General features: G+C 73.3%; 102 protein-coding genes, 6 tRNA genes and 1 pseudogene (1 of these 109 running past the window's edge). 57 read left to right on the top strand and 52 right to left on the bottom strand.

All coding sequences use genetic code 11. The features are described 5' to 3' along the window. From ACQ614_RS13535 to ACQ614_RS13520, 4 genes are all read left to right on the top strand, one after another. Nucleotides 1-1,096, top strand: partial view of a WXG100 family type VII secretion target gene (locus ACQ614_RS13535; RefSeq protein ID WP_431678807.1) — the 3' portion only. Its footprint begins 266 nt before the window's first position; the window shows 1,096 of its 1,362 coding nt (coding positions 267-1,362); the start codon falls outside the window, past its left edge; its stop codon occupies nucleotides 1,094-1,096. Nucleotides 1,097-1,187: 91 nt separating this feature from the next. After that, on the top strand, nucleotides 1,188-2,594 hold the full coding sequence (gene mycP, locus ACQ614_RS13530; protein WP_431678805.1) for a type VII secretion-associated serine protease mycosin: 1,407 nt from the start codon (nucleotides 1,188-1,190) through the stop codon (nucleotides 2,592-2,594). A 124-nt stretch (nucleotides 2,595-2,718) separates the two neighbouring features. Next, nucleotides 2,719-2,922, top strand: coding sequence for a hypothetical protein (locus tag ACQ614_RS13525; RefSeq protein WP_431678803.1), 204 nt, complete (start codon nucleotides 2,719-2,721; stop codon nucleotides 2,920-2,922). 33 nt (nucleotides 2,923-2,955) lie between these two features. After that, nucleotides 2,956-3,396 (top strand): HIT family protein, encoded by a 441-nt coding sequence (locus tag ACQ614_RS13520; RefSeq protein ID WP_431678802.1) that lies wholly within the window; start codon nucleotides 2,956-2,958, stop codon nucleotides 3,394-3,396. A 23-nt stretch (nucleotides 3,397-3,419) separates the two neighbouring features. On the opposite strand, the gene ACQ614_RS13515 is transcribed toward ACQ614_RS13520, so the two are convergent. The 3 genes from ACQ614_RS13515 to ACQ614_RS13505 form a co-directional block, all read right to left on the bottom strand. Then, nucleotides 3,420-3,908, bottom strand: a complete 489-nt coding sequence (locus ACQ614_RS13515) for an N-acetyltransferase family protein (protein WP_431678800.1) — start codon at nucleotides 3,906-3,908, stop codon at nucleotides 3,420-3,422. Nucleotides 3,909-3,955: 47 nt separating this feature from the next. Next, on the bottom strand, nucleotides 3,956-4,447 hold the full coding sequence (locus ACQ614_RS13510) for a GNAT family N-acetyltransferase (protein WP_431678799.1): 492 nt from the start codon (nucleotides 4,445-4,447) through the stop codon (nucleotides 3,956-3,958). 76 nt (nucleotides 4,448-4,523) lie between these two features. Further along, nucleotides 4,524-5,162, bottom strand: a complete 639-nt coding sequence (locus ACQ614_RS13505) for an NAD(P)-dependent oxidoreductase (RefSeq protein WP_431678797.1) — start codon at nucleotides 5,160-5,162, stop codon at nucleotides 4,524-4,526. Between the two features lie 118 nt (nucleotides 5,163-5,280). Here ACQ614_RS13505 and ACQ614_RS13500 point away from each other — a divergent pair, with 118 nt between their 5' ends. Both ACQ614_RS13500 and ACQ614_RS13495 read left to right on the top strand, forming a co-directional pair. Next, nucleotides 5,281-5,826 (top strand): winged helix-turn-helix transcriptional regulator, encoded by a 546-nt coding sequence (locus ACQ614_RS13500; protein WP_431678796.1) that lies wholly within the window; start codon nucleotides 5,281-5,283, stop codon nucleotides 5,824-5,826. Further along, on the top strand, nucleotides 5,823-6,353 hold the full coding sequence (locus ACQ614_RS13495) for a DinB family protein (protein WP_431678795.1): 531 nt from the start codon (nucleotides 5,823-5,825) through the stop codon (nucleotides 6,351-6,353). The genes ACQ614_RS13500 and ACQ614_RS13495 overlap by 4 nt, the downstream gene beginning before the upstream one ends. Before the next feature lie 31 nt (nucleotides 6,354-6,384). On the opposite strand, the gene ACQ614_RS13490 is transcribed toward ACQ614_RS13495, so the two are convergent. Then, nucleotides 6,385-7,467: a DUF2332 domain-containing protein gene (locus tag ACQ614_RS13490; RefSeq protein ID WP_431678794.1), complete on the bottom strand. Its 1,083-nt coding sequence runs from the start codon at nucleotides 7,465-7,467 to the stop codon at nucleotides 6,385-6,387. A gap of 117 nt (nucleotides 7,468-7,584) precedes the next feature. Beyond that, nucleotides 7,585-7,974, bottom strand: a complete 390-nt coding sequence (locus ACQ614_RS13485; RefSeq protein WP_431678793.1) for a hypothetical protein — start codon at nucleotides 7,972-7,974, stop codon at nucleotides 7,585-7,587. Nucleotides 7,975-9,084: 1,110 nt separating this feature from the next. On the opposite strand from ACQ614_RS13485, the gene ACQ614_RS13480 reads away from it, so the two are divergent. After that, the gene (locus ACQ614_RS13480) at nucleotides 9,085-9,930 is read left to right on the top strand and encodes a hypothetical protein (protein WP_431678792.1); all 846 of its coding nucleotides are present in this window, start codon (nucleotides 9,085-9,087) and stop codon (nucleotides 9,928-9,930) included. Here the strand turns inward: ACQ614_RS13480 and ACQ614_RS13475 are convergent. Next, nucleotides 9,905-10,492 carry a hypothetical protein gene (locus ACQ614_RS13475; RefSeq protein WP_431678791.1) on the bottom strand — a complete coding sequence of 196 codons (588 nt, stop codon included), beginning with the start codon at nucleotides 10,490-10,492 and terminating at the stop codon, nucleotides 9,905-9,907. The genes ACQ614_RS13480 and ACQ614_RS13475 overlap by 26 nt on opposite strands. Before the next feature lie 314 nt (nucleotides 10,493-10,806). Between ACQ614_RS13475 and ACQ614_RS13470 the strand changes: the two genes are divergently transcribed. Next, nucleotides 10,807-11,835, top strand: a complete 1,029-nt coding sequence (locus tag ACQ614_RS13470) for a hypothetical protein (RefSeq protein ID WP_431678790.1) — start codon at nucleotides 10,807-10,809, stop codon at nucleotides 11,833-11,835. Between the two features lie 30 nt (nucleotides 11,836-11,865). On the opposite strand, the gene ACQ614_RS13465 is transcribed toward ACQ614_RS13470, so the two are convergent. Then, complete coding sequence (locus ACQ614_RS13465) at nucleotides 11,866-12,453, bottom strand: isochorismatase family protein (RefSeq protein ID WP_431678789.1); 588 nt, start codon at nucleotides 12,451-12,453, stop codon at nucleotides 11,866-11,868. A gap of 195 nt (nucleotides 12,454-12,648) precedes the next feature. Continuing rightward, entirely contained in the window at nucleotides 12,649-13,977 is a 1,329-nt protein-coding gene (locus ACQ614_RS13460; protein WP_431678788.1) for a nicotinate phosphoribosyltransferase, read from the bottom strand. A 150-nt stretch (nucleotides 13,978-14,127) separates the two neighbouring features. Here ACQ614_RS13460 and clpS point away from each other — a divergent pair, with 150 nt between their 5' ends. The 8 genes from clpS (at nucleotide 14,128) to ACQ614_RS13420 (ending at nucleotide 19,840) form a co-directional block, all read left to right on the top strand. Continuing rightward, on the top strand, nucleotides 14,128-14,421 hold the full coding sequence (clpS, locus tag ACQ614_RS13455) for an ATP-dependent Clp protease adapter ClpS (RefSeq protein WP_431678787.1): 294 nt from the start codon (nucleotides 14,128-14,130) through the stop codon (nucleotides 14,419-14,421). 86 nt (nucleotides 14,422-14,507) lie between these two features. Next, entirely contained in the window at nucleotides 14,508-15,086 is a 579-nt protein-coding gene (locus tag ACQ614_RS13450) for a DUF2017 domain-containing protein (protein WP_431678785.1), read from the top strand. Between the two features lie 178 nt (nucleotides 15,087-15,264). Then, nucleotides 15,265-16,707: an amino acid permease gene (locus ACQ614_RS13445; RefSeq protein WP_431678784.1), complete on the top strand. Its 1,443-nt coding sequence runs from the start codon at nucleotides 15,265-15,267 to the stop codon at nucleotides 16,705-16,707. Between the two features lie 97 nt (nucleotides 16,708-16,804). Then, complete coding sequence (locus ACQ614_RS13440) at nucleotides 16,805-17,236, top strand: Mov34/MPN/PAD-1 family protein (RefSeq protein WP_431678782.1); 432 nt, start codon at nucleotides 16,805-16,807, stop codon at nucleotides 17,234-17,236. Between the two features lie 139 nt (nucleotides 17,237-17,375). Then, on the top strand, nucleotides 17,376-17,492 hold the full coding sequence (locus ACQ614_RS13435) for a putative leader peptide (protein ID WP_363487588.1): 117 nt from the start codon (nucleotides 17,376-17,378) through the stop codon (nucleotides 17,490-17,492). A gap of 97 nt (nucleotides 17,493-17,589) precedes the next feature. Further along, the gene (locus ACQ614_RS13430) at nucleotides 17,590-17,868 is read left to right on the top strand and encodes a MoaD/ThiS family protein (protein ID WP_363487586.1); all 279 of its coding nucleotides are present in this window, start codon (nucleotides 17,590-17,592) and stop codon (nucleotides 17,866-17,868) included. After that, nucleotides 17,868-18,836, top strand: a complete 969-nt coding sequence (locus ACQ614_RS13425) for a PLP-dependent cysteine synthase family protein (protein ID WP_431678781.1) — start codon at nucleotides 17,868-17,870, stop codon at nucleotides 18,834-18,836. Before ACQ614_RS13430 ends, ACQ614_RS13425 begins: the two co-directional genes overlap by 1 nt. A 251-nt stretch (nucleotides 18,837-19,087) precedes the next feature. Beyond that, nucleotides 19,088-19,840, top strand: a complete 753-nt coding sequence (locus ACQ614_RS13420) for an MBL fold metallo-hydrolase (RefSeq protein ID WP_431678779.1) — start codon at nucleotides 19,088-19,090, stop codon at nucleotides 19,838-19,840. Nucleotides 19,841-19,859: 19 nt separating this feature from the next. Here the strand turns inward: ACQ614_RS13420 and ACQ614_RS13415 are convergent, their stop codons facing one another. Next, nucleotides 19,860-20,765, bottom strand: coding sequence for a branched-chain amino acid transaminase (locus tag ACQ614_RS13415; protein ID WP_431678777.1), 906 nt, complete (start codon nucleotides 20,763-20,765; stop codon nucleotides 19,860-19,862). 140 nt (nucleotides 20,766-20,905) lie between these two features. Here ACQ614_RS13415 and ACQ614_RS13410 point away from each other — a divergent pair, with 140 nt between their 5' ends. Continuing rightward, nucleotides 20,906-21,862: a LuxR C-terminal-related transcriptional regulator gene (locus tag ACQ614_RS13410; RefSeq protein WP_431678776.1), complete on the top strand. Its 957-nt coding sequence runs from the start codon at nucleotides 20,906-20,908 to the stop codon at nucleotides 21,860-21,862. Here ACQ614_RS13410 and ACQ614_RS13405 read toward each other — a convergent pair. From ACQ614_RS13405 to ACQ614_RS13385, 5 genes are all read right to left on the bottom strand, one after another. After that, nucleotides 21,859-22,326, bottom strand: coding sequence for a hypothetical protein (locus ACQ614_RS13405; RefSeq protein WP_431678774.1), 468 nt, complete (start codon nucleotides 22,324-22,326; stop codon nucleotides 21,859-21,861). The two genes, ACQ614_RS13410 and ACQ614_RS13405, sit on opposite strands and share 4 nt — an antisense overlap. Then, nucleotides 22,323-22,847 (bottom strand): RNA polymerase sigma factor, encoded by a 525-nt coding sequence (locus ACQ614_RS13400; protein WP_431678773.1) that lies wholly within the window; start codon nucleotides 22,845-22,847, stop codon nucleotides 22,323-22,325. Before ACQ614_RS13400 ends, ACQ614_RS13405 begins: the two co-directional genes overlap by 4 nt. Then, a complete protein-coding gene (locus ACQ614_RS13395) occupies nucleotides 22,840-23,310 on the bottom strand; it encodes a DUF3995 domain-containing protein (RefSeq protein WP_431678772.1) in 471 nt (156 codons plus the stop codon). Before ACQ614_RS13395 ends, ACQ614_RS13400 begins: the two co-directional genes overlap by 8 nt. Before the next feature lie 185 nt (nucleotides 23,311-23,495). Continuing rightward, nucleotides 23,496-24,770, bottom strand: coding sequence for a PTS transporter subunit EIIC (locus ACQ614_RS13390; RefSeq protein WP_431678771.1), 1,275 nt, complete (start codon nucleotides 24,768-24,770; stop codon nucleotides 23,496-23,498). A 234-nt stretch (nucleotides 24,771-25,004) separates the two neighbouring features. Further along, nucleotides 25,005-26,297: a PTS transporter subunit EIIC gene (locus ACQ614_RS13385; protein ID WP_431678769.1), complete on the bottom strand. Its 1,293-nt coding sequence runs from the start codon at nucleotides 26,295-26,297 to the stop codon at nucleotides 25,005-25,007. 345 nt (nucleotides 26,298-26,642) lie between these two features. On the opposite strand from ACQ614_RS13385, the gene ACQ614_RS13380 reads away from it, so the two are divergent. The 4 genes from ACQ614_RS13380 to rdgB all read left to right on the top strand — a co-directional run bounded on the left by ACQ614_RS13380 (nucleotide 26,643) and on the right by rdgB (nucleotide 28,891). Next, nucleotides 26,643-26,879: a glucose PTS transporter subunit EIIB gene (locus ACQ614_RS13380; protein WP_431678767.1), complete on the top strand. Its 237-nt coding sequence runs from the start codon at nucleotides 26,643-26,645 to the stop codon at nucleotides 26,877-26,879. Between the two features lie 83 nt (nucleotides 26,880-26,962). Beyond that, nucleotides 26,963-27,697 carry a ribonuclease PH gene (rph, locus tag ACQ614_RS13375; protein ID WP_431678766.1) on the top strand — a complete coding sequence of 245 codons (735 nt, stop codon included), beginning with the start codon at nucleotides 26,963-26,965 and terminating at the stop codon, nucleotides 27,695-27,697. Nucleotides 27,698-27,854: 157 nt separating this feature from the next. After that, a complete protein-coding gene (locus tag ACQ614_RS13370; protein ID WP_363487564.1) occupies nucleotides 27,855-28,244 on the top strand; it encodes a hypothetical protein in 390 nt (129 codons plus the stop codon). 38 nt (nucleotides 28,245-28,282) lie between these two features. Then, nucleotides 28,283-28,891, top strand: a complete 609-nt coding sequence (gene rdgB / locus ACQ614_RS13365; RefSeq protein ID WP_431678765.1) for an RdgB/HAM1 family non-canonical purine NTP pyrophosphatase — start codon at nucleotides 28,283-28,285, stop codon at nucleotides 28,889-28,891. A 66-nt stretch (nucleotides 28,892-28,957) separates the two neighbouring features. Here rdgB and ACQ614_RS13360 read toward each other — a convergent pair. Next, nucleotides 28,958-29,039 (bottom strand) — tRNA-Leu (locus tag ACQ614_RS13360). A 53-nt stretch (nucleotides 29,040-29,092) separates the two neighbouring features. After that, nucleotides 29,093-29,749 carry an HNH endonuclease gene (locus tag ACQ614_RS13355; RefSeq protein WP_431678764.1) on the bottom strand — a complete coding sequence of 219 codons (657 nt, stop codon included), beginning with the start codon at nucleotides 29,747-29,749 and terminating at the stop codon, nucleotides 29,093-29,095. Nucleotides 29,750-30,014: 265 nt separating this feature from the next. On the opposite strand from ACQ614_RS13355, the gene ACQ614_RS13350 reads away from it, so the two are divergent. Continuing rightward, complete coding sequence (locus tag ACQ614_RS13350; protein ID WP_431678763.1) at nucleotides 30,015-32,459, top strand: chitinase C-terminal domain-containing protein; 2,445 nt, start codon at nucleotides 30,015-30,017, stop codon at nucleotides 32,457-32,459. Nucleotides 32,460-32,705: 246 nt separating this feature from the next. Here ACQ614_RS13350 and ACQ614_RS13345 read toward each other — a convergent pair whose 3' ends face one another. Beyond that, nucleotides 32,706-33,368, bottom strand: a complete 663-nt coding sequence (locus ACQ614_RS13345) for a hypothetical protein (protein ID WP_431678761.1) — start codon at nucleotides 33,366-33,368, stop codon at nucleotides 32,706-32,708. A gap of 204 nt (nucleotides 33,369-33,572) precedes the next feature. Next, a complete protein-coding gene (gene bcp / locus ACQ614_RS13340; protein WP_431678760.1) occupies nucleotides 33,573-34,046 on the bottom strand; it encodes a thioredoxin-dependent thiol peroxidase in 474 nt (157 codons plus the stop codon). A 142-nt stretch (nucleotides 34,047-34,188) separates the two neighbouring features. Between bcp and ACQ614_RS13335 the strand changes: the two genes are divergently transcribed. Both ACQ614_RS13335 and ACQ614_RS13330 read left to right on the top strand, forming a co-directional pair. Further along, nucleotides 34,189-34,527, top strand: coding sequence for a DUF3618 domain-containing protein (locus ACQ614_RS13335; RefSeq protein ID WP_431678758.1), 339 nt, complete (start codon nucleotides 34,189-34,191; stop codon nucleotides 34,525-34,527). 188 nt (nucleotides 34,528-34,715) lie between these two features. Further along, complete coding sequence (locus tag ACQ614_RS13330; RefSeq protein WP_363487761.1) at nucleotides 34,716-35,018, top strand: GroES family chaperonin; 303 nt, start codon at nucleotides 34,716-34,718, stop codon at nucleotides 35,016-35,018. 58 nt (nucleotides 35,019-35,076) lie between these two features. Here ACQ614_RS13330 and ACQ614_RS13325 read toward each other — a convergent pair whose 3' ends face one another. Further along, nucleotides 35,077-37,521, bottom strand: a complete 2,445-nt coding sequence (locus tag ACQ614_RS13325; RefSeq protein WP_431678757.1) for a transglycosylase domain-containing protein — start codon at nucleotides 37,519-37,521, stop codon at nucleotides 35,077-35,079. A 276-nt stretch (nucleotides 37,522-37,797) separates the two neighbouring features. Here ACQ614_RS13325 and ACQ614_RS13320 point away from each other — a divergent pair, with 276 nt between their 5' ends. From ACQ614_RS13320 to mycP (ACQ614_RS13285), 8 genes are all read left to right on the top strand, one after another. Next, complete coding sequence (locus tag ACQ614_RS13320) at nucleotides 37,798-38,691, top strand: ABC transporter permease (protein WP_431678755.1); 894 nt, start codon at nucleotides 37,798-37,800, stop codon at nucleotides 38,689-38,691. Nucleotides 38,692-38,755: 64 nt separating this feature from the next. Then, entirely contained in the window at nucleotides 38,756-39,529 is a 774-nt protein-coding gene (locus tag ACQ614_RS13315; RefSeq protein WP_431683913.1) for an ABC transporter permease, read from the top strand. 47 nt (nucleotides 39,530-39,576) lie between these two features. After that, on the top strand, nucleotides 39,577-40,536 hold the full coding sequence (locus ACQ614_RS13310) for an ABC transporter ATP-binding protein (RefSeq protein WP_363487549.1): 960 nt from the start codon (nucleotides 39,577-39,579) through the stop codon (nucleotides 40,534-40,536). A gap of 55 nt (nucleotides 40,537-40,591) precedes the next feature. Further along, nucleotides 40,592-41,932, top strand: coding sequence for a DUF445 domain-containing protein (locus ACQ614_RS13305; RefSeq protein ID WP_431683912.1), 1,341 nt, complete (start codon nucleotides 40,592-40,594; stop codon nucleotides 41,930-41,932). A 23-nt stretch (nucleotides 41,933-41,955) separates the two neighbouring features. After that, the gene (locus ACQ614_RS13300) at nucleotides 41,956-43,023 is read left to right on the top strand and encodes an adenosine deaminase (protein WP_431678754.1); all 1,068 of its coding nucleotides are present in this window, start codon (nucleotides 41,956-41,958) and stop codon (nucleotides 43,021-43,023) included. A gap of 280 nt (nucleotides 43,024-43,303) precedes the next feature. Beyond that, entirely contained in the window at nucleotides 43,304-43,903 is a 600-nt protein-coding gene (locus ACQ614_RS13295) for a hypothetical protein (protein ID WP_431678753.1), read from the top strand. A 34-nt stretch (nucleotides 43,904-43,937) separates the two neighbouring features. Beyond that, entirely contained in the window at nucleotides 43,938-45,491 is a 1,554-nt protein-coding gene (locus ACQ614_RS13290; RefSeq protein WP_431678752.1) for a WXG100 family type VII secretion target, read from the top strand. Nucleotides 45,492-45,602: 111 nt separating this feature from the next. Next, entirely contained in the window at nucleotides 45,603-47,036 is a 1,434-nt protein-coding gene (gene mycP, locus ACQ614_RS13285; RefSeq protein ID WP_431678751.1) for a type VII secretion-associated serine protease mycosin, read from the top strand. Nucleotides 47,037-47,141: 105 nt separating this feature from the next. Here mycP (ACQ614_RS13285) and ACQ614_RS13280 read toward each other — a convergent pair whose 3' ends face one another. Next, the gene (locus ACQ614_RS13280) at nucleotides 47,142-48,209 is read right to left on the bottom strand and encodes a Gfo/Idh/MocA family oxidoreductase (protein ID WP_431678750.1); all 1,068 of its coding nucleotides are present in this window, start codon (nucleotides 48,207-48,209) and stop codon (nucleotides 47,142-47,144) included. Between the two features lie 39 nt (nucleotides 48,210-48,248). After that, nucleotides 48,249-49,268, bottom strand: coding sequence for a lytic polysaccharide monooxygenase auxiliary activity family 9 protein (locus ACQ614_RS13275; protein ID WP_431678749.1), 1,020 nt, complete (start codon nucleotides 49,266-49,268; stop codon nucleotides 48,249-48,251). A gap of 347 nt (nucleotides 49,269-49,615) precedes the next feature. On the opposite strand from ACQ614_RS13275, the gene ACQ614_RS13270 reads away from it, so the two are divergent. Beyond that, complete coding sequence (locus ACQ614_RS13270; RefSeq protein ID WP_363487533.1) at nucleotides 49,616-50,395, top strand: HAD-IIA family hydrolase; 780 nt, start codon at nucleotides 49,616-49,618, stop codon at nucleotides 50,393-50,395. Between the two features lie 429 nt (nucleotides 50,396-50,824). Here the strand turns inward: ACQ614_RS13270 and ACQ614_RS13265 are convergent, their stop codons facing one another. After that, nucleotides 50,825-50,956, bottom strand: coding sequence for a hypothetical protein (locus ACQ614_RS13265; protein WP_431678748.1), 132 nt, complete (start codon nucleotides 50,954-50,956; stop codon nucleotides 50,825-50,827). 240 nt (nucleotides 50,957-51,196) lie between these two features. Here ACQ614_RS13265 and ACQ614_RS13260 point away from each other — a divergent pair, with 240 nt between their 5' ends. Next, nucleotides 51,197-52,384 (top strand): low temperature requirement protein A, encoded by a 1,188-nt coding sequence (locus ACQ614_RS13260; protein WP_431678746.1) that lies wholly within the window; start codon nucleotides 51,197-51,199, stop codon nucleotides 52,382-52,384. 190 nt (nucleotides 52,385-52,574) lie between these two features. After that, nucleotides 52,575-53,276, top strand: a complete 702-nt coding sequence (locus ACQ614_RS13255) for a uracil-DNA glycosylase (protein WP_431683911.1) — start codon at nucleotides 52,575-52,577, stop codon at nucleotides 53,274-53,276. A gap of 163 nt (nucleotides 53,277-53,439) precedes the next feature. On the opposite strand, the gene ACQ614_RS13250 is transcribed toward ACQ614_RS13255, so the two are convergent. Further along, on the bottom strand, nucleotides 53,440-54,141 hold the full coding sequence (locus ACQ614_RS13250) for a 3-oxoacid CoA-transferase subunit B (protein WP_431678745.1): 702 nt from the start codon (nucleotides 54,139-54,141) through the stop codon (nucleotides 53,440-53,442). Between the two features lies 1 nt (nucleotide 54,142). Further along, entirely contained in the window at nucleotides 54,143-54,904 is a 762-nt protein-coding gene (locus tag ACQ614_RS13245; RefSeq protein ID WP_431678743.1) for a CoA transferase subunit A, read from the bottom strand. A 338-nt stretch (nucleotides 54,905-55,242) separates the two neighbouring features. Between ACQ614_RS13245 and ACQ614_RS13240 the strand changes: the two genes are divergently transcribed. The 6 genes from ACQ614_RS13240 to ACQ614_RS13215 all read left to right on the top strand — a co-directional run bounded on the left by ACQ614_RS13240 (nucleotide 55,243) and on the right by ACQ614_RS13215 (nucleotide 61,318). After that, the gene (locus ACQ614_RS13240) at nucleotides 55,243-56,553 is read left to right on the top strand and encodes a substrate-binding domain-containing protein (RefSeq protein ID WP_431678741.1); all 1,311 of its coding nucleotides are present in this window, start codon (nucleotides 55,243-55,245) and stop codon (nucleotides 56,551-56,553) included. A 200-nt stretch (nucleotides 56,554-56,753) separates the two neighbouring features. Beyond that, nucleotides 56,754-57,446, top strand: a complete 693-nt coding sequence (locus ACQ614_RS13235) for an ABC transporter ATP-binding protein (RefSeq protein WP_431678739.1) — start codon at nucleotides 56,754-56,756, stop codon at nucleotides 57,444-57,446. Continuing rightward, nucleotides 57,443-58,339, top strand: coding sequence for an ABC transporter ATP-binding protein (locus tag ACQ614_RS13230; protein WP_431678738.1), 897 nt, complete (start codon nucleotides 57,443-57,445; stop codon nucleotides 58,337-58,339). The genes ACQ614_RS13235 and ACQ614_RS13230 overlap by 4 nt, the downstream gene beginning before the upstream one ends. After that, entirely contained in the window at nucleotides 58,336-59,202 is an 867-nt protein-coding gene (locus ACQ614_RS13225) for a branched-chain amino acid ABC transporter permease (protein WP_431678737.1), read from the top strand. The genes ACQ614_RS13230 and ACQ614_RS13225 overlap by 4 nt, the downstream gene beginning before the upstream one ends. Nucleotides 59,203-59,309: 107 nt before the next feature. Continuing rightward, nucleotides 59,310-60,416 carry a branched-chain amino acid ABC transporter permease gene (locus ACQ614_RS13220; protein ID WP_431683910.1) on the top strand — a complete coding sequence of 369 codons (1,107 nt, stop codon included), beginning with the start codon at nucleotides 59,310-59,312 and terminating at the stop codon, nucleotides 60,414-60,416. A 2-nt stretch (nucleotides 60,417-60,418) separates the two neighbouring features. Beyond that, on the top strand, nucleotides 60,419-61,318 hold the full coding sequence (locus ACQ614_RS13215) for an alpha/beta fold hydrolase (protein WP_431683909.1): 900 nt from the start codon (nucleotides 60,419-60,421) through the stop codon (nucleotides 61,316-61,318). 109 nt (nucleotides 61,319-61,427) lie between these two features. On the opposite strand, the gene ACQ614_RS13210 is transcribed toward ACQ614_RS13215, so the two are convergent. Next, nucleotides 61,428-62,693, bottom strand: a complete 1,266-nt coding sequence (locus tag ACQ614_RS13210; protein ID WP_431678735.1) for a hypothetical protein — start codon at nucleotides 62,691-62,693, stop codon at nucleotides 61,428-61,430. Between the two features lie 321 nt (nucleotides 62,694-63,014). Beyond that, nucleotides 63,015-63,614 (bottom strand): DedA family protein, encoded by a 600-nt coding sequence (locus ACQ614_RS13205; protein ID WP_431678734.1) that lies wholly within the window; start codon nucleotides 63,612-63,614, stop codon nucleotides 63,015-63,017. Nucleotides 63,615-64,191: 577 nt separating this feature from the next. On the opposite strand from ACQ614_RS13205, the gene ACQ614_RS13200 reads away from it, so the two are divergent. Then, a complete protein-coding gene (locus ACQ614_RS13200) occupies nucleotides 64,192-65,424 on the top strand; it encodes an LLM class flavin-dependent oxidoreductase (protein ID WP_431678733.1) in 1,233 nt (410 codons plus the stop codon). Nucleotides 65,425-65,467: 43 nt separating this feature from the next. On the opposite strand, the gene ACQ614_RS13195 is transcribed toward ACQ614_RS13200, so the two are convergent. Both ACQ614_RS13195 and ACQ614_RS13190 read right to left on the bottom strand, forming a co-directional pair. After that, the gene (locus ACQ614_RS13195; protein WP_431678732.1) at nucleotides 65,468-67,765 is read right to left on the bottom strand and encodes a putative bifunctional diguanylate cyclase/phosphodiesterase; all 2,298 of its coding nucleotides are present in this window, start codon (nucleotides 67,763-67,765) and stop codon (nucleotides 65,468-65,470) included. A 435-nt stretch (nucleotides 67,766-68,200) separates the two neighbouring features. Then, a complete protein-coding gene (locus tag ACQ614_RS13190; RefSeq protein WP_363487505.1) occupies nucleotides 68,201-68,626 on the bottom strand; it encodes an OsmC family protein in 426 nt (141 codons plus the stop codon). Nucleotides 68,627-68,886: 260 nt separating this feature from the next. Between ACQ614_RS13190 and ACQ614_RS13185 the strand changes: the two genes are divergently transcribed. Beyond that, on the top strand, nucleotides 68,887-69,222 hold the full coding sequence (locus ACQ614_RS13185; RefSeq protein WP_431678730.1) for a chorismate mutase: 336 nt from the start codon (nucleotides 68,887-68,889) through the stop codon (nucleotides 69,220-69,222). 243 nt (nucleotides 69,223-69,465) lie between these two features. Continuing rightward, nucleotides 69,466-70,257, top strand: coding sequence for a signal peptidase I (gene lepB, locus ACQ614_RS13180; RefSeq protein WP_431678729.1), 792 nt, complete (start codon nucleotides 69,466-69,468; stop codon nucleotides 70,255-70,257). Between the two features lie 156 nt (nucleotides 70,258-70,413). Here the strand turns inward: lepB and ACQ614_RS13175 are convergent, their stop codons facing one another. Both ACQ614_RS13175 and ACQ614_RS13170 read right to left on the bottom strand, forming a co-directional pair. Then, nucleotides 70,414-71,478, bottom strand: a complete 1,065-nt coding sequence (locus ACQ614_RS13175) for an EamA family transporter (protein WP_431678728.1) — start codon at nucleotides 71,476-71,478, stop codon at nucleotides 70,414-70,416. A gap of 104 nt (nucleotides 71,479-71,582) precedes the next feature. Next, nucleotides 71,583-73,934, bottom strand: a complete 2,352-nt coding sequence (locus ACQ614_RS13170; protein WP_431678727.1) for a transglycosylase domain-containing protein — start codon at nucleotides 73,932-73,934, stop codon at nucleotides 71,583-71,585. 210 nt (nucleotides 73,935-74,144) lie between these two features. Between ACQ614_RS13170 and ACQ614_RS13165 the strand changes: the two genes are divergently transcribed. Next, nucleotides 74,145-74,969, top strand: a complete 825-nt coding sequence (locus ACQ614_RS13165; protein WP_431678726.1) for a hypothetical protein — start codon at nucleotides 74,145-74,147, stop codon at nucleotides 74,967-74,969. A gap of 57 nt (nucleotides 74,970-75,026) precedes the next feature. Here the strand turns inward: ACQ614_RS13165 and ACQ614_RS13160 are convergent. Beyond that, nucleotides 75,027-75,100: transfer RNA gene (locus ACQ614_RS13160), tRNA-Lys, on the bottom strand. 144 nt (nucleotides 75,101-75,244) lie between these two features. Then, nucleotides 75,245-75,318, bottom strand: a tRNA-Lys gene (locus tag ACQ614_RS13155). A gap of 469 nt (nucleotides 75,319-75,787) precedes the next feature. Between ACQ614_RS13155 and ACQ614_RS13150 the strand changes: the two genes are divergently transcribed. After that, nucleotides 75,788-77,005, top strand: a complete 1,218-nt coding sequence (locus ACQ614_RS13150; protein WP_431678724.1) for a low temperature requirement protein A — start codon at nucleotides 75,788-75,790, stop codon at nucleotides 77,003-77,005. A 104-nt stretch (nucleotides 77,006-77,109) separates the two neighbouring features. After that, nucleotides 77,110-77,760 carry a pentapeptide repeat-containing protein gene (locus ACQ614_RS13145; RefSeq protein WP_431678723.1) on the top strand — a complete coding sequence of 217 codons (651 nt, stop codon included), beginning with the start codon at nucleotides 77,110-77,112 and terminating at the stop codon, nucleotides 77,758-77,760. Between the two features lie 37 nt (nucleotides 77,761-77,797). On the opposite strand, the gene ACQ614_RS13140 is transcribed toward ACQ614_RS13145, so the two are convergent. Further along, nucleotides 77,798-78,454: an NAD(P)H-binding protein gene (locus ACQ614_RS13140; protein WP_431678722.1), complete on the bottom strand. Its 657-nt coding sequence runs from the start codon at nucleotides 78,452-78,454 to the stop codon at nucleotides 77,798-77,800. Nucleotides 78,455-78,639: 185 nt separating this feature from the next. Here ACQ614_RS13140 and ACQ614_RS13135 point away from each other — a divergent pair, with 185 nt between their 5' ends. Further along, nucleotides 78,640-80,697, top strand: a complete 2,058-nt coding sequence (locus tag ACQ614_RS13135) for a phosphocholine-specific phospholipase C (RefSeq protein ID WP_431678721.1) — start codon at nucleotides 78,640-78,642, stop codon at nucleotides 80,695-80,697. A gap of 118 nt (nucleotides 80,698-80,815) precedes the next feature. After that, the gene (locus ACQ614_RS13130) at nucleotides 80,816-81,022 is read left to right on the top strand and encodes a hypothetical protein (protein WP_431678720.1); all 207 of its coding nucleotides are present in this window, start codon (nucleotides 80,816-80,818) and stop codon (nucleotides 81,020-81,022) included. Nucleotides 81,023-81,106: 84 nt separating this feature from the next. On the opposite strand, the gene ACQ614_RS13125 is transcribed toward ACQ614_RS13130, so the two are convergent. Beyond that, nucleotides 81,107-84,325 carry a S41 family peptidase gene (locus tag ACQ614_RS13125; RefSeq protein ID WP_431678718.1) on the bottom strand — a complete coding sequence of 1,073 codons (3,219 nt, stop codon included), beginning with the start codon at nucleotides 84,323-84,325 and terminating at the stop codon, nucleotides 81,107-81,109. Between the two features lie 335 nt (nucleotides 84,326-84,660). On the opposite strand from ACQ614_RS13125, the gene ACQ614_RS13120 reads away from it, so the two are divergent. After that, nucleotides 84,661-86,223, top strand: coding sequence for a chitinase (locus tag ACQ614_RS13120; protein ID WP_431683908.1), 1,563 nt, complete (start codon nucleotides 84,661-84,663; stop codon nucleotides 86,221-86,223). Nucleotides 86,224-86,337: 114 nt separating this feature from the next. After that, on the top strand, nucleotides 86,338-87,291 hold the full coding sequence (locus tag ACQ614_RS13115) for an N-acetylglucosamine kinase (RefSeq protein WP_431678717.1): 954 nt from the start codon (nucleotides 86,338-86,340) through the stop codon (nucleotides 87,289-87,291). Between the two features lie 63 nt (nucleotides 87,292-87,354). On the opposite strand, the gene ACQ614_RS13110 is transcribed toward ACQ614_RS13115, so the two are convergent. From ACQ614_RS13110 to ACQ614_RS13100, 3 genes are all read right to left on the bottom strand, one after another. Then, nucleotides 87,355-87,428, bottom strand: a tRNA-Lys gene (locus ACQ614_RS13110). 63 nt (nucleotides 87,429-87,491) lie between these two features. Further along, a complete protein-coding gene (locus ACQ614_RS13105) occupies nucleotides 87,492-88,064 on the bottom strand; it encodes a YdeI/OmpD-associated family protein (RefSeq protein WP_431678716.1) in 573 nt (190 codons plus the stop codon). A gap of 40 nt (nucleotides 88,065-88,104) precedes the next feature. Continuing rightward, a complete protein-coding gene (locus ACQ614_RS13100; protein ID WP_431678714.1) occupies nucleotides 88,105-88,950 on the bottom strand; it encodes an alcohol dehydrogenase catalytic domain-containing protein in 846 nt (281 codons plus the stop codon). Nucleotides 88,951-89,074: 124 nt separating this feature from the next. Here ACQ614_RS13100 and ACQ614_RS13095 point away from each other — a divergent pair, with 124 nt between their 5' ends. Both ACQ614_RS13095 and pgi read left to right on the top strand, forming a co-directional pair. Further along, nucleotides 89,075-90,655: a Na+/H+ antiporter gene (locus ACQ614_RS13095; RefSeq protein ID WP_431678712.1), complete on the top strand. Its 1,581-nt coding sequence runs from the start codon at nucleotides 89,075-89,077 to the stop codon at nucleotides 90,653-90,655. Nucleotides 90,656-90,794: 139 nt separating this feature from the next. Continuing rightward, nucleotides 90,795-92,456, top strand: coding sequence for a glucose-6-phosphate isomerase (pgi, locus tag ACQ614_RS13090; protein ID WP_431678711.1), 1,662 nt, complete (start codon nucleotides 90,795-90,797; stop codon nucleotides 92,454-92,456). 83 nt (nucleotides 92,457-92,539) lie between these two features. Here pgi and ACQ614_RS13085 read toward each other — a convergent pair whose 3' ends face one another. The 7 genes and pseudogenes from ACQ614_RS13085 to ACQ614_RS13055 all read right to left on the bottom strand — a co-directional run bounded on the left by ACQ614_RS13085 (nucleotide 92,540) and on the right by ACQ614_RS13055 (nucleotide 98,615). Continuing rightward, the gene (locus ACQ614_RS13085) at nucleotides 92,540-92,881 is read right to left on the bottom strand and encodes a hypothetical protein (RefSeq protein ID WP_431678709.1); all 342 of its coding nucleotides are present in this window, start codon (nucleotides 92,879-92,881) and stop codon (nucleotides 92,540-92,542) included. 80 nt (nucleotides 92,882-92,961) lie between these two features. Next, nucleotides 92,962-93,035, bottom strand: a tRNA-Lys gene (locus ACQ614_RS13080). A 67-nt stretch (nucleotides 93,036-93,102) separates the two neighbouring features. After that, nucleotides 93,103-93,732: pseudogene (locus ACQ614_RS13075) on the bottom strand (bifunctional DNA primase/polymerase); the annotation flags it as partial. Nucleotides 93,733-93,839: 107 nt separating this feature from the next. Further along, nucleotides 93,840-94,238: a hypothetical protein gene (locus ACQ614_RS13070; RefSeq protein WP_431678708.1), complete on the bottom strand. Its 399-nt coding sequence runs from the start codon at nucleotides 94,236-94,238 to the stop codon at nucleotides 93,840-93,842. A 183-nt stretch (nucleotides 94,239-94,421) separates the two neighbouring features. Continuing rightward, nucleotides 94,422-95,774, bottom strand: coding sequence for an AAA family ATPase (locus tag ACQ614_RS13065; RefSeq protein WP_431678707.1), 1,353 nt, complete (start codon nucleotides 95,772-95,774; stop codon nucleotides 94,422-94,424). A gap of 8 nt (nucleotides 95,775-95,782) precedes the next feature. Beyond that, on the bottom strand, nucleotides 95,783-97,366 hold the full coding sequence (locus tag ACQ614_RS13060; protein WP_431678705.1) for a hypothetical protein: 1,584 nt from the start codon (nucleotides 97,364-97,366) through the stop codon (nucleotides 95,783-95,785). 40 nt (nucleotides 97,367-97,406) lie between these two features. After that, complete coding sequence (locus tag ACQ614_RS13055; protein WP_431678704.1) at nucleotides 97,407-98,615, bottom strand: hypothetical protein; 1,209 nt, start codon at nucleotides 98,613-98,615, stop codon at nucleotides 97,407-97,409. Between the two features lie 440 nt (nucleotides 98,616-99,055). Here ACQ614_RS13055 and ACQ614_RS13050 point away from each other — a divergent pair, with 440 nt between their 5' ends. After that, nucleotides 99,056-99,694 carry a histidine phosphatase family protein gene (locus ACQ614_RS13050; RefSeq protein WP_431678702.1) on the top strand — a complete coding sequence of 213 codons (639 nt, stop codon included), beginning with the start codon at nucleotides 99,056-99,058 and terminating at the stop codon, nucleotides 99,692-99,694. A gap of 44 nt (nucleotides 99,695-99,738) precedes the next feature. Here ACQ614_RS13050 and ACQ614_RS13045 read toward each other — a convergent pair whose 3' ends face one another. Beyond that, on the bottom strand, nucleotides 99,739-101,127 hold the full coding sequence (locus ACQ614_RS13045; protein WP_431678701.1) for a tetratricopeptide repeat protein: 1,389 nt from the start codon (nucleotides 101,125-101,127) through the stop codon (nucleotides 99,739-99,741). A 319-nt stretch (nucleotides 101,128-101,446) separates the two neighbouring features. Between ACQ614_RS13045 and ACQ614_RS13040 the strand changes: the two genes are divergently transcribed. Both ACQ614_RS13040 and ACQ614_RS13035 read left to right on the top strand, forming a co-directional pair. After that, on the top strand, nucleotides 101,447-101,950 hold the full coding sequence (locus ACQ614_RS13040; RefSeq protein ID WP_431678700.1) for a hypothetical protein: 504 nt from the start codon (nucleotides 101,447-101,449) through the stop codon (nucleotides 101,948-101,950). Between the two features lie 41 nt (nucleotides 101,951-101,991). Next, entirely contained in the window at nucleotides 101,992-102,903 is a 912-nt protein-coding gene (locus ACQ614_RS13035; protein WP_431678699.1) for a spermidine synthase, read from the top strand. 61 nt (nucleotides 102,904-102,964) lie between these two features. Here ACQ614_RS13035 and ACQ614_RS13030 read toward each other — a convergent pair whose 3' ends face one another. The 5 genes from ACQ614_RS13030 to ACQ614_RS13010 form a co-directional block, all read right to left on the bottom strand. Further along, the gene (locus ACQ614_RS13030) at nucleotides 102,965-103,696 is read right to left on the bottom strand and encodes a hypothetical protein (RefSeq protein WP_431678698.1); all 732 of its coding nucleotides are present in this window, start codon (nucleotides 103,694-103,696) and stop codon (nucleotides 102,965-102,967) included. Between the two features lie 57 nt (nucleotides 103,697-103,753). After that, a complete protein-coding gene (locus tag ACQ614_RS13025; protein ID WP_431678697.1) occupies nucleotides 103,754-105,214 on the bottom strand; it encodes a GH1 family beta-glucosidase in 1,461 nt (486 codons plus the stop codon). A 46-nt stretch (nucleotides 105,215-105,260) separates the two neighbouring features. Next, nucleotides 105,261-106,139, bottom strand: a complete 879-nt coding sequence (locus tag ACQ614_RS13020) for a carbohydrate ABC transporter permease (protein ID WP_431678696.1) — start codon at nucleotides 106,137-106,139, stop codon at nucleotides 105,261-105,263. Nucleotides 106,140-106,142: 3 nt separating this feature from the next. Further along, complete coding sequence (locus ACQ614_RS13015; protein WP_363487446.1) at nucleotides 106,143-107,147, bottom strand: carbohydrate ABC transporter permease; 1,005 nt, start codon at nucleotides 107,145-107,147, stop codon at nucleotides 106,143-106,145. A gap of 121 nt (nucleotides 107,148-107,268) precedes the next feature. Then, the gene (locus ACQ614_RS13010; RefSeq protein ID WP_431678694.1) at nucleotides 107,269-108,594 is read right to left on the bottom strand and encodes an ABC transporter substrate-binding protein; all 1,326 of its coding nucleotides are present in this window, start codon (nucleotides 108,592-108,594) and stop codon (nucleotides 107,269-107,271) included. Nucleotides 108,595-109,167: 573 nt separating this feature from the next. On the opposite strand from ACQ614_RS13010, the gene ACQ614_RS13005 reads away from it, so the two are divergent. Further along, nucleotides 109,168-110,238, top strand: coding sequence for a LacI family DNA-binding transcriptional regulator (locus ACQ614_RS13005; RefSeq protein ID WP_363487442.1), 1,071 nt, complete (start codon nucleotides 109,168-109,170; stop codon nucleotides 110,236-110,238). A gap of 183 nt (nucleotides 110,239-110,421) precedes the next feature. Here the strand turns inward: ACQ614_RS13005 and ACQ614_RS13000 are convergent, their stop codons facing one another. Next, the gene (locus ACQ614_RS13000; RefSeq protein WP_431678692.1) at nucleotides 110,422-110,868 is read right to left on the bottom strand and encodes a DUF4442 domain-containing protein; all 447 of its coding nucleotides are present in this window, start codon (nucleotides 110,866-110,868) and stop codon (nucleotides 110,422-110,424) included. A gap of 133 nt (nucleotides 110,869-111,001) precedes the next feature. Further along, nucleotides 111,002-111,077: transfer RNA gene (locus ACQ614_RS12995), tRNA-His, on the bottom strand. Nucleotides 111,078-111,266 lie beyond the last annotated feature (189 nt).

Here is a 111,266-nt window from a genome sequence, read left to right as displayed (position 1 = left end):
CATCACCATGCAGATGATGTCCGAGGCGATCGACACCGCGAAGCAGGACATGCCCGAGGAGCCGGGCTTCTGGGACAAGGCCGGCGACGCGATCAGTGATACCGCCAAGTCCACGGTGGGCGTCGACGACGAGGACACCCGCACGGCGGTGTCCGACGAGAAGAAGGCCCAGGCGGTCGCGGTCATGGAGACGCTGGCGGCCAAGTACCGTACGGCTACTACTTACCTGAAGCCGCCGCCGCGCGTTCCCCGGGAAGAGATCGAGGACCTTCCGGCACCGGACTCGTCTGCTGCCGGCGCGATCAGCGGCATGCTCGTGGGAGGCGGCCTCGGACTTGCCGGCGGCTCCGGATCCGGCACCGGTTCAGGGACCTCCACTGCTCGCCGTTCCACCTCGACCACTTCGCCGCAGTCTCCCAAGACCTCGCCCGCGCGAATCACCGACAACGGGATCAGCGGCGGCACTGCCAATCCGACGCCGAAGCCCAAGACTCCCACGCCGGTCGGTCCGGGTACCGGTATCGACGGTGTCCACGTCGGCAACCGTCCGCCCGGGACGGGTGGCACGGGCCCCGTCCAGCCCGGACTGGGCGGTTCGGGCGGCCAGCACACGGGCGGCGGCGGAGGAGTTGTCGACGCTGGCTTGGGGTCGGGTGGCAACCGTGGCGGTTCGGGCGGCCAGGGCGGTTCGACGCTCGGTCGGAGCGGGACCGGCGGTACGGGCGGCGGCGGCCTCGGCCGCGGCACGAACGCCTTCGGTGCCGGCGGCATGGGTGGCGGCGGCCTCGGCTCCGGCTCTGCGGGCAAGACGGCGGGCGGCGGTGCCGGCGGCAGTCTCGCCCGGCGGGGCGGCGGCGTGGTCGGCGAGGCCGGTGCCGGCGGTGCAGGCCGTGGTGCCTTCACCGAGGGTGGGTCGGGCCTCGGTCGCGGCCGCGCCGGACAGGGCGCTCCGGGTGCGGGCGGCCACGGCATGCCCGGCTCCCAGGCCGGCGGCAAGAAGGACAAGAAGAACGACAAGCGGCGCCCGGACTACCTCGTCGAGGACGAGGAGACCTGGGCGTCGGGGGAGCGCACCAACCCCAACGTGGTGGAATGATCCCCAGCGCCCCGGAACGGGCCCAAACCTGATCGGGCGTCTCGTCGCACCGCCGACGAGACGCCCGCCGGACGGATGAGGTGACGACGGCTTGACGACCAACCGACCGATGCGAGGTATGGCCGTACTCGCTGCGGGCGCCCTCCTGTGGGGGATCAGTGCCGCACCGGCGAGCGCGGATACCGTTCGCGAAGGCCAGTGGGCATTGAACAATTACCACGCCACGAGGGATGTCTGGCCCATCAGTCAGGGCGAGAACGTCACTGTGGCGGTCATTGACTCAGGTGTCGCCGACCACCAGGACCTCACCGGGCAGGTGCTTCCGGGTACGGACTGCTCCGGCGAAGGCTTGGACTACAAGACCGACAAGGTCGGTCATGGCACGGCCATGGCCAGCCTGATTGCTGGCCATGGCCACGGCGACCAGGCCGGGGTCATGGGTCTGGCGCCGAAGGCCAAGATTCTTCCTGTTCGCATCGGAACCTTCGATGTCGACAGTGGTTCCACCATCTCCGGCAACCTGGCCAAGTGCCTGCGGTATGCCGTTGACAACGGAGCCAAGGTCGTCAACATGTCGATCTCCGGTACCAGTACGGAGGAGGGCGTCCGGGAGGCCATCAAGTACGCGGTCGACAAGGACGTGGTGCTGGTCGCCTCGGCCGGAAACTCTGGCCCGGATCGCCCCGTGGAATACCCGGCCGCGTTTCCCGGCGTCGTGGCAGTGGGAGCGGTGGACCAGCAGGGCAACATCTGGTCCAAGTCGAACAACGGACCCGAGGTGACCCTCGCCGCACCCGGCGTCGACATCTACAGCGCGACCGCGAAGTCAGCCTCCAGCTACGGCAAGGGCAACGGTACCTCCGGAGCGGCCGCCTACGTCTCCGCCATCGCCGCTCTCGTCCGCGCCAAGTACCCGAACCTCTCCGCGGGTCAGGTCGTCAACCGGATGATCAAGTCGGCCTACCCGCCGCCGGACAAGTCGTCCGTGCCGAACAACAAGTACGGCTACGGCATCGCCTCCGCGAAGGGTGCGCTGGCTCCGAACCCTGCGGTGGACAACGGGCCGAAGGAGAACCCGCTGCTCACCCGGGGCGAGTCGCAGGCCGATCCGTCGGGCAAGCCGTCCTCTGCGGCGTCCAAGCCGGCCGGGGACAGCACGGCTCCGGGTAGCAGTGCGTCCAAGAGCGACGACGGCGGTATCCCGGTGTACGTGCTGGCGATCGTCGGTGTGCTCGCGCTGGTGGTGATCGGCGGCGTGATCGTGCTGGTCAAGCGTTCCCGTGGCAACGGGAGCGGTGGCGGCGGCAACGGTGGCGGTGGTGGTGGCGGGTTCGTGCCGCCGACTCCTCCGCCGTACGGGCCGGGTGCGCAGCAGCTCCCGCCGCAGCAGTCCCCGTACCCCGGTCAGGGGCAGCCGCAGCCGTACGGGGCGTCCCAGTCGTACCAGCACCAGTACCCGCAGCAGCAGCCGCCGGCGGGCGGCAGCCCGTACCGGTGATGCGCGCGGCCGCCGGGTTGCCGCGCGGCTGACACGCCTACGAACGGCGGAAGGTTCACAGGCCCTGACGGCCCTTCGGGTAGTGGTGGAATCCCTCTCCACCACCGACCCGAAGGGCCGTTCCATGTTGAAGAAGATTGCTTCCGTCGTTGCGATCGCCGCGGCTGTCACCGTGTTCTCCGCGCCTGCTCCGGCGTTCGCGGACGGGCCGAAGACGCCCGAGGAGGCAGCGGTGTGCGCGGAGGTGCTGTCGTCGCTGCTCCCCGGTCTGGGGCAGGCGTCGATCGACGCGATCTGTGCGATCGACGACGACGACACGAGCCGCTGACACGGCTTCACGCGGCGTTCTAGGCTCGGCGCCATGGACTGCTACACCTGCGAACGGACGGCCGAGGCCGACGGGTCGGCCCCGCGCGAGCTGATCGGCGGGGACGAGTACTGGCGGGTCGCCCACGCCTTCAATTCCTCGCTGCCGGGCTGGCTGGTGCTGGTGCCCCGGCGGCACGTCACCTCGCTCGCCGGGCTGACGGACGAGGAGGCGGCCGGGCTGGGCCGCTGGCAGGTGCGGTTGTCGAGGGCGCTGGCCGAGGTGACGGGGTGCGCGAAGACGTACGTCGCGCAGTTCGCCGAGGCGGAGGGCTTCGCGCACGTCCACTTCCACGTCGTCCCGCGGGGTGTGGACCATCCCGCGGAGTTCCGCGGGCCGCGGGTGTTCGGTCTGCTCGGCGCCGAGCCGGCGGTCGGCCCGGAGGAGATGGACGGCCTCGCCCTCCGCCTCCGGGCCGCCCTGGGTACCGGCTGAGGGACCGGGGCACCTGCGGGCCGTCAGAGCTTGAGGTACATCACCAGCAGGTCGACGTAGCCGAGTTCGGGGTGCCGGAAGGCCTCCGGGACGGTGCCCACGGTCTCGAATCCGAGGGACTTCCAGAGGCCCACGGCCCGCGTGTTGGTGGCGACCACGGCGTTGTACTGGACGGCCCGGTAGCCGTCGGCGCGGGCCTGGGCGATGACGTGCTCGCCGAGGGCCAGGCCGATGCCGCGCCCGGAGTGCCGCGGGTCGACCATGAACCCGGCGTTGGCGACGTGCGAGCCGGGGCCGGCCTGGTTGGGGTGTGTCTCGGCGGTGCCGAGGACCGTGCCGTCGGCGTCCACCGCGACGACCGTCCGGCCCGGCGGCTCCTTGAGCCACCAGGTGCGGGCCTCGTCCGCGGTGATGTCCCGGGGCCAGGTGAAGGTGTCGCCGGCGGCGACGATCTGCCGGAGGAACGGCCAGATGGCGGGCCAGTCCGCTTGGGTTGCCTCACGAATGATCACGCCCGGCAGGATGCCCCGCCCGGTCGGCGCGGTGCCACCGAATTCCCTCACCCGAGGTCCTTCGTCAGCCACAGCTCCGCGTAGGGGTCGTCGCCGTACGGGTCGGTGGGCCGGTAGCCGAGGGCGGTGTACAGCGCGATGGCCTCGGTGAGGTCCTTCCGGGTGTTCAGCAGGATCCGGGTGGCGCCGCGCTCCCGTGCGGCATCCTCGGCCGCGCCGACCAGCCGCCTGCCCGCGCCGCCGCGCCTGGCCCGGTGGGTGACGAACACCCGAGTCAGCTCACCGGTGCCGGGCGCGATCCAGCGGATGCCGATGCAGGCGACCGGGGCCGCCCCGGCCCGGGCGAGCAGGAAGACCCCGCGGCCGTCGAGCAGGTCGGCGTTGTCCGCCATCAGCTTGGCGATCTCCTCCTCCTCGGCGGGCCGCCCGTAGTACCGGCTGATCAGCTCGTCCATGTAGGCGCGCAGCACCGTGACGGAGTCCGGATGGTCGACGGGCACCGCGGTGACGGTCCAGGTGGCGGGGGAGGCGAGGCTCATCCGGTCATTCTCGGCGGGCCCCGGCCCCGGAGGCCAACGGTTTCCGGTGGCCCCGGCCCGTGGCAGTCGGCGGGCGCTACGCCCGCACGCCGATCTGCTCGCGGTGGTGCGCGGGCGCGGTGATCTCGTCCAGTACGGCCACCGCGAGGTCCGCGTGCGAGATGTGCCCGCCGCCCTCCGGCAGCACGGGGGCGCCGACCCGGTAGCGGCCCGTCCGGACGCCGTCGTGCCCCAGGTCCATGGGCGGGGTCACCACCACCCAGTCGAGCGATTGCGGGGCCGCCGAGAGCACGTCCAGCGCCGCGCTGTGGCCGAGCGAGAAGGCCCGGTACTCGGCGGGGAAGTCGGGCACGTCGTGGACGAGCACCCCGGGCGTCGTGGCGAGCGTGGTGGCCACGCCCACGCTGACCAGCCGCCCGACGCCCGCCCGGCCGAGCCCGGCCACCAGTCCGGCCGTGGTCGACCGGTAGAAGCCGGTGGACGGCACGTCGGCCCGGTACAGCGAGCCGATTGCGGCCTCGTGCCCGGCCGCGGCCGCTGCCACCGCGTCCGGGTCGGCGGCGTCGCAGGCCACCAGCGTCACCCCGGGGCCGGCCAGATCCGCGTGCCGCTCCGGTGCGCGGACGGCCGCCGTCACCGGGACGCCCCGGCGGACCGCCTCGGCCACCACGGCCCGCCCGACCCGTCCGCCCGCTCCGAACACCACTACCGCCATCACGACCACCCCTGTCCGGGAAAGGGCCGGCGCGGTCGCCGGCCTCGGGGGCGACGGTAGGACGACAAGTACCGGTTACTTCAACGGTATCGGCGCCCCCGGCAGTACCGTCGGGACCATGACCGCCCGCCCGCACCCGCCGACCGCGGCAGACCGGTCGACCGCAGCAGACCGGTCGACCGCAGCAGACCGGCCGGCCCCGCCGCCCGCAGAGCACCCGCCGCTTCCCCCGCTCACCGCGGACTTCTTCGCCGACTGCGCGGACGGCGACCCGCGGCCGCCCGTCCGGGGCAGCGAGAAGTGGGGCTGGAAGATCATGCGCTGCCTGGAGGCCGGCCCGCGCCGGTTCTCCGAGCTGAAGGTGCCGCTCGCCGGGATCACACCCAAGGTGCTCGCCGAGTCGCTGCGCGCCATGGAGCGCGACGGCGTGGTCCTGCGCACCGCCTACGACGAGAACCCGCCGCGGGTCGAGTACGCGCTGACACCGCTGGGCCGCTCCCTGTTCGGGCCGATCGACGCGGCCTGCGCCTGGACCCGGGAGCACCTGGCCGAGATCCGGGCCGCCCGCGCCGCGTACGGGCAGCGGGGTGGCAGCATCTTGGCGACGGCTGGCGTTACCGCCACTGGTGGGCCCGGCGCGGCCGGCGGCATCCTGGACGCATGATCACTCCTGACACCAAGGACTGGACCTGGGTCCTCGAGCGCTCCTGCGACGACTGCGGCCTGGACACCCCGGCCGTCGTCCGCGAGAACGTGCCCGGCATGGTGCGCGCCAACGCCGCCTCCTGGGTGGAGCTGCTGGCGGCCGACCCGGCCGGGCTGCGCCGCCGCCCCCAGCCGGAGGTGTGGTCCACCCTGGAGTACGCCTGCCACGTCCGCGACGTCTTCCGGCTCTTCGACCGGCGGCTGGCGCTGATGCTCGAGCAGGACGACCCGACCTTCGCCAACTGGGACCAGGACGAGACCGCGGTGGCCGAGCGCTACGGCGAGCAGGACCCGGCCGTCGTGAGCGCCGACCTGGCCGCCGCGGCCGAGCGGCTGGCGCAGTCCTTCGCACGGGTGTCCGGCGTCCAGTGGCAGCGCACCGGCCTGCGGACGGACGGCGCACGCTTCACCGTGGAGACCTTCGCCCAGTACCTGATCCACGACCCGGTGCACCACCTGTACGACGTGACCGGCGAGCGGGTCTGAACCGGCCCGCCGCCCGGCCGCCGGCGGGCCGTCAGTCCACCGCCCAGCCGGGGTCGGCGGCCCGTGCGGGCAGGCCGTGCGGGGCCGCCTCGGCGAGCACCTCGACCGGCCCGCCGCCGCTCCGCACGGCGAGGACGAACGGGTGCGCGCCGCCGATCCGCCGCGGCTCGAAGGCGATGTGGGCGAACGGCGCGGCCGCCGAGGAGGACGCCGCCAGACGCGCCAACTCCTCCTCCACCCGCGCCCATTCGTCCGCCGGGACGTACTGGCGCATCACCGAGTGCCACACCACGGTGAGCGTCCCCGGCTCGACCCCGGCGCCGCGCAGGAAGTCGCCGGCGCCGACTGCCTCGACCCGGGTCGGCACCTCGGCGGCGAGCCGCAGCGCGCCCTCCAGCCGTGCCGTCCGGGCCGGCTGGTCCGGCCAGACGTAGGCGCGCAGGGCGAGCGAGCCGTCCGCCGACCGCGGGTCGATCGGGGTGAGGTCGCAGCCCAGGCGCTCGGTGAAGACCAGCGGCTCGGCCTGCGGCGGCAGCCACGCCGGCAGCGTGCCGCGCCAGGCGTCGGCCAGCTGCACGGGGGAGTCGGCCGGCCCGAAGGCCCAGCCGGGAGCGGTGCAGCGGAAGCGGTCGGCCAGCAGGTTGAGCCCCGCGCTGGAACCCAGTTCGAGCAGCCGTACCGGCATCCGCCGCTCGCCGAGGACGTGCAGCAGCCCGGCGATCAGCAGGTTGGACCGGCCGACCTCGTTGGTCTGCGGCGGCCGGGTGAGCCAGTCCCGCACCCAGGGCAGGTCGGCGGCGACCGTCTCGCGGAACGCCGGCCACGCGGCCCCGGGGTGCTCCGGGTCGGTGCTGCCGCCGGCGCTCGGGTAGTGGGCGGCGAGGGCGGGCGCGCGGCCGGTGAGGACCAGGGCGTGCACCCCGCCCAGCAGCCGCAGGGCCATCGCCTGCGGGCCCGCGGCCTCCTCGTGGCCGGCCAGGGCGGCCGCGCACGGGCCCCCCTCCCGGATGTCCGCCGCGGCGAGCCCCAGCAGGGCGGCGTAGAGCGGGGAGCCGAGCTCGGCGCAGGCGGTGGCCTGCTGCTCGAACATGGCGGCGGCGTGCTCGATGGACACGTGGGTTCTCCGTCCGGTCGACTGGAGATCATCATTCGCCCGCGGAACGGCCGCAACACCGGCTCCACGGGTGATTCCGCTCACCGGGTCACGATCACGGGGCGCTGCGCCGCCCCGTCACCACTCCTGGGGCATCCGGCGCAGGGCGTGGCGGAGCTGCCCGGCGACACTGGCGGTCTCCGCGCCCACCACGTCGGCGATCTCGGGTGCGGCCAGGCCCACCACGTAGTGCAGGATCGCAAGGTCCTCGTCGGCCGCGGCGGGACGGTGCTCGGCGAGCGGCTCGCTGTTCGGCCGGTCGCACTCGGCGACCGTGCTGCGCAGGATCTGCCAGGCGATGGCGGTGGGGTTGGAACTGCCCAGCACCTCCGGCCACACCTCGGCCAGTGTGCAGAAGGCCTGGTCGACGACGCGCCCGGCGACGGCCGGCTCGTGGAACCAGACCCGCGCGTAACTCAGGTAGCGCGGACGGTGCAGTTCGCAGAAGGCCGTGAACTCCAGAGGCATGTCCGCCAGGTCGGTGCCGGCGGCGGGGCTGATCGATACTGTGGCAGGGACATGACGATCAGTCACATCAGCCTCTCGATCTGGTTGCGTCGGAAGGGTCGCCCGGTGCTCACTCTAGGCCCTTGCGCGGCTGCTGTGGGTGACAAGTCCGCCGAGATGCATGGAACGGGCCTGATTGGTATGCGATATGACGGTCAATCAGCCAGCGGGCCGGAGGGGGTGCAGGTGCGAGGGTATCGCACCTGGTCACGGAGGGTAGAACGCCGGTGGCTGCAACTGTGTCGACCTGCCGCCGCCCCGGGGCGCACGGCGGGCCCGGCGCAGCCGTCCGGCCGCCCGCACCGCCTGCCCGCCCGTCCCGGCCATCCGCTCCGCCCGCACTCCCGCCACGCCTCCGGCAGGGTCGACCGGCCGACGGGGGCCCCGGCCGGAGGACTGCGGATGCTGTGGATCTCCCTGCTCGGCCCCGCCCTCCTGCTCGGTCGCCGGCCGCACCCGTGTGCACGGCTGCGGACGGGCCGAGGGCCTTGCCGGAAGGGGCCGAAGTGACCGCCGTCGACCGGCTGCTCCACCCGCGGCCGGCCGCCACCGGTGGACGGTGGCGGGTGCGGCGCCGGTGGGCTTCCCGGGCAACGAGTGGGTGGCACGTTACCGCATCCGCAGCGGTGCCGGACCTGTTCCGCGGCGCTCGCCGCGACGGCGTGCGCGCCCCCGTGGAGGGGGCGACCCTGCGGGCCGTCCGGGGCCGGTGCCAAGGCCGGGCCCGGGGTGCGGCAGGTCGCGGACCTGCGGTCGGACCGATGGTCGCGGCGGCGGTCCCGGACGGTGCCGTGCGGCTCCGCCCGGGAGGCCGGACACCCGATCGGCGGGCGGCGCCGGCCCCGCGCCGGTGGATGCCGCCGGGCGCGGCCTCCGCGCGGTGGACGGCGTACGCCGAGCCGGCCGGGCGCACCTCCACGACCGTCGCGCCGCCCCGGGGCAGCGGGTGCCCGCCGGGGCCCCGACACGGCCCCGGGAGCGCTCCCTGACGGGCGATCAGGGTTGGATCGGGGCTCCGTCCGGGCTGTCACCGATGTCGGCCCGCCGTCTGCGAACGGCAGGCTGACGGCCATGGCAACCGACACCAGTTCGCACCGCAGCCCGAACCCGCACCGCCCCGCCGCGACCGGCGCCCCCGGGCGCCGGGCAGGGCTCGCCGCCGTCCTCGCCGCCACCGCCTGCGCAGCCGCCCTGGCACTGCCCTCCGCGGCCCACGCCGCCCCGGCAGCCCCCGCCCCGGCGGCCGCCATCGCACCGGCCGCCGGGCCCGCCGCGCAGAGCCCCGAGGCCGAACTCGCCGCGCTGGAGGCCGGCTACCAGGACTGCCCCGACCTGCCCGCGGGTGCCGATCCGGCCCGCTGGCGCTGCGAGGTCCACCTGACCGCACCCAGGCTCCGGCTCGGTGCGGTGGACCTGCCGGCGCTGCGCCCGATCATGATGGTGCACGCCGAGGGCCCGCTGGCCGACGGCACACCCGGGCAGGTCTGGGGGGCGTGGCGCAGCGGCGGGCCGACCCGGGTCCCGGGCGGCCTGACCGGCACCCCGGCGGGCGACCGCAGCCCGGTGGCGGGGCTGACCCTGGAGGCCGAGTACGGCGGCCGCTCCGACTTCTACACCGGCGCGATGGACCTGCGCTTCCGGCTGGCCGGACCGCTGCTGCCGAAGGGCTGCACGGTCGGTGCGAGCACCCCCGTGGAGCTGCACGCCAAGCGGGCGGGCTCCTCGGAGTGGGTCTCCCGGAACCCGCCGCTGATCCACTTCTCCGCGTACGACGACACCTTCGCCGCGCCGGCGCCGGAGGGCTGCGGCCCGCTCACCGGGCTGCTGTCCCGTCGGCTGGGCCTTCCGGCGGCGGGCGGCAATCTGCTGTCGTACGAAGCGAGTTACACCTTCAGGACGTACGACCGGCTGGGCTGACCCGGCGTCGGACGGCGGCTGCGGCCGGGGCGGGCGGCGCCTCGGCCACCCTCCGTCTGCCCGTGCCCGTGCCCGTGCCCGGGGCCGTGCCGGCCGCGCTCGCCGCGAGGGCGGCCGCCCCGGCTGCGGCGGCTGCGGCAGCGGCTGCGGCGACCGGGGCCGCGGCCTCCCGGCGGGCCTGCTCGGGGATCGGCGCCGCCGCCCCGCCCGGAGGGCCGTCGCACGGGGCGCCGACGGCGCCGCTGCGGGCGCGCGCGAGCTCCTCGAAGGCCTCTCTGGCGGCCAGGTAGGCCTGGACGGCGGCGATGCCGTAGACCGGCTGGATCAGCTGGTGGCCCTTGAAGAACGGGCGGGCGGGTGCGAACCCGGCGGCGGTCACCAGGTCGCGGATCTCCGTTATCTCGGCCTCCGTCCGGGCCGTGAACCGGACCTCCCAGCCCTTCTTGTACGTGTGGCCGTCCGCGCTGTTGCGGCGGGCGAGGTCGGGCCGGCGGACGTAGCCGGGGAGACGGCCGAGGCGCATTTGGGCGGCGCGCAGGCCGGGGATCTCGTCACGTGGCATGAGCCGATGGTAGGCAATCGGACGGCTGCCGGTGGTCGGCGGGTGGTGCTTCACAGTATGGCCTTGGTCACGCTCGGTCAGTAATCGCTGATCATCGAGGGTGGCGCGGTTCTTGATCACTATGTACCGATTCGATGAAAAACGGATCGTCACGTCCCAAGTCCGCCTAATCCGTCATTCGGGTGAACGTCCTTTACGTCGAACGGGTGAGGTTATGGGAGCTTTAGGACGGACCCGTCCCGTTTTCGCGACGGTTGGGTAACAGGTCGTCAAGTCGGGCGTGCGGTTGTGGCGGCAGTGGGGAGGGTGTGGGCATGAGCTACCGGATTCCTTCCCAGCCGCTCTCCCTGGAAGAGCTGGCTCGGCGTCAGCAGAACGTGGTCACCGCGAGCCAGCTGCGGGCGCGCGGTGTGCCCGCGCGGGTGGTCACCGAGCACTGCCGGCGCGGCGGTCCGTGGCAGCGGCTGCTGCCCAGGGTGTACCTCCTGCAGGACGGCGACCCGACCCCCGAGCAGCGGATGTGGGCGGCCCTGCTCTACGCGGCGCAGAACGGCCGCGAGGAGGGCGGGCGCGAGGGCGCTGTGATCACCGGCGCGGCGGCCCTGGCGCTGTACGGCTTCGCCTCGGTGCCGCGGCTGCCCGCGGTGGTCGGCGTGGAGGTCCTGGTGCCCCGTCAGCGGCGCCTGAAGGACGCCGGCTCGGTCCGCATCCTGCGTACCCGGCGGGCGCTGGAGGCGCGATCGGTGCACGGGCTGGCCTGCGCGCCGGTGGCCCGGGCGGCGGCCGACGCGGTGCGCGAGTGGACGGACACGGGGGCGTTCGAGAGCGGGGCCGTTCGCCCGGCGCTGCTGCGGGCGATGCTGCGCGAGGCGGTGACGCGCCCCGAGGGCGGCTGCAGCCTTCGGGAGCTGATGGCCGAGCTGGGCGAGGCCCGGCTGCTCGACGAGTTGCGGGTGCGTGCCGCGGTGGACGAACTGCTCGCCGCGGAGCGCGAGTCGGTGCTCGCCCGGATCGGCGAGCTGGTGGACGAGTGGCTGCTGCCGGTGCCGCTGACCGGCCCGGAGCTGCGGATGCGCGGCGGCACGTACGTGGCCGTCCCCGACCTGTACTGGCCGGAGGTCGGGGTGGCGGTGGCCGTCGACTCCGACCTGCGGTGCGTCAGCGAGGGCGAGGCGGCCTGGGTGCGCGGGGAGCAGCACCGGATGGAGTACCTGGGGGTCCGGGTGGTGTACGTCTCCGGTGCGCGGGTCGCCGCCGAGCCGGACGCGGTCGGCGGCGAACTGCGCGAGGCGTTCAAGGCGGGCGGCGCGGACGTGGTCGAGCTGGTCGTCACCGACCGCTGACCGCGACCGCGGGCCCGTCCGGGCGGGGTGTCAGCGCACCACCGGGGTGCCGGTCAACCGGACTCCGGCGCCGTCGAGTTCGGCCAGCGCCGCCTCGGTGGTGTCGGCGGCGACACCGGCGGTGAGGTCCAGCAGCACCCGGGTCGTGAAGCCCTCGCGGGCCGCGTCCAGCGCGGTGGCGCGGACGCAGTGGTCGGTGGCGATGCCGACCACGTCGACCTCGGTGACGCCCCGCTCGCGCAGCCAGTCGGCCAGCGACCCGCCGTTCTCGTCGATGCCCTCGAACCCGCTGTACGCGGCCGAGTGGGCGCCCTTGTCGAAGACCGCCTCGATCGCGCCGGAGGTCACCGAGGGCGCGAAGTTGGGGTGGAAGCCGACGCCCTCCGTGCCCGCGACGCAGTGCACCGGCCACGAGGTGACGTAGTCCGGCTCGGCGGAGAAGTGCGCGCCGGGGTCGATGTGGTGGTCCCGGGTGGCCACGATGTGTGCGTAGCCGGGGGAGGCGTCGGCGATCAGGTCGGTGATGGCGGCGGCCACCTCGGCGCCGCCGGCGACGGCCAGACTGCCGCCTTCGCAGAAGTCGTTCTGCACGTCGACGACGATCAGGGCCCGGTGCATGGCTGGCTTCTCTCGCTGTGGCCGGTCCGCTGGCGGACCGGCGTGGGGGTCGGTCGGGTGGTGCGGTGGTGCCGTGGCTGCCGGTCCCAGAACCGGCTCGGGACCGGGCGGGTCCCGGGCGGATCCCGGGGAGAGTGTGGTGGTGTCGAGAAGACTGTAGGGAGTGACGCGCGTAGGCGGAAGGCCCGCCGGGCGTCACCCGGCGGCGGTCGCGCCGCTCAGCAGCTCGGTCACGATCACGGGCTCGCCCTTCGACAGCTGGGTGGCCGACATCGGCAGTCCGGCACGGGCGCGCAGGTGGCGTTCGCGCGCCGCTTCCAGCGGCTCGCGCCCCACCACCTCGCCGCCGCGCACCAGCGGCACGTGCAGCAGGTGCGGCTCCAGCTGGGCGGGCACCGGGCCGATGCCGACCACCTCGGCCTCGGCGACGCCGTCCTCGTCGGGGCGGCGGGCCGCCCACTTGAGGCCGCCGGTGCTGGTCTTGCCGCCGGCCGACCGCTTGGCCACCGGGACGAGCGGACCGCCGGGCACCGCCTCCCGGGCGACCAGCTTGTAGACCATCGCGCAGGTGGGGTGGCCGCTGCCGGTGACCAGGTTGGTGCCCACGCCGTAGCCGTCGACCGGTGCGGCGGCGAGCGCCGCGATGGCGTACTCGTCCAGGTCCGAGGTGACGATGATCCGGGTCTTGTGCGCGCCCAGGTCGTCGAGCTGGCGGCGCACCCGGTGGGCGAGCAGCGTCAGGTCGCCGGAGTCGATGCGGACGGCGCCGAGGTCCGGGCCCGCCACCTCGACCGCGGTGCGGACGGCCTCGGCGAGGTCGTAGGTGTCGACCAGCAGGGTGGTGCCGCGGCCCATCGACTCGACCTGGGCGGTGAAGGCGTCCCGCTCGCTGTCGTGCAGCAGGGTGAAGGCGTGCGCGGCGGTGCCGGTGGTCGGGATGCCGTGGGTGAAGCCCGCCTCCAGGTCGGAGGTGGCGCTGAAGCCCGCGATGTACGCGGCGCGGGCGGCCGAGACGGCGGCGAGCTCGTGCGCCCGGCGGGCGCCCATCTCGATCACCGGGCGGTTGCCGGCGGCCGCCGTCATCCGCGAGGCCGCGGCGGCGATCGCCGAGTCGAAGTTGAGGATCGACAGGACCAGCGTCTCCAGGATCACCGCCTCCGCGAAGCTGCCCTCCACGGTGAGCAGCGGCGATCCGGGGAAGTACACCTCGCCCTCGGGGTAGCCGTGGATGTCGCCGGTGAAGCGGTAGTCGGCGAGGAAGCGCAGGGTCGCGTCGTCGACCACCCGCTGGTCGGCCAGCCAGTCGAGCTGCGGGCCGGTGAAGCGGAAGTTCTCCACGGCGTCGAGCACCCGGCCGGTGCCGGCGACCACGCCGTAGCGGCGGCCGTTGGGCAGGCGGCGGGTGAACACCTCGAAGACCGAGCGGCGGTGCGCGGCACCGCTGCGCAGGGCGGCCTGAAGCATGGTGAGCTCGTAGCGGTCGGTGAGCAGCGCAGTGGAGCGGTGCGCGGTGATGGCGTCCATGACGATGATGCTACTACCACTTAGCGTCAGAGTGACGATTTCTCCGCTGTGATGTCGACCCGGATTCGCTCGGAGGTCCCCCGGATGGAAGCATGAGGAAAGGGGGAGACGCGCCTTCACCCCGGTCAGCCGCAGAGGAGAGAGCCAGTCGTGAGTGTCGCGCCGGTCGAGATCGAGCGTCCGGAGGTCGAAGGCGTCCCTGCGGTGGAGCCGGACACACCGTGGGTGACCATCGTCCACAACGACCCGGTGAATCTCATGAGCTACGTCCAGTACGTGTTCCAGGCCTACTTCGGGTACCCGAAGGACAAGGCCCGCCAACTCATGATGGAGGTGCACACCAAGGGGCGCGCCGTCGTCTCCAGCGGCACCCGGGAGGAGATGGAGCGCGACGTGCAGGCGATGCACGGATACGGGCTCTGGGCGACCCTCCAGCACGACTGACGCCGCACGGCCGCGCCGCCGGGGCGCACCCGCAGGACACCGCACACGCAGACCCACTAACACGCAGACGGGCTGATTCAGAACTCATGGCTGGGTTGTTCCAGAGCGCCGGCAAGGGCGCCGCCGCGATCGCACTCGACGAGGTGGAGGCCTCCATCCTCCGGTCGCTGGAGGTGCAGATGCTGGAGCTGATCGGCCCCGGCCCCGGCGGCGGCGCCAACGAGGACCCGCTGGCCGCACTGTTCGCCGAGGGGCCGACGGAGGCCCCCGGTGACCCGGCGCTGGCCAGGCTCTTCCCCGACGCGTACGGCGAGCCGGGCGAGCCCGCGGACTCGGAGACCCGGGCGATGGCCGGCGAGTTCCGCCGCTACACCGAGATCGACCTGCGCGCCCGCAAGCGCGAGGACGCCCTGAGCGTCGTCCGCGCCCTCGACGGCCTCGGCGGCGACGGCGGCGTGCTCACCGTGCCCGCCGGGGAGTGCCCGCGCTGGCTGGGCGCCCTCAACGACCTGCGGCTCACCCTCGGCTCCCGCCTGGAGGTCACCGAGGAGGACGAGGAGGGCCTCTACGCCCTGCCCGACGCCGACCCGCGCAAGCCGCTGGTGATGGCCTACCTCTGGCTCGGCGGCATGCAGGAGTCCCTGCTGGAGGCCATGACCGCCTGAGCCCGGCTATCCGCCCGCATCCCCCTGTCCAGCATCCGGACTGGGGGATGCGGCATTTCGGGCACCTGCCGTCGAATCCGGACATGACATGCTCAATTAACGCTCAGATGGACACCGGTATCCGTGCGCACCGTGGTACGACTTCTCACCTCCCCACGATCAAGGACGGTGCGCGCCCATGGCCGATCAGCGCTACGACGAGGCGGTCCACGCCGACCACGGCGAGGAGGGCTACGCGCGCGGACTGGGCAGCCGCCAGATCCAGATGATCGCCATCGGCGGCGCGATCGGCACTGGCCTCTTCCTCGGCGCCGGCACCGCCATCTCCAAGGCGGGCCCCAGCCTGATCCTCAGTTACGCGGTGGCCGGCCTGGTGATCTTCGTCATCATGCGCGCCCTCGGCGAACTCCTCACCTACCGCCCGGTCTCCGGCAGCTTCTCCGAGTACGCCCGGGAGTTCCTCGGCCCGTTCGCCGGCTTCGCCACCGGCTGGACGTACTGGCTGTTCTGGGTGGTCACCGGCATGGCCGAGACCACCGCCGCGGCGGTCTACGTGCGGTACTGGGCGCCCGGCATCCCGCAGTGGGTCAGCGCACTCGCCTTCCTGGTGCTGCTCTACGGCGCCAACCTGATCTCGGTGAAGCTCTTCGGCGAGATCGAGTTCTGGTTCTCGATGGTCAAGGTCACCGCCATCCTCGGCATGATCCTCATCGGCATCGGCGTCCTCACCCTCGGATTCTCCGACGCCGGCGACACCGCATCGGTCACCCACCTCTGGTCCGACGGCGGCTTCTTCCCCCAGGGCATCGGTGCCACCGTGATGACCCTTCAGATCGTCATGTTCGCCTACCTCGGCGTCGAACTCGTCGGCGTCACCGCCGGCGAGAGCGAGGACCCGGCGCGGACCCTGCCGCGCGCCATCAACACCCTGCCCTGGCGGATCGCGCTCTTCTACATCGGCGCCCTGGTCGTCATCCTCTCGCTCGTCCCGTGGCGGGAATTCGCGCCCGGCGTCAGCCCGTTCGTCGCCGCCTTCGAGAAGGTCGGCATCCCGGCCGGCGCCTCCGTCATCAACTTCGTGGTGCTCACCGCGGCACTCTCCTCCTGCAACTCCGGCATGTACTCCACCGGCCGGATGCTGCGCGACCTCGCCCTGCGCGGCCAGGCCCCCGGCCGGCTCACCGCACTCAACTCCCGCCGCACCCCGGCCGCCGCCATCACCGTCTCCTGCCTGCTGATGGGCGTCGGCGTGCTGCTCAACTACCTCGCCCCCGGCAAGGCCTTCGAGTACGTCACCTCCGTCGCCACCGTCTGCGGCCTGTGGACCTGGGCGGTCATCCTGGTCGCCCAGATCCGCTACCGCCGCGCCTGGCAGGCCGGCCGGCTGCCCGCCCCCACCTTCAAGGCGCCCGGCGGCCTGTGGCCGAGCCGGCTCGCGCTCGCCTTCCTCGTCCTGGTCGTCGTCCTCATCGGCTTCGACGAGGACGCCCGGATCTCGCTGTACGTCTTCCCGGTCTGGGCCGCCCTGCTGGTCGTCGGCCACCTCGTGCTCGCCCGCACCCGACCCGAGGCGCTGCACGGCGGCTCCGGCGACCAGGTGCACGCCGACGCCGACCGCTGACGGCCGCCGACGGCCGCGTATCACCGGCCGTCCGGCAGCCGAGACGGGAGCCGGTCCCGGGCCCTGCCCCGGGACCGGCGCTGGCTATCCTGGCCGCATGCTGACCATCACCCGAGAACTGCGCGACCGCATCGTGGCCCACGCCCGCGCCGACCACCCGGACGAGGCCTGCGGCGTGGTAGCCGGTCCGGAGGGCAGCGGACGGCCCGAGCGGTTCATCCCGATGCTCAACGCGGCCCGCTCGCCCACCTTCTACGAGTTCGACTCCGGCGACCTGCTCAAGCTCTACCGCGAGATGGACGACCGCGACGAGGTCCCGGTGATCGTCTACCACTCGCACACCGCCACCGAGGCCTACCCCTCCCGCACCGACGTCAGCTACGCCTCCGAGCCCGAGGCGCACTACGTCCTGGTCTCCACCGCCGAGGGCAACGGCGAGGACGACCCGTACGAGTTCCGCTCGTTCCGCATCGTGGACGGCGAGATCACGGAGGAGGACGTCGAGGTCGTGGAGGAGTACGCGGCCTGACCCGGGCCTGCAGCGGCCGACCCGCCGTCCGGCCCGCGACCGGCCGGGCATCGGCCCGCGTCTCGCCATGGGATACGGAAACATCCGTATCGCGAGACGTGGATGCCGGAGCGGGGGCGGGAATCTATACGATGAGTCCATGCGTTCCGTCGATGTGACCAACCGGGCCCCAGGCATCCGCCTCGTGGCGCGCCTGCACGTCGACCTGTGCCGGCTCGCCAGCGCGATCTGTCCCGGCACCGCCGACGCCCACTGACTCGGCACCGCCAGCCCGCCCCGGCCGTCCCGGGGCCGTCACCCCTGCCGCGCCGCGTGCGGCGGCCCACCCGACCCACCTCCACAGGAGCGCAGCCATGGCCATCGAGGTCCGCATCCCGACCATCCTCCGTACGTACACCGACGGCGCCAAGGCCGTCGAAGGCGCCGGCAACAACCTCGGCGAGCTGTTCCAGGACCTCGACAGCCGCCACCCCGGCATCGCCGAGCGCCTCCTGGACGCCGGCGAGCTCCGCCGCTTCGTCAACGTCTACCTGAACGACGAGGACGTCCGCTTCCTCGAGGGCATCAGCACCGCCCTCGCCGACGGCGACAGCATCACCATCCTCCCCGCCGTCGCCGGCGGCATGAAGTAATGCGCTACGACAGCCCCATCGAGGCCGTCGGCAACACCCCGCTGGTACGGCTGCCGCGCCTGTCGGCAGCCGTACCCGGGAACGCCGACGGCCTGGTGAGCCTCTGGGCCAAGCTGGAGGACCGCAACCCCACCGGCTCGATCAAGGACCGCCCCGCCCTACACATGATCGAGCGGGCCGAGGCCGACGGCCGGCTCACCCCCGGCTGCACCATCCTCGAGCCCACCAGCGGCAACACCGGCATCTCGCTCGCCATGGCCGCCAAGCTCAAGGGCTACCGCATGGTCTGCGTCATGCCCGAGAACACCAGCGAGGAGCGCCGCGAGCTGCTCCGCATGTGGGGCGCCGAGATCATCTCCTCCCCGGCCGCCGGCGGCTCCAACACCGCCGTCCGGATCGCCAAGGAGACCGCCGCCCAGCACCCCGACTGGGTCATGCTCTACCAGTACGGCAACCCGGACAACGCCGGCGCGCACTACGCCGGCACCGGCCCGGAGATCCTCGCCGACCTGCCCACCGTCACCCACTTCGTGGCCGGCCTCGGCACCACCGGCACCCTGATGGGCGTCGGCCGCTACCTGCGCGAGAAGGTCCCCGGCGTGCAGATCGTCGCCGCCGAACCCCGCTACGACGACCTCGTCTACGGCCTGCGCAACCTCGACGAGGGCTTCGTCCCCGAGCTCTACGACGCCGAGGTGCTCACCACCCGCTTCAGCGTCGGCTCCGCCGACGCCGTCCGGCGCACCCGCGAGCTCCTCCAGCAGGAGGGCATCTTCGCCGGCGTCTCCAGCGGCGCCATCCTGCACGCCGCGATCGGCGTCGCCCGCAAGGCCGCCAAGGCCGGCGAGCGCGCCGACGTCGTCTTCGTCGTCGCCGACGGCGGCTGGAAGTACCTCTCCACCGGCATCTACACCGCCGAGTCCACCGAGGCCGCGGTCGAGGCCCTGCAGGGCCAGCTCTGGGCCTGACCCCCGCAGACCCCCGAGGCGCGGCACCCCCACGGGTGCCGCGCCTCAGCCGTTCCGCCCCGCCGGAGCACCCGCCGCAAACCCCTGCCACCGGACCCGGCTCGTTCTGGTGATTCCAGCCACAGCCCGGCACGGAGACGGGGGCAAAGTGCCGCGCGCCCCTTACCCTCGACAACGCGAAGGGGCACCACTACCGACAGGTAGTGCCCCGTCGGCGTGGACCATGACCCATCGGGGCGGAGGGGCTCGGCATGAAACTGACCGTGGTGGGGTGCTCGGGGAGCTTCCCGTCCGCTGAGTCCCCCTGCTCCAGCTACCTCGTCGAGGCCGAGGACTACCGGCTCGTCCTCGACCTCGGCAACGGCGCACTCGGCGCCCTGCAGAAGTACACCGGCCTCTACGACGTCGACGCAGTCATGCTCAGCCACCTGCACGCCGACCACTGCGTCGACCTCTGCGCCTACTGGGTCGCCCGCAACTACCGCGTCGAGGGCTGCCCCGCCCCCGTCCCCGTGTACGGACCCCACGGCACCGCCGAACGCCTCGCCCGCGCATACGACATGCCGGAGGAACCGGGCATGAAGGAGGTCTTCGACTTCCGCCAGCTCGGCAACCTCACCTTCGACCTCGGCCCCTTCCGCATCACCAGCACCCGGGTCAACCACCTAGACGCCGAGGCCTACGGCTTCCGCATCGAACACGGCGGCGCCTCGCTCGTCTACTCCGGCGACACCGGCGAGTGCGCCGACCTCGTCGAGCTCGCCCGCGGCGCCGACCTCTTCCTCTGCGAGGCCGCCTACACCGACGGCAAGGAAACCTTCCAGGCCATCCACCTCAACGGACGCGAGGCCGGCGAACACGCGGCCGCCGCCGGAGTCGGCCGCCTCGTCCTCACCCACATCCCCCCGTGGACCGACGCCGAACACAACCGCCGCGACGCCGCCGCCGCCTTCCCCGGCCCCGTCGACCTCGCCCGCCCCGGCGCCGTCTACGAACTGACCTGAAGGCGCCCCCACGGCCTGCTCACACCCGGGTCAGCCAGTGCCCGTACCGCCGGTCCCCGCCGGACACCGCCGCCCGGTACGCATCCGCCAGGCGCTTCGTCAACGGGCCAGGAGCCGAAGGCAGTTCACGGTCGTCCAGTGAACCGACCGGCGCGACCCCGGCCGCCGTCCCGCACACGAACACCTCGTCCGCCGCATACAGGTCCGACCGCAGCAACCGCTCCACCCGCACCTCCACCCCCAGCCCCCGGGCCAGCGCCAGCACCGTGTCCTGCGTGATCCCCTCCAGCGCACCCGCCGCCACCGGCGGCGTCCGCAGCACCCCGTCCCGCACCGCGAACACGTTCTCCGCACTGCACTCGCTCACCGAACCGTCCGCGGCCAGCAGCAGCGCCTCGTCGTACCCCGCGTCCGTCGCCTCCCGCCGCGCCAGCACCGAATTCAGGTACGGGCCCGTCGCCTTGGCCGCCGGCGGCACACAGTTCGGGTCCGTCCGCCGCCAACTGCTCGTCTTCAACCGCAGCGGACGCGAAGCCGCCTGCTCCGGCCACTCCCACGACGCGATCACCGTCGTCGTCGCAGCGCCCCGCATGTCCAGCCCCATCGTGCCGTACCCCAGGAACGCGAAGTGCCGCACATAACAGGCACCCTGGCCGTTCGCCCGGAGCAGCTCCACCGTACCCGCCGCCAACTCCCCGACACCGTACGGCAGCGGGAGCCGCAGCATGCGCGCACTGCGCACCAGCCGGCGCAGATGGTCCTCCAGCCGGAACACCGCCGGCCCCTCCTCCGTCTCGAACACCCGGGTGCCCTCCAACACCCCCGTCCCGTAGTGCAGCCCGTGCGAGAGCACATGGACCTGCGCCTCCCGCCACGGCACCAGCACACCGTCGAACCAGATCGAAGAAGCCTCTGCCATCGTCATGCACGCCATCCTGACCCCCGCCCGGGCCCCCGCGGCCGCCCCGCGCAGGGGCTGAACCGGCCATGGCCGGGACCGGATCCACCGTCCCGGATGCTGGAATTCGCGGTCCGCCCACCGGGCCGCTGACTATCGTCCCCGCCGTGGAGCACAGCACCGCCCTCTACCGCCGCCTGCGCACCGACCCCGGCCGCCCCCTGCCCGAACTGCGCGACGAACTCGGCTGGAGCGAAACCGAGTTCGACCGGGCAATCGGCGAACTCCGCGACCTCGGACTGCTCCAGCCCACCGCCGCCACCGGCAGCGGACTCACCGCCGTCTCCGTCGCCTCCGCCGTCCGCCACCTCCTCGCCGACGCCGACGGACACCTCGCCGAACTCTTCACCGCCGTCCGCCGCACCCGCGACTCCGTCGAACACCTTCACACCCGCTACCTGCCCGCCCAGACCGACCCCGGCGACGAGGACACCCACCACCTCGTCCACGGCACCGACCGCATCGCCGCCCTCCTCGAGGACGCCGCCCGCAGCGCCCGCACCGAAGCCCTCTCCCTGCGCCCCGGCCAGGACCACTCACCGACCGCCCTCGACGGCAAACTCGCCCGCGAACGCATCGCCCTCGCCCACGGCGTCCGGCTGCGCACCGTCTACCCGGCCGCCGCACTGCGCCACCCGGACGTGCTGGCCCACGTCCAGGAGCTCACCGCGGCCGGGGCCGGCATCCGGGTCGCCCACACCCTGCCGCTGTGGCTGATCGCCGTGGACACCACGATGGCCGTGCTGCCCGCGCCCGGCGGCGCCCCGGACACCGCCCTCGTCGTCCGGGACCCGGCCGTCCTCGCGGTGGTCCGCGAGCTGTTCGAGTACTTCTGGGCGGCCGCCTGGGTGCCGCCCGACCTCCTCGGCCGCCCGGCGCCCGACGACCGCCACCGCGAAGTACTGCGACTGCTCTCGGCCGGACTGACCGACCAGGCGATCGCCCGGAAGCTGGAGATCTCCGAGCGCACGGTGCGCCGCCTGGTCTCCGACCTGACCACCGACCTCGGCGCCCAGAGCCGCTTCCAGGCGGGCGTGCACGCCGCCCGCCTCGGCTGGATCTAGCGACTCCCGCCCACCCGCTGCCGCAGGCGGGCCAGGGCCAGTCGCGGCTCGCGGCGGGTGCCCAGCGGGACGAGTGCCGCCCGGCCCGGTACCCGGACGCCGCCGGTCAGCGCCACCCGGGTGGCACCGGCACCGTCGGCGACCGCGGCCATCCCGACGATCAGGAACCGGCTCTGCAGCCAGCACCAGCCCGGCCGGAGCACCCCGTCGAACCGGGCCCGCATCCCGTACCGGCTGCGCGCCAGCGCCGCCACCCGCTCGCCGTCCCGGCGGGTCACGCGCAGACTGCGCATGTCCGGCTGGAAACGGCCGAACTCGCCCTCCAGATCGGCCATGACCGCCCACACCCGGTCGAACGGCGCGTCGACCACACCCTCGGTGACGTGGGCACCGTGGATGCCCGCGGCCATCACGTGCAGCCGCCGCACCGGGTCCAGCGGGGCGGTCGGGTCGTCCGTCGTCATGCCGTCCACATCCTTCGGAATACGGTCCGGGCGCGGTGCAGCCGGGACTTCACGGTGCCCTCGGGGATGCCGAGCAGCCCGGCGGCGGCCCGCTCGTCCAGGCCCTCGACATCGCGCAGCAGCAGGACGGCCCGGTGCTCGGGGGTGAGCCGGCCCAGCACGTCCCGGATGTCCGCGGCGAGCTGCGCGTCCCCGGGCGAGGGCAGTGCGGCGAGTTCGGCGGGGGTGTCCCGGCCGTCCCGGCGGGCCACCCGCACCGCCTCGCGGACGGCCAGCACCCGGACCCAGCCGTACAGCGCTTCCGGGTCCCGCAGCGAGCGCAGGCCCCGGAAGACGGCGGTGAGCGTCTCCTGCACCGCGTCCTGGCGGCCGGCGGGGGCGGCGGGCCCGCAGATCCGTCCGCAGATCCGCCCGACGTAGGGCGTGAGGTGGTCCAGCAGGTCGCTCATCGCGAGGGTGTCCCCGCGCCGGGCGGCGCGGGCCAGCGCCACACCGCGGGAGCGGTCGTCGGGATCAGCCACGGCGGAAGTCTCGCACCGGTCGGCTCGGGCCGAGCCCGGCGGCCCGGGCCGCCGCCGCGCCGAAGCCGAGGCAGAGCGGCGTGTACAGCACCAGGTTGAGCAGGTGGAAGGTGCTGCCGGGGTCCGTGCCGAGGCCGCAGGCCCACACCAGCCCGGCCGCCCCGCGGAGCAGCAGCCCGGCGGCCACGGCGGCGGTGGCCAGCCGGCAGAGCCGGGCGGTGCGGGGGCCGCCGAGGCCGTACGCGCGGGCGAGCACCGCGGCCGCCGCGGTCAGCAGCACGGCGGCGAGCGGCAGCACCACGGGCGGCGTGAACGGGACGTCGGCGTTGAGCACGGCCTGCGAGAGCGTACGGCTGTCGGCGGCGGGCCAGGTGAGGCCGGTGGCCCAGTACAGGTGGAGTGCGGCGTCGGCGGCCAGCAGCCCGGCCACCGCCGTTCCGGTGTGCTGCGCGGTGCGGTTCACCAGGTTCCCCCTCGGTTCGGTCGGCCGGGTCGGCCGGTCGGCGCGGTCCCGTCGACGGGCCGTCACGGGAGAGGGAGGAGCGGCCCCGGCCGGACGTTCCGTGTGTCCTGCCTCACACCGGGCGGGAACAGTGACGGACCCCGCCCTGAACAGCGGGGCGGGGTCCGTGCGGTGGGGGAGGGACGTCAGGCCTTGGTGACGTCCTCGACCTCGGTGTCGTCCTCGCGACCGGGGGTCTTGAGGTTGAACTTGGTGATCGCGAAGCGGAAGAGCACGTAGTACAGCGCGGCGAAGACCAGGCCGATCGGGATGATCAGCAGCGGGTGGGTGGCCTTGCTGAAGCCGAGGCCGTAGTCGATCAGGCCGGCCGAGAAGGTGAAGCCGGCGTGCACGCCGAGCGCCCAGGTGACGGCCATGGAGACGGCGGTCAGCACCGCGTGGATGGCGAACAGGACCGGGGCGATGAAGAGGAAGGCGAACTCGATCGGCTCGGTGACACCGGTGACGAAGGAGGTCAGCGCCAGGGACATCATCATGCCCATCACGGCGGCGCGGCGCTCCGGCCGGGCGGCGTGGGCGATGGCGAGCGCGGCGGCGGGCAGCGCGAACATCATGATCGGGAAGAAGCCCGACATGAACTGGCCGGCGGTGGGGTCGCCCGCGAAGTAGCGGGTCAGGTCGCCGTGCACCACGGTGCCGTCGGCCTTGGTGTAGTCACCGGTCTGGAACCAGGCGTAGGAGTTGACGAACTGGTGCATGCCGACCGGCAGCAGACCGCGGTTGATCAGGCCGAAGGCGCCCGCACCGAAGGCGCCCGCACCGATCAGGCTGTCGTTGAGGCTGCCGATCGCGTCGCCGACCGGGCCCCAGAGCAGTGCGAAGACCACGCCCACGGCGGTGCCGACGAACGCCATGATGATCGGCACCAGGCGGCGGCCGTTGAAGAAGCCCAGCCAGTCGACCAGCTTGGTGCGGTGGAACTTCTGCCAGAGCACGGCGCTGAGCAGGCCGATCACGATGCCGCCGAGCACGCCCGGGTTCTGGTAGGTGGGTGCGATCCACTTGCCGTCGGCGATGTGGCCCTCGGTGATCGGGAACGCGGTGAGCACGTTCTTGTACACCAGGAAGCCGACCAGGGCGGCGAGGGCGGTCGAGCCGTCGGCCTTCTTGGCGAAGCCGATGGCGATGCCCACCGCGAAGAGCAGCGGGAGGTTGCTGAACACGGCGTCGCCCGCCGTGCTGAACACCGCGGCGACCTTGTCCCAGCCGAGGCCGTCCTTGCCGAAGACGTCGTCCTGGCCGAGACGGAGCAGCAGGCCCGCGGCCGGCAGCACGGCGATCGGCAGCTGGAGGCTGCGGCCGATCTTCTGCAGGCCCTGGAGCGTGCTCTGGCCGATCTTCTTGATCGGGGAGGGTGCCGGTGCCGCGGCGGGCGCCGGTGCCTGCGCAGTCGTACTCATGGGGTGGTTCCTAACGGCAGGGCGGGTCGGTGGGGGTGCATCGGGGGCCGACTCGCAAGCTGGTCTACACCACAAGTGGTGTAGACCAGTTTCTAACACGCGCCTGACGGAGGGGGGAACCCTGGAAAGCGCTGCAGGTGGGAAGCGCTATGAAATCGAAACCTTGTTGCGGATCGACGATCTTGACTGCGCGCGGTCACCCCGCCTTTTGGCGAGTTGCGCAACAAATGGCCCTCAGGCCTTGGTCACGTCCTCGACCTGGTCCTCGTCCTCCCGTCCGGGCGTCTTCAGGTTGAAGTGCACGATCACGAAGCGGAACAGCGCGTAATAGACCACCGCGAATCCCAGGCCGATCGGAATGATCAGCCACGGTTTCGTCGCCAGCCCCCAGTTGATGACGTAGTCGATCAATCCGGCGGAGAAGCTGAAGCCGTCGTGCACCCCCAGGGCCCAGGTCACCGCCATCGACGCGCCGGTCAGCAGGGCGTGCACGACGAACAGGGCGGGCGCGATGTAGGCGAAGGAGTACTCGATCGGCTCGGTCACCCCCGTGACGAAGCTGGTCAGCGCCACCGAGGTCATCAGGCCGTAGATCTCCTTGCGCCGGTGCGGCTTCGCCGAGTGGGCGATGGCGAGCGCGGCGGCGGGCAGCGCGAACATCATGATCGGGAAGAAGCCCGAGGTGAACTGGCCGGCCGTCGGGTCGCCCGCCAGGAACCGCGGGATGTCGCCGTGCACGACCTCGTCCGTGCCGGGCTTGGTGTACTCGCCGAACTGGAACCACACGAAGGTGTTGATCAGCTGGTGCATGCCGATCAGCAGCAGCAGCCGGTTCGCCAGGCCGAAGATGCCCGCGCCGCCCGCGTCGAGATCGGCGAGCCACTGGGAGAAGTCGTTCATCGCCCGGCCGATCGGCGGCCACACCCACAGCCCCAGGCAGGCCAGCGCCAGCCCCGCCACCGCCGTGATCATCGGCACCAGCCGGCGCCCGTTGAAGAAGCCCAGCCAGTCCACCAGCTTCGTCCGGTGGAACCGCACCCACAGCCACGCCGACATCAGGCCGATCAGGATGCCGCCCAGTACGCCCGGATTCTGGAACACCGCCGCGCTCGACGTGTCGGCCGAGAAGTCGATGCACTGGTTGCCCTGGATCGTGCCGGCGCACTGCTCCCGGTCCGGGAAGGCCCGCAGCACGTTGTAGTACACGAGGAAGCCCGTCACCGCCGCCAGTGCCGTCGAACCGTCCGACTTCTTCGCCATCCCGATCGCCACGCCGATGCAGAACAGCAGCGGAAGGCCCAGATTGGAGTCCAGCAGGGCGCCGCCCGCCGCCGCGAACACCTTCGCCACGTTGTCCCAGCCCAGGCCGTCCTTGCCGAACACGTCGTCCTGGCCCAGCCGGTTCAGGATGCCCGCCGCCGGCAGCACCGCGACCGGCAGCTGCAGGCTCCGGCCCATCTTCTGAAGCCCGCTGTAGAAGGACTGCCACCACGGTGTCGGCGCGGGTGCCGTACCTGCTGTACTCATCCGAGTCCTCCGCGTGCGGTCGTCGGCCCGTCCCGGGGTCCGTTCCGCCCACCCGCGGCATACACCTACTATTGGTGTAGACCACTTGGGTGGGCGGGCGGACGCCGGACGGCAGCCCGATGATCGCCATCCTCCGGCCCGGCCGCACCCCCGTGCGCGCCAAAATGGGCCAAAAGTGGACTGGCGTGGCAAACCGCCCCGAAAAGGGAAATGCTTGTCGCGCCGCCGGCCGACACGGAACCTGAACCCGCGTCACCACACACCGGCACCACCGCACCACTGCAACGACGCGGCAACGGCACCCGACACCACCCCGCCGAACCGCCGACAGACAGGGAGACACACATGGCCAGCAAGGCAGAGAAGATCGTCGCCGGCCTCGGCGGAATCGACAACATCGTCGAGGTCGAAGGCTGCATCACCCGCCTGCGCACCGAAGTCGTCAACCCCGACGTCGTCGACGAAGCCGCCCTCAAGGCCGCCGGCGCCCACGGCGTCGTCAAGATGGGCACCGCCATCCAGGTCGTCATCGGCACCGACGCCGACCCCATCGCCGGCGAAATCGAAGACATGATGGACTGACCGCCCCCCACACCACCACGGCCCGCCGCCCCCACCAGGACGGCGGGCCGCACCACACCCCACAACGACTACGCTCGATGCCTATGTCACGCATCGACGGCCGCACCCCCGACCAGCTCCGCCCCATCACCATCGAACGAGGCTGGAGCAAGCACGCCGAAGGCTCCGTCCTCGTCTCCTTCGGCGACACCAAAGTCCTCTGCACCGCCAGCGTCACCGAAGGCGTCCCCCGCTGGCGCAAGGGCACCGGCGAAGGCTGGGTCACCGCCGAATACTCCATGCTCCCCCGCGCCACCAACACCCGCGGCGACCGCGAATCCGTCCGCGGCAAAATCGGCGGCCGCACCCACGAAATCAGCCGCCTCATCGGCCGATCCCTCCGCGCCGTCATCGACCACCGCGCCCTCGCCGAAAACACCATCGTCCTCGACTGCGACGTCCTCCAGGCCGACGGCGGCACCCGCACCGCCGCCATCACCGGCGCCTACGTCGCCCTCGCCGACGCCATCGCCTGGGCCCGCGACAAGAAGATCCTCCGCGCCAAGGGACAACCCATCACCGGCGGCGTCAGCGCCGTCAGCGTCGGCATCATCGACGGCACCCCCATGCTCGACCTCCGCTACGAAGAAGACGTCCGCGCCGAAACCGACATGAACATCGTCTGCACCAGCGACGGACGCTTCGTCGAAGTCCAGGGCACCGCCGAAGGCGCCCCCTTCGACCGCGCACTCCTCGACCAACTCCTCGACCTCGGCACCCTCGGCTGCGCCGAACTCGACGAGATCCAGCGCAAGGCCCTCGGCCAACTCGAAGGCTGACCCCGCATTGTCGACCCGGCACAGGCCGCGGGCGCGCATCCTGTACACGGCGCGCCCGCAGCCCGTACCGTTCGGACCGGAACCGGAGGAACCGGCACGGCACCACCCGCCGTCCCACACCACGGACCCGCGCCCACCACACAACGGAGGACACCCGATGCCGGACAGCCTCACCCGCTCCACCACCCTCGCCGTGGCCGGCCTCGTCCTCCTCCTCCCACTCAGCGCAGTCAGCTGCTCCGCCGCCCAGAAGGCCCTCGACTGCGGCAACACCGCCGTCCGCATCACCAACGACATCGCCCAGGCCGGCGACGCCTTCAACAATGCCGCCAACGACCCCGCCGCCGCCGGCCAGGCCCTCCAGACCCTCAAGAACGACCTCGACCAGATCAGCCGCAACTCCAGCGACACCGACGTCTCCCAGGCCGTCACCGACCTGCAGACCCAGGTCGACAAGGCCCAGCAGGCCATCGACAACAAGCAGGTCCCCGACCTCAAGCCCCTCGGCGACGCCGCCGGCAACCTCAGCAAGGCCTGCACCGGCTGACACCCCCGAGCATGCGGCCCCTCGCTAGGGTGGGCCGCATGACTGCACGACGCCTCGTCCTCGCCACCCGCAACCGCCACAAGGTCGCCGAACTCCGCGACATCCTCGGCGACGCCGGACTCGACGTCGAACTCGTCGGCGCCGACGCCTACCCCGAGATCCCGGACGTCCCCGAGACCGGCGTCACCTTCGCCGAGAACGCCCTCCTCAAGGCCCACGCCCTCGCCAAGGCCACCGGCCACCCCGCCGTCGCCGACGACTCCGGCCTCTGCGTCGACGTCCTCGGCGGCGCCCCCGGGATCTTCTCCGCCCGCTGGTCCGGCAAGCACGGCGACGACCGCGCCAACCTCGAACTCCTCCTCGCCCAGCTCTCCGACATCGCAGAGCCCCACCGCGGCGCCCACTTCGCCTGCGCCGCCGCCCTCGCCCTCCCCGACGGCACCGAACGCGTCGTCGAAGGCCGCCTCCTCGGCACCCTCCGCACCACCCCCACCGGCGACGGAGGCTTCGGCTACGACCCCATCCTCCAGCCCCTCGGCGAGACCCGGACCTGCGCCGAACTCACCCCCGCCGAGAAGAACGCCATCAGCCACCGGGGCCAGGCCTTCCGCGCCCTCGCCCCGGTCGTCCGCGAGCTGCTGGGCTGACCCAACGCCGAAGGCCCGCCCTGGAGATCCCTCCGGGGCGGGCCTTCGTTTCTTAAGGCAAATACGTGCGGCCGAAGGGATTCGAACCCTCAAGCCCTCACGGGCCGACGGACCTAAACCGCCTGCGTCGCCTTTGCGCCACGGCCGCTTGTATCGCAGCCAACATGCTACAGCGGGACGCGCCCGGACCGGTCGGCCGGTTCAGCGAGTTCCGCGCCTTTGGTTCCGCCCGCAGTAGGTGTCGGTCGTCGCGTGGCAGTTCGGGCACAGAAGTCGGAGGTTCTCGGCCCGGTTGTCGAGCCAGTCGCCGCTGACGTGGTCGACCTCCAGGGTGAGGGCCCGACCCTGCCACACCGGTCCAGTGCCGCAGTCGGCGCAGACGTCCGGCCGCCCGATGTGGACGAGCATCGCGCGCAGTTGGCGCCCCCGGATGCGGTGGCTACCCGGCGGCCGGCGGACGAGCAGCTCCTCAGGCCTGCGCAGCGGCCCGGTTCTGCGCCCCTTGTTGTGGGCCGCGCCGGTGAAGTGCGAGGTGTCGACACAATGCTCCAACAGTGCTGCCTTTACCTGGCGGCGACTGGCGCCGGTGTCCGGCAGCCCCAGGGCGCGCAGCACCGCTGCGATGCTGGAGCTCGCGGCGGCAACCTCGGCGAGCCGCTCGGGCGGCAGGGCGCTGGGCCGACGGCGCGGCGGTTCCGCGAAGTGCGAGGTGTCGATGCCGTACTCCCTGAGCCGCCTGCTCAGGTAGCTCTGGGTGCCGCCCGCGAGCGGAACGCCGAGCCGGCGGAGCATGTCGTTGACGCCGACCGCCTCCGCCGCCGTCGTGGCGAGGAGGTCGCGGGTGTATCTGACCTGCATGTGTGCCCCCGTGTGGGTTCCTGTGTTCGGTACCCGTCCCCCAGTCTGGAAACGATCGGGCGGGGCGGGGGTCACGGGGGAGTTCAGCTCTTTATTGGTACAGACCTATTGACCGGGATGGTCCAGACCACATAGCTTCGGCGCACTCTGTGGTTCGGCGGCCGGGTGGTTGACGGCGCGTCGGCTGCGGTGTGTCCGACCCTCCCCCACTTGCGCGTCCGGCTTCCCCACTCGGACGTGCCGACACTCTCTCCTGGAGGACCGAGTGTTGAACCGAACCCTGACGGCGCAGCGTCGTTCTGCCGTCGGCAGCCACCGGGCGTCCGGCCGGCGGGCGGCTGCGGCCGCCACGGCTGCGGCCGGTCTGGCGGGCCTGCTGCTGGCGACGCTGGGTGCGTCGCCCTCGCAGGCGGCCGCCGACAACCAGTCCTGTCGTCCCGACGGCATGTACACCACCCCGGGTGTGGACGTCCCGTACTGCGACGTCTACGACACTGCGGGCCGCGAGAAGATGGGCGCCGACCACCAGCGTCGGATCATCGGCTACTTCACGGGCTGGCGCACGGGCCAGGACGGCACCCCGGCCTACCTGGTCAACAGCATTCCGTGGGACAAGGTCACCCACCTCAACTACGCCTTCGGCCATGTCGGCAGCGACAACAAGCTGTCCGTGGGTGCGGACTCGGCGACCAATGCGGCGACCGGGATGACCTTCCCGGGTGTGGCCGGTGCGGAGATGGACCCGAGCCTGCCGTACAAGGGCCACTTCAATCTGCTGACGAAGTTCAAGAAGCAGTACCCGAATGTGAAGACCCTGATTTCGGTGGGTGGTTGGGCCGAGACGGGCGGCTACTTCGGGGACGACGGGAAGCGGGTCGCCTCGGGCGGCTTCTACTCGATGACGGTGAATGCGGACGGTTCGGTCAACCAGGCCGGTATCAACACGTTCGCGGACTCGGCGGTCGACTTCGTCAAGAAGTACGGCTTCAACGGTGTCGACATCGACTACGAGTACCCGACCTCGATGAAGGACGCCGGCAACCCGCTGGACGCGACCGTCTCGAACGCGAAGCGCGGTTCGCTGGTCAAGGGCTACGCGGCGCTGATGAAGACGCTGCGCGAGAAGCTCGACCGGGCGAGTGCGGCGGACGGCAAGCACTACATGCTGTCGGTCGCGGCGCCGTCCTCGGGTTATCTGCTGCGCGGTATGGAGACGTTCCAGGTGACGCAGTACCTGGACTACGTCAACATCATGTCGTACGACCTGCACGGTGCCTGGAACAAGTACGTGGGTCCGAACGCCTCGCTGTACGACGACGGCAAGGACGGCGAGCTGGCCGCGGCCAATGTGTACGGCACCTCGCAGTACGGCGGCATCGGCTACCTGAACACGGACTGGGCGTACCACTACTTCCGCGGTGCGATGCCGGCCGGCCGGATCAACATCGGTCTGCCGTACTACACCCGCGGTTTCAAGAACGTCACCGGTGGCACCAACGGCCTGTGGGGCACTGCCTCGACGTCGACCTGCCCGGCGGGCTCCGGCCTGACGGCCTGTGGTGACGGCGCGGTCGGCATCGACAACCTGTGGCACGACCTGGACGACAACGGCAAGGAGTCCCCGGCGGGCTCCAACCCGATGTGGCATGCCAAGAACCTGGAGAAGGGCATCGTCCCGGACTACCTCTCCAAGTACGGTCTGACGGACACCGCGCTGCAGGGTTCGTACACCCGCAACTACAGCTCCCAGCTGGTGGCGCCGTGGCTGTGGAACGACAGCAAGAAGGTGTTCCTGTCCACCGAGGACGAGGAGTCGGTGGGCGCCAAGGCCGACTACGTGGTGAACCAGGGCGCCGGTGGCGCGATGATCTGGGAGCTGGCGGGCGACTACCGCTGGGACGCGGCCGCGAACGGCGGCAAGGGCGAGTACGTGCAGGGTTCGACGCTGACCTCGCTGATGTACGACAAGTTCAAGGCGGCTTCGGCGTACGGTGCGACGCGTTCGACGATCGCGCTGCCGCAGCAGACCCTGCCGATCGACGTGTCGTTCACCAACTTCGCGCTGGGTGACTCGAACTACCCGATCAACCCGAAGATCCACATCGTCAACAACTCGACGGTGACCCTGCCGGGTGGCACGGAGTTCCAGTTCGACTACGCGAACTCGGCGCCGGGCAACGCCAAGGACCAGTCGGGCTTCGGTCTGACGGTGATCCGGCAGGACCACACCGCGGCGAACAACGTGGGCGGTCTGAAGGGTGTTTACAACCGCGTGTCGGTGAAGCTGCCGAGCTGGCAGTCGCTGGCGCCGGGTGCGTCGATCGACATGGACTTCGTCTACTACCTGCCGGTGTCGACGCCGGCGAACTGGACGGTCAACGTCGGCGGCACGCTGTACGGCCTGACCGGTGACCTGACCCGTGGCTCGACCGGTGCGACCGCTTCGCCGAGCGCCTCGGCGTCCGGCTCCTCGTCGGCCAGTCCGTCGGCCTCGGCCAGCGCCTCGTCGAGCAGTTCCCCGAGCAGCTCGGCCAGCCCGACCGGCGGCACCTGCACCGCGCCGAGCTGGAACGCGGCGACCGTCTACGCCACCACCGGTACCAAGGTGTCCTGGAAGGGCCACCAGTACAGCAACAAGTGGTGGACGCAGGGCGAGGACCCCTCGACCACCGGTCAGTGGGGTGTGTGGAGCGACCTCGGTCCGTGCTGAGTGACCTGAGGTGAGGAACGGCGGTGGCGGTCGACCCGGTCGGGGGGTCGGCCGCCACCGCTGCTGTTGCGCCCCTGGGCGCGTTTGGCGGTCATGGATGGCCCAAGGGGCGCGGGGAACTGCGCAATTCGGATGCGGGCCGCCGTGCAGATCAGGCTCGGCCCGTGCCGTCATGACGACCACTCCCGGACTGCGCAGTTCCCCGCGCCCCTGAATCGACCACCCGAGTGCCCTCTGAAGACGGCCCTACTGCTCGAGGTCGGCGCGCATGGCGGCGAAGAGCTTGGCGGCTGCGGCGGGGGTGGACTGCGGGAAGAGCGCGACGGCGGCGGTGGAGGAGTCGGCCCAGCCGCAGAGTGCGTCGGCGCCGTAGGGGAGGCATTCGAGGCTGCCGCCGAGCGGGCCGGCCGCGTAGGCGGTGCCGGTGCCGGGGTCGCCCTTGGAGCCGTTGCCGGCGGCGTAGTCGATGAGGCCGCGCCACAGGTGCTCGCGGCGCTTGTTGGTGTCCTCGGGGACGTTGTCGACGCCGACGAAGAGGATGCGGCGGCCGGAGGTCTGGCCGATCCGGTCGTAGTTCTCGACGACGAGGTTCATGCCGTCGCGCATCTCGCCGGGGTCGACGGGGACGTCGGTGACGGCGCCGTCGCCGGTGGACTTGGTGAGGCCGCCGGCGTGCTGGGCGGAGACGACGGTGTGCTTGCCGCCGGCCTTGCCGCTCTGCTTGGCGGTGGCGGACGGGGTGGCGGCGGCGGGGCTGCTGGGCGCGGTGGCGGGGGTGGTGGTGCCGGCGGGCGGCGGGGCGTCGGCGGTGGTGCCGGCCTCCGGGTCGCAGGCGGTGAGGGTCAGGGCGGCGGCCAGGGCGCCGGCGGCGAGGAGGCTGCGGGCGGTGCGGGGTCCGATGCTCGGCACGGTGTCTCCTGGGTGCGTGGTGGGCGCGGGCTGCTGGACCCGACGCCGACAGACGCTAGCGGTCGGCGGCCCCGGCCCCGGTGGCCTTGTCCGTCCCAGAACCCCATCGGTACACATCGGTGACACGGTGACAGTCCGGTGCGGTGGCGAAAACGCCGCGGCGGGCACCGGGAGTCCCGGTGCCCGCCGCGTGCCGACGGGGTGTCAGGCGCCGATCCTCAGGTCGCGCAGCAGCTTGGCGACGTGGCCGGTGGCCTTGACGTTGTAGAGGGCGTGCTCGACCTTGCCCTCCTCGTCGACGACGACGGTGGAGCGGATGACGCCGACGACGGTCTTGCCGTACAGCTTCTTCTCGCCGTAGGCGCCGTAGGCCTCGAGGACGGACTTGTCCTCGTCGGAGACGAGGGTGACCTTGAGGTTCTCGGTCTCGCGGAACTTGCCGAGCTTCTCCGGCTTGTCGGGGGAGACGCCGATGACGTCGTAGCCGGCGCCTGCGAAGACCTCCAGGTTGTCGGTGAAGTCGCAGGCCTGGGTGGTGCAGCCGGGGGTGAGGGCGGCCGGGTAGAAGTACACGATCACCTTGCGGCCGAGGTGGTCGGCGAGGGACACCTGGTTGCCGTCGGCGTCGGGCAGGGTGAAGGCGGGGGCGGTGTCGCCCGCCTTGAGGCGCTCGCTCACGGTGGATCTCTCCTCGTGCTGGACGGGTGGTCGTACCCCGGCAAACCTACCCCTGTTGGTGGGTGGCGCTGCGCGGCGCGTGGGGCGAGCTGACAGACTGTGCGTGTCGCAAAGGACAGCATCAGTGATTGGGGTGGCTCTCGTGGCCCAGGCGAGCAAGGACAAGGCGGCGCGAACGACGGCCCAGATCGAGGCGGACATCGCGCAGGCCCGTGAGCGGCTCGCGTCGACGCTGGACGAGCTGGCAATGCGGGTGCACCCCTCGACGGTTGCGGCGCAGACGAAGGCCCGGATGCTCGGGGCGGTGGAGCAGAAGGCCGGCCGGGCGTACGTGGCGGCCAGTGGGGCGCTGGAGCAGGTGAAGGCCGGTTTCACGGACGAGAAGGGCCGGCCGCGGCCGGAGCGGGTGGTGCCTGCGGCGCTGGTCGGTCTGGGTGTGGTGCTGCTGGTGGCGTCGGCCCGTCGGCGCGGCCGCGGCTGAGCGCGTCGGGGAGAGGGCCGGGACGCAACTGCGTCCCGGCCCTTTCCGTATGGCGGGCACCGGCGGGCCCGACGTGCACCCGGGGGCCGTCGGGCGGGTACGGTCGGGGCGTGAGCAAGAACCACGAGCAGAGCGCGCAGCACGACGAGTCCCGGCACGAGCGGCTGGGGGAGAAGCTGCCGATCAGGATGTTGCACGACCGGGTGCTGGTGAAGACGGAGGTGGGGGAGGGGGAGCGCCGTTCGACGGGCGGCATCCTCATTCCGGCGACGGCGGAGCTGTCGCGGCGGTGCGCCTGGGCGGAGGCGGTGGCGGTCGGCCAGAGCGTGCGGTCGGTGGAGCCGGGGGACCGGGTGCTGTACGACCCGGAGGACAAGTTGGAGGTCGAGGTCCGCGGGGCGACGTACGTGCTGCTGCGGGAGCGGGATCTGCATGCCGTGGCGGCCGAGCGGCTGACGGGGGCGGAGGGGTCGACCGGCCTCTACCTGTGAGACCGGGGCCCGTGCGGTGAGTGGCCGGGGCCGCCGGCCGGGAGGGCCGGCGGCGGGGTCAGAGTCCGGCCGGGCCGGTGGGCCGGGGTGCCGGCGCCGGTGCGGGTGCGGGCGCTGCGGCGGGCCGGCCGGCCGCGGGGCGTTTGGGGGCGGGTGCGGGGCGCTTCGGTGCGGGGGCCTTGGGCTTCGGCTTGGGCTTGGGCTTGGCGGGCTTGGGTGCCTTGGGGGCCTGTGCGGTGGGGGTGGGCGGTTCGGTGTTGCCGGGGCCGGGCTGCAGGTCGAACTGGGTGACGGGGGTGCCGGCGAGGGCGCTGGTCATGTAGGCGGTCCAGATGCGGGCGGGGAAGGTGCCGCCGTTGACGCGTTCGTACCCGGCGGTGCCGGCCAGTGACTCCTTGGCGTGGGTCTTGGTGTTCTCGCGGAACAGGCCGACGACGGAGGCGAGTTCGGGGGTGTAGCCGGCGAACCAGGCGGAGCGGTTGTCGTCGGTGGTGCCGGTCTTGCCGGCGGCGGGGCGGCCGAGTGCCTGGGCGGTGGCGCCGGTGCCGTTGGGGCCCGCGGTGTCGCGCAGGACGTCGGTGACGGCGTCGGCGCTGGTGCGGCTGACGGCGGTGGTGGCGTCGTGCGGGGGGAGCGGGGGCTTCTCGCCGGTGGCGGGGCGGTCCAGGGCGGTGACGGCCCAGGGGCGGACGGCCTGGCCGTGGTTGGCGAGGGCGGCGTAGACGGCGGCGAGGTCGAGGGCGCTGGGGGTGGCGGTGCCGAGCGTCATGGAGCTGTGGTCGGGGTCCATGCCCTGGAGGCTGTCGGGGAGGCCGAGGCGGATGGCGGTGCGGCGGACGTTGTCGAGTCCGGCGTCGATGCCGAGCTGGGCGTAGACGGAGTTGACCGAGCGCATCATGGCCTGGCGCAGGGTGACCTGGCCGTGGTTCTCGTTGTCCTCGTTGGGCGGGGCGTAGGGGGTGGGGCCGCCGACGACGAGGCGGCCGCTGGTGCCGTCGTAGAGGGTCTGGGTGGTGATGGGTTTGCCGTCCTGGGTGGTGCGGTCCCCTTCGAGGGCGGCGGCGAGGTCGATGGGTTTGAAGGTGGAGCCGACCTGGTTGTCCTGCCGGAGGGCGTCGTTGTAGGGCTGGACGGCGTAGTCGGGGCCGCCGTACGCGGCGACGATGCGGCCGGTGGCGGGTTCGACGGAGGCGCCGGCGACGCGGACGTCGGTGTCGGTGCGGGGGCGGCCGGCGGGGTCGAGTTCGGCGGTGAGTTCCTGTTTGACGGCGTTGACGAAGGCGTCCTGGCGGTTCTTGTCGAAGGTGGTGGTGATGCGCCAGCCGCCGGCCTTGAGGGTGGCGGTGTCGAGGACGCCGGTCTGGGTGAGCCAGTCGTCGGCGATGTCGACGAGGTAGCCGGCCTGGCCCTGGAGTCCGCCGGCGGCCTTGGGTTCGAGGACGTCGGGGAAGGCGGTGGCGGCGCGGGTGGCCGGGTCGAGGAAGCCGAGGGTGACCATGCCGTCGAGGACGTAGTTCCAGCGGGCGACGGCCTTGTCGCGGTTGGCGGGTGAGGCGGTCCTGACGTCGTAGGCGCTGGGGGCCTGGAGGAGGGCGGCGAGGTAGGCGCCCTGGGCGACGTCGAGGTTGGCGGCGTCGGTGCCGAAGTAGGCGCGGGCGGCGGTCTGGATGCCGTAGGCGCTGCGGCCGAAGTAGCTGGTGTTGAGGTAGCCGGCGAGGATGGCGTCCTTGCTGTCCTGGCGGTCGACCTTGAGGGAGATGAAGAGTTCCCGGGCCTTGCGGGTGAGGGTCTGTTCCTGCGTCAGGTAGTAGTTCTTGACGTACTGCTGGGTGATGGTGGAGCCGCCCTGGAAGGCCCGGCCCGGTGCGCCGAGGTGGGTGGCGTTCTGCCAGGCGGCGCGGACCATGCCTTTGAGGTCGATGCCGCGGTTGCGGTAGAAGGTGCGGTCCTCGGCGGAGACGACGGCGTTGCGGACGTGGTCGGGGATCTGCGAGAGGGGGACGTCCTCGCGGTTGACGGCGCCGGTGCGGGCGATCTCGGTGGTGCCGTCGGCGTAGTAGTAGACGTTGCTCTGGGCGAGGGCGTGCGCGTTGGGGTCGGGCACGGGGACGGCGAGGTAGAGGGCGGCGAAGGCGGCCGCGGCGAGCAGCAGGGTGCCGGCGAGGGCGGCGAGGGCGGTCCGCCAGGTGGGGAGGAGGCGGCGCCAGCGGGGGAGGCTGCGGCGGTGTTCGCGGCGGGCGAGGCGGCGCAGGCGGCGGTGTTCGCGGCGGGTCGGCGGCTGCGGGCCGGTCTCGCGGGGGCGGCCGCCGTCGCGGTGGGGGCGGCGCGGGCCGGGGGCGCGGCGGGGTGCGGTGCGGGCGGGGGCGCCGGCTGCTTCGGCGGGGGTGCCGGTAGGGGTGTCGGTGGTCCGCTGGACGGGCTTGTCGGTGCGCGTGGCGGTGTCCTGCCCGGGGCGGTGGTCGCTGTCTCCCGCCGGGTTGTTGGCTCGCTGCGCTCGGTTCATGGGGTGATTATGGGCGATTTGACCCGTAATCAGGTGTTTTCGCCGGTCGGCCCGGCCGTGCCGGAATTCGGCTGCGGGGGCGGTGGCCCGGCGCTACGGTGAAAGGTGACAACCGCATAGCGCAGTGCAAGAGGCCAGCTCCGCCCGCCGTCCCGGACCCCCGGGGTGTGCCGGTCGGAGCCGATCGCGGCTGCCCGTGCGCCCGCACGGGCGGTCGGCATGCGCGTGCGCCGACGGGCCCGCGACTGCGGGCCGAAAAGTCGACAAGGAGACAATATGTCGAGTGTCGAAGGGTCAGCCGGGGCCGACAGGGAGAAACCCGGGAGGGCGGCGACCGCCGGCCCGCCCGGACGCGCCCCGGGCGGCACCCTCGCCGTCCACCGGGCCGTGGCGGCCGGCGCCTTCCGCCGCTACTCCACCTACCGCGCCGCCACCGTCGCGGGCGCCGTCACCAACACCGTCTTCGGCTTCATCCTCGCCTACACCTTCCTCGCCCTCTGGCAGGCCCGACCCGGCCTCGGCGGCTACGACACCGACCAGGCCGTCGCCTACATCTGGATCAGCCAGGCCCTGCTGGTCACCGTCGCCGTCTGGGGCGGCGGATTCCAGGACGACATCCAGGAGCGCTTCCGCACCGGCGACATCGCCGTCGACCTCTACCGCCCGGTCGACTTCCAGGCCTGGTGGCTCTCCGCCGACCTCGGCCGTGCCGCCTTCCACCTGCTCGCCCGCGGCACCCTCCCCACCCTCGCCGGCGTGCTCGCCTTCGGCATCCGGCTGCCCGGCTCCCCGCTGGTCTGGGCGGTCTTCCTGCTGTCCGTCCTGCTCGCCGTCACCGTCAGCTTCGGGCTGCGCTTCCTCGTCGCCCTCACCGGCTTCTGGCTGCACGACTCCGAAGGGGTGCGGGCCGTCGTCCTGGTGGTCGCGATGTTCTTCTCCGGCATGCTGCTGCCCATCACGCTCTTCCCCGGGTGGCTCGGCGACCTCGCCGCCGTACTGCCCTGGTCCGCACTGATCCAGATCCCCACCGACGTCCTCCTGGAACACCGCACCGGCACCGCACTCGCCGCCGGCCTCGCCTTCCAGCTCGCCTGGGCCGCCGTCCTGCTCGCCCTCGGCCGGGCCGTCCTCGCGCTCGCCGTCCGCAAGGTGGTGGTGCAGGGTGGCTGACGTCCCCACCGCCCGCCCCTCCCGGTGGGCCACCGCCCGCTGGGCCGTCCGCGCCTGGTGGCTGATGGCCGGCATGTGGACCCGCTCGACCATGTCCTACCGGGCGTCCTTCGCCCTCATGCTCACCGCCAGCCTCGCCATCACCTCCCTCGACTTCGTGGTCGTCGTCCTGATGTTCCGCCACACCGACACCCTCGGCGGCTGGACCCTCCCCGAACTCGGCTTCCTCTACGGCACCTCCGCCCTCGCCCTCGGCACCGCCAACCTCTTCGTCGGCTCGATCGACGCCCTCGGCGACCGCATCCGCACCGGCGCCCTCGACACCATGCTGGTGCGGCCCGCTCCTGCCCTCGCCCAGCTCTGCGCGGAACGCTTCTCGCTGCGCCGCCTCGGCCGGCCCGTCCAGGCCGCCGCCGTCCTCGGCTGGTCGGTCACCGCGCTGCCCGTGCACTGGACGGCCGACCGCATCCTGCTCGTGCCCGTCCTGCTGGTCTGCGGCAGCGTCATCTTCGCCTGCCTGTTCGTCGGCGGCGCCACCCTGCAGTTCTGGTGGGGCGAGGCCCGCGAGCTCCAGAACTCCCTCACCTACGGCGGTGCCACCCTGCTCCAGTACCCGCCCACCGTCTTCGCCAAGGAACTCGTCGCCGGCACCGTCTTCGGCATCCCGCTCGCCTTCGTCAACTGGCTGCCCGCCCTGCACGTCCTCGGCCGGCCCGACCCGCTCGGCCTGCCCGCCGCCTTCCAGTACGCCTCGCCGCTGGCCGCCGCCGTCTGCGTCCTCGCGGCCGCCCTCGCCTGGCGGGCCGGCCTGCGCGCCTACCAGGGCACCGGCACCTGACCCCCCCGACCCCCGCAGCACCGCCCGCCGACGAACAGGAGCCCACCATGGCACTCATCGAACTCGACGACGTCCGCCGCACCTTCACCGTCCGCACCCGCGCCGGGCGGTTCCGCCGCGAGCGGCGCGAGGTGCACGCCGTCGACGGCCTCAGCTTCACCGTCCGCGCCGGCGAATGCGTCGGCTACATCGGCCCCAACGGCGCCGGCAAGTCCACCACCGTCAAGATGCTCACCGGCATCCTCGTCCCCACCTCCGGCCGGCTGCGCGTCGCCGGCGTCGACCCCGCCCGCGACCGCACCGCCCTCGCCCGCCGGATCGGCGTCGTCTTCGGCCAGCGCACCACCCTCTGGTGGGACCTCCCGCTGCGCGACTCCTACGAACTCGCCCGCCGCATCCACCGCATCCCCGACGCCCGCTACCGCGCCAACCTCGACCGCTGCGTCGAACTCCTCGACCTCGGCGCCATCCTCGACACCCCCGTCCGGCAGCTCTCGCTCGGCCAGCGGATGCGCGGCGACCTCGCCGCCGCCCTCCTCCACGACCCCAGCGTGCTCTACCTCGACGAGCCCACCATCGGCCTCGACGTCGTCAGCAAGGCCAAGGTCCGGGCCTTCCTCCGCGAGGCCAACCGCAGCCGCGGCACCACCGTGCTGCTCACCACCCACGACCTCGTCGACATCGAGCAGCTCTGCGACCGCGTCATGGTCATCGACCACGGCCGGCTCGTCCACGACGGCGACCTCGACGGACTGCACACCGCCGGCGAGAGCGAGCGCACCCTGGTCGTCGACCTCGCCGAGGCGCACCCGCCGATCCGGGTGCCCGGCGCCCGGGTGGTCAAGGTCGACGGCCCCCGCCAGTGGCTGGCCTTCCCCGCCCGGGAGAGCGCCGCGCCGATCGTCGCCGCGGTCGCCGCCCGCTACCCGCTGGCCGACCTGTCCGTCCGCGAACCCGCCATCGAGGACGTCATCGCCCGGATGTACGCGGGCGCCGTCATCGGCTGAGCCGCCCGGCCCGCCGGCCTGCCGCCCTGATCGCGCCGCCCGGCCCGGTGACGCGATCAGGACGGCGGGCGCGGGGCAGACTGTCCGGGTGAGCGTCGAACAGAGAACCGGAACGGCCTCCCGACCTCCCGGCGGGGTCAGCTTCACCGAGGCCGACGAGCGCAAGCGCCAGGGCGTACGGCGGATGAAGACCATCGCCACCGGCCTGCTGGCCTTCGCCACGGCCGTCTTCGCCCTCGCCACCTGGGCCTCCGCCGCCGGGGCCGGAGCCTGGGCCGGCTACGTCGCGGCCGCCGCCGAGGCCGGCATGGTCGGCGCCCTCGCCGACTGGTTCGCGGTGACCGCACTCTTCCGCCACCCGCTCGGCCTGCCCATCCCGCACACCGCGATCATCCCCACCAAGAAGGACGCCTTCGGCAAGTCCCTCGGCGACTTCGTCGGCGACAACTTCCTCTCCCCGTCCGTCGTCCGCGCCAGACTGGAGGCCATCGGCATCGCCCGCCGGCTCGGCGAGTGGCTCGCCGCACCCGGCAGCGCCGAACGCGTCACCCGCGAGGCCGCCGCCGCCCTGCGCGGCGTCATCGCCGTCCTGCGCGACGAGGACGTGCAGGCCGTCGTCGCCGAGGCCGTCACCCGCCGGGCCGCCGCCACCCCCGTCGCCGAACCCGCCGGCCGCCTGCTCGGCAAGGTCGTCGCCGACGGCGGACACCACGGCGTGGTCGACCTGGTGAGCGTCCGCGTCCACCACTGGCTCACCGAGCACCACGAGGACATCGTCCAGCGGGTCACCAGCAAGACGCCCGGCTGGACGCCCAAGTTCATCGACCACCAGGTCGGCGAACGGGTCTACAAGGAGCTGATGCGGTTCGTCACCGACATCCGCGACGACCCCCAACACCCCGCCCGCGGCGCCATCGACAACTTCCTCGCCGACTTCGCCACCGAGCTCCAGCACGACCCCGACACCATCGCCCGGGTCGAGCACGCCAAGGCCGACCTGCTGGAACGCCCCGAGGTGCAGGACCTCATCGCCTCCTCCTGGGACGCCGTCCGCACCCTCGTCCTCGGTGCCGCCGAGGACGAGCAGAGCGAACTGCGCCGACGCCTGCGCGACGGCCTGCGCTCCCTCGGCCGGCGGCTGGCCACCGACCCCCGGCTCCAGGCCAAGACCGACGGCTGGCTGCAGGACGCCGCCCAGTACGTCGTCGAGACCTACCGCGAGGAGATCACCGCGCTGATCTCCGACACCGTCGCCGGCTGGGACGCCGACGACGCCTCCCGCAAGATCGAGGCCAACGTCGGGCGCGACCTCCAGTTCATCCGGATCAACGGCACGGTCGTCGGCGCGCTCGCCGGGCTGCTCATCCACACCGCCGCGGTCGCCCTCGGCGGGTAGCCCGGTCCGCTGGATAGCATGCAATGTCCGCCGACGTACGAAGGAGCAGAGCGGTGACCGAAGGCAACAAGGGGATCGAGGCGTTCATCGCCGCCATGCCCAAGGCGGAACTGCACGTGCACCACGTCGGGTCCGCGTCCCCCCGGGTGGTGGCCGAGCTGGCCGCCCGGCACGAGGGCCGCAGCAGGGTCCCGGTCGACCCGCAGGCTCTCGCCGAGTACTTCACCTTCACCGACTTCGCGCACTTCATCGAGGTGTACCTGAGCGTCGTCGACCTGATCCGCGACGCCGAGGACGTCCGGGCCCTGACCTACGGCGTCGCCGAGGACATGGCCCGCCAGCACATCCGCTACGCCGAGCTGACCATTACCCCGTACTCCTCGGTCAGCCGCGGCATCCCGGACGTCGCCTTCATGGAGGCCATCGAGGACGCCCGCAAGGCCGCCGAGAAGGAGCTCGGCGTCGTGCTGCGCTGGTGCTTCGACATCCCCGGCGAGGCCGGCCTGGCCGCCGCCGAGGAGACCGCCCGCCTGGCCGTCGACCTCGCCCCCGAGGGCCTGGTCAGCTTCGGCCTCGGCGGCCCGGAGATCGGCGTGCCGCGCCCCCAGTTCAAGCCCTACTTCGACCGGGCCCGCGCCGTCGGCCTGCGCAGCGTCCCGCACGCCGGCGAGACCACCGGTCCGCAGACCGTCTGGGACGCCCTGCGCGACCTCGGAGCCGAGCGGATCGGCCACGGCACCCAGGCCGTCCACGACCCCGCCCTGGTCGACCACCTCGGCGAGCACCGCATCCCGCTGGAGGTCTGCCCGACCTCCAACATCGCCACCCGGGCCGTCGAGCGGATCGAGGACCACCCGATCAAGCAGATGGTCGACGCCGGCCTGCTCGTCACCGTCAACAGCGACGACCCGCCGATGTTCGGCACCGACCTGAACACCGAGTACGCCGTCGCCGCCCGCCTGCTCGACCTGGACGAGGCCGGGGTCGCCGCCCTCGCCAAGAACGCCGTCGAGGCCTCCTTCCTCGACCCGGCCGGCAAGGCCCGGCTGGCCGGCGAGATCGACGCCCACCTGGCGGCCTGGAAGGGCTGAACCGGCCCGCGGGCGCTCCCCGGGGAGGCGGGGGTGGGAACAGCCCCCCGGGGAGGGGATGTTGTGACCGTCGGGTGACAAGTGCGTACCGATGGCGGCCGTGCGGCCCGGCCCCCTGACGGGGTGTTGGCGGCGGCCGCTATGTTACGGGTGGTGGTTGCTGCCGCCCGTCGGTGCGCGCAACCGATCGGATGGTGACGGACCCTGATTCCGGGGGTCGACAAGATGTGGTGAACGGCGGGCCGTGCCGGGCCGGCCGGACACGGGGGAGGTTGGATCGATGGTCAGCGCAGCGGCGGATTCGGGCGGCGGCGGCGGAAGCAGCACGTCCGGCATCTTCTACAACGTGGTCTCCACGGTGACGGCCGCTCAGACCGCGGCGATGGTCGCCCAGTCCCAGGCACTCGCCGGGCAGGTCGGCGCCCAGGCCGTCAAGGTCGAGGTTGAGAACCTGCAGACCTTCAAGAACAAGGTCGACGCGATCCTGAAGGACCTCGACGGCTCGCCCGCGAGTCACGGCGAGGTCTCCCAGCAGCAGCTGCAGTCCTGGCAGCTCGGCCAGAACTTCGGCCAGGCCGGCAGCCTGATGAGCGCCTACGCCACGGTGCACGCCAACCTGGAGCAGCTGTCGAAGACGCTCTCGATGCAGATCGAGGCGATGGGCGCCAGCATCGACATGGCGGCCCGCGGCTACGACAACGCCGACGAGGAACAGCGGCAGAAGTTCCAGTCGATCCTCAACCAGGCGGACCAGCAGACCCAGGTGTCGTCGGCGGGCGGCTACCGGGCCGCCGCGGGCGGCGGCAGTCACGCGCAGCCCGCCTCGTACACGCAGTCGGCCTCGCAGCCGTCCAGCGGCAACCAGCAGGTTTCGTACTGATGAGTGCTCCGGCAGCGGAGAGGGGGAGTGGGGCATGACCGAGAAGCGGTTCATCAGGCGGATCCACCGGGACGGCGACGACTTCGGGGGCACCAGCCACGAGCAGCTGGTGGCCATGGTCGACAGCGCGGACCCGGTGGCCGTCATGCAGGTCGGCCAGCGACTGCTGCTGGCCGCCCAGAAGATGGACGAGATCAGCAACGAGCTGCACGCCCACATGAGCGGCCTCGACTGGCAGGGCGAGGCGGCCGACAACTTCAAGACCTGGGGCGGCAACGTCTCCAGGTCCACCATGCAGCTGGCCGAGTACTCGCGGAACGCCGGCACCTACATGGCCACGGCCGGCGAGACCCTCAGCGAGGTCAAGCGGACGATGCCGGACGTGCCGACCTCCGACATGGAGATCGTCCGGCGGTACGAGGCCCAGCCCAACACCGCGGTCTCGGTCGGCGGCTTCATCGCGGGCGGCGCCGTCATGCCCGGCATCGGCAACGTGGTCGGCGGCTGGGCGGCCGACAAGGTCGCCAACATGGTCGACTCCGACTGGGTGACGGAGGCCGAGGCCCAGGCCGCCCGGAAGCGCATCGACCAGGCCCACCAGGACGCCATCCAGCAGATGAGCAAGCTGGGGCAGTCGTACGACCAGTCGGTCACGCGGCTGAACTCCGCGCAGCCGCCGGAGTTCCCGCCGGTGCCGGGCGCCGAAGGGCGCCACGGTGGACAGAACGTGGACGTCGGCGGCGGCACCGGCGGTGTCGGCAGCGGCGGCAGCGGGTCGGGGCGGCCGGGGCAGACGCCCTCGTGGAACCCGCCGTCCGGGCACCAGACGGTGCCGACGCCGCCCGTCCACCAGGTGCCGACCGGTCCCGGTCCGATTCAGACCATGCCGTACCCGGCGCCGCACATCCCGAGCACGGGCATCGACCATGCGCCGACGGTGCCGACCGCGCCGAACCCGAACCTGCCGAACCCGAACCTGCCCAATGGAGGCCAGGTGGGTCCGCTGCCCGGCGGCGGCAACCTCGGTGGCGGCGGTGGCGGCCACCTGCCCGGCGGCATGCCGCCCGGAGGCCTCGGCGGCCTCGGGGGCGGCGGCGGTGCCGGTCGCGGCGGCAGCACCGCCGGGGCCGGCCGTGCCGGCGGCGCGGGTACGACCGGCGCCGGGGCGCGCCCGGGCGGTACCGCGGGCGGCAGCGCTCCGGGCGCGGGCCAGGCGGGCCGCGCCGGTGCTCCCGGTATGGGCGGCATGCCGCACGCCGGTGGTGCGGGAGGCGGCGCGGGTGCCAGGGGCGGCGCCGGCGGCGGCCGCGCGGGCGGCGGCCTGGTGGGCCGCTCCGGCGGCACGGTCGGCGGACGCCGCGGCCCGGCTGCGGGCGGCGAGTTCACCCAGGGCGGCACCGGTCTGCGCGGTCGCGCGGAGCGCGGTGCGGACGGCCGGTCGGGCCAGGGCGGTTTCGGCGGCGGCCACGGCGCTGCCGGTGCCGGGCGCAAGGACCGGAACCGCGGCAACCGTCCGGACTATCTCATCGAGGACGAGGACACCTGGACCTCCGGTTCGGGACCGGTCAACCCGGGCGTGATTGAGTAGGAATCAGACCGACTGCCCGGCCGCGGGGCTGCAAACAGCCCTGCGGCCGGGCAGGTCCGTGCGTCGGGAGGCGTGCCGGGCCGACGGCGACGGCTGACGAGGGAGAGCAGGATGCGGCGAACGGGCACGACAGTGCGGGGGCGGCGGTTCGCCGCGGTGATGGCGGTGGCGGCACTGGCCGTCGGAGCGGCGGCCGGGCCGGCCTCAGGCGTGGACTCGATCCGCGCCCAGCAGTGGTACCTGGACGCCATGCACGCTCCGGACATGTGGAAGACCAGCACCGGCCAGGGCATCACGGTCGCGGTGATCGACAGCGGCGTCAACGCCGCGCATCCGGACCTCGCCGGGCAGGTGCTGCCCGGCAAGGACTTCACCAAAACCGGGAACACCTCGGACTCCACCGGCCACGGCACCGGCATGGCGAGCATCATCGCCGGCACCGGCAAGGGCCTGGGCGGCAAGGGCGAGTACGGGCTGGCACCCGGTGCCAAGATCCTCCCGATCAAGGTCAACGACACCTACGGCGGCAAGGTCGAGGCGGAGAACTCCGACCTCGCGCAGCTCGGCGACGCGATCGTCTACGCCTCGGACCAGGGCGCGAAGGTCATCAACCTGTCGGTGGGCATCCCGGCGTCGAACCTCAAGCCGGTCGACCTGCAGAAGTTCAAGACCTCGGTGGACCACGCCCTCGCCCGCGGCAGCCTGCTCTTCGCCGCGGTGGGCAACAGCGGCAAGACCGGCAACCGGGTCGAGTACCCGGCGGCCTCCCCGGGCGTGGTCGGCGTGGCCGCCACCGACAAGGACGGCAAGGCCACCGCGGAGTCCGAGCACGGCCCGCAGGTCTCCCTGGCGGCGCCGGGCGCCGACATCTACAGCGCCTGCACCGGCCCGTCCGGCTACTGCAAGGCCAGCGGAACCTCCGACGCCACAGCCGTCGCCTCCGCATCGGCGGCCCTCGTCTGGGCGGCGCACCCCGACTGGACCAACAACCAGGTCCTCCGCGTGCTCATCAACACGGCCAGCAGCCCCAAGGAACGCAGCGACTTCGTCGGCTACGGTGCGGTCCGTCCGCGCATCGCGCTGACCGAGCCCGGCGACCCGGGCCCGGCGGGCGAGTTCCCGCTGAAGATCGCGGCGGCCGAGCCGTCCCAGGGTGCGGGCACCGGCGGTGCCTCCGCGCCCGCGACGGCCCAGGGGCAGGAGCCCGCCTCCTCGCAGCCCGCGGCCGCCCCCTCCTCGGACTCGAATTCGGACCCGATCGACCAGGTGCAGCTGGTCCTCGGCGTGGTCGTGATCGCCGCGGTGCTGCTGGTGATCTTCTTCGCGGTGCTCGCCAGGCGGAAGAAGGCCGCCGCGGCCCAGGCCCCGGTCGCACCGCCGGCCCCGTACGGGGCGCAGCCGCCGTACCAGGCGCAGGCGCCGGGCTTCCCCGCGCAGCAGCCGCCCGCGGGCCCGTACGCCCAGCAGCCGCCGGCTCCCGGTGGTTTCCCGCCGCCGCAGGGGCAGACCCCGCCGCCTCCTGGTGGCAACCCGTACGCCCGCTGACGGGCGGAGGACGGCCTCGGGGCCGGTCGCGATCCGCGACCGGCCCCGTTTCCTTGCCCTGCTGCCGCCGGTAGGGGTACCGCCACCCGGCCGCGGCGCCCGCCGTCAGTCGAGGCGGACGACGCGGCCGGTGGCGGCGGAGCCGCGGGCCGCCTCCAGGACGGCGAGGGCGGCGACGGCGTCGCGCGGGTCGACCGGCGGCGGGGTGCCGTCGGCCAGGGAGGCGGCGATGCCCGCGTAGAAGGCCGGGTAGTCGCCGGGGTCGGTGGGGATGCGGTCGGCGGAGCCGTCCTGGCCCAGCGTCCCGTACGCGGCGGGGTCGTCGGCGCCCCACGGGCGGCCGTCGCCGGGGTGGCGGCCTGCCTTGAGGTCGTCCTCCTGGGGGTCCATGCCGAACTTCACGTACCCGGCGCTGTCGCCGAGGACCCGCAGGCGGGGGCCGCCGAGCGCGGTGAGGGCGCTCGTCCACAGGTGGGAGCGGACGCCGGAGGCGTGGGTGATGGCGAGGAAGGCGTCGTCGTCGACCACCGCGCCGTCACGGCGGGTGTCGATCTCCGCGTAGACCGTCTCGGCCGGGCCGAACAGGGTCAGCGCCTGGTCGACCAGGTGGCTGCCGAGGTCGTACAGGGTGCCGCCGACCTCGGCCGGGTCGGCGAGCTCCCGCCAGCCGGGCTTCGGCTTCGGGCGGAACCGCTCGAACCGGGACTCGAAGCGGTGCACCCGGCCCAGCGCGCCCTCGTCGACCAGGCGGCGGGCGGTCAGGAAGTCGCCGTCCCAGCGGCGGTTCTGGAAGACCGAGAGCAGGACGCCGGCCCGCTCCGCGGCGTCGCACAGCCGGGCCGCCTCGAAGGCGGTGCCGGCCATCGGCTTGTCGATCACCACGGGGATGCCGGCGGCGACGGCCGCCTCGCCCAGCGGCACATGGGTGCGGTTGGGCGAGGCGATGACGACCAGGTCGAGCTCGTCGGCACGGGCGAACAGGTCCGCGGGGGTGTCGAGCGGCTGTGCGCCCGGGTGGGCGAGGCGCAGCCGGTCGCGGCGGTCCGGGTTGGCGGTGACCACCGCGGCCAGCTGCAGTCCGGGGGTGGTGGCGATCAGCGGGGCGTGGAAGGCGGAGCCGGCCAGGCCGTAGCCGATCAGGCCGACGCGGAAAGGAGGGCGGGGCTCGCTCATTCCCCTACTCAACCACGGCCGCGCCGGCCGTCCGGTGGTTCAGCGCGCGTGCGCGCGGCGGCGGTTGCGGCGGCGCAGCACGGCCATGGCGGTGCCGGAGAGCACGAACGCGGTGCCGACGGCGGCGATCAGGCCGGTGGAGCGGTCGGTGCCGGTCTGCGCGAGCTGCGCCCCGGCCGGGACGGCGGCGGGGGAGGAGGCCGCACCGTCGGTGGGCGTGCCGGGCGGGGTGGTCCCGGTGCCGCCGGGGGTGCCGGTCGGGCTCGTCGCGGGCGAGGCGGTGGCCGCGGCGGGGGCTGCCGCGGGGACGGCGGCCGGGGCGCCGGCGCTGCCCGGGGCGGCCTCGTGGGTGTGCTGGACGCCGCTGCCGGCGGTCGGCACGGCGGCGGTGCCGGGGGCCGCCCCGCTGCCGTCGAAGACGACGTCGGAGCAGGAGTAGAAGGCCTCCGGGCTGTCCGAGCGCTGCCAGATCGCGTAGATCAGCTGGCGGCCCTTCAGCCCGGCCGGGATCTTCCCCGGCAGCACGTACTGCCCGTCCACCAGCTTCGGGTCGGTGACCGTCAGGAACGGCGCGGACTGCAGGTTCGACCACTTCAGCGGCTGCGACGGGTTGTACGTGCCGTTGGTGGCGTACAGCCGGAAGGTGCCGCGGTGCGGTGCGGTGGCCCGGTAGCGGAAGGTGAAGTCGCTGCCGGCCTTCAGGCTGGTGGCGGGCCAGTCGGCGCGCGGCAGGTCCAGGCCGGCGAACTCGGGGCTGTTGGCGCTGCACAGCTTGCCGTCCGGGATCAGCTGCTGGTGGCGGCCGTTGGCGTCGCCGATCCGCACGCCGTTCCAGTCGTACATCGCCTGGGTGCCGCCGAGGGCGATCGCCGCCTTGCAGGCCGCCGACTTCGGGTGCTCCGGTCCCTCCAGGTAGCAGCCCTCGACCCGGCTCAGCGGGTTCTGCATCGAGCCGTGCGCGGCGGCGGTGCCGGTGCCGAGCGTGCCGGACAGGGCCAGGCCGGCAAGGGCGCCGGCGAGGACGGTGACCCGGCGGCGGGCGGACGGGCGAGCGGGCATGGTGGCGCTCCAGGAATGAGGGGGCGGGAGGCTGTGTCCAGCACGCTAACCACTGCCGGAGGGGAAGTTGACCTGCCCTCAGTGCTGTTAGGGGCCGCTTAAGGACGTCTTGAGACGGCGGTCGGGACCCGTCGTTCCTCCGCTCGCCCGCCCGTTCGCCGGCCTGCCCGCGGACCTCGGGGCGTCCGCCGGTCGGGACGTCCTCCCCCTCGGCCAGGTGTGCGGATTAGGCTGGTCGCGTTGGGGCAGCCAGTAGGACCCCCGCACGTCGCGGCACGCCCGCTGCGGGCGCCGCGCGGAGGGGTGCAGTTCTGTACGACCACCGCACGACCTCGGGAGACACGCACGTGGCAGACCGCAAGCCCATCGAGTCCTGGCTGACCGACATGGACGGCGTCCTCATCCATGAGGGCACGCCGATCCCCGGCGCGGAGGAGTTCCTCCGCCGCCTGCGGGAGTCCGGCAAGCCGTTCCTGGTGCTCACCAACAACTCGATCTACACCCCCCGCGACCTCAGCGCCCGCCTCGCCGGCATGGGCCTGGAGGTGCCGGAGGAGTGCATCTGGACCTCCGCCCTCGCCACCGCCAAGTTCCTCAAGAGCCAGCGGCCTGGCGGTACCGCCTACGTCATCGGCGAGGCCGGCCTCACCACCGCGCTCTACCAGGCCGGCTACGTCCTCACCGACAAGGACCCGGACTACGTGGTGCTCGGCGAGACCCGCACCTACAGCTTCGAGGCCCTCACCAAGGCGATCCGCCTGATCAACGGCGGCGCCCGCTTCATCTGCACCAACCCGGACGAGACCGGCCCGTCCACCGAGGGCGTGCTCCCGGCCACCGGATCGGTCGCCGCCCTCATCACCAAGGCGACCGGCGTCGAGCCGTACTTCGTCGGCAAGCCCAACCCGCTGATGATGCGTGAGGCGCTCAACACGGCCGGCGCGCACTCGGAGACCGCCGCGATGATCGGCGACCGCATGGACACCGACGTGGTGTCCGGCATGGAGGCCGGCATGGAGACGATCCTCGTGCTGACCGGCCTCACCGCCCCCGCCGACGTGGAGCGGTTCCCGTACCGGCCGACCCGCGTCGTGAAGTCGATCGCCGACCTGATCGACGAGATCTGACCGTTCTGACCGTCGGGAACGTCCGCAGCGCCCCTACCAGCGGTTTTCCGCCGGCAGGGGCGCCGCGCTTGCTCGCCTGGCCGCCCACGGGCCGTCAGCGGCTCGTCGCGCCACCGCAGTTCCGGGCATCCCGCGCATCGGATCAGCCGGTGACCTCGGGCCTGACCGGGGGGAGCGCCCAGGGCTCCAGCGTGCCGTCGCAGAGCTCGGCCAGGAACTGAACCATTCCGCCCTCGTAGTGCCACCAGGGCCCGTTGCGCGACCCGACGGTGACCAGCCCTTGCAGGGTTCCCGGGCCCAGCCGGTCTCCTCTCCGGGATAGGGGAGGCCGACGCCCATGAAGTCGTCCGGTGCGAATGCGGGATACCTCTCGCACGGGCGCTTGAAATCGGCGGGCAGGGCGGTGCCGAGGACATGCTCGACCGCGGCTCAGTCGAACGTGGCGGGCTCCCGCCGACGGCGATCCGCCAGCCCCGGTACAGCACGTTCCAACGCGGCGATCGCCTCGTACGGATCGAGGATCCTGCGCACCGGCTTCTGGGTGCCTGTGAGCTCGGTCATGGCGGGCAGCGTGCCAGGCGAATCCGGCAGGCCTCAGCAGCAGGCCGGGCGCCGTACCTGAAGCACTGCGGCGACCTTTCCCCACCCGGTAGCCGCTGACTGTCGCCGACTGGTTAGCTGGAGGGGTTTCATCCGGGACCGTTCGTGGGCCGTCCGAGGCCGGCCCGCCGGTGGGGGAGAGGGGTCACCGGCTCTGCGGCGGCGCCGTGGGTGAACCGACCGTTCAACCGAGGGGGAGCAGTGGAACGGACGACGGAAGCCGGCCTGCCGAGGCCGCAGGCGCCGGAGGGCGCGGGGGCCGCCGGGGCGTCGGAGACGGCCGGCGAGAAGCGGGTGACCTGGGCGGAGCTGTACTTCGACCTGGTCTTCGTCTTCGCCGTCACCCAGGTCTCCCAGCTGCTGCACCACCACCACGACTGGGTGGGCGTCGGCCAGGCACTGGTGGCCTTCGCGCCGGTCTACTGGTGCTGGGTCGGCACCACCGTGCAGGCCAATGTGCGTGATGTCGACACCCCGCGCGACCGCATCGGCATCTTCGCGGTCGGCCTGTGCGGACTCTTCATGGCACTCGCCCTGCCCGGTGCGTACGGCGCACGCGGCCTGCTCTTCGGCGCCGGCTACTGGGCCGCCCGGCTGGTGCTGCTGTGGCTGGTCCGCGGCATTCGCCGGGTCTGGGTCGGCCCGTACGGTGTCGGCGTCGCCGTCAGCGGCCCGCTGATGCTCCTCGGCGGACTGGCCGACGGACCGGCCCGGACGGCCCTGTGGGCCGCGGGCGCCTGCTGCGACCTGGCCGCGCCGCTGGTGTTCCGCCGCCGGCTCGCCGCGGTGACGTACCACCCCGGCCACCTGCCCGAGCGGTTCGGGCTGTTCCTCCTGGTGGCGCTCGGCGAGTCCATCGTGGGCATCGGCGGCCCGGTCGCCGAGTCCCGGCTGCACCCCGGACAGCTGGTGTCGGTGGCGGCCGCGTTCGTCATCGCCTGCGCCCTGTGGTGGCTGTACTTCGGCTTCGCCTCCGACGCGATGCGGTTCGCCGTGGAGACCGCGGCCTCCCGGCGGGACATGATCCGCTGGGTGTTCTCCTACGGCCACCTGCTGCTGATCGCCGGGGTGATCGCCGTCGCGGTCGGCTTCGGCGAGACGGTCGCCGAACCCGGCCACGCCCTCGGCCTCGGCACGCTCGCCCTCCTCTACGGCGGCTGCATGCTGTACCTGCTCTCCTTCAGCTACACCCGGTGGATGATGTTCGGCAGGGTGTCGCCGACCCGGCTGGCGGCCGCCGGCGTCGTCCTCGTCCTGCTGCCGCTGATGCTGCGACTGCCCGCCGTCGCCGCGCTGGTGTCCCTCGCAGCCGCACTCGTCGGCCTCAACGTCCTCGAACACGTGCGGGTGCGGCGTGAGAAGGCCCGGACGGCGGCGGCCGAAGGGTAGTTCGGGGGCGGACGCCGAGGGCCGGTCCGCGCGAGGCCGTACGGCCGGGGGTGGCGGGACCTGGCGGAACCGGGTGGGCGGCGCGGGCTGTCGGTCGGGGTGTGTAGCGTTCAGGGTCGTAGGAAGTCGTACGTCGGAAGCGGCCGCTGCGCAGTGCGGCGCGGTCGGTGGGAGGTTAGTCGTGACGGATATGGCTGAGGCGGCCGTGGACGCCGGTTTCGAGCTGCCCGAGTCCTGGCAGGACGTGCTCGCGGGCGAGGTCGGCAAGCCGTACTTCGCGCAGCTCGCCGCCTTCGTGGCCGCCGAGCGTGCGGAACACCAGGTCTTCCCGCCCAGCGGGCAGGAGTTCTCGGCCCTCGAGGCGACCCCGTACGACAAGGTCCGCGTGCTGGTCCTCGGCCAGGACCCGTACCACGACGACGGCCAGGCCCACGGCATGAGCTTCTCCGTGCTGCCGGGCACCAAGACGCCGCCGTCGCTGCGCAACATCTTCAAGGAGCTGGACGCCGACCTCGGCATCCCCGCCCCCGACAACGGCTACCTGATGCACTGGGCCGAGCAGGGCGTCCTGCTGCTCAACGCGGTGCTGACGGTCCGTGCGCACGAGCCCAACTCGCACAAGGCGAAGGGCTGGGAGAAGTTCACCGACGCGGTGATCAAGGCCGTCAGCGAGCGCGAGGAGCCCTGCGTCTTCGTGCTGTGGGGCAACTACGCCAAGAAGAAGCTGCCGCTGATCGACACCACCCGCCACGTGGTCGTCCAGGGCGCGCACCCGTCGCCGCTCTCCGCGAAGCTGTTCTTCGGCAGCAAGCCGTTCTCGCAGATCAACGAGGCCCTGGAGGGCTTCGGCGCGGAGGCCATCGACTGGCAGGTACCGAACCTGAACTCCTGACACCGGGAGCGGAGGTACGAAGGCCGGCCGTGCGCTGTCGAGGGGGCAGCGCGCGGCCGGCCTTCGCCGTCCGGCCGGGGCCTCGCCGCGGGGTGCGGGACCACGGGGCGGGACCGTGGCAGGGCCTGTGGCCGGACGGGCGGGGGAGGGTGAGCGGGGTGGGTCAGACGTCGGCCGACAGGGCGGGGGAGAGCAGCAACCGGGGCTCGGTGGCTGCCCGGACCTCCTCGACGGTGTGGCCGGGGGCCACCTCCACCAGCAGGAGGCCGTCCGGCGTCACGTCGAGAACGGCCAGGTCGGTGACGATCCGGTGCACCACACCCCGGCCCGTGGCGGGCAGCGTCAGCTCGTTCACGATCTTCGGCGATCCGTCCCGGGCGACGTGCTCCATCACCACGATCAGCCGGCGTGCACCGTGGACGAGGTCCATCGCCCCGCCCATGCCCTTCACCATCTTGCCGGGGATCATCCAGTTGGCCAGGTCGCCCGAGGCCGAGACCTGCATCGCCCCGAGGACGGACACGTCGATCCGCCCGGCCCGGATCATGCCGAACGAGAACGCCGAGTCGAAGTAGGACGCCCCGTCGTTGACGGTCACCGTCTCCTTGCCGGCATTGATGAGATCCGCATGCTCCGATCCGTCCTGCGGATAGGGACCCACACCGAGGATGCCGTTCTCCGAGTGCAGCACCACGTGCACACCGGGCGGCAGGTGATTGGGGATCAGTGTCGGCAGGCCGATGCCGAGGTTCACGTACTGTCCGTCGCGGAGCTCCCGGGCGGCCCGGGCCGCGAGGGCGTCCCGCGGATCGAGGGCCGTGGGAGCGGTGGGGGCCGTGACGGCGGACGTGGCGGTGGCGGGCATCTCAGACCTCCTGGGGGATCGGGCGGACGGTGCGGCGCTCGATGCGGCGGTCCGCGGGGTCGGCGGCCACCACCCGGTCGACGTAGACACCGGGCAGGTGCACCGCATCCGGCGGCAGCTCGCCGGGCTCGACGATCAGGTCGGCCTCGACCACGGTGACCCGCCCGGCGGTGGCGCAGAGCGGATTGAAGTTGCGGGCCGCCGCGTGGAACACGCAGTTGCCGTGCCGGTCGGCCACCTCGGCCCTGACCAGCGCGAAGTCGGCCGTGATGGCCTCCTCCAGCAGGTACCGGCGGCCGCCGAACTCGCGGACCTCCTTCGCCGGCGAGGCGACCGCCACCGACCCGTCGGCGGCGTACCGCCAGGGCAGGCCGCCCTCCTCGACCTGCGTGCCCACACCGGCCGGCGTGAAGAACGCCGGGATGCCGGCGCCGCCCGCCCGCAGGCGCTCGGCCAGGGTGCCCTGCGGAGTGAGTTCGACCTCCAGCTCGCCGCTGAGGTACTGGCGGGCGAACTCCTTGTTCTCGCCCACGTACGAGGACGTCATCCGGGCGATGCGCCCCGCCCGCAGCAGCAGGCCCAGCCCCCAGTCGTCGACACCGCAGTTGTTCGACACGACGCGCAGCCCCGACGTACCGGCTGCCGCCAGGGCACCCAGCAGCGTGCTCGGGATGCCGCAGAGGCCGAAACCGCCGACGGCGAGGCTCGCTCCGTCCGGGATGTCCTCGACGGCGGGATCGGGGGAGTCAAGGACCTTGTCCAAGGGGTCACCTCACTGAGGGCTCGGGGGTGGGGCGGTTGGGTGGGTGGGGGGGGTGCAGGTACGGCGGGGTGGGGGCGCGGGGCCCGGGGTGGGGACGCTGCCGTGCCGGGCACCTCCACCCTTGCTGCGTGGCGGGGGCCGATCCATGGCGGTTCCCGACACTCGACGTGCGCGATCCGTGGGGTTCGACCACACGGGAGGCCGCCCGGCGCGCGGACATGGCTGCAGAGCACACAGCCGCGGCGGGCAGTGCGTCGTCCGGCCACATGTCGCGCCCCTGGGCGTGCTCCTACGGTTCCGGCATCCACCCCCGCAGCAATCCCCAGGAGCCGTCCGCCATGCGCAGCAGAATCTCTTCCCGAGTCAGATCCACTGGAGCGGAAGGCGTTTCCGCGACCGTCGCCGTCTCCGGTGCCCCCGGCGGGCGTTCGCTGCGCGCCGGCCGCCGGATCGCGGTGCTGGCGGCGTGTGCCGTGCTCGCGGTCGGCTGTGCCAAGGCCGGTACGGCAGGTACGGAAGCTGCGGGCGGCTCGGGCGGCGATGCCTCGAGCCCGGTCAAGGTCGGGCTGCTCTACTCCAAGACGGGGCCGCTCGCCGCGTACGGCAAGCAGTACCTGGAAGGCTTCAAAGCCGGTCTCGACTACGCGACCAAGGGCACCGGCAAGGTGGACGGGCACCCGATCGAGTTCGTCGAGCAGGACGACGCCGGTGACCCGGCGAAGGCGGTCTCCGGCGCCAAGGACCTGATCGGCAAGGGCTACAAGATCCTCGCCGGTTCGACGGCCTCCGGCGTGGCCCTGCAGGTCGCCCCGTTCGCCGCGCAGAACAAGGTGCTGTTCATCAGCGGCCCCGCCGCGGCGGACAAGGTCACCGCGCTCAACAAGTACACCTTCCGCTCCGGCCGGCAGTCGTACCAGGACACCCTCACCGCGGCCTCGTTCGTCGGCGACGCCAAGGGCAAGAAGGTGACGGTGCTGGCGCAGGACAGCGCCTTCGGCCAGGCCAACGTGGCCGCCGTGAAGGCCGTCCTCGGCAAGGCCGGTGCCACTGTGGACGCGGTACTCGCCCCGCCGAGTGCGACCGACCTCACGCCGTTCGCCACCCAGGCCAAGGCCGCCAAGCCCGACCTGCTGTTCGTCGCCTGGGCCGGCGAGACGGCGTCCGCGCTGTGGACCTCCCTCAACCAGCAGGACGTCTTCTCGGCCACCCGCGTGGTCACCGGGCTCGACCTCGCCGCCTCGTACCCGCTGTTCGGCCCCGCGGGCGAGAAGATCTCCTTCCTCAACCACTACTTCGGGGGCGCGGCCGGCACCGACGTCGAGAAGACGATGACCGAGGCCGTGGCCAAGGCCGGTAGCAAGCCCGACATCTTCACCCCGGACGGTTTCACCGCCGCCCAGATGATCGTCCACGCGATCGAGGCCAACCACGGCTCGGCCGACGACACCGCTGCACTGGTGAAGGCGCTGGAGGGCTGGAGCTTCGACGGCGTCAAGGGCCGGCTCACGGTCCGCGCCGAGGACCACGCCCTGTTGCAGCCGATGTTCCAGGTCAAGCTCAGCGGCACGGGTGCCGCAGCCAAGCCGACGGTGGAGAAGACGCTCCCCGCCGAGCAGGTCGCGCCCCCCGTCATCGCCATGGCGGGCTGAGCGACATGGCGCGATCCGTATCCTCGCCGGGCCGGGAGGTCTCCGGCCCGGCGTCGGCAACTGCGTCGGCGTCGGTGCCAGGGGCGGCGTCGGCAACTGCGCGGGCGGCGGCGGGGGCCACCGGTGGTGAGGCCGAGGCCGACGCGGCGCCCGTCCTGCGGTTGCAGGGGGTGGGCTGGTCGGTCAGGGGTGTTCCGATCGTGGAGGACGTGTCCTTCACCGTCGGCGAGGGTGAGTTCGTCGCCTTCATCGGTCCGAACGGTGCCGGCAAGACCTCGCTGTTCAACATCATTTCCGGCATCTGCCCGGCGACGCACGGGGCCCTGGAGCTGGACGGTGCCGACATCACCACCCAGTCCGTCCACGCCCGTGCCCGGCGCGGCCTCGGTCGGACCTTCCAGACCTCCTCCCTGTGGGCCGGGATGACGGTCGCCGAGCACGTCCGGCTCGCCGCCCAGGCCGCGGCGGGGCCGGCGGCCTCCTACCGGCTGTGGCGCCGGGCGGACCGCTTCTCGGCCCAGGTGGCCGAGACGCTGGAGCGAACCGAACTCGCCCACCGCGCAGACACTCTGGCGAGCGCCCTGTCGCACGGCGAGAAGCGAAAGCTGGAGCTGGCCGTCCTGCTCGTCGCCGAACCGCGGCTGATCCTGCTCGACGAGCCCATGGCCGGCGTCAGCGCGGAGGAGGTACCGGCCCTCACCGAGCTCATCCGCTCGGTGCACCGGGACTCCGGCCGGACGGTGCTCATGGTCGAGCACCACATGGACGTCCTGCTCGGCCTGGCCGACCGACTCGCCGTGATGCACCACGGCACCCTTCTGGCATTGGACACGCCTGCCGCCGTGATGGCGGACTCCACCGTGCAGCAGGCCTATCTCGGTGAGGCGCTGTGACGGACGACTCCTCTCTGGCTGAACCTCTGGTCCCGACCGGCCCCGTCGAGGCGCGGCCGCTGCTCGCCGTAAGCGACCTGCGGGTCGTGATCGACGGCCTGCACATCCTGCACGGGGTGCACTTCGACGTTGCGGCCTCGGGTGTCACGGCACTGCTCGGCCGCAACGGGGCCGGCAAGACGACGACGGCCAAGGCGATCATGGGCCTTGTCCCGAGGACGGGAAGCCTCCTGTTCGACGGGGCCGAGCTCGTCGGCCTGCCGACCCATCTCGTGGTCCGGCATGGCATCGGCTACGCCCCGGAGGACCGCGGCATCTTCGCCGGCCTCTCGGTCGCCGAGAACCTGCGACTGGCCGAACGGGACGCCGAGCCCGCCTACGACCTCGTCCACGAGCTGTTCCCCGAGCTGCGCCGGCGCTCCCGGCAACTTGCCGGGACACTCTCCGGAGGACAGCAGCAGATGGTGGCGATCGGCCGCACCCTGCTCAATCGCAACCGCCTGATCATCGCCGACGAGCCCACCAAGGGCCTGGCGCCGAAGATCGTCTCGGAGGTGGCGGACGTCCTGGCCCGTGCGGCCGAACGCGTACCCGTGCTCCTGGTCGAACAGAACCTCGCGCTGGTCAGGCGGCTGGCCGGCCGATGCGCAGTCCTGGCGGACGGGCGCACCGTCCACCAGGGCGACACTGCGGAGCTGCTGGCCGACGAGGACGCCTCCCGCCGGCTGCTCGGCGTCGGCAGCCGCCGTACGCCGGCTGCAGCCGCTGTGTCGGCGGAGCCGACTGTGCCCTCCGTGTCTTCCCTGCCTGCTGAGCCCTCCGCGACGGCCGATCAGGCCGCGGTCGGTGGCGACCCCGATGGATCGTCCGTCACGGAGGTGACCTCCCGATGAACACTGTCGTCCTCCTCACCTGTACCGGTCTGGGGCTGGGTGCTCTCTACTTCCTGGTGGCCTCCGGGTTGTCACTGATCTTCGGGCTGATGGATGTGCTCAACTTCGCCCACGGCGCTCTGCTCTCGGTGGGCGCGTACGCCGCCTGGTGGGCAGCGGCAGAAGCGGGGATGAGCTTCTGGCTGGCCGTACTCTTCGGCACGGCTATCGGGACCCTTGCCTCGGTCCTGCTCGAACTGGCCGTGATCCGGCCCCTCTACAGCCGTCCACGTGACCAGATCCTGGCCACCGTCGGGGTCGGCCTGGCCCTGCCTGCCCTTCTCATGGGTGTCTGGGGCGCCGACGCCCGCCCCTTCCCGCAGCCGGAGGAGCTGTCCGGCACGGTCTCGCTGCTCGGTGCGGTCGTTCCGGTCAACCGCTTCGTCCTGATGGGGGCTGCCCTCGTCGTCCTGCTGCTCCTGCGCCTGTTCCTGGCCCGGACCCGCTACGGCCTCATCGTGCGGGCCGGTGTCGAGGACCGTGCCATGGTCACGGCCCTGGGGATCGATGTGCGTCGCGCGTTCACTCTCGTCTTTGCCATCGGCGGCGCTGCTGCCGCGCTCGGCGGTGCACTGGCCGGCCTCTACTTCGGCTCGGTCAACCCCGGCCAGGGCACCGGTCTTCTGGTCTTCGCCTTCGTCGTGGTCGTCATGGGCGGCATGGGCTCCGTCACCGGCGCTGCGGTCGCCTCCGCCGCGGTCGGCCTCGTCCAGCAGTTCGCCAACTACTACACCGCCGCCGGGCTGGGCGATCTCTCCGTCGTCGTACTCCTCGCCGTACTGCTGCTCGTACGGCCCCGCGGACTCACCGGGAGGCTCGCGTGAGCACCAACTCCTCGACCACGAGCACCGAAAGCCCGACGGGCATCACTGCGTCATTGCCCGGCAGTGTTTCTGACGGACATTCTGGAACGGCGGTGCGTGGCCACACCATCCCTCGAACAGGTGAATCATTTTCCGAGGGCTCGACTCCGCTCCGCCGAGCACTACGCTGGTGGCCGATCGCTCTGCTGATCCTGCTCCTTGTCGCCCCATACAGTGCGCTTCCCGTCCCGGGGCTCCTCGACGGCCCGCTCGGCAGCCCCGGAAGCCTGCAACTGATCGCCCTGTGCCTGCTCTACGGGGCCCTCGCCACCGGCTACGACCTGCTCCTCGGCCGGACAGGCCTGCTCTCCTTCGGACACGCCCTCTACTTCGCCACGGGTCTCTACTGCACGGACCTGGCCATGCTCGAACTCCACCTCCCGTTCGCCGCGGCCGCCGCCGTCGGCATTGCCTCCGCCACCGTGCTCGCCCTGGCGCTCGGCGCCGTCAGCCTCCGGGTGACCGGCATCGGCTTCTCCATGGTCACGCTCGCGTTCGCCCAGGCGGGCGCGATCCTCGTCCAGCGCAATCCGCACGGCCTCACCGGTGGAGAGGAGGGCCGTGCCACGCCGACCGACATGCTGCCGTCCTGGCTGGTCGGCATCGGCAACACCGCCAACCTCTACTGGATCGCGCTCGGCTACCTCGTCCTCACCCTCGCGATCGTGCACCGCACCGTCGGCTCGCCCACCGGCCGGGTCTGGGCCGGCATCAGGGAGAACGAGCGCCGGGTCGAAGTGCTCGGCCTGCGGCCGTACGGCTACAAGCTGATCGCCTTCGTCGTGGCCGGCTCCCTGGCCGGCGCCGGCGGAGTCGTCTACCTGCTGCTCACCGGCGGCGCCACGCCCCAGGCAGCGACCTCCGACGCCACGCTCGCCCTGCTGGTCATGGTGGTGCTCGGCGGCTCGGGCACACGGTGGGGCCCCCTCCTCGGCGGCGTCCTCTACACCTGGGCCGGGCACCGCCTGGGTGACCTCGCCAATTCGTCCGCCATCGCCGACCTGCCCGCCGTCCTCCGGGTGCCCCTTTCGCAGCCGCTTTTTCTTCTCGGCGCCCTCTTCGTCGTGGTGGTCTACCTCCTGCCCGGTGGCCTGGCTAGACTGCCCGCCCGCCTGCGCGCCACCCGCGCCCGTGCGACCGTGCCCGCTCTGACCCGTGGAAGTGAGGCAGTGTGACCATCTCCGGAGCCCCCGGCCATGACGAGCTGGCCGTCCCCGTACCCGGTGGCGACCTTGCCGTCCTCCGCTGGCCCGCCCGTGTCCCGGACGCCCCCACGGTGGTTGCCGTCCACGGCATCACCGCCAACGCCCTCGCCTGGGGCGAAGTGGCCGACCGCATTGCCGGCCGGGTCGCACTGGTGGCGCCCGACCTGCGGGGTCGGGCCGGCAGCCGGACGGTCGACGGCCCGTTCGGCCTCGCCCGCCACGCGGACGACGTGGCCGCCGTGATCAGCGCTCTGGCGCCCGGACCCGTTGTCTTGGTGGGCCACTCCATGGGCGCCTGGGTCAGCGCGCTCACCGCGGTCCGCCACCCGGAGCTGGTGCGGCGGGTGCTGCTCGTCGACGGCGCTCTCAGCTTCCCGCTGCCGCCGGGCGTCCACGAGGACGACGCCCTTGCTGCCGTCCTCGGCCCGGCGCTCGCCCGGCTGTCGATGACCTTCCCGGACCGCCAGGCGTACCGGGAGTTCTGGCAGGGCCATCCGGCCTTCGACGGTGCCTGGTCCGCCCGGATGGACGCCTACACGCAGCGCGACCTGGTCGGCCGGGAGCCCGAGCTCCGCTCCTCGTGTGTTCACGAGGCCATTCGGCAGGACGGCCGGGAGGTCCTGCTCGACAAGGACGCGGCAGCCGCCGTCCACCACCTGCCGTGCCCGGCAGAACTGCTCTGGGCCGAACGCGGGCTGCTCAACGAGCCCCAGGGCCTCTACGACGCGGAGCGGATCAAGACTGCCGCCCTGGACGAGACCCGTGTGCCCGCCATGTCAGTGCCGGGCACCAACCACTACTCGATCATCGGTGGGGCCGTCGGCGCGACTGCCGTGGCCGAGCGGCTGCTGGGCAACAGGGCCACGGCCTGACGGCGGGACGATCCGACGCCGGACGGCCTGTCGCCGGACGGCCGGGCGGTACGCGATCGGATCGGTGGACGGCTTCCGGGGCAGCCCGGCAGCCGTCCGCCCCCGGCCGTCAGCCGGCCGTGCCGAGGAAGCTCTCCCAGCCGCCCGTCGGCGTCTTGCCCACGCCGAGGGTCCGGAGCTTGCGCAGCGTCGACTGGTCCTGGACCTCCAGCCATTCGACCAACTGCTTGAAGGACACCAGCCGGACGTCGGGCTTGCTCGAGATCTCCTTGATGGTCTCCTCGACGGCGTCCATGTAGATGCCGCCGTTCCACTGCTCGAAGTGGTTGCCGATGAACAGCGGCGCCCGGTTCGTGGTGTACGCACGGTTGAAGCCGGCCAGGTAGGCGTCCCGCGCCTGCGTCCGCCACTCCGCGTACTTCGAAGGATCGCCCTTCGTCGTACCGTGCGACTGGTTGGCGAGGATGTTGTAGTCCATCGACAGCACCTGGAAGCTGTGGCCGGGGAACGGAAGCCCCTGCAGCGGGAAGTCCCAGATCTTGCCGTCCTGGACCTTCTGCGGCCATATCTGCAGACCGCCGGGGGAGCTGGCGTCGTACTTCCAGCCGAGCTTGGCGGCAGTGGGCAGCAGTGCCTTCTGGCCCTGCAGACAGGGCGTGCGGCCGCCGATGAGCTCCTTCTTGTAGTCGAAGGGCAGCGGATCGACGTCGGTGAAGCCGGTGTTCGTCTTCCACTGGGTGACGAACGACACGGCCTGCTGGATCTCGTTCTCCCAGTCCTCCGGGGTCCACTTGTTGACCGCGTTGCCGTCGTCGGGCTGCCGCGCGCAGAAATGGCCGTTGAAGTGGGTGCCGATCTCGTGGCCGGCCAGCCATGCCTGGCTGAGCAGCTTGATGGTGTTGCGGACGGCGTTCTCGGAGAGGAACGGGATGTCCGACGCGCCGACCGGGTGGCGCGGCGGGTGGTAGAGGCTCGCCTTCTCCTTCGGCACCGTGTAGATGCCGGACAGGAAGAAGGTCATGGACGCCTTGTGCTCGTCGGCGATCTTCAGGAACCGGCTGAACTGCCCGTCGTCGGTGGCACCCGCGCCGTCCCAGGAGAACACCACGAACTGCGGCGGCTGCTCGCCGGGCTTGAGCTTCTCGGGCTTGGGCTGCTTCGGCTGGACACCGGTGTCCGACGTCGACCCGTCCCCGAGCGGGGTGCCCTTGACCGGCGTGCTGGTCGCCTTGGCGCCGGCACCGTCCCCCGAGCCGCCCTTGGAGCCCGACCCGCGGGTCTTCGACTTGCCGCCGCCGGAACAGGCGGTGACGGCGCCAAGTGCCGCGGTGGCCGCACCGGCACTCAGCACAGCCCTGCGCGAGATGCTGCTCATGGTCTCCCCTACCCGCGTGGTGCCCGCACCCAGCAGTCGTCCGGACACCTGGGAGGCATCCGGACGGCGCCGACACAATCGGACAATTGGTCAGTATTCCTGCTCAAGGATGTCACGAGCGTCGAAGCTGCCGAAACGCCGCGTCCACCCCTACGCACCACGCAGACCATGCCCGCACGGCTCCATGAGCCATCCGACTGTTGCCGTCCTGAGACAGATCCATGGGCAGGAGTTGGGTCGGCCCGCTCTCGGGCGCCACCCTGGCCACCGAGGGTCTCCGGAGTCCCGCAGGCCACCGGTGCCCGGCTGTCGGGCGGTCGGTCAGCAGGCGGCCAGGGCCCTGCGCCGACGGCGGACCACGCGGGCGATGGCGCTGCTGATCAGGGTCGCCGCCGTGCACGAGACCGCCAGGCTGAGCCAGGCAGTGTCGAACCAGTGGCTGTTCAGCCAGCCCAGACTGACGATGTAAGCGGCCCACACCACGGCGGCCAGCGCCGACCAGCGGAGGAATCCGCGCGAGGACGAGTTCGAGTGCCCGACCGCCAGGTCGATGACGGTCCGTCCGGCCGGGATGAACCGGGCGATGATCACGATGGCGGCGGCCGCCCGGCTGGTGCGCTGGGCCAGGCTCTCCTGGACGCGTTCCACGCTGCGGGCCAGGGCAGGGCGGCGGGCGAGGCGTCGGTGCACCGCAGGTGCACCGCGACGTGCGAGCCGAAGCAGCAGCAGGTCACCCAGGAAGGAGGCGACGGCCACGCCCAGCCCCAGCAGCAGCGGTGCGCCGTCGACCTCGGAGGTGCGGAGCACCGCGAGGATCACCAGCGTCCCGCTCGGCAGGAACGGAAGGAACGCGTCACCGAGCACGGCGCACAGCGCCAGTGCGCAGATCCACGACGGGCCGAGTACGGCTGCGGCGTCCAAGGTCGAACTCCCTCCAGACCGCCCGGGGGAGAGCAGTGCTGCGAGGAGTAACGCTAGCGACTCGACCTTTCATGCCATGAAGCACCCCCCTTGTGCTGTGACTCACAGCCCGATTCGGGAACCCGCGCCCCGCGGCGGGCCGGCGGGCCTCGCTCGGTGCGGGGTGACGCTCCTCGTCCGGGCAGGTCGGCGGTCCTGTTCGCGCCCACGCCCGTGCCCTCAGTACGGGCTGCCCCGAACATGGCGCGAGCCCCCGGAGCGGGGTGCCGCTCCGGGGGCTCGTGGGGACCGCCGGTGCTGGTCCAGCCCGTCGGTCTTCGTCAGGAGCGCGGTGATGAATGCACCGCACTGATGAGTAACTTTGCCCGATCCCACTATCTGACGCGACCTCAGGGACTGGCGACTTCCCGCGCTGGCATGAAGTCGCCAGCGGCTCCGGCCGTGGAGCCCGGCGCCCCGGACCTCGCGGCAAAACTGTCCCGCCGCGGGAACACGGCCGCCCGCCCTGCGGTTGACCCAGGTCGCCGGTCGGCCGACCGGCGACGAACGACCCGCAGCGATCAGGAGGACGGGCGGCATGAGCGGCGAGCAGACGGGCGGCACCCAGGAGCACGCGGGGAAGGCCGCCCTCGGCGGCACCGATACCGCCACGGCCGGCGCCGCCACCACGGCCGGCGCCACCACCTCAGAAGCCGTCACCGCCGCAGAAACCGCCGCCGACGACCCCGTTCGCGGAAGGGCCCGGGGTACGGCCCCGGCACCCCTCTCGATCCTCGACCTGGCCACCGTCGGTGCCGGCTACACGCCCGCCGACGCCCTCGCCGCCACCACCGAGCTGGCCCGATCCGCCGAGAGCTGGGGTTACCACCGCTTCTGGGTCGCCGAGCACCACGGCATGCCGGGCGTCGCCAGCTCCAACCCGGCCGTGCTGCTCGCCCATCTCGGAGCCCACACCCGGACCCTGCGCCTGGGTTCCGGCGGTGTCATGCTGCCCAACCACGCGCCGCTCACCGTGGCCGAGCAGTTCGGCCTGCTGGAGGCCATGCACCCCGGGCGGATCGACCTCGGCCTGGGCCGGGCTCCCGGCACCGACCAGGCCACGGCCCGGGCCCTGCGCCGCGGCCTCACCGACGGTGCCGAGGACTTCCCGCAGCAGCTCGCAGAGCTGACGCACTTCCTGGACGGCGACTTCCCGGACGGCCACCCGTACGCCCGCCTGCGCGCCGTCCCGCAGAACGGCGCCCGACCGCCGATCTGGCTGCTCGGTTCGTCCGGCTTCAGCGCGCGGCTGGCGGGGCGCCTCGGCCTGCCGTTCGCCTTCGCCCACCACTTCAGTGCCGCCAACACGGTGCCGGCGCTCGATCTGTACCGCAGCTCCTTCCGGCCATCGGAGGTCCTGGAGGAGCCGTACGCGCTGATCGGCGTCAGCGCGGTCGCGGCCGAGCAGGAGGCTGACGCGCTGCGACTCGCCCGGTCGGCCGGCCTCGCGATGCTCCGGCTCCGCCAGGGCCGTCCGGGTCTGATCCCCAACCCGGAGGAGGCGGAGGCCCACCCCTACACGGAGATGGAGGCGGACTTCCTGGAGAGCTGGCTGGGCAACGTCGTCCTGGGGAGGCCGGGGCAGGTGGCCGACGGCCTGGAGGCCCTGCGGAAGCAGGTCGGTGCCGACGAGCTCATGGTGACCTCGCACATCCACGGTCACGAGGCGCGCCACCGCTCCTACCGGCTCATCGCCGAGGCCTACGGACTGACCGCAGCCCCCACCGAGCTCCAGGCGGTTGTGGAGCCGCTCGGCACCCCGGCGGTGTAGCCCACGGGCTGCCGTGGAGCTGCCGTGGAACTGCCGCGGAGCGTCAGCGGGATCGGCTCTCGCGGAGCATCTCCGCGACGAGTTCCGCCTCACCGGGCTTGGCGAAGTACCAGCCCTGGGCGGTGTCGCAGCCGGTGAGGCGGAGCCGTTCCGCCTGGGCGGCGTTCTCGATGCCCTCGGCCGTGACGGTCAGGCCGAGGGCGTGGGCGAGCTGCACCATGGCGCCGACGATCTGCTCGTCCGCCTCCGTCCGCCGTGACCGGACCCTGTCCGTGTCACCGGCGGGGGCGCGCCCGCCGGGGCGGCCGGGAGGCATGCCGCTGGTGTCGCGGAAGGCCTCGACGAAGGTGCCGTCGAGCTTCAGGACGTGCACCGGGAGGCGGGAGAGGTAGGCGAGGTTGGAGTAACCGGTGCCGAAGTCGTCGATCGCGATGCGGATACCCATGTCGGCGAGGGCCTGCAGGGCTTGGATGGGGCGTCCGCCGGGGCCGAGGAGGGCGCTCTCGGTGATCTCCAGCTGCAGCAGTCCGGCCGGCAGGCCGGTGCGTTCCAGGACTTCGGCGACGTCCGCGACCACGTCCGAGTCCCAGATCTGACGGGCGGCCAGGTTGACGCTGACGAAGGTGTCGGAGTCGGGGAACTCCGCCAGCCAGCGTCTCGCCTGTCTGCAGGACTCCTCCAGTACCCACTTGCCCAGCGGCACGATCGCCCCGGACTCCTCGGCCAGCGGGATGAACCGGTCGGGGGAGAGCGTCCCGTACCGGGGGTGCCGCCACCGGACGAGGGCCTCGGCGCCGTGCACCAGGCCGTCCGACAGCCCGACGAGCGGCTGGTACTCCACGGTGAACTCGCCGCGTTCCAGGGCGGGCCTCAGTGCGGTGGAGAGGAGCTGCCGGGTCAGCTGGTGGGCGCCGCGGGCCGGGTCGTAGAGCGTCCAGCGGGCCCGGCCGTCGGCCTTGGACCAGTACAGGGTCGAGTCGGCGTCCTTGAGGAGGTCGGTCGGCGAGGTGCCCTCGACCGGACGCTCCACCACGCCGACCGAGGCGGTGACCGACAGCCGGTGCCCGCCGATCTCGAACGGGCGTTCCAGCGTTTCGAGCAGGCGGCCGGCCAGCGCGGTGAGCTGCTCGGACCCCTCGCTGTCGGTGACCAGCAGGGCGAACTCGTCCCCGCCGAGCCGGGCGACGAGCTGCTTGTCCCCGTGGGCGAAACCGTTCTCCAGGCGGGCGGCCACGGCTACCAGCAGCTGGTCGCCGACGTGGTGGCCGAGCGTCTCGTTGATCACGGCGAAGCCGTCCAGGTCGAGGTAGCAGAGCCCGATCCGGGGCTCGCGCTCGCCGTCGGCACTCTCGGCCACCGCCCGGTCGGGGGTCCGCTGCCCGGCCCCCGGCATGCCGTTCCGCACGGCCGTGCCGTGGGTGAGAAGACCCCGGGCCGAACTGCCGGCCGAACCGCCCATCGAACTCGCGGCCGGAGCCTGTACCGCACTCCTCACGCCCACCGCACCGGCACCGCCGACGCCCCCGACGCGTCCGCCACCCGCGCCTCCGACACCGGCACCCCCGACGCCCACAACGCCGCCGGGCCCCCGCTCGCCATGGCCGCGGCCCGTCCGCACGCCGACGGCGAGGAACGCCGCCTCCAGACGCTCGAAGAACAGCGTGCGGTTGGGCAGGCGTGTCAGCGGGTCGTGCAGGGCCTGGTAGGCCAGCCGGTCGCCGAGGAGCCGCTGCTCGGTGACGTCCTCGACCATGGCGAGCGTGTAGAGAGGGTGCTCGGCGCCGTCCCGGATGAGGGAGAGGGTCACCTTGCTCCACACCGAGCGGCCGTCCTTGTGCTTGAGCCGCTTCTCGACCCGCAGGCGGTCCCGCTTGCCGTGCACCAGCTCCAGGTAGAGGCGCCGGGGGGTGTCCTCGGGGTCGATGATGTCGTGGATGTGCGTCCGGGCGAGGTCGGACGGCTCGCGCCCCAGCATCGCCGCGAAGGCGGGGTTGGCCTCGATGATCAGGTCGTCGGCGTCGATCAGCGCCATTCCGATGCCCGCGTCGGCGAACGCCGCCCGGAACCGGGACTCGCTGGCGCGCAGGGCGGCGAGGAGACGCCCGGTACTGCCGCCGACCGGGCCGGCGCAGGTGGGGCAGGAGACCAGCGGCTCGACCGTCACCGGAGGCTCGGCGGCGACCTGCTGGCCGGTCAGCAGCGGCCCCAGAGGCTGCACCGACGACTGCACGGACGACTGCAGCGGGGACTGCACGGAGGGGTGCTGGTCGGCCCGGCCGGGTGGCGCGTGCGGCGGCTCGGGGCGGCCGGGGCGCTCACGGTGCATCTCCTCGTGTCGCACGACCGTGTGGTGTGCGTCGACCCCCTCGTTTCGCCCCGGCACGGCATGCTCCCGTCCGCTGCTCCCGCATGATCCGGACGGCTGCCGCAGTGCAGTTGTCCGTGTCCACGGCGGTCCACGCCCCTGTCCGATCCAACCCCTCGATCGAACCCCTCGGGTCGGGCCACCGCCGCCGATCATAGGCGTCGCGCGGAAGCAGCGGCGACCGCCGCCAGGGTGATTCGTCGGGTTTCTGACGGAGCGTGGGCCGACGCGGCGGCGCCCCCGGCCTCCGTCGGGCGACGGTGAACGGGGACGCGTGCGCATACGGCCTGCTTGTCCGGTGTGCGGCCCGGCGGCAGGCCCCCGGGGTGGCGGCTGCAGGCCGACCGCGCCGGGTGCCGGCGGAGCCGTCCGAGGATTTTTCGAACGGTGCCGCCGACGGCGTGTCGCGGGTCAGGCCAGCTTGGCCGTGAGGGTGATCGTCGTGCCGGTGAGGGCCTTGCTCACCGGGCAGTTGGCCTTGGCGTCCTCCGCGGCCTTCACGAAGCCGGCCTCGTCGAGGCCCGGGACCTCGCCGGTGACCGTGAGGTGGATGCCGGTGATGCCGGTGCCGGGCTGGAAGGTCACGTCCGCCTGGGTGTCCAGCCGGGTGGGCGGGGTGCCCGCGCCGGCGAGGCCGTGGGAGAGGGCCATCGAGAAGCAGGAGGAGTGGGCGGCGGCGATGAGCTCCTCCGGGCTGGTCTTGCCGTTGGGCGCCTCGGCACGGGCCGGCCAGGAGACCGGGTACTCCCCGATGCCGGAGGAGGCCAACGTCACCACGCCCTTGCCTTCGAGCAGGTTGCCTTCCCACGCGGTGCGTGCGGTACGGGTGGTTGCCACGGTCAGGTACCTCCTGTGCTGGGGGAACTGCTGGGTCGTCACGTCCGGCTTGCGCCGCGCCCAGCCTACGCGGCGATTCTCCGCCCGACCGGCGCTCTGCCGGAGCCGCCGCGCGGAGTCCGGCGGAGTGTCCGGATGGTGGACGACTGGTCCGAACGGTGGGAGTTCTCGGGGCCGCCCCTGTTAGATTTGCCGAGGCCCGAGCCGGTCACCGGCCGTCCGGGCGTGTCCAGCCCAGCAAGCTCCGGAGCGATCATCCGATGACCGATCAGCCCACCGACCCCGCCGCCGACACCACGGCGGGGATCGACGAAGCGGTGCGTGCCGAGCTGACCAGCCTGCGCGAGAGCATCGACAACATCGATGCGGCCGTCGTGCACATGCTTGCCGAGCGCTTCAAGGCGACCCAGCGGGTCGGCCGGCTGAAGGCCGCCCACAAGCTGCCCCCGGCCGATCCGGCCAGGGAGCGCGAGCAGATCAAGCGGCTGCGCGAGCTGGCCGCCGGCGCCCACCTCGACCCGGTCTTCGCCGAGAAGTTCCTGAACTTCATCATCGCCGAGGTCATCCGCCACCACGAGGCCATCGCCCGCTCCTGACCGGTAGACCTCCGACGGTCCCGTCCCTGCGCCGGCCCGCGCGGCCCCGGCAGTGCCGGCCGCGGCAGCGGACCGGTCCGGCGGTGTCGGCTCCGGCTAAAGACGGGATTTCGCCGGTGGCCTCCCCGGCGCTAGCGTGCTGTTCTCTTCGACCGGCGATCTCGACCCACCGGCGGGGCACACCGCCGATCGGTCCGCCGGGCCGGCGGGCGGCCTGCGGTGGCGCGGAGGGTGGCACAGCAGATGACCAGCTACGTGGGCACCCCGGACGCGGACCCCGCGACCGGCCCAGAACCGCGCCCGCACGCGCCTGCCGCCGGCCAGGACGCACTGCCCGACCGAAGGGGCACGGCTCAAGCGGCGGAAGCCGCCGACTCCCGGCCGGTGCGCCGGCGGCGCTGGCCGTGGTGGGCCGAGCTGCCGGTGATGGCGGCCGTCGGGCTGCTGGTGGCGCTCGTGATCAAGACCTGCCTGTTCCAGGTGTTCACCATCCCGTCCGGCTCGATGGAGAACACGCTGCGGGTCAACGACCGGGTGGCGGTCAACAAGCTGGCCGTCCTCACCGGGTGGGAGCCGCAGCCGGGGGAGCCGGTGGTCTTCCGTGATCCCGGGAACTGGCTGCCCGACCGGCAGGACTCCGACGGCGTCCTGCCCGGCGCGGTCGACGCCCTGCTGAGCTTCGTCGGACTGCTGCCGCCGAAGGACGACAACTACCTGGTCAAGCGGGTCATCGCGACCGGCGGGCAGACGGTCCAGTGCACCGGCACGGTACTGCGGGTGGACGGCCACCCGGTGGCGGAGCCGTACCTGCACGAGGGCGACGACTCGTGTTCGGGGCTGGACTTCGGCCCGGTGACGGTGCCCCAGGGGTATCTGTGGGTGGAGGGCGACCACCGCAGCAACTCGGCCGACTCCCGGTACCACCGGGACGGGCCCGGCGACGGTGCAGTCCCGGTGGCCAACGTGGTCGGCCCCACCGCCGCCGTGGTCTGGCCGCTCGGCCACCTCGACTGGTTCGGCTGGTCCGGCCGCTGACGGGTCCCGGCCGCACCCTGCACTGAGACGCGCCGCTGCACTGAGACACGCTCCTGCACAGAGAGGCGCCCCTGCACAGAGAGGCGCCCCTGCACAGAGACGCACCCCGACTGCCCCGGCCGAACGGCACACACCCCGGCCGGGGCAGCCGCCTGTTCAGGCGGAGCCGCGTACCGAGTCCCGGGGCTCGCTCCTCGGCCCGGTGTCCCGCTCGTCCCGCGGCTCGGCAGCGCCGTCCCGCCGGCGTCCCTCAGCGGGAGCAGCGGGAGCAGCGGGAGCGGCAGGAGCGGCGGGAGCGGCGGGCTTGCTGGTCTGGGCGGCGAAGGCGCCGACGAGCACGAGCAGGCCGCCGAGCAGCTGCGGGGTGCCGAGGTGCTCGCCGAGCAGGACCCAGGCGAGGACGGTCGCGACCACGGCCTCCAGGTTGGCCACCACACCGGCCACCGGCGGTGACAGGTGCTGAACGGCCACCACGCCGGTCAGGTACGCCAGCACGGTGGCGACCAGCACCATCCAGGCGGCGGGCAGCAACGCGGGCAGGCTGTGGCCGTTCATGGTGACCGAGCCGCCGAGCAGGCTCCAGTCGGCCTCCCACGGGCGGGTGAACGCGGTGAGCACGACGGCGCCGATGAGCAGCCCGAAGGCGCTGACGGCGATCGGGTCGATCGGCCGCTCGCCGCGGCGGCCGGCGTCGGCGAGGACGAAGTAGCCGACCTGGCAGCAGGCCGCACCGAGGGCGAACAGGACGCCGAGCGCGTCGAAGCCGAGCCCGTTCCACACCTCGACCACGCAGGCGAGGCCGGTGACGGCCACGGCGGCGCCGATCGCGGCGCCGCGGGAGACCGGCTTGCGCTGGACGAGCCGCACGTAGGCGAGCAGCAGCGGCGGCCCGAGGTACTCGATCAGCAGGGCGACGCCGACCGGGATGCGGGAGATGGCCGCGAAGTAGCAGGCCTGCACACCGGCCACGGCCAGCAGGCCGAAGCCCACCAGCAGGCCCGGGCGCTGCCACAGGGCCGCCCGGTGCCGGTACGCGAGCGGCAGCAGGACCAGGGCCGCCCCCGCGACCCGGAGCCACACCACGTGCAGCGGCGAGAGCCCGGCTTCGATCAGCGGCTTGGCGGCGGTGCCGGAGCCGCCGAAGGCGAAGGCGGAGAGCAGTGCGAGCGAGAGGCCGAGCGAGCCGATCCCGCGGGCCGGGGAGGGTGGTGAGCTGTGCACCGCCGCATTGTGCCAGTTCGCGGACGTCCTTGGTAAGGCGCCATCTCACCTTTTGGTGCTGTGCTCGTTCGGTCGGAGCCGTGACCCGCCCGCCGGGCCCGCCGCTACCCCCAGGTGCCCGTGCCCGTCCTGCCGGTGCTGCCGCTCGTCCCCGAGCCCGAACCGCTGCCCGAGCCCGAACCGCTGCCCGAGTCCGATCCGGTGCCGGAGCCGTACCCGAGCAGTCCGCTCCCGCCGTCGGTCGTGCCGGACCCGTACCCGCCGGTGCTGCCGGTGCCCGAGCTTCCCGGACGGCCTGTGCCGGGAGTGGCGCCCTTCGACGCCCACGGCCGCTCCGGCTGCCGGGTGGCGTCGTCGTCCCCGGCGGGCTCCGAGGCGGCCGGGGAGGTCGGGCTTGCGGAGGGGGCGGCCGACGGCGTGCCGCTGGGTGCCGGGTCGGCCGGCCGGGAGCGGACCTGCTTGGGCGGGGTGAACTCGCCCACCGGCTGCCCGGCGAGCGCGGCCTTCATGTAGGCCGTCCAGATCAGCGCCGGGTAGCGGCCGCCGGCGGCCTCGCCGGTGCCTCCGATGCCGTCCAGGGTGACCTGGGCGCCGCTGGCCGGGTCCTGGCCGAACAGGGCGACCGCGGTCACCAGCTCCGGCGTGTAGCCGACGAACCAGACCGAGCGGGAGTTGTCGGTGGTGCCGGTCTTGCCGGCCACCGGCCGGTTCAGGGCGCCCGCCCGCCAGCCGGTGCCGCCCGGGTCGTCGACGACGCCCCTGAGCATGGCGGTGGTGGCCCGGGCGGCCTCGGTGCTGACCGCCTGGGTGGTGCTCTGCGCGGGCAGCGGCACCTGCTCGCCCTCGACCTCGACGGACTTCACCAGCCACGGGGTGATCTGCTTGCCGTCGTTGTCGAGCGCCGCGTACGCACCGGCCATCTGCAGCACGCTGGGCGTGGCCGCGCCGAGCGGGATGGACGGCACGGCGCTCAGGCCGGGGGTGTCGGCGGGCAGTCCGAGCGCGACGGCCGTCTTCCGGACGGTCTCCAGGCCGGTGTCCTGTGCGAGCTGGGCGTACACCGAGTTGACCGACCAGTCGGTGGCCTGCTGCAGGGTGATCTGGCCGTAGTCCTTGCCGCCCTCGTTCGGCGGTGCGTACGGCGTGCCGGTGCCGCCGCGGACCGGGCGGCCGCTGGTGCCGTCGTAGACGGTGTCGGCGGTGATCCGGCGGCCCGCCTGGGTGCGGGCCCCGCTGTCGAGGGCGGCGGCGAGGGCGATCGCCTTGAAGGTGGAGCCCGCCTGGTAGTCCTGGCGGGTCGCGTTGTCGATCCAGTGCCTGGTGGCGTCGCTGCCGCCGTAGAGCGCGACGACCGCGCCGGTCTTCGGGTCCACGGAGACGGCGCCGGCCTGGGCGTCGGCGTCCTTCTTGCGCTTCGCCGGGTCCAGGTTGTCGGTGAGCTGGCTGCGGACGGCGGCCTGCAGCTGCCGCTCCCGCTCGGAGTCGACGGTGAGGGTGATGGTGTAGCCGCCCTGGGCGAGCTGGGCGTCGCTCAGGACGTGCTGCGAGGTGAGGTAGTCGGTGGCGGCGGCCACCAGGTAGCCGGCCTGCCCGGACAGCCCCGGTGCGTTCTTCGGCTCCTTCACGTCGGGGAAGGAGGTGGCGGCCCGCTCGGAGGCGGACAGCCAGTGCTGCTGGACCATGCCGTCCAGCACGTAGTTCCAGCGGTTCATGGCGTTCTGCCGGCCCTGCGGGGTCGCGGTGGCGACGTCGTACGCGCTGGGGGCGTTCAGCAGCGCGGCCAGGTAGGCGCCCTGGGCGGCGTTCAGGCGGTCGGCGTCGGTGCCGAAGTACGCCTGCGCGGCGGCCTGGATGCCGTAGGCGCCGCGTCCGTAGTACGAGGTGTTGAGATACCCGGCGAGGATGTCGTCCTTGCTCTCGGTCGCATCCACCTTGATCGCGATGAAGAGCTCCTTCACCTTGCGGGTGACGCTCTGCTTCTGGCTGAGGTAGGTGTTCTTGACGTACTGCTGGGTGATCGTGGAGCCGCCCTGGGTGCTCCCGCCGGTCGCGGTGCGGAAGGCGGCCCGGGTTAGGCCCTGCACGTTGACCGCGCCCTCGTGGTAGAAGTTCCGGTCCTCGGCGGCGAGCGCGGCCTGCCGGGCGGCGGGGGAGATCCCGTCGAGCGGCACGTTCTGCCGGTTGGTCTGCCCGGTCCGGGCGATCAGCGTGCCGTCCTGGTAGAGCCAGGTGTTGCTCTGCGCCGTCGCGGCCGCGTGCGCGTCGGGCACCTGCACCAGGGCCAGTCCCAGTGCGAACAGGCCGACCGAGAGCAGCACCGCGGCCACCGAGCCGGCCAGCGCCGCCCGCCAGGTCGGGACCAGCCGGCGCCAGCCGGTGCGGCGCCGGGCCGTCCTGCGGCCGAACCACCGCCGTGCGGGCACGCCTGAACCGGTCTGCTGCGAAGTACGGGGCACCGGAGATCCCTTCCTGCGAGCCCCGCAAAGGTCGCTCACCCGTCGGACGGCACGGACCGTCCCACCCTGCCTGATCGACTTGTCAGACGTTAGGGACTTATGTCCCATTTTTCCTTACCGTTCCCTCACCTTTCGGCGGCCACCTCGCCGGCGCCCCCGCCGCGAAGGGGCCGGGATAGGGTGCCCGGACCCGCCCGCACGAGGAGCACCATGGCCCGCCCGAGCATCCTGTACGTGACCGACCTCACCTATCCGGCCCGCGGCCGGCGTTACGGCGACGAGGACGTCCACCTCTCCGCGGCGCTGCGCACCGACTTCGCCGTCGCCCTCTGCCACCCGCTGGATGCGGCCGGCCTGATGGGCTCCTTCGACGGCGTCGTGGTGCGCAACAGCGGCCCGGTGCTGCACTACCAGGAGCAGTACGAGGCCTTCCGGGCCGAGGCGCTGCTGCGCGGCACCCCGGTGTTCAACGAGCTGACCGGCCGCGCGGACATGGCCGGCAAGCAGTACCTGCTCGACCTCTCGGCCGGCGGGCACCCCGTGATACCGACCGCCGGCGCGCCGGACGAGCTGCACCGGCTGCCGGAGGTCCCCGAGTACGTGGTGAAGCCGAAGCTCGGCGCCGACTCGATCGGACTGGAGTTCGTCGGGCCGGAACGGATCGCCGAAGCCTGCGCCGGCGGCGGAGTGCTCGTCCAGCCGCGGATCGACTTCCGCTACGAGGTGTCCTTCTACTTCGTCGACCGCGAGTTCCAGTACGCGCTGCACGCCCCCGACCGGGACGCCCGCTGGGAGCTCGCCCCCTACCGGCCCGGCGGGGACGACCTCGCCTTCGCCCAGCACTTCGTGGACTGGAACACCATCGACCACGGCATCCAGCGCGTCGATGCCTGCCGCACCCCCGAGGGCGAGCTGCTCCTCGTCGAACTGGAGGACCTCAACCCCTACCTGTCCCTCCACCTGCTGGAGGACGGGCAGCGCGAGCGCTTCACGGCCGCGACGAAGGACTCCCTCCACCGCCTGCTGCGCGGCTGAGGCGGCCCGGGGAACGCCGAAGGCCCCCCGCTTCCGCGAGGGGCCTTCGACCGTCTGTGCGCCGCCAGGGACTCGAACCCCGGACCCGCTGATTAAGAGTCAGCTGCTCTAACCAACTGAGCTAGCGGCGCCTGCTGACGTGGAAAACAATACACGCTCCGGCGGGGTGCCCCGCACCACCGGCGCCCCGCCCGGCGCCCGACCCGGAGCTCTGCCCGGGCGGCCCGGGGAACGCCGAAGGCCCCCCGCTTCCGCGAGGGGCCTTCGACCGTCTGTGCGCCGCCAGGGACTCGAACCCCGGACCCGCTGATTAAGAGTCAGCTGCTCTAACCAACTGAGCTAGCGGCGCCTGCTGACCTGCGGAACTTTACACGCAGCCGTCCGCCGAGTGAAATCGTGTCCGCCCGGTCGCGGTGTGTCGCAGTCGGCGCGCCGGCAGGCAGCGCGGTGATCACGAGGCAGCGCGGCGCGCGGGACCGTGCGGAGAGACCGCCCCCGTGTTCCGACCTCCGCCTTGACCTTCCGCGTTGCCCGCAGACCGCCCATGTGTCGTCGTGCCAGTCGCCACGGAATCTATCGGGCGGGCAGGGGCGCCCCGGAAACCTCGGCAGGCACACGCCGCGCGCCCCCGTCCTGTCACCCGGATCGCGCACTGCTGCGTCAACCGTGTGATGACGGGCGACCGGCCGTGGGCCGCCCGGGTGGCGGTCGCCGGCCACCGCCCGCCGGGCGGCACCGCAGCCCGGTGCGTGCACCGGGCCTGCAGGAATGCCAGGATCGCGGGGCAGATCGCCCCGACCCCCACCGAAGGCGGCACCATGACCAGTGACGCGGACGAGCCCCGGGCCGCGGCGGAGCGGCTCCCGGCGCACCTCCAGCACTCCCGCCCGGTCCGCCGGATGACGCCGCGCGGCCGCAGCGAACCGCACCGCACCGCCACCCCGCTGGAGCTCTTCTTCGACCTGTGCTTCGTGGTGGCCGTCGCCCAGGCCGGGGTCCAGCTGGCGCACGCCCTCGCGGAAGGCCACGCCGGCACCGCCGTTCCGCGCTATTTGTTCGTTTTCTTTGCAATTTGGTGGGCCTGGATGAATTTCACCTGGTTCGCCTCCGCCTACGACGTGGACGACGTGCCGTACCGGCTCACCACCCTGGTGCAGATCACCGGCGTGCTGGTGCTCGCGGCCGGCGTGCCCCGGATGTTCCAGAACCAGGACCTGGTCCTCTCGGTGGTCGGTTACGTGCTGATGCGCTTCGCCATGGTCACCCAGTGGCTGCGCGCCGCGGCCTGCGAGACCGGCCCGGCCCGTACGGTGGCCCTGCGCTACGCCCTCGGGATCACCCTCTGCCAGATCGGCTGGGCGCTGATCCTGCTGGTGCCGCACAACGCCTACCCGTACCTGATCCCGCTCGGCATCCTGGCGGAGATCTCCGTGCCGGTGCTGGCCGAGCGCACCGCGCAGACCACCTGGCACCCGCACCACATCGCCGAGCGGTACGGACTGTTCACCCTGATCGTGCTGGGCGAGACGGTGGCGGCCGCCACCCTCGCGGTGCAGACGGCGCTGGACGAGCACGAGGCCCTGGACGACCTGCTGCCGGTCGCCGCCGGCGGCATCCTGCTGTGCTTCGCGGCCTGGTGGATCTACTTCGCCGAGCCGGTGCACGACCGCCTCCGCTCCAGCCGGGAGGCCTTCCTGTGGGGCTACGGCCACTACCTGCTGCTCGGCTCGGCGGCCGCGATCGGCGCGGGCCTGGAGGTGGTGGTGGAGTACTCCGTCCACCAGGCGCACATCTCTGCCGTGGCGGCCGCCGCCGCGGTCACCGTGCCGGCCGCGCTCTACCTGCTGACCGTCTGGCTGCTGCAGTCCCGGCACTTCAAGCAGGGCGCAGAGCAGGTGGTGCTGCCGGCCTCGGCGGCGCTGGTGCTGGCCTGTACGGCACTGGGCCGCGACGCGGTCCTCGCGGCCGGGCTGGTCGCCGCCCTGACGGTGGCGGTCGGCATCACGCTGCGCGCCCGCCGCGCCCGCCGCGGCTGACCGCGCACCGTCCACGGGCCGGCGGTCGCGGCCGCGGGCGCTGTCGGAGGTGCCTGCCAGGATGGCCGGGAGAGCAGTCCGCCCCCGCACAGATCGGCCACGCCATGTCCGCCGTCCCCGAGCAGCTCGCCGACCTCCCGTACGCCGAGCTGCTGAGCCCGCACACCGGCGGCCTGCGGAGCGACGTCCGCTACGACACCGTGCACTTCGACGGCGGCGCGTACGACGGCCGGGCGAGCGGCGCGAGCTTCCTGGAGTGCGCCTTCACCGGCGTCGAGCTGGACGGCACCGGTCTGCGCACCGCCCGCTGGAACGAGGTCTGGCTGCAGGGCTGCCGCCTGGTCGCCGCCGACCTCGCCGAGACCGAGTGGCAGGACGCGTCCCTCCTCGGCTCGGTGCTGGCCGGGATCTCCTGGTACGGCTCGCAGCTGCGCCGGGTGGTGCTGCGCGGCTGCAAGCTGGAGGCGGTCAACCTGCGCGGCGCGGTGCTGCGCGACGTCGTCTTCGAGGACTGCCTGCTGCGCGACGTCGACCTCGGCGAGGCGAAGCTGACCTCGGTGTCGGTGCCGGGTACCACCCTGGACGGGGTCCGGTTCGCCGGGGCGCGGATGGAGAAGGTGGATCTGCGCGGCGCCGTCCGGCTGGGCCTGCCCGATGGCCACCTCGGCCTCTCCGGCGCCGTGCTGAACACCGGCCAGCTGTTCGAGCTGGCCCCGCAGTTCGCCCACGCCCTCGGCATCACCGTCAAGGACTGAGCCGGAAGGAGTCGGCCCGCAACGGCCGAAGCGCAGCTCAGAGTGCCGCGACCGCCTCGGCGACCGGCTGCTCGCCCGCGGCCAGCTCCAGCGTCCGTCCGACCGCCGGTGCGGGCTCGGCCAGCAGCGCGGCGAGCACCGCCGCCACGTCCTCCCGCGGCACCCGCCCGCGCCCGGTGTGCTCGGCGAGCAGCACCCGCCCGGTGCCGGGCCCGTCGGTGAGCGGGCCGGGCCGCAGCACCGTCCAGTCCAGCGCGGCCCGCGCCCGCAGGTCGTCGTCGGCGGCGCCCTTGGCGCGCAGGTAGGTGCCGAAGACCGGGTCGGCGCCGTCCGGGGCCGCCGCGTCCGCCCCCACCGTGGAGATCATCAGGTAGCGCCGGACCCCGGCCAGTTCGGCGGCGTCCGCGAGCAGGACGGCGGCCGCCCGGTCGACGGTGTCCTTGCGTGCGGCGCCGCTGCCGGGCCCGGCGCCGGCGGCGAAGACGACCGCGTCCGCCCCGTCGAGGACGGCGGCGAGGCCCTTCGGGGCGACGGCCTCCAGGTCGAGCACGACCGGTTCGGCGCCGTGCTGCCGCAGGTCGTCGGCGTGTTCGGCGCGCCGGACCAGCCCGACCGGGGTGTCCCCGCGGTCGGCCAGCAGTCGTTCCAGGTGCAGGGCGATCTGTCCGTGTCCACCGGCGATGACGATGCGCATACCGGCCACGCTATCCCCGTTCACCGGCAGGTCGCCGGGCGACGCGGCGGCGAACACTCCGTCAAACTTCGCGCACGGGCATGGCCATGGCACACCGGGCTGCGTGACGATTCTCCGCGTCCGACGGCGCGGCAACGTGTCCGTACAACATCACCGGTTGGCATCACCGAAGGGACGGCGGCCCGATGGCTGAGCTGAGTCGTAGGAAGTTCATGGCGCTGTCGGCGAGTGCGGCGGCGGGCGCCGCGGTCGCCGGGTCCGCGGTCGGCGGCGGCACCCAGCCGGCCGTGGCCGCGGAGGCGGCGGCAGGCGCCACCGGCACCCTGGCCGATGCGCGGCACATCGTGGTCCTGATGCAGGAGAACCGCAGCTTCGACCACTACTTCGGCACCCTGAAGGGCGTCCGCGGCTTCGCCGACCGCAGTGCGATCCAGATCGCCGGCGGCTACAGCGTCTTCAACCAGCCCAACGGCCTCGGCCGCCAGTACCCGTGGCAGTTCAGCGCCACCAAGCCGGCCGGCGGCGCCGACCCCGAGCGCCTCGCCCAGTGCAACGGTGACCTGGCGCACGCCTGGTCCGACCAGCACAGGGCCTGGAACGGCGGCAAGCTCGACTCCTGGGTCGCCGCCAAGGGCAACGTCCGCACGCTGGGCTACCTGACCCGCGCCGACATCCCCTTCCACTACGCGCTGGCCGACAACTGGACGGTCAACGACGCCTACTTCTGTTCGGTGCTCAGCGCGACCGGCCCCAACCGCACCGTCCACTGGTCCGGCACGATCGACCCGGACGGCACCGCCGGCGGCCCCGCCTACGACGGCGGCGACGAGTCCGGGCTGCGCTGGCAGACCTACGCCGAGGCGCTGGAGGCGGCCGGGGTCAGCTGGAAGGTCTACCAGAACGCCGCCGACAACTACGGCGACAACGCCCTCGCCTACTTCAAGCAGTTCACCGACGCCCCGGCCGGCAGCCCGCTGGCGGTCAAGGGCATGGGCTCCGTGCCGAAGAAGACCGGGAAGACCCCGGACGACATCGCCGCCGCGATCCGTGCCGACGTACTCGCCGGCACGCTCCCGCAGGTGTCCTGGATCGTCGCCGACCAGGCCTCCTCCGAGCACCCGTACGCCACCCCGGCCGACGGCGCGCACTTCGTGCACATGGTGATGGACGCGCTCAACGCGGACCCGGCGGTCTTCGACTCCACCGTCATGTTCCTCAACTACGACGAGAACGACGGCTTCTTCGACCACGTGCCGCCGCCGGCCGCCCCGGCCGGGACGCCCGGCGAGTTCTGCAAGGGCACCAACACCGGCCTCGGCTTCCGCGTCCCGCTGATCGCGATATCCCCGTGGAGCCGCGGCGGCTGGGTCAGCTCCGAGGTCTCCGACCACACCTCGGTGCTGCGCTTCCTGGAGAAGTGGACGGCCGCCGTCGGCAGGCCCGCCACCTGCCCCAACATCAGCGCCTGGCGCCGCAAGGTCTGCGGCGACCTCACCGGCATGTTCGACTTCGCGAACCCCGTCTACGGCATGCCGGCCCTGCCGAACACCGACGCCGTCATCGGCATGGAGGCCTGCGGCCCGCTGCCCAACCCGGCGCCCGTCGACAACAAGCTGCCCCAGCAGGAGCCAGGCACCCGGCCGGCCCGCGCCCTGCCGTACCAGCCCAACGCCAACCTCGACCGGCTGGAGTTCGGCTCGGGCGGCGTCATGAAGGTGTGGATCGCCATGGCGAACCAGGGCGCCGCCGCCGCGCACCTCGCCGCCTACGCCAATGCCCACCGCAGCGGCGGCCCCTGGCAGTACACCGTCGACGGGGGCGGCGCCACCAGCGACTTCTTCAACTGCGGCACCGGCTTCGGCGGCGGCCCGTACGACCTGAGCGTGGTCGGCCCCAACCGCTTCCTGCGCCGCTTCAAGGGCGACGCCACCAAGCCCGGCAAGCTGGTGTCGGTCACCTCCTCGTACGCGACCGCGCCGACCACCGGCAAGCTCGCCCTCTGGTTCTCCTTCACCAACACCGGCACCGCACCGGTCACCTTCACCGTCACCTCCACCAACTACCGCACCGACGGTCCGTGGGCGTACCGGGTGCCGGCCGGCGGCTCGGCCTCGGACTTCTTCAACGCGGTGGCGTACAACGGCGGCTGGTACGACTTCACCGTGACGGTGGACTCGGACCCGACCTGGTCGCAGCGGTTCACCGGCCACCTGGAGACCGGCGCGGCCAGCGTCTCCGGCTGACCGGGTGCGCCGGCACCCGCCCCGACGCGCCGGTGCCGGCGCTCCCCCGGTGGCATGCCCGGCGGCGTAGTGTGACAGTGAGGGAAGCCCAGGTCGGACCGCACGCGAGGAGGAAGACATGGGCATCTTCGACAGGTTCCGGCACAAGGCCCACGAGACGGACACTTCGGCCGACCGTGCGGCGCTCGCCCATGACGAGGCCGCCGACGCCTTCGGCGACACCGCCGAGAAGAGCCGGATGGACGCCCAGCACCAGGCCGAGCAGATGGAAGAGGACCGCCGGGCCGCGGCCGACATGACCGCCGAGGGCGATCCCTGGGACTGATCGCGAACACGATCCGGGCCGGAGGGGCGCGGCTGCAGCAGCGGCCGCGCCCCTCCGGCTTGTGTCCGCCGGGAATCGCCGCGATCAGGACCGCGGCGGCAGCGGGGGCCTCCGCAGGTCGGGGCGGGGCGTGTCGGTGGGCGGCGGTGCGGCCGCCGGTGCCTCCGCGAGGGCCTCCATGGCGAGCTCCACCGCGGCCGCCAGGTCGGTGTGCTCGCCCCGGGCCCAGCTGTGCGGGGTGCGCAGCACCTCGACGTCCGGGGCGACGCCGTGGTTCTCCACCGACCAGCCGATTCCCCCGGTGAACCAGGAGGCGTTCTTGGGCACCGAGATCTGCGTGCCGTCGCCGAGCACGTGCCGGCCGGTCATCCCGACCACACCGCCCCAGGTGCGGGTGCCGACCACCGGGCCGAGCCCGAGCAGCTTGATGGCGGCGATGATCACGTCGCCGTCCGAGCTGGTGGCGTGGTCGGCGAGGGCGACCACCGGGCCGCGCGGCGCGTCCCTCGGCCAGCGCACCGGGTGCCGCCCGCGGGTGAAGTCCCAGGCGAGGACTCGTCGGCCGAGCTTCTCCAGGACCAGCTCGGAGACGTTCCCGCCGGCGTTGCCGCGGACGTCCAGGATCAGCGCGGGCTTGGCCAGCTCGCTGCGCAGGTCCCGGTTGAACTGGGCCCAGCCGGAGCCGCCGAGGTCCGGGATGTGCAGGTAGCCGCACCGGCCGTCGCTGAACTCGCGCACCAGTTTGCGGCGCTTGACCACCCAGTCCTGGTAGCGGATCGGCCGTTCGTCGGTGAGCGGGGTGACGGCGATCCGGCGCACCCGGCCGGAGTCCTTGCAGCGCAGCGTGAGCTCCACGGTGGTGCCGCCGGTGCCGGCCAGCAGCGGCGCCGGCCCGCGGACCGGGTCGGGCGGGCGGCCGTCCACGGCGATCAGCTCGTCGCCGTCCTGGATGCCGAAGCCGGCGAGCGGCGCCCGGGCCCTGGGATCGGAGGACTCGCCGGGCAGGATGCGGTCGACCAGCCAGCGTCCTTCCGGGTCGCGGTGCGCGTTGGCGCCGAGCAGGCCGAGCGGCTGCTGGAGCAGCTGAGGGCCCTCGCCGCGGCGCGAGGGCGTGACGTAGGCGTGCGAGGTGCCGAGTTCGCCGAGCAGTTCGCGCAGCAGGTCGGCGAAGTCGTCGGGGCCGGCGATCCGGTCCAGCAGCGGCTCGTACTGGGCGACCAGTTCGGGCCAGTCCAGGCCGCACATGTCCTCGTCCCAGAACTGGTCGCGGACGATCCGGGCGGCCTCGTGGAAGGCCTGCCGCCATTCGGCCGCCGGGTGCACGGTGTGGGTGATCCGCCGCAGGTCGACGGTGATCGGGGTGCCGGCGGGCAGCGGGTGGAGCTTGAGCACGCCCGCGGAGAAGACCAGGACGGAGCCGCCGTCGCCGGAGACCGAGAAGCCGTCCAGCTGGTCGGCGACGGTGGAGCGGGTGCCGTGGGCGAGGTCGAAGTACTCCAGACTGGGCTTGCCGGAGGTGTCGGTGGGGCTGGCGAAGGTCTGGCCGAGGGCGCCGGAGATCGGCCAGCGCAGCCAGAGCACCCCGCCGCGCACCGGGGCGGTCGCCGAGTACTTGGACGCGGTGACCGGGAAGGGCACCAGCCGCTTGGTGAGGCCCTCGGGGTCGACGGTGACCGTGCCGTCCCCGGTGGCCTCCCCCGGGTCGAGCCCGATGGCCGGGCGGCCCTCCGCCGGGGCGGCGAACGGGGACGGCGTCCCCGCGGCCAGCGGGATCAGGTAGGGGCGGCAGCCGAGCGGGAAGGACATGTCGCCGGTGTGCACGTCGTGCACCGGGTCGAAGCCGCGCCAGGACAGGAAGACCAGGAACCGGCCGTCCCGGGTGAAGACGGGGTGCTCGTCCTCGAAGCGGCCGCCGGTGACGTCGGTGATCCGCTCGGTGGCGTCCACCCTGGCCAGCCGGATCGCCCGCAGCGACCGCCCGGCGACCGGCTGCGACCAGGTGAGCCACTGCGAGTCGGGGGAGAAGGCGGGGCTGCTGACCGGCCCGTACTGGGAGGAGGCCACCTCGTGGACCTCGCCGGTCTCGGTGGTGACCAGCAGCAGCCGCCCGTCGGAGGCGGCGACGGCCAGGTGGCGGCCGTCGGGGGCGGCGGAGAGCTCCTGGACCCGCCCGATCATGCCGCCGGCGATCCGGCGGGTGGGGCCGCCGCCGTCGGTGCCGCGGGCGGGCAGCGGGGCGATCTCGACGGCGTCCTCGCCCTCGGCGTCGGTGATCCAGGCGACGTGGCCGCCGTACGCGGGCAGCACCGGCAGGCGGGTGCGCACCCCCGGGGTGTCGACGAGCACCCGGGCCGGGCCGTCGCGGTGGGTCAGCCAGTACAGGCTGCCGCGGATGTTGACCACGCCGGCCCGCCCGGTGGGGTCGCAGACCAGGTCCTTGACGTGCAGCGACGCCGACACGTGGTACGGGCGGCGGCCGGCCCGGGCGCCGCCGAGCGGCACCTCCAGACGGCGCGGGGCCGGGGTGCGCAGGCTGTCCAGCAGCCAGAGGTCGCCGGCGTGCTGGTAGACGATCCGGGTGCCGTCGGAGGCGGCCTCGCGGGCGTAGTAGGAGGCGTGGTCGGTGTGCCGCCGCAGGTCGGAGCCGTCGGGGCGGCAGGAGTAGAGGTTGCCGACGCCCTCGTGGTCGGAGAGGAAGACGATCCGCGGGTGGTCCGGCTCGTCGACCGGCATGGGGGAGGCGAGGTGGCCGGTGTGGCCGGGCAGCAGCTCGCCGTGGTCGAGCCAGAGCCGGCCGGTGGCTCCGCCGCGGTAGCGCTTCCAGGTGGCCGGGCCGTGCGGGGCGGCCGAGGTGAGCAGCACGGTGTGCTCCAGGCCGACCTGGGCGTCGTTGACCGGGCCCCAGGGCATCCGGCGGCCGGGGGCGCCGTCCGGCGGCAGCGCGTACGCCCAGGTGTAGTGCGCGAACGGCTCGTGGTACGAGGTCACGGCGAGCACCTGGCCGTTGGGGAGCCAGCCGCGGACCCGGGTGTCGTGGCTGCCCCAGTAGGTGAGCCGGACGGCCTCGCCGCCCGCCACCGGGGCGGTCCACACCTCGGGGGTGAGCGCCTGCCAACTGGTCCAGGCGACGGTGGTGCCGTCGGGGGAGATCCGCGGGTGGCTCACCCGCACGCGGTCGCAGCTCACCCGCCAGGCGCGTCCGGTGCTGCCGTCCGGGTGCAGCGGGGCCACCCACACGTCGTCCTCCGCGGTGAAGGTGAGCAGGCCGCCGCGGACGTGGGGGTACCTGAGATATCCGGACACTTCTCCATGGTTCGGCGGTCGCGGGGGGCTCGCAACCCGCCGCCCTACTCCGCCCTCGCCGACGGGCCCTGACGGTCTGCCGACTCCATTGACAGGCGCACGGGGATTCCGCTTCAGTGGTCTAGTCCAAGTGTGGTCCAGTCCAATGCGGCGCGTCCTGCCGCTGCGGCTGCATGCCCGGCCGGCCCCCACCGGCGCCCGGACACCCCCACGTCTTCCGGCAGGAGCATCCCCACGTGCGCACTTCCCCGAGACCATCCCACGCCGCACCGCCCGGCCGCCGCCTGGTGGCCGCCGCCACCGCCTGGACCGTCGCCGCGGCCGGCGCCGTCGCCCTGACCTTCGGCCTCGCCAACTCCGCCAGCGCCGGCGAGTTCCTCGCCAACGGCGGTTTCGAGAGCGGGTCGCTGGCCCCCTGGAGCTGCACCGGCGGCACCGGCAGCGTCGTCAGCGGCCAGGCCCGCACCGGCAGTTGGGCCCTCGCCGGGGCAGCGTCGGCGAGCGACAACGCCCAGTGCACGCAGACCGTCGCGGTCGCCCCCAACACCACCTACACGCTCAGCGCCTGGGTGAAGGGCGCCTACGTCTACCTGGGCGTCAACGGCGGAGCCTCGACCTGGACGCCGAGCACCGGCGGCGCCTACCAGAAGCTCTCGGTCAGCTTCACCACCGGCGCGAGCCAGACCAGCGCCACCGTCTTCACCCACGGCTGGTACGGCCAGGGCACCTACTGGGCGGACGACATCTCGCTGGACGGCCCGGGCGCCCCCACCCAGCCGCCGACCTCGCAGCCCCCGACGTCCCAGCCGCCCACGTCGCAGCCCCCGACGTCCCAGCCGCCCACCTCGCAGCCCCCGACCACCCAGCCGCCCGGCGGCGGGCTGCCCGCGCACGCCCTGGTCGGTTACCTGCACGCCAGCTTCGCCAACGGCGCCGGGTACACCCGGATGGCGGACGTCCCGGCCTCCTGGGACGTCATCAACCTGTCCTTCGGCGAGCCCACCTCGGTGACCTCCGGCGACATCCGGTTCAACCGCTGCCCGGCCACCGAGTGCCCGACCGTCGAGTCCGACGCCGACTTCAAGGCGGCCATCGCCGCCAAGCGGGCCCAGGGCAAGAAGGTGCTGATCTCGATCGGCGGCCAGAACGGCCAGGTCCAGCTCACCACCACCGCCGCCCGCGACGCCTTCGTCTCCTCGGTCTCCGCGATCATCGACAAGTGGGGCCTGGACGGCCTCGACATCGACTTCGAGGGCCACTCGCTCTCCCTCAACACCGGCGACACCGACTTCAAGAACCCCACCAGCCCGGTGGTGGTCAACCTGATCTCGGCGCTGAAGACGCTCAAGGCCAAGTACGGCGCCGGCTTCGTGCTGACCATGGCCCCGGAGACGTTCTTCGTCCAACTCGGCTACCAGTACTACGGTTCCGGCCCCTGGGGCGGCCAGGACCCGCGGGCCGGCGCCTACCTGCCGGTCATCTACGCCATGCGGAACGACCTGACCCTGCTGCACGTCCAGGACTACAACTCGGGCTCCATCATGGGCCTGGACAACCAGTACCACTCGATGGGCGGGGCGGACTTCCACGTCGCCATGACCGACATGCTGCTCAAGGGCTTCCCGGTGGCCGGCAACACGGCGAACATGTTCCCGCCGCTGGCCGCCTCCCAGGTCGCCATCGGCATGCCCGCCACCACCAACGCCGGCAACGGCTACGTGGCCCCGGCCGAGGTCAACAAGGCGCTGGACTGCCTGACCAGGGCGGCCAACTGCGGCAGCTACGTCCCGCGCAGCGGGGCGCAGCCGAACCTGCGCGGCCTGATGACCTGGTCGATCAACTGGGACCGCTTCGGCGGGCAGGAGTTCTCCAAGAACTTCGACGCCTACTTCGGCTGACCCGCCCCGCCGGGCCCGGGGCGGTGCCTCCGCCCCGGGCCCGGCGGTCGTTGACGCCCCCGGGCCCGCACCCGACACTGGGGTCACCCCCGTCTCCCCGACCAGGAGGCCGCCATGACCGGCCCGCTCGTCCTCGGCCTCGACGCCGGCGGCACCGGCAGCCGGGCGGTCGTCGCGGATCTGCACGGCCGGGTGCTCGGCACCGCCCGCGGCGAGGGGGCCAACCCGGTGGCGCACGGCGGGGCCGCCGCCGCCCGGGCGGTCGGCGACACCCTGCGGGCCGCCCTCGACGGCCTGGACCCGGGCGCGGTCGCGGCCGGCGTGGTCGGCCTGGCCGGCGCCCTGGTCGCCGAACCCGAACTGGCCGGGCTCTGGCCCGCCCTCGGACTCTCCGTCACCCCGCGCACCACCAGTGACCTCGCCCTCGCCTACACCGCGGGCACCGGCCGCCCGGACGGCTCCGTGCTGATCGGCGGCACCGGCGCGGTCGCCGCCGAGGTGCGCGGCCATGTGCCCGTCCGGCTCGCCGACGGGCACGGCTGGCTGCTCGGCGACCTCGGCTCGGGCCAGTGGCTCGGCCGTGAGGCCGTCCGGCTCGCACTGGCCGCGGTCGACGCCCGCCGGACGCCCACCGGCACCGCGGCGGCCGTCGCGGAGGCGCTGTGCGGGCGCTCCGGCGGGGACGGGCTGCGGGCCGCACTGCTCGGCGCCGTGTACGCCGAGGCGCCCGTCCGGCTGGCCCGGCTCGCCCCGCTGGTGCTGGACGCGGCCGCCGCCGGGGAGCCCGCCGCACAGGCGCTCGTCCGGGAGGCCGCCGGGCTGCTGCTCGGCACGCTCGGCACCGTCCGCCCGGCAGGTTCCGCACTGCCGGTGGTGCTGGCCGGTGGGGTGCTCTCGGCCGGCTCGCCGCTCGCCGCGGCGGTACGGGACGGGGTGACCGAACGGTGGCCCGCCGCCGAGATCCTCCCGGCCGGCAGTACGGCCGGGGCGGCCGCCTGGCTGGCGGCCCGCACGCTCACCGGGTCGGCCGCCGCCGAAGAACTGCACCGGGCCCTGGTCGCTGCGTAGGGCCCGGGCGGCCCCGGGAACGTCGAAGGCCCCCCGCTTCCGCGAGGGGCCTTCGACCGCCTGTGCGCCGCCAGGGACTCGAACCCCGGACCCGCTGATTAAGAGTCAGCTGCTCTAACCAACTGAGCTAGCGGCGCCTGCTGACGTGGACAACCATACACGCTCCCGCAGGTCGGACGCACATCCGTATCCGCCGCTGCTCAGTGGGGCTTCTCCCCGGCGGCCAGCATGGCCACGAACTGCTCGATCCGCCGCGCGCGGGTCTCCGGGCGCTTGGCCTCCTGCACCCGGTGGAGGATCGCGTACCGGTTGGCGCCGTTCAGGGCGGCGAAGTTCTCCGCCGCCACGGGCACGGCGGCCAGGGCCGCGGCCAGGTCCTCCGGCACGGTGGCCGTCCGCGGGCTGTCGTACGCGGCCTCCCAGCGGCCGTCCGCCTTGGCGCGGTCGATCTCGGCCTGCCCGGCGGGGCGCATCCGGCCCTGGGCGGCGAGGGCCTCGGCCTTCTCCCGGTTGATCTTCGACCAGCGGCTGCGGGCCGTCCGCGGGCAGAACCGCTGCAGCCAGTGCAGGTCGTCGAAGGACCGCTTCTGCGCGTCGATCCACCCGAAGCAGAGCGCCGCGTCGAGGGCCTGCGGGTAGTCGAGGGCGGTGACCCCCGGGGCCTTCTTGCGCAGCTTCAGCCAGATGCCGGGGGAGGAGCCGTGGTGCTCGGCGAGCCAGGTCTCGAACTCCTCCGCCGAGTCGAAGGCAAGGGTGTCCAGGGTGTCGGCCATGGCCGCAGTGAACCACAGGGCACCGACAGCTGGCGCCGGGTCAGGCCCAGGGCTCCACCACGACGAGCCGTCCCGGCCCCGGCCCGGGCACGGCGGCCCGCTCCAGCGGCAGCACCTCGTCCGGGGCGAGCCGGAACGCCCCGGCCTGCCACAGCTCGACCAGCCCGGCGATCTCCGCGGACTCCGCCTCCCCGTGGGTGCGGCCGCCCGCCGCCGGACCGAGGCCGGCGACCCGCTCCGGGCCGCCCGCCAGCTCAGCCCAGACCGGGGCGGCGGCGTGCCCGGCGGCGTCCAGCACCGCGTCCACACCCTGCGGCGCGGCATCCGTCACCCGTTCGGCGAGCTGTGCCCCGTACCCGACGGGCACCGCGCCGAGGCCGCGCAGCAGGGCGTGGTCCCGTTCGGCGGCCACCGCCACCACCGCGGCCCCCCGCCACCGGGCCAGTGCGACGGCCGCCCGCCCGGCCGGCCCCGCGGCGCCGTGCACCAGCAGCGTGCTGCCGCGCCGCACCCGCAGGCCGTCCAGGACCGCCTGCACACCGGCCGCCGTGAGCGGCAGCAGCGCCGCCTCGGCCCACGGCAGCTCCGGGGGCCTGGCCGCCACCCGGTCGGCGTCCGCCGCCGCGTACTCGGCACAGGCACCGGACGGGCAGTGCCCGAGCACCTCGTCGCCGACCTCCAGGCCGTACGAGCCGGGGCCGAGCTGCACCACCACGCCCGCGAACTCCTCGCCCGGGATGCCGGCCCGCGCCGCGCCGCCGCGCGGCAGGTGCGCCGCCGCCACCCGCACCAGGACCTGCCCGGGCCCGGCCCGCGGCACCACCGCCTCGACAACCTGCAGGGCGCCGGGCGGCCCCTCCGGCCCCGGGTGCGCCAGAGCCCGCACCGGCCACCTCCGCTCCCGTCCGGCGCCCGGCGAGCCGCACCGGGCGGGCGCTTTGTCACATTTATGCTGATCCGCGGGATCGGGGACCGCACGTCGCGCAACAACTCCCGGGAGAGTCGATTCGGTGGCCCAGCTGTCGCTGCTGTTCCTGGTGCTGCTCGCCTCGGTGGTCACCATGCCGCTGGCGCGCCGCATCCACGTGCCGCAGCCGGTGCTGATGACCCTGCTCGGCCTGGTGATGGCCCTCGTCCCGCTGATCCCCAACGTGACGCTCGACCCGGACCTCATCCTGCCGCTGGTGCTGCCGCCGCTGATCTTCGCGGTGGCCCGCCGTTCCTCGGTGCGCTACTTCCGCGCCAACCTGCTGCCGATCCTGCTGCTGGCGGTGGCCCTGGTGGTGATCACCACCACGGCCGTCGCCGCGGTGTTCCAGTGGCAGGTGCCCGGCCTGCCGCTGGCCGCGGCCGTGGCCCTCGGGGCGCTGGTCTCGCCGCCCGACCCGGTGGCGGCCGTCGCGGTGGCCGGCTCGGTCGGCCTGCCGCGCCGCCTGGTCGCCGTGCTGGAGGGCGAGGGCCTGTTCAACGACGTCACCGCGATCGTCATCTACTCGCTCGCCATCGAGGCCGTCGTCAGCGGCGACTTCTCGGTGGGCGGCGCCGCGCTGCGCCTGGTGCTGTCCGCGGTGGTCGCGGTGGTCCTCGGCATCGCCCTCGGCTGGCTGAACGCCTGGCTGGCCGGCCGCCTGGACGATCCCACCCAGCAGGTCGCGCTCAACCTGCTCGTCCCGTTCGCCGCCTACACCCTCGCCGAGGAGGCGCACGGCTCCGGCGTGCTCGCGGTCGTGGTCTGCGCGCTCTACCTCGCGGACCGGGCCGCCGACGCCGACGACGTCTCCTTCCGGCTGGTCGGCAACGCCTTCTGGGAGATCGTCGAGATCCTGATCACCGGCGTGGCGTTCGCCCTGATCGGCCTGGAGCTGAGCACCGTCCTCGCCGACGTCCGCTCCAGCTGGCAGGGGATGCTCGGCGACACCGCATGGGTGATCGCCACCGTGGTGCTCGTCCGGCTGCTGTGGCTGCTGCCGGCCGCCTGGATCTCCAAGGTCGTCACCCACGGCGAGGAGGACACGCCGATCAGCTGGCGGGAGACGGTCGTCCTGTGGTGGTCCGGGATGCGCGGGGTCGCCACCGTGGCCCTCGCCCTCGCCGTGCCGCTCGCCGTGCACGGCGGGCACCCCTTCCCGGCCCGCAGCGAGATCGTCTTCGTCGCCTTCTGCGTGGTGCTGTTCACCCTGCTGGTGCAGGGCCTCAGCCTCCCGTGGGTGGTGCGGATGCTCGGCCTGCGGGACCACCCCGACGCGCGCGACGAGGCGCTGCGGGTCCTGCGCGGGCGCGCCGCCAAGGCCGGCCTGCACCGGCTCGACGAACTGGAGGAGGAGCGCCGGCTGCCCGCCGAACTGGTCGACCGGCTCCGCGAGCGCCAGCACGACCGCCTCGCCCGGCTCTTCCCCGAGCGGTACGAGGAGGAGGAGGCCGCCGAGGCCAAGCGCCGGCTCGGCATGTGGCGGCAGGCGGCCGCGGTCGAGGAGGAGATGATCGCCGCCTCCCGGCGCGAGGTGCTGACGGCCCGTGGGGAGCCCGGCGCCGACCCGGAACTCGCCGACCGGGTGCTGCGCGACCTCGACCTCCGCTCGGCGCGCAAGTGAGCGCCCCGCCCGGGGATAGGCTGGCCCGCGGGCAAGGCCGTCGACGGAGCCGGCACGACGCACCACCCTGCCGGACCTCGCGCACACCCTCTCGCCGGGCCCTGCCGGTACTGCAATCCGGATACTCAAGGAGCAACCGATGTCGGAGAACCGCACCGGCGGTCGCATCCCGCTGGACCGCACGCCCCAGTGGGCCGCGCTGGCCAAGCACCGCGCGGAGCTGGGCGAGCAGCACCTGCGCGGACTGTTCGAGGCCGACCCCGAGCGCGGAAGCCGCTACACCCTGGCCGTCGGCGACCTGCACGTGGACTACTCCAAGCAGCTGGTGACGGACGAGACCCTCGCCCTGCTGCGCGACCTCGCCGAGGCCACCGGTGTCGCCGGGCTGCGCGACGCCATGTTCCGCGGCGAGAAGATCAACAACACCGAGCACCGCGCCGTCCTGCACACCGCCCTGCGCGCGCCGCGCGGCGCCGTGGTCGAGGTGGACGGCGAGAACGTCGTGCCCGCCGTCCACGCGGTGCTCGACAAGATGGCCGCCTTCGCCGACCGCGTCCGCAGCGGCGAGTGGACGGGCCACACCGGCAAGCGCATCCGCACCGTCGTCAACATCGGCATCGGCGGCTCCGACCTCGGCCCCGCCATGGCCTACGAGGTGCTGCGCTCCTACACCGACCGCGGCATCGACGTCCGCTTCGTCTCCAACGTGGACGGTGCCGACCTGAACGAGGCGCTGGTCGGCCTGGACGCCGCCGAGACGCTGTTCATCGTCGCGTCGAAGACCTTCACCACCATCGAGACCGTCACCAACGCCGTCTCCGCCAAGAACTGGCTGCTCACCGAGCTGCGCGCGGACACCGACGCGGTGGCCAGGCACTTCGTGGCGCTCTCCACCAACGCCGAGGGCGTGGCCGACTTCGGCATCGACACCGCCAACATGTTCGAGTTCTGGGACTGGGTGGGCGGCCGCTACTCGTACGACTCCGCCATCGGCCTCTCGCTGATGATCGCCATCGGCCCGAAGCAGTTCCGCGAGATGCTCGACGGCTTCCACCTGGTCGACGAGCACTTCCGCACCGCCCCGCCGGAGCAGAACGTGCCGCTGCTGCTCGGCCTGCTCGGCGTCTGGTACAACAACTTCTTCGACGCCCAGTCGCACGCGGTGCTGCCGTACTCGCACTACCTGTCCAAGTTCACCGCCTACCTGCAGCAGCTGGACATGGAGTCCAACGGCAAGTCGGTGGACCGTGAGGGCAACCCGGTGACCTGGCAGACCGGCCCGGTCGTCTGGGGCACCCCCGGCACCAACGGCCAGCACGCCTACTACCAGCTGCTCCACCAGGGCACCAAGGTGATCCCGGCCGACTTCATCGGCTTCGCCAAGCCGGTGGAGAGCCTGCTGCCAGGGCTGGTCGCCCAGCACGACCTGCTGATGGCCAACTTCTTCGCCCAGACCCAGGCGCTGGCCTTCGGCAAGACGCCGGAGGAGGTCGCCGCCGAGGGCGTGCCCGCCGACCTCGTCCCGCACAAGACCTTCCGCGGCAACCACCCCACCACCACCGTGCTGGCCGCCGAGCTCACCCCGTCGGTGCTCGGCCAGCTGGTCGCCCTCTACGAGCACAAGGTGTTCGTCCAGGGCGCGATCTGGAACATCGACTCCTTCGACCAGTGGGGCGTGGAGCTCGGCAAGGTGCTCGCCAAGCGGATCGAGCCGGTGCTGCTGACCGGCGAGGGCGCGGAGCGCCTGGACAGCTCCACGGCGGCCCTGGTCGCCCGCTACCGCGAGCTGCGCGGCCGCTGACGGACCGTCCGGCGGGGCCGTCCCGGCTCGGGGCGGTCCCGCCGGCACGTCCGGGCGTGCCCGCAGCAGCCGTTGACGCCGGATCAGCGTCCGGCGGTCCAGCAGTTCGGGCACCCGCCGGGCTGCTCCGGCGGGCAGCAGGCCGCCTTCGAGGAGAGTGCGGACGGGGCGGCCGACGGCGGCGCCGAGACCGTGCTCGAACCGGGCGGCACCGGGGTGCGGCGCAGCTCCGAGGAGCGGGGGAGGGCCGCCAGCAGCACGATCAGCGCGGCGCCGCCCAGCACGGCCAGGGAGATCAGCAGCCGGTGGCGCCAGACGGCGATCCGGTGCGCGCGCAGCGCGGACGCCTCCAGGCCGGCGAGCTCGGCGCGGAGCCACTCCTCCCAGCCCGGCGGCGTACTGCGCGCGGGATCGTCGGGCGCCATGACCGGCAAAGGTAGCAGCCGCGGGCGCTCCGGGAAACGCCGCAGGCCCTCCGCTTTCGCGAAGGGCCTGCAACCGTCTGTGCGCCGCCAGGGACTCGAACCCCGGACCCGCTGATTAAGAGTCAGCTGCTCTAACCAACTGAGCTAGCGGCGCCTGCTGACGTGGAAAACTCTAGCAGCGGCCGCGGGCGGAACCAAAATCGGATTCCCGCAGGCAGTGCTCAGGCGCCCGGGGCGGGCGACAGCGCCTCGTCCGGCTCCTCCACCGCCCCCGGACGGCCGGCCGCGGCGGGCTCGGCCGACGTGCGGGGCTCGCTGCGGGCCGCCCGTACGCACGCCCACAGCACCACGGCGGCACCGGGCAGCCACGGCTCCCGGGAGTCCGGCGCGACGATCCAGCGGCCGCCGCCCAGGCCCGGAGAGTCGGGGGCGTCCACCATGCGCTGCACCGGGGGGACGGTCACCGCGTCGCCCTGGCCGTGGCAGAGCAGCGGCGGGACGTCGCGGGCCCACTCCTCCCAGGCCAGCAGGGTGCGCAGCCGCGGCGCCGCGCCCGGCTGCACGAACAGCAGCGTGCGGCCGCGGAAGGCGGCGACCGGCCCGCATCCCGGCCCGGAGGACCACAGCTCGTCCAGCACCCGGCGGCCGAACAGCGACGGCATGCTGATCACGTCGAAGGCGCGGCCGCACGGCAGCACGGTGGAGGCCCAGGGGCGCGACTCCCACAGGGCGCGCATGGAGCGCGGGTACTCGCTGGCCGAGGCCAGCCAGGCCTCGCCGGCGACGGTGACGTACTCCACGGATTGATACGTCCAGATGTCCACCCCAGCAGCGTGGACCGCGCCGGCGCGCGGACGGACGGAAAATCCGGTTTGCCGGACACCGTGGCGGGCCGGGGCGTACCCTTACCGGCCGCATATGCCAGAGGCCCGGTGCGGTGCGGCCGCCGGCCCGTGGATCAGTGCTCCGCGCTGCGCTGCTTCTGCAGACTGCGGCCGTACTCGACCATCCGCACCGCGTAGTCGGGCGTCCAGTCCGCCCGGGCGGCGATCTCGGCCGGGGTCAGCGCGTCGAAGCGCCGGGTGTCGGCGAGCTGCGCCGCGGCGATCGCCTGGAAGTCCGTGGCACGCTCCGCAGCGGCCCGGAACGCCAGCGTCAACTCGGTCGACCGGCGCAGCAGTTCGGCCGGGTCCTCGATGGACTCCAGGTCGAAGAAGCGCTCCGGCTCCGGCTCGGAGGCCTGCGGCTCGAAGAGCAGCTGGGCCGGGCGCAGCCGGCGCGGAGGGGTGCCCGGGCCCGTGGCGGCCGGTGCGGGGGTACCGCTCTGGTCGGACGCCTCTGTGTGGGGATCGGGCATGGACGGACACCTCCGGAAGGCTGGCTGCGGGAACTGGCCGTCGTCCATTGTCGCGCGCGGGCGGCCGGTAGCGGAACGGTGCACACCAGGTCGCTATTCCCTGCCGGGGCGCACCTGTCACCTGTGGTGCGCCCCCGTACCGATCCGTCTGCGCTGAGACCGGCCCCCATGTACCGGCCGGTCTCAGCCCAGCGGCACCCGGTGCGCGGACAGGTGCGCCAGCACCGCGTGGTTGGCCTCCCAGCCGTCCGGGAACTTCACCGCCACGCCCAACTGCACCGGCTCCGTCGACGGGTGCTCGTCCAGCAGTTCGGCGATCCCGGCCCGCGCCACCACGATGCAGGCGTGCCGATGCCGGGAGGCCAGCACGCACAGCCGGCCGGTCTCCAGGTGGAAGGCGGTCGCGTCGGGCCGCCCCGACAGCGGGTGCAGCACCACGGTGACGTCGTACTCGCGGCCCTGCAGCCGGTTCGCGGTGTCCACCGTGACGGCCGGGCCCTCGGCGGCGTCCACCGGCACACCGAGCGCGACCAGCGCCTGGCGCACCGCCGCGGCCTGGTCCCGGTGGGCGGTGCCCACGGCGATCCGCCCCGGCTCGACCGGCGCCGAGCCCTGCTCGGAGTGCGCGGTCAGCCCGCGGTCCAGCAGTCGCCGGACCACCGCGGCGACCGCCGCGACCGCCTGCGGGTCCGTCCGCACGGTGTGCCGGGCGGGCAGCTCCAGCAGCGCCCAGCCGCTCTCCACCGCCTCGTCGATCGCCGCGTCCACCGGCGTGCCGTCCGCCCGGACGGCCGCCTCCAGCCGCCGCTCTCCAGGCCCGGTGCCCGCCCGGAACGGCGTGTAGGGGTAGAACGCCGAGGAGATCAGCGGCGCCGCCGACGCCGGCAGTCGCCAGGACACCGGCAGCCGGTGCGGCCGGATCGCCGGGTTGTGCGCCAGCAGCGTCACCACCGCACTGCTCGACGGGTCGTACGACAGGCCCGCCCACTGGTCGGTGCCGACCACGGTGAACGGGTCCAGCTGGCCCGGGTCGCCGACGAACAGCGCCCGCTCGAACAGCCGGGCCACCGCCAGCAGCGCGTCCGAACGCATCTGGTACGCCTCGTCCACGATCGCGTGCCGCCACGGCGCCTCGGTGCGCACCCACTGCCACTTCGCCGCGGTGGAGACCACCACGTCGTGCTCCAGCAGGTCGGCGACCTTCTCGGAGGCCGTCACCCCGGCGTGCCGCAGCGCCTCCGGCGCCGGCCGGGAGTCGCCCGCGTGCAGACGCCCGATGGTGAGGTCGGGGCCCTTGGTGGCCAGCCTGTCCACCAGGTCGTCGACCTGGCTGTTGGTCTGCGCGACGATCATCAGCCGCTCGCCGGACGCGACCAGCTCCCGGGCCGCCCGCACCACCAAAGTCGACTTGCCCGCACCCGGCGGCGAATCCACCACCACCCCGCGCGGAGCACCCGGCACGGGCCGCACCGCGGCCTCCAGGATCGCGGCCACGGCGGCGTCGGCGGCAGCGCCCGGCGCCTGATCGGCAGTCATACCGACGGTCATTCCCACTCTTCCGCAACGTTCGCCGACATCGGGGCGGCACCCGGGGGCCCGCCGTGCGTCCACGGGGTGTCCTCCGGCTCCGGCAGCGGCGCCGACTGGCGCGCCGTCAGCTCGAAGAGCGTGAACACCACCTGCTCGCCGACCTCCGGCAGACTGCCAGGCTCCGGCTCCTTGCGGCGGCCCATCCCGGACACCACCCGCACCGTCACCGTGCCCTCCGCCGCGTCCGCACCGGCGATCACCCCGCGCTGCGGCGTCGCCGCACCCGCCCGGTGCACCTCCCGGCCCGCGTCGGCGTGCGGCCTGTCCTGCGTGCGCACCACCAGCAGCGGCCGCGGCTTGGCCGACCGCCCGGAGGTGTCGTACTCCGGCACCACCGCCACCACCTCGCCGGCGAACGCCTCGCCGGCCAGCCGGTGCTCGGCCATCGCCAGCGGATCGTCCAGCGCCTCCTGCACCTCCAGCCGGACCTGCTCGCGCTCGCGCTGCGCCAGCTTGCGCGCCGCCGTCACCGCATCGTCCTGTTTGGGCTGCGGCGGCTCGCCCGCCGCCAGCCTGTCCCGGTGCCCGGTGTACGACCAGCGGTCGCCCTCCCAGCGCTCGGTGACGTGCGCGCCCTCCGGCAGCGCCCGCAGCAGGTCCAGCCCGAACCAGACGTCCGCCCAGGTCGGCAGCAGCACCTGCTCCAGCACCCCGTGCAGCTGCTCCGCGGCCTGCTTGACCAGCAGCTCCGCACGGGCCGCCTCGCCCGGCCCCGCCGACCGGGCGGCGGCCAGCGCCGCATCGTGCCGGGCGATCGCCGGGGCCAGCACCAGCTCGTCGAACTTCGGATCGGTGGCCGGGCCGGCCGGCGGGCACACCAACTGCCCGTGCGCGTCCCGCTCGCTCTCGGCCCGCTCGGCGGCCTCGGCGCCGGTCAGCCCGGCCGGCGGACGGTGCCAGGCCAGCAGGGCGGCCAGGTGCTGGTCCTCGAGGTGGCTCTGCCCGGTCGCCCAGTGCCGCGCCAGCAGCGAGGTCATCGGCAGCAGCAGGCTGGAACCGGGCACCTGCGCCCGGTCGGTGAGGTGCGTCAGCCAGCGGCCCAGCAGCGGCACCTGGGTCGGCGCCGGGTAGGGACCCGGGTCCGCGTCCTCCGCGGTGCGCCGGAACCGCGTGGAGCGGCCGATCAGCGCCAGGTGCTGCACGGAACCGCCGTTCGGCACGACCAGCTGCGGTGCGTCGGCGCACAGCTCCCGGAAGACCTGGGTCTTCTCACCGGTCTCGGCGTCCTTCTCGGTGCCCTCGATCTGCTCCACGTCGTCGGCGAAGGACTCGAGGTAGGGCAGCAGGTCCGCGCCGAAGCGGGCCAGGAAGTCGAAGCGCTGGTCGCGGTTGAGCGGCTGCGGCACGATGTGCAGCCGCGGCGCCTCCCGGTCGGTGCCCAGCATCACCGCCAGCGGCGCACCGGCCTCGCCCGCCGCAGCCAACGGCACGACCACCATCGGGCGCTCCGAGAGGTGCCGGTGGCGCACCGTCGCCAGCGGCTCGGCCCGCCCGCTGCGCACCGACTCCAGCCGGGCCAGGGTGGAGAGCAGGCTCACCGGGCCCACCGCCGGCCCGGCACCGCACGCACGGCCCGCATCAGACGGCCCTCCCCAGAGCCTCCGCGCGCAGCGCCGCGGCGTACCGCAGCCGGGCCGCGGCCTCGTCGGCCTCCGCACGCTCGCCGTCGTCCGCGGAGGCCGCGGCGACCGCCGCCTCCGCCGCGGCCAGCGCCGCGGAGACCGTGCGGATCGAGCCGAGCTCGCCGCGGACACCGCGGCCGAGCTGCTCGACCGCGTCCGAGCAGCGGGCCTGGGAACGGCAGTGGAAGCCCAGCTCGCAGGTGGAGAGGCAGTCCGGGCTGTAGGCGGCGGGGACGGAGCCGACCGCGGCGGCCAGCTCCTCGGCGGGGCGGGTCGGTGCGCCGCCCTCGTCCGGCACCAGGTCGAAACTGGTGCCCTCGGGCAGCGCGTCCAGCAGCTGTCCGATGCCGGTCATCCGGGACAGCTGGCGGCGGGTCGTGGCGAGCTCGCGGCGGACGTCCACCGCGGCCGCCGTCGGCCGGTTGGAGAAGTCCTTCGGGCAGACCAGCAGCACGGTGGTGATCGGGCTGCCCGGCAGCTCCTGCACTCCGTACGGGCCGGGCTCGATCGGCACCCCGGCCAGCGCGGCGGCCGTCTCCTGCAGTGCCAGCACGTACACCGCCGCCTGGCGGGCGGCCGCGCCGACCTTCGCCGGGTCCGCGGAGCCGTCCAGCACCGGGAACGACTTGATCTCCACCACGGTGCAGCGGCCGCCGTGCACCAGCACCGCGTCCGGCTCCAGGTGGGCCGGGCTGCCGGCCACGGTCAGCCGCAGCATCGGGTGGTCCAGCAGCGTCCACCGCTCGGGGTCGGCCGCCGCCTCGGCGAGCGCCTCCCTGGTGCGCTCGGCCCGCACCGCGGGCGAGGACCGCCGCATCAGGTCGGGGACGGCCAGCTGCGTGCCGCTCTCCTCGGGCAGGCCGAGGTGGCGGCGCAGCGGCTCCAGCAGGGCGGCGTAGCCGTCGTCCTTCAGCCGGGCCTCGAAGACGTTGCCGCGGGCGAGCGCGAACGGGGACTGGCCGAACGGGGCCGGGCGCCCCAACTGCCGGGCGATCGCGGCCTTGTCGACGCCGGCGGCGTCCAGCAGCGAGCGGCGGCGGCAGCCGGGATTGGCGGCGAGCGCGGCGAGGGCACGGGCGTCGAGACTGCGCTGCGGCGCCCGGCCGCGCAGCTCGGAGAGCCGCTGCGCGAGCGGCTCTGACTGCCCCAGGTGCGAGACGTTCATGGTGCGCCACAGTGTCGCATCCGCCACTGACAATCGGGGCCGGGACCTCCGGATCGGCCTGCCCCGGGCCGCACCCGCCCCACACCGAAGGGCCCGCCGGTGCCGAAAGGGTGGGCCCCTCCTGCCCGTCGGCGGGCAAGGAGGGCGAGCGAGGGAGCGAAGTCCCGCCGGTACCGAAAGCGACGAGCGCGAGGGCGACACCCGCCCCGAGCCGAAGGGCCCGCCGGTGCCGAAAGCGAGGAGCGAGGGAGCGCAGCGACGGAGCGACGACCGTCGGCGCCGGGTCAGGAGGGCCCGGAGGCGAGCGGGCGACAGAACAGCGGCGAGCGGGCGACAACACAGCCCCCACCGGCGCGCCGCCGCCGGGTGGGGGATCATGGTGACCCGGCCCTCAATGGCGAGCCAGGCCGCCGCGAAACCAGCTCCGAGGAGTCCCACCCATGCCCGCCCGCATCGTGCTCGTCCGCCACGGCGAGACCGCCTGGTCGGCGACCGGCCAGCACACCGGCCGCACCGACGTGCCGCTCACCGAGGAGGGCCGGGCGATGGCCCGCGCCCTCGGCGCCCGGCTCGCCCGCGCCCCCTGGAACGGCCTGCCCGACGCCGTCGTCTACACCAGCCCGCTCTCCCGCGCCCGCGACACCTGCGAGCTGGCCGGCTTCGGCGACCGCGCCGTCGACCGCCCCGAACTCATGGAATGGGACTACGGGCAGTACGAGGGCCGTACCGGCCCCGACATCCGCGCCACCGACCAGCCCGGCTGGCTGATCTGGCGCGACGGCGTGCCCGGCGGCGAGAAGCTCTCCGAGGTCGCCGCCCGGGTCGACGCCTTTCTCGACGAGCTCAGGGGCACCCACGGCGTCCCGCACCCCGAGACCACCACCATGCACGCCGCCGACTGCGACGTGGTGCTCTTCGCCCACGGCCACCTGCTGCGCATCCTCGCCGCCCGCTGGCTCGGCCTGCCCCCCGAGTACGCCCAGCGCCTCAAGCTCGGCACGGCCGCGCTCTGCCTGCTGTCCTGGGAGTACGGCCTGCCCGCCGTGGAGATCTGGAACGACCACAGCCACCTGGACTGACCGGCCCGCCCCGACGGTCCGCCGGGCCCCGCCCGGACGGACCGTCAGGCGGCCTTCACCGCGCCGTCGTACGCGGCCAGGAACTCCGCCACCTCCGGCACCGCCCCGTGCGCCCGCAGCCGTCCGGCGGTGCCGGCCAGCATCGCCCTGATGCGCGCCGAGCGGACGCCGCCCAGCAGGACCACCGCCGCCGATCCGTGCCCGGCCGCCCCCGCCAGGTCGCCGAGCCCCAGCCGGTCGTGCGCGAGCTCCGCCGTGTACAGCGCCCGGTTCCGCACGAAGTGCGGGTCCTGCAGGGCCATCGCCCGCTCCGCCCGCCGCCCGGCGAGCTCCCACTCGCCCAGCGCCGACCAGCACTGCGCCTCCAGCCCGGCCAGTTCCGCCTCGCCGAAGAACGACATCCACTCCGGATCCGCGTCGGACGGTCCCTGCTCGAACAGCGCCGAGGCCCGGGCCAGCGCCTGCCCGCAGGCCGAACGGTCCCTCAGCACCGCCCAGCCGCCCGCCTCGCGGAGCGCGAGCAGCGCCAGCAGCCGGTCCGAGCCCAGCCCGGCGGCCGCCGACTGCCCGGCCTGCGCCGCCCGCAGCGCCTCGCGCGGCCGGCCGGCGTCCCGGGCGAGGAAGGCGCTGTTGCAGAAGACGTGCGCCTCCAGCGCCGCGTCCCCCGCCATCCGCGCCGTCGCCAGCGCCTCCGAGTAGAAGGACCTGGCGTCGGCCAGCCGGTTGGAGTCGTGCGCCAGCCAGCCGACCGAGATCGCCAGCTCACCGGCCCCGGACTGCAGCCGGCGCTCCGCCTCGGCCGAGTAGCGGCCCTCGTTCAGCAGCACGTACGCGCTGCGCAGCGACTGCCCGGCCCGCTCGAACAGCGCGTCCGCGCCCTGGGCGTCGTCCAGCAGCCGGATGTCCCGGACGGCCTGCTCGACGCCCTCGATCTCGGCCGCGCCCACCCGGCGCGGAGCAGGGACGGCCTGCGCGGGCGGCGCCGCGAAGGCCGGGTCGCTGCCGGCGCCGTCCAGGCCGAGCGCGGCCGCCAGGGCGGTCGGGCCGCCGGTCAGGAACGTACGGCGGTACACGTCGTCGTTCTCCTCGTCACGATCGTGCGGTGCCACCGGCGGGGGCGCGGCCGGCACCGGCGGCTCCGCCGGGCGGCGGCGGACCGCCTGCCGCGGCGCGAAGCCGAGGTCGGCCAGCGAACGGCCCGGCCACATGTGCCGGAACACCCGCTCGTAGGCGTAGTTGGGGCAGCGGATCTCGCCCGACTCCACCCGGCCGACGTAGCGCGCGTCGCAGGACACGTGCTCGCCGATCTCCCGCGCCGCGCGGCGGACCGCCGTGGCGAACTCGCCGGGGGAGAGGTCGCCGCGCAGCTCGCGCATCACGGTGTTGGGGGCGGCCGGCCCGGGCCGGGGCCCGCCGGGACTCGTGGCTGCCATGGCTGGGCTCCGAGAGTCGTGCAGGGTGGCGCCACGGCGAATGCCGCGCCGCCACGGGCCGGTGGGGTGCCCGGGGCGGTGCCGGCACGACAGTACCGGCAGTCACGATCCGACTGCGGCCGGTGAACGGAACCGTACGGGGCAATTACGGACATTACGGCCCGCGGTGCCGGGTTCTGCCATGAAATGCCATGTCTTGCTGTAGACGCGCCCGTGGCCTTGCGGGCCCCGTGTGCGTTGTCCTGTTACGTGGAAGCCCCCGCACCCGTCCCCCACTCGATCGGGCGGCCGGCTTCCGACCTGACGACAGGAGGTCCCCATGGCCACCCGAGCACCGCAGTACCGACGGCCGGCCGCCCTACCGGCCGGCATCGCCCCGGCACTGCTGCCGGAGGGGACGGACGGCGGCGCACGGTCGGCCGGCGGGGGCGGCACCGGCAGCGCCCGGGCCGCGGAGCAGGGTACGGCGGGCACCGCCGGCGGGCCCGCGGCGACCGGCTACGACACCGTCACCGTCGCGGTGCGGCACGGCCTGGAGACCGTCGACATCCTCCGCCTGCGGGGAGCCTGCGGCGCCGTCCTGCAGAGCCGCGGCGGCTCCGCCGTCTCCTTCCTCGTCCCCGCCGGCACCGCCCGCAACTGGCACCTCCCCGGCAGCTCCTGTACGCCCGGCGCCGTCCTGCCGCCGCCCACCGACGCCCGCTGGGTGATGCCCCCGGCCGGCCCCCAGCTGCACGCCCGGCCCACCGACGCCTGGGTGCTCCGCTCCGCCCTCTGCGAAGCCGCCTGCACCCTCACCGCCGGCGGCCTCGGCCCCTTCTGACCCGGGCCGGACGCCTCCGCGGGGTCACCGATAATGAGGGCATGGGACGCAGCAACCGGGCCGGCCGAACGCGGGCAGAGACCTCGCCCGACACCACCGGCGCGGAGGGCCGCAGCCACCGTCAGGGCCCGCTGACCGCCCGGGTCGACTCCGGCACGGCCGAACTGCTCCCGGACCGCGACCGCCCCCGCGCCTGGCAACTGCTGCTGGACGGTGCCCCGCAGTCGATGGTCGACCTCGCCGACCCCACCCACCTCGGCTTCGAGTACCAGCGCAGGATCGGCCACCTGATCGACCTCGCGGCCCCGCCCGGCCGCCCGATCACCGCCCTGCACCTGGGCGGCGGCGCGCTCACCCTGCCCCGGTACGTCGCCGCCACCCGCCCGCGCTCCCGCCAGCAGGTCGCCGAGATCGACACCGCACTCACCGAACTCGTCCGCGCCGAACTCCCGCTGGACCGCGGCTGGCAGATCAGGGTCCGCGGCGCCGACGCCCGCGCCGTCCTGGAACGGGCACCCGAGGGCGCCGCAGACCTGGTGATCGCCGACGTCTTCTCCGGAGCCCGGGTGCCCGCGCACTGCGCCACCGTCGAGTTCGCCACCCTTGCGGCCAGGGCGCTCGCCCCCGGCGGACGGCTGGTGGTCAACATCACCGACGGGTCGTCACTGGCCTTCGCCCGCGCCCAGACCGCGACCCTGCTCGCCGTCTTCCCCGAGGTGTGCCTGGTCGCGGACCCGGCGGTGCTGCGGGGCCGCCGCTTCGGCAACCTGATCCTGGCGGCGGGCACCGCCCCGCTCCCGCTGGAGGAACTCGGCCGCCGGGTGGCCTCCGACGCCGCCCTGGGCCGGGTCGAACACGGCCGCGCCCTGACCGACTTCACCGCCGGCGCAGCCCCGGTCACGGACACCTCCGCCGTCCCGTCCCCGGCCCCGCCCCCGGGCGCCTTCCGCTAGGCGCGTTGCCAGAGGGCGCGGGCACCCGCGTGCCTTGCCGGCACGCCCCGGCAGCGGCGCGTCAGTGCCCGCTCGGGAGGCCGCGGTGCTTGTACATCGCCAGGCCGGTGAGCAGCAGTCCGGCGGCGATCGGGACGAGCACGGCCACCGCGTCGTCGGCCCGGGTGCGGGCGGTCGGTGCGGTGCCGAACGGGTCGGCCGCCGGCGCCGTCCCGTGCTCGGGGGCGGGCCCTCCCGCGGCCGGACCGGGTACCCGGGCAGGTTCCGCGGCGGGCTGGTCGGCCTGGATCGCCGGCACTGCTGCGGCGGAGGGCCGCGGGGCCGGCGCGGGAGCCCCGGCTGCGCCGCTGCCGTCCGTCCCGGGCTCCGCCGCCGCAGCCCCGCCGGGGGCGGCCGGCGGGGGGCCGGAAACACCGCCGCCGTCCTCCCGCGGGTGCGGGGGGACGGCGGGGAGCAGGACCGCGGCGATCGCGAAGGCGTCAGGCACGGTCGCGGCCTGCCCGGGAAGCGGGAGGCCGTCGACCCTGATCCGGTCCCGGAGCACCTCCGCGACCGGCGCGGTCTGCTGGTGGACGACGGGGACGGTGTCCCCGCCGAGTCGGTGGAGAAGGGCCGGGGCGTCGACCTGGTCGGTCAGGCCGGGCCCCGGCCCTTCGGCGGCGCGGGCGTCGCAGATTCCAAGCCCAAACCCCCACAGCTGGGCGAGGATCGCGCTGCCTGCCGCCAGCTTCCCGGCCCGGCGGCGGCCGCCGGCCTGATCGGGCCGCGGCCGTGCCGCGTGAATGGCTCGCACGTGAGAGGAGAACGAGCGAACCGGGCCGCAGTCACGCTCAGTGGTGACGCACCGTCATCACCGCTGCGGGATGTCGTGGTCCAGCCGGCCGGTGCGGATGGCCCGGGAGTACCAGTGGGCGCTGGTCTTGGGCGTGCGGACCAGGGTGTCGTAGTCGACGTGGACGATGCCGAACCGCTTCTCGTAGCCGTACGCCCACTCGAAGTTGTCGAGCAGCGACCACAGGAAGTAGCCGCGGACGTCGGCGCCGGCGGCGATCGCGTCGGAGACTGCGCCCAGGTGGCCCTTCACGTAGGCGGCCCGCTCCGGGTCGTGGACGCTGCCGTCGGGGGAGACGGTGTCCTCGAACGCGGCGCCGTTCTCGGTGACCATCAGCGGCAGGCCGAACTCGCGGTGCAGGGAGACCAGCGAGTCGGACAGCCCGGTCGGGTCGATCGGCCAGTTCATCGCGGTGACCTCGCCGGGGGCGAGGTGGAAGGCGACCTCGTCGGCGCCCGGCCACGGGGAGAACGAGCTGTCGCCGTGCCCGTCGTGGCGGGGCAGGTTCTTGGCGTTCTCCACGGAGGAGACCAGCGTCGGGTTGTAGTAGTTCAGGCCGAGCAGGTCGACGGGCCGGGAGATCTCGTCCAGGTCGCCGGGCTGCACCAGGGCGTCCCAGTCGACCAGGTGGGCGGTGTCGGCGAGGAGGTCCTCGTCGTAGCGGCCCTTGAACATCGGGCCGGTCCAGATCCGGTTGCCGACCGCCTCGATCCGGCGGGCCGCCTCCAGGTCGCCCGGGTGCGTGCTGTACGGCCGCACCGCGTGCAGGTTGAGCGAGACGGCCAGCTGGGCAGAGGCGGGCAGCGCGGCGCGCAGCGCGCCGACGGCCAGGCCGTGGCCCAGGTTGAGGTGGTGGGCGGCGCGCAGCGAGTCGCCCGGATCGGTCCGGCCCGGCGCGTGGACGCCGGAGGCGTAGCCGAGGAAGGCGCTGCACCAGGGCTCGTTGAGCGTGGTCCAGATGCCGACCCGGTCGCCGAGGGCCTCGGCGGCGAGCGAGGCGTACTCGGCGAAGCGGTACGCGGTCTCCCGGTGCGGCCAGCCGCCGGCGTCCTCCAACTCCTGCGGGAGGTCCCAGTGGTAGAGGGTGGCGACCGGGGTGATGCCGTTGGCCAGCAGCTCGTCGGCCAGCGCCCGGTAGAAGTCCAGGCCGCGCTCGACGGCGGGGCCGCGCCCGGTGGGCTGGATGCGGGGCCAGGACAGCGAGAACCGGTAGGCGGTGAGGCCGAGGTCGGCCATCATCCGGACGTCCTCGCGGAACCGGTGGTAGTGGTCGACCGCGATGTCGCCGGTGTCGCCGTTTGCGACCTTGCCGGGGGTGTGGCTGAAGGTGTCCCAGATCGAGGGGGTGCGGCCGTCCTCGGCAGCTGCACCCTCGATCTGGTAGGCGGCGGTGGCCGCACCCCAGGCGAACCCGGGCGGAAAGGCACCGGGTCGGTGCTCGGCCAGATCGGCCGTGGTGTGCGGATCGGTGACGGTCATACGGGAGCGCTCCCATGGGTGGGTGTGGGACAGGACGGTCGACGGGTCAGCTCTTCACCGCGCCGGCCGTGATGCCGCCGACGATGTGCTTGCCCAGGACGGCGAAGATCAGCAGCAGGGGCAGGGTGCCCACGAGCGCGCCGGTCATGATCACCGCCTGGTTGATCTGGTGGTCGCTGCCGCCGCCGATGCCGGACAGCGCGACCTGCACCGTCGGGTTCTGCTGGGTCAGGACGACGAAGGGCCAGAAGAAGTCGTTCCAGGACTGCACGAACACCAGCATGCCCAGAACGGCCATCGCCGGACGCGCGATCGGCAGCACGACATGCCAGATGATGCGCAGGCTGTGCGCGCCGTCCACCCGGGCGGCCTCGATGAGCTCGAGCGGCAGCGCCTCGCTGAGGAACTGGCGCATGAAGAACACGCCGAACGCGGCCACCAGGGAGGGCAGGATCACGGACTGGAGCTGGTTGCCCCACTCCAGGTCGGTGATGATCCGGTAGAGCGGGATCACGCTGAGCTGCGGCGGGATCGTCATGGTGGCGACGACCAGCGTGAGCAGGGCGTTCCGGCCGCGGAACTCCAGCTTGGCGAAGGCGAAGCCCGCGAGGGTGGAGAAGAGCACGGTGCTCAGCGAGACGCAGCCCGCGACGATGGTCGAGTTGAGCAGCGCCTTGCCCATGTCCGCCTGCTCCCAGGCGGTCTGGATGTTCGTCCAGAGCTGGTTGCCGGGCAGGAGCGGCGGCGGCGACAGCGCGACCCGGTCACCCGTGTGGCTGGCCGCGACGAAGGTCCAGTACAGCGGGAAGAGCGAGAGCACCGCGGCGATGCCGAGGACGACGTAGACGACCGGGCCGGCCTTGTCCTGGTCGCCGGCGCCGGGCCGGAACCGCTTGCGCAGCGGTGCGGTGGAGATGACGGCCATGGTTCAGCCTCCCAGCTTGGTGCGGTTGCGGCGGGCGATCAGCATCTGGACCAGGCCGATCAGCAGGAGGATCAGCAGCATCGTCCAGGCGACCGCCGACGCGCGGCCGAGCTGGCGGCTGGGCCAGCCGAGCTCGTACAGGTAGAGGCTCAGCGTCTGGAACTGGTGGGCCGAGCCGCCGCTGACGCCGACGCCGCCGCCGAACAGCATCGGCTCACCGAAGAGCTGGGTGGCGCCGATGGTCGACACGATGATCGTGAAGTAGATGGTGGGCTTGATCGACGGGATCGTGATCCTGGTGAACTGCTGCCAGCGGGTGGCGCCGTCGAGGCTCGCGGCCTCGTAGAGGTCCTTCGGCACGGCCTGCATGGCGGCCAGGTAGATCAGCGCGTTGTAGCCCGTCCAGCGCCAGGTCACGATGGTCGAGACGGCGATCTGCGACGGCCACGTGTCGGCGTACCACTGCGTGTGGTCGATGCCGACCATCCCGAGCAGCCAGTTGATCATGCCGTAGTCGGGGTTGAAGAGCTGGACGAACACCAGCGTCGCCGCGGCGATCGAGGTCGCGTACGGGGCCAGGACCGCGACCCGCAGGAAGCCGCGGCCGCGCATCCGGTAGTTGAGCATGTGCGCCAGGCCCAGGGCCATGAGCAGCTGTGGGACGGTCGAGATCACCCCGATGGTGAAGGTGTTCCGCAGAGCCGTCCAGAACTGCTCGGTCTCCCACAGCCGGGTGTAGTTGTCGAAGCCGCGCCACTCCGTGACGTCCGGGGTGAGCAGGTCCACCTTGTGCAGCGAGAGCCAGCCCGTCCAGATCAGCGGGAACAGACCGAATGCGGCGAAGCAGATGAAGAACGGTGCGATGTACGCGTACGGCGAGGCCTTCAGGTCCAGCCGGTAGAGCTTGGAGCGCCAGGCGGGGCGCCGGGGGGAGGCGGGGGACGGGTGATCGGGTGCCGTGGTCGGCGCCGAGCCGTCCTCGGCCGCGGCTCGGATGGAGGTGGCCACTGGGTTGTCCTTCCCGGGGGTGGCTGTCGGCTGTGGTGCGGTGCCGCCCGGCCGGGGTGCCCGGCCGGGCGGGAGCGGGCCGGCGGGGGTCAGGGCCCCGCCGGCCTCACCCTCGGGGTGGTCAGCCCTCGACCTTGTCCTTGATGGTCTTGACGACGTTCTCCCAGGCCTTGGCCGGGTCGGTGCCGTGCTCCTCGATGTCGAGGATGCCGTTGTCGGTGATGATCGTCTTGACGTTGCCGTCGTTCTCACCGATCGCGGCGGGCTGGATGCCCTTCGCGGTGGAGGCGAAGATCTGGCCGGTCGGGGTGTCGCCGAAGTAGGGCAGCTTGGCGCTCTGCACGGCGGGCAGATCCAGGCCGGCCGTGGTGGAGGGCAGGTTGCCGACCTTGGTGAAGACCTTGGCCTGCTGCTCCGGGGCGGTCAGCCACGCGGCGAGGGCGGCGGCCTCCTTCTGGTGCTTGCCGGCCTTCGGGACGCTCAGGAAGGCACCGCCCCAGTTGGAGGCGACCGGCGGGGCGGCGATGTCCCACTTGCCCTTGCCGGCGTCGCCGGAGTACTGGCTGATCAGGCCGGTCATCCAGGACGGGCAGACCACGGTGGCGAACTTGGCGTTCTGGAAGGCGGCGTTCCACGGGTCCTGGAACTGGCGCAGCTTGGCGCTGATGCCGGCCTTGGAGGCGGAGACGGCGGTGTCCCAGGCGGTCTTGACGCCGGTGCTCTTGTCGTAGATCAGCTTGCCGGAGTCGTCCGAGTACTGCTGGGTCTGCGCGGAGAGGACGGCGTTGAACAGGCCGCTCGCGGAGTCGGTGAAGAAGGTGCCGGCCGGCGCCTTGGCCTGGTACTGCTTGCCGGCGTCGACGAACTTCGACCAGTCGCCCGCCCACAGCTTGGCGACCTCGGCGCGGTCGGTCGGCAGGCCGGCCTGCTGGAAGAGGTCCTTGCGGTAGCAGACCGCCATCGGGCCGATGTCGGTGCCGAGACCGATGAGCTCGCCCTTGGCGGTGGTGGCCTGCTTCGACTTCCACGGCAGCCAGGCGTTCGCGTTCACGCCCTCGACCTTGCTCAGGTCGGTGAACTTGCTCGCCAGGGTGCCCGTGGCCTGCGCGATGTAGCCGACCTCGACGGCCTGGATGTCGGCCAGGCCGCTGCCCGAGGCGAGGTGGGTGGTCAGCGCGTCCCAGTACTTCTGGCCGTCCTGGGTGGTGTTGGCCTCGATCTTGATGTTCGGGTGGGCGGCCATGTACTCGTCGTAGAGGCCGGCCTCCTTGTAACCGAAGGTGCCGAAGTCGCCGACGGTGAGGGTGATCTTCTCGCCCGCGGCCGAGGAGGCACCGTCCGACCCGCCGTCGCCGCTGCTGCCGCACGCGGTCAGCAGCAGGGCGGAGGAGGCGAGGACGGCGGTGGCCAGGACGGCTGCTCTGCGGGGGCGGGAAGTGGTGCGCATGGCGTTCTCCTTGTTCCGGGTGGGGCATCGGGTGGTGCTGCGCGGTGGGTGGTGCGGTGGTGCGGTGGTGCGGTGCGGCTTCGGAAGGTGGTGCCGGGATCTGCTGCCGGGGTGTTGCTCGGGTGTTTCGGATGTCCCGGGTGTTACCGGGGGCATACGGGCGGCGCGGCTGTGCCGACCGTGGGGGAGCGGCCCCGGCGTCGGCGGGCGGTGCCCGTCGGACCTCGGTCGAGGCGCTGTTGCCGGGGGCGATTCGCCACTAGAGTGTGGGAGCGCTCCCACAGCGCATGCCGGAAGGTTCCTTCGTCGCGGCCCCGGGTGTCAAGGGCTGACGTCGTATCCGTTGCCGGAGCGTGTCCTGGGAGTCGCGAAACGGTGTCCTGGGGACACCGGTCTCCGGCCCGCGCGGACATCCGCGTACGGTCGGAACGGGGCCCTGCCGGCCGGAAGGACCGTTCGGTCGGCCGGGTCGCGGGGTGCGCAGCGTCCTGCGGCTTCCCCGGCGGCCGAAACCGGCCACAATGAGCAGCAATCGGCCCACGAGGCGCCATGAGGATCTCCAAGAGGTGAGCGATGAGCCAGACCGCACAGCCCCCCGCAGGGCCCGTGGGCGGTGCCGGGGCGGGCGGCAGGAGCTCCGCGCGCCCCACGCTGGAAGAGGTCGCCGCCCTGGCCGGCGTCGGGCGCGGCACGGTGTCCCGGGTGATCAACGGCTCGCCCCGGGTGAGCGACAAGGCGCGGGAGGCCGTGCAGGCCGCCATCGCCGAACTCGGCTACGTCCCCAACCGGGCCGCCCGCACCCTGGTCACCTCGCGCACCGACTCGGTCGCCCTGGTGGTGCCCGAGGCGGAGACCCGGCTGTTCTCCGAGCCGTACTTCTCCGACATCATCAGCGGCGTCTCCGCGGAGCTTGCCGAGACCGACATGCAGCTGCTGCTGATCCTGGTCCGCAACCAGCGCGAGCGGGAACGACTTTCGGCCTATCTGACGGCCCAGCGGGTGGACGGCGTACTCCTCGTCTCCGTGCACCAGGACGACCCGCTGCCGAGCATCCTGGAGAGCCTGGAGATCCCCTCCGTGCTCGCCGGACGCCGCGGCGACCTCGAACCGCTGAGCTACGTCCACGCCGACAACGCGGGCGGCGCCAGGATGGCCGTACGGCACCTGCTGCGCCGGGGCTGCCGCGAAGTGGCCACCATCACCGGGCCGCTCGACATGGAGGTCGCCCAGGCGCGCCTCGGCGGCTACCGCCGGGCCCTGGAGGAGGCCGGCCGGACGTACGACGAGGAACTCGTCGGGCTCGCCGACTTCACCGAGGAGGGCGGCCGGCTGGCGATGCGTGAGCTGCTGGAGCGTCGGCCCGACCTGGACGGGGTGTTCTGCGCGTCCGACGTGATGGCCGCCGGTGCGATGCAGGTGCTGAGGGCGGCCGGGCGGCGCGTGCCGGACCAGGTCGCGGTGATCGGCTTCGACGACTCGATCGTGGCCCGGCACACCGACCCGCCGATGACCAGCGTCCGCCAGCCCATCGAGGAGATGGGGCGGACGATGGCCCGGCTGCTGCTCGACGAGATCACCGAACGGGGGCGGGCGCGGCGGCAGGTGGTGCTGGCCACCGAACTGGTGGTGCGCGACTCGGCCTGACGGCGGGGGCGCTGCTCCGGGGCCGGGCGGCGGGGTGCGGCGGCGGGTACGGCTCCGGCCGTCCGGGGCGTCCCCCGTGCCCGCGGGGCGAGTGGGGGAGCGGCCGCCGGACGGCCGGTGCGGGCCACGCAGTTGGGGCCGGGTGCGGCCCCGCGGCTGCGGGGCCGGCGGTGGTCCCGCTGCTCAGGAGTTGGGACGCAGCGTCCAGGTGATGGTCATCACACCGGTGACCGCGCCGTCGGCGCGGGTGATCTCCACGGTGACCGGGAACTCGGGGCGCTCGCCCTTGTCCAGCTCGGCGACGACCTCCTCGACGGTGCGGCCCAGCGTGGCCGTGGCCGTCACCGCGCCCATCGCCAGCTTCTTGTAGCCGATCTCGGCCTTCACCGCGAGCGGCACGGCGCGCGAGAGCTGGTCGCTGAAGGCGGCCAGCACGATGCAGCCGCTCGCCGACTCGGCCAGCGTGAACATCGCGCCCGCGTGCGGCCCGGCGAGGTGGTTGTGGAACTCCGGCTGGTCCGGCAGCCGCAGCACGGCCCGCTCGGGGCTCGTCTCCAGGTACTCCAGCTTGAGGGTGCGGGCCATGGGGACGGTGGAGTCGAGCAGCTGCCCGATCGAGGGTGTGGTCATGGCCCTCATGTTACTTGCCGGTAGCTTCTCTGGGGAGGGGTGGGCCGGAGAGGCGCGGCCTGCAGGGCGGGCGGGGGAACGCGGAAACGCCGTAGGGCCCGATCTCGTGAAGAGATCGGGCCCTACGGTCGGTTGGGGTGAGTGACGGGACTCGAACCCGCGGCCACCTGGACCACAACCAGGTGCTCTACCAACTGAGCTACACCCACCATCTGTCCGGGGCGTTCCCGCTCCGACAGGAAGAACTCTACAGGATGCGAGAGGGTGCTCGCGCCAGGGTTTCGACCCGGGGCCCGCGCTGATGCTGTGGTGGGAGCAGGTGCGGGGCCGGACGGCCGGGCGGCACGGTGCGGGACGTGCTGGCGCGGCGTGCGCGGGCGAGGCGTCCACGGGCCGGG

The organism is Kitasatospora dryopteridis, from assembly GCF_050749075.1.
GTDB lineage: Bacteria > Actinomycetota > Actinomycetes > Streptomycetales > Streptomycetaceae > Kitasatospora.
The sequence above is the reverse complement of the archived record's forward strand: the minus strand, read 5'-3'. Positions and strand labels throughout refer to the sequence as shown.

What these genes read in the sequence shown, in the direction of transcription:
- rdgB (WP_431678765.1), top strand. Translation starts at nt 28,283, where the DNA reads ATGACTGCACGACGCCTCGTCCTCGCCACCCGCAACCGCCACAAGGTC.
- ACQ614_RS13210 (WP_431678735.1), bottom strand. Translation starts at nt 62,693, where the DNA reads ATGAGCAGCATCTCGCGCAGGGCTGTGCTGAGTGCCGGTGCGGCCACC.
- ACQ614_RS13415 (WP_431678777.1), bottom strand. Translation starts at nt 20,765, where the DNA reads ATGACGATGGCAGAGGCTTCTTCGATCTGGTTCGACGGTGTGCTGGTG.
- ACQ614_RS13005 (WP_363487442.1), top strand. Translation starts at nt 109,168, where the DNA reads ATGAGCCAGACCGCACAGCCCCCCGCAGGGCCCGTGGGCGGTGCCGGG.
- ACQ614_RS13310 (WP_363487549.1), top strand. Translation starts at nt 39,577, where the DNA reads ATGGCACTCATCGAACTCGACGACGTCCGCCGCACCTTCACCGTCCGC.
- ACQ614_RS13370 (WP_363487564.1), top strand. Translation starts at nt 27,855, where the DNA reads ATGCCGGACAGCCTCACCCGCTCCACCACCCTCGCCGTGGCCGGCCTC.
- ACQ614_RS13250 (WP_431678745.1), bottom strand. Translation starts at nt 54,141, where the DNA reads ATGCCCGCCACCGCCACGTCCGCCGTCACGGCCCCCACCGCTCCCACG.
- ACQ614_RS13470 (WP_431678790.1), top strand. Translation starts at nt 10,807, where the DNA reads ATGAGCTACCGGATTCCTTCCCAGCCGCTCTCCCTGGAAGAGCTGGCT.
- ACQ614_RS13500 (WP_431678796.1), top strand. Translation starts at nt 5,281, where the DNA reads ATGACCGCCCGCCCGCACCCGCCGACCGCGGCAGACCGGTCGACCGCA.
- ACQ614_RS13520 (WP_431678802.1), top strand. Translation starts at nt 2,956, where the DNA reads ATGGACTGCTACACCTGCGAACGGACGGCCGAGGCCGACGGGTCGGCC.
- ACQ614_RS13390 (WP_431678771.1), bottom strand. Translation starts at nt 24,770, where the DNA reads ATGAGTACGACTGCGCAGGCACCGGCGCCCGCCGCGGCACCGGCACCC.
- ACQ614_RS13495 (WP_431678795.1), top strand. Translation starts at nt 5,823, where the DNA reads ATGATCACTCCTGACACCAAGGACTGGACCTGGGTCCTCGAGCGCTCC.
- ACQ614_RS13010 (WP_431678694.1), bottom strand. Translation starts at nt 108,594, where the DNA reads ATGCGCACCACTTCCCGCCCCCGCAGAGCAGCCGTCCTGGCCACCGCC.
- ACQ614_RS13430 (WP_363487586.1), top strand. Translation starts at nt 17,590, where the DNA reads ATGGCCATCGAGGTCCGCATCCCGACCATCCTCCGTACGTACACCGAC.
- lepB (WP_431678729.1), top strand. Translation starts at nt 69,466, where the DNA reads ATGACCAGCTACGTGGGCACCCCGGACGCGGACCCCGCGACCGGCCCA.
- ACQ614_RS13465 (WP_431678789.1), bottom strand. Translation starts at nt 12,453, where the DNA reads ATGCACCGGGCCCTGATCGTCGTCGACGTGCAGAACGACTTCTGCGAA.
- ACQ614_RS13240 (WP_431678741.1), top strand. Translation starts at nt 55,243, where the DNA reads ATGCGCAGCAGAATCTCTTCCCGAGTCAGATCCACTGGAGCGGAAGGC.
- ACQ614_RS13000 (WP_431678692.1), bottom strand. Translation starts at nt 110,868, where the DNA reads ATGACCACACCCTCGATCGGGCAGCTGCTCGACTCCACCGTCCCCATG.
- ACQ614_RS13025 (WP_431678697.1), bottom strand. Translation starts at nt 105,214, where the DNA reads ATGACCGTCACCGATCCGCACACCACGGCCGATCTGGCCGAGCACCGA.
- ACQ614_RS13290 (WP_431678752.1), top strand. Translation starts at nt 43,938, where the DNA reads ATGACCGAGAAGCGGTTCATCAGGCGGATCCACCGGGACGGCGACGAC.
- ACQ614_RS13300 (WP_431678754.1), top strand. Translation starts at nt 41,956, where the DNA reads ATGTCCGCCGACGTACGAAGGAGCAGAGCGGTGACCGAAGGCAACAAG.
- ACQ614_RS13445 (WP_431678784.1), top strand. Translation starts at nt 15,265, where the DNA reads ATGGCCGATCAGCGCTACGACGAGGCGGTCCACGCCGACCACGGCGAG.
- ACQ614_RS13440 (WP_431678782.1), top strand. Translation starts at nt 16,805, where the DNA reads ATGCTGACCATCACCCGAGAACTGCGCGACCGCATCGTGGCCCACGCC.
- ACQ614_RS13405 (WP_431678774.1), bottom strand. Translation starts at nt 22,326, where the DNA reads ATGACGACGGACGACCCGACCGCCCCGCTGGACCCGGTGCGGCGGCTG.
- ACQ614_RS13325 (WP_431678757.1), bottom strand. Translation starts at nt 37,521, where the DNA reads ATGAACCGAGCGCAGCGAGCCAACAACCCGGCGGGAGACAGCGACCAC.
- ACQ614_RS13275 (WP_431678749.1), bottom strand. Translation starts at nt 49,268, where the DNA reads ATGCCCGCTCGCCCGTCCGCCCGCCGCCGGGTCACCGTCCTCGCCGGC.
- ACQ614_RS13505 (WP_431678797.1), bottom strand. Translation starts at nt 5,162, where the DNA reads ATGGCGGTAGTGGTGTTCGGAGCGGGCGGACGGGTCGGGCGGGCCGTG.
- ACQ614_RS13450 (WP_431678785.1), top strand. Translation starts at nt 14,508, where the DNA reads ATGGCTGGGTTGTTCCAGAGCGCCGGCAAGGGCGCCGCCGCGATCGCA.
- ACQ614_RS13265 (WP_431678748.1), bottom strand. Translation starts at nt 50,956, where the DNA reads ATGACCGAGCTCACAGGCACCCAGAAGCCGGTGCGCAGGATCCTCGAT.
- ACQ614_RS13045 (WP_431678701.1), bottom strand. Translation starts at nt 101,127, where the DNA reads ATGGCAGCCACGAGTCCCGGCGGGCCCCGGCCCGGGCCGGCCGCCCCC.
- ACQ614_RS13065 (WP_431678707.1), bottom strand. Translation starts at nt 95,774, where the DNA reads ATGACTGCCGATCAGGCGCCGGGCGCTGCCGCCGACGCCGCCGTGGCC.
- ACQ614_RS13050 (WP_431678702.1), top strand. Translation starts at nt 99,056, where the DNA reads ATGCCCGCCCGCATCGTGCTCGTCCGCCACGGCGAGACCGCCTGGTCG.
- ACQ614_RS13425 (WP_431678781.1), top strand. Translation starts at nt 17,868, where the DNA reads ATGCGCTACGACAGCCCCATCGAGGCCGTCGGCAACACCCCGCTGGTA.
- ACQ614_RS13380 (WP_431678767.1), top strand. Translation starts at nt 26,643, where the DNA reads ATGGCCAGCAAGGCAGAGAAGATCGTCGCCGGCCTCGGCGGAATCGAC.
- pgi (WP_431678711.1), top strand. Translation starts at nt 90,795, where the DNA reads ATGTCGGAGAACCGCACCGGCGGTCGCATCCCGCTGGACCGCACGCCC.
- ACQ614_RS13295 (WP_431678753.1), top strand. Translation starts at nt 43,304, where the DNA reads ATGGTCAGCGCAGCGGCGGATTCGGGCGGCGGCGGCGGAAGCAGCACG.
- mycP (WP_431678751.1), top strand. Translation starts at nt 45,603, where the DNA reads ATGCGGCGAACGGGCACGACAGTGCGGGGGCGGCGGTTCGCCGCGGTG.
- ACQ614_RS13320 (WP_431678755.1), top strand. Translation starts at nt 37,798, where the DNA reads ATGTCGAGTGTCGAAGGGTCAGCCGGGGCCGACAGGGAGAAACCCGGG.
- ACQ614_RS13145 (WP_431678723.1), top strand. Translation starts at nt 77,110, where the DNA reads ATGTCCGCCGTCCCCGAGCAGCTCGCCGACCTCCCGTACGCCGAGCTG.
- ACQ614_RS13055 (WP_431678704.1), bottom strand. Translation starts at nt 98,615, where the DNA reads ATGAACGTCTCGCACCTGGGGCAGTCAGAGCCGCTCGCGCAGCGGCTC.
- ACQ614_RS13115 (WP_431678717.1), top strand. Translation starts at nt 86,338, where the DNA reads ATGACCGGCCCGCTCGTCCTCGGCCTCGACGCCGGCGGCACCGGCAGC.
- ACQ614_RS13085 (WP_431678709.1), bottom strand. Translation starts at nt 92,881, where the DNA reads ATGGCGCCCGACGATCCCGCGCGCAGTACGCCGCCGGGCTGGGAGGAG.
- ACQ614_RS13105 (WP_431678716.1), bottom strand. Translation starts at nt 88,064, where the DNA reads ATGGCCGACACCCTGGACACCCTTGCCTTCGACTCGGCGGAGGAGTTC.
- ACQ614_RS13225 (WP_431678737.1), top strand. Translation starts at nt 58,336, where the DNA reads ATGAACACTGTCGTCCTCCTCACCTGTACCGGTCTGGGGCTGGGTGCT.
- ACQ614_RS13035 (WP_431678699.1), top strand. Translation starts at nt 101,992, where the DNA reads ATGGGACGCAGCAACCGGGCCGGCCGAACGCGGGCAGAGACCTCGCCC.
- ACQ614_RS13165 (WP_431678726.1), top strand. Translation starts at nt 74,145, where the DNA reads ATGGCCCGCCCGAGCATCCTGTACGTGACCGACCTCACCTATCCGGCC.
- rph (WP_431678766.1), top strand. Translation starts at nt 26,963, where the DNA reads ATGTCACGCATCGACGGCCGCACCCCCGACCAGCTCCGCCCCATCACC.
- ACQ614_RS13460 (WP_431678788.1), bottom strand. Translation starts at nt 13,977, where the DNA reads ATGGACGCCATCACCGCGCACCGCTCCACTGCGCTGCTCACCGACCGC.
- ACQ614_RS13140 (WP_431678722.1), bottom strand. Translation starts at nt 78,454, where the DNA reads ATGCGCATCGTCATCGCCGGTGGACACGGACAGATCGCCCTGCACCTG.
- ACQ614_RS13330 (WP_363487761.1), top strand. Translation starts at nt 34,716, where the DNA reads ATGTTGCACGACCGGGTGCTGGTGAAGACGGAGGTGGGGGAGGGGGAG.
- ACQ614_RS13475 (WP_431678791.1), bottom strand. Translation starts at nt 10,492, where the DNA reads ATGCCACGTGACGAGATCCCCGGCCTGCGCGCCGCCCAAATGCGCCTC.
- ACQ614_RS13510 (WP_431678799.1), bottom strand. Translation starts at nt 4,447, where the DNA reads ATGAGCCTCGCCTCCCCCGCCACCTGGACCGTCACCGCGGTGCCCGTC.
- ACQ614_RS13040 (WP_431678700.1), top strand. Translation starts at nt 101,447, where the DNA reads ATGGCCACCCGAGCACCGCAGTACCGACGGCCGGCCGCCCTACCGGCC.
- ACQ614_RS13355 (WP_431678764.1), bottom strand. Translation starts at nt 29,749, where the DNA reads ATGCAGGTCAGATACACCCGCGACCTCCTCGCCACGACGGCGGCGGAG.
- ACQ614_RS13135 (WP_431678721.1), top strand. Translation starts at nt 78,640, where the DNA reads ATGGCTGAGCTGAGTCGTAGGAAGTTCATGGCGCTGTCGGCGAGTGCG.
- ACQ614_RS13200 (WP_431678733.1), top strand. Translation starts at nt 64,192, where the DNA reads ATGAGCGGCGAGCAGACGGGCGGCACCCAGGAGCACGCGGGGAAGGCC.
- ACQ614_RS13185 (WP_431678730.1), top strand. Translation starts at nt 68,887, where the DNA reads ATGACCGATCAGCCCACCGACCCCGCCGCCGACACCACGGCGGGGATC.
- ACQ614_RS13525 (WP_431678803.1), top strand. Translation starts at nt 2,719, where the DNA reads ATGTTGAAGAAGATTGCTTCCGTCGTTGCGATCGCCGCGGCTGTCACC.
- ACQ614_RS13020 (WP_431678696.1), bottom strand. Translation starts at nt 106,139, where the DNA reads ATGGCCGTCATCTCCACCGCACCGCTGCGCAAGCGGTTCCGGCCCGGC.
- ACQ614_RS13315 (WP_431683913.1), top strand. Translation starts at nt 38,756, where the DNA reads ATGGCCGGCATGTGGACCCGCTCGACCATGTCCTACCGGGCGTCCTTC.
- ACQ614_RS13280 (WP_431678750.1), bottom strand. Translation starts at nt 48,209, where the DNA reads ATGAGCGAGCCCCGCCCTCCTTTCCGCGTCGGCCTGATCGGCTACGGC.
- ACQ614_RS13255 (WP_431683911.1), top strand. Translation starts at nt 52,575, where the DNA reads ATGGCTGAGGCGGCCGTGGACGCCGGTTTCGAGCTGCCCGAGTCCTGG.
- ACQ614_RS13130 (WP_431678720.1), top strand. Translation starts at nt 80,816, where the DNA reads ATGGGCATCTTCGACAGGTTCCGGCACAAGGCCCACGAGACGGACACT.
- ACQ614_RS13435 (WP_363487588.1), top strand. Translation starts at nt 17,376, where the DNA reads ATGCGTTCCGTCGATGTGACCAACCGGGCCCCAGGCATCCGCCTCGTG.
- ACQ614_RS13385 (WP_431678769.1), bottom strand. Translation starts at nt 26,297, where the DNA reads ATGAGTACAGCAGGTACGGCACCCGCGCCGACACCGTGGTGGCAGTCC.
- ACQ614_RS13070 (WP_431678708.1), bottom strand. Translation starts at nt 94,238, where the DNA reads ATGCCCGATCCCCACACAGAGGCGTCCGACCAGAGCGGTACCCCCGCA.
- ACQ614_RS13480 (WP_431678792.1), top strand. Translation starts at nt 9,085, where the DNA reads ATGGCAACCGACACCAGTTCGCACCGCAGCCCGAACCCGCACCGCCCC.
- ACQ614_RS13150 (WP_431678724.1), top strand. Translation starts at nt 75,788, where the DNA reads ATGACCAGTGACGCGGACGAGCCCCGGGCCGCGGCGGAGCGGCTCCCG.
- ACQ614_RS13485 (WP_431678793.1), bottom strand. Translation starts at nt 7,974, where the DNA reads ATGCCTCTGGAGTTCACGGCCTTCTGCGAACTGCACCGTCCGCGCTAC.
- ACQ614_RS13420 (WP_431678779.1), top strand. Translation starts at nt 19,088, where the DNA reads ATGAAACTGACCGTGGTGGGGTGCTCGGGGAGCTTCCCGTCCGCTGAG.